Below are 93831 nucleotides of genomic sequence, written 5' to 3' on the forward strand. Positions count from 1 at the left end.
ACCAAAGAGATTAATCGTCTAATTCATCATCAGCTATCGTTGCTAAATCGAAATATAGCAAGCGGGTAACGGCACCGGCATCCTCCTCATTTAAAGGAACGAAACCATTCTTTATATAAAAAGGAATAGCATCGGCATAGGCATCCACCGTCAGAAAACGGCAACCGGTCTTGTTGTCCATCAAAAAGTAACTTTTAATGAAATCAAGAAGAAAAGATCCCATATGTAAACCTTTTGCTTCGGCTTGAACACCCAGACGGCATATCTTCACGGCTGGATAACTTTTCAATCGCTTCTCATTCACAAAACGAAACTTACGAAAGCGGTTAAACTCCGTCTTGCTGTCAAAGTCGTTCAAAGAAACCTTATCATTTGCCAAACTGAAATAGGCAGAAATAATATTGCTGTCTTGTTTACTCTCAATCACATAGCTTACTGCAAGCAAGGCTTGCCGGTAAAGAGAAGATTCTTTCAAAATAAAATCGTTCAAATCAGCGTCTCCGCAATCGAACGATTTTATTAATTCTCTTCTTTTCAGTCTGCGTATATTATAAACAGATGAAAGATAATCACTAATTTGCTGCTCCATACCTTTATTTTATTAGCATTTTCATTGCAGCCTCATAGTTTCTCACTCTTCTTTCTCTTTCTTCCTTCGTTTCCTTGGGCGGGTTCTTCATCCGTTCCAGAAATCTCCGGGCATCTTCCCCGTAAAGTATCGGGGTTTCCTTGATAGGTCTTGCCATAAATTTTCTCCTTTCTTTTGGTTATGTGGAGGCAAAGGTAATCATTATTTCCATAAATAGGCTCACTACCCTACCACGATTTTCCCTATCAAAAGAAGGAACTCACACAGATCGTCCACATCCGGTTGCGAATGGCAGAGATAATTATCCAGAGTATCCAATTTATAATGAAAAGAAAATGCGAGTAGCAGGCAAGCGGCCAGATGATGGTATTTGACACGGCCTTTCTTGCCGGCTGTTTCAAGTATATACAATATGATAAGGAACAATTTGGGATAACGCAATTGAAAACGTAGTTTGCCGATTGGGGTATGGCCGGTCAGGTAATCGACGTACAAATTACGGTCATGTTTCAGGTAAGCATCCGTAAATTTACGAAACGGGCCGGGAAGGGAGTCGTAATAACCGAATGCCAGGCGGCAGAGTTTGAGGCGGTATTCCTTGCGGACAGGTTCTTCGAAGGTTTTCAACTTCGCGTCGAACGACGCAATGGTAGGCACGTTGCCAAATTGCAACTGCATTTCTTTTAATAGCTTTTTCATGATATGTGGTACCGAAAAAATTAGTTTTTCGATACCACTCCCAGCCAGTCCCGAAGCACAAAACCGGCTGCCCGCCTCTCCTTAGCATGGAGAGGGAAAGGACAGCCGGTTTCTCTTTCTGTCATTACAGGACACAACCTGTAATATCAGATGTTTTCATATCATTCCGTTCGGTTCAGATAATCCAGCAATTGCTTGCCGGGTTTGAACTTTACACTGACGCGGGGCGGGATCAGGCAAGGCACTCCCGTTTTGGGGTTACGGCCTGCTCGTTCCGTCTGTTGCCAGGGAGTAAGAGTTCCAAAACCTTGCAAAACTAATACACCATCCCTGCCCAGTTCCTCGGAAACTGTTTCCTGCATCGCACGGATAAAGCGCAATGCTTCCGACTGCGGGATTTTCATCTTTTCGGATATACCAGTGGCAAATTCCTGCTTGTTCATGATAGATTACTCTGTTACTTCTACAATCTCCGGACCATCATTTTGGATACAACGGATAGGACAGGCAGAAGCCTGATAAGAACCAGCAGACCCTCCAAAAAAGAGATAATTAGGCGCATTATATCCTGGGAGACAAAGAGCAGCCACATAATAACGGCCACCTCCCAGATCACGTCCTCCATTATCTCTCCCCAATGCCCCTGAATAAAATCCGGAAGCCGGTAAATACATGAACAGATTCGTATTGTCGTCGTCTTTTATCTTTTTATACTTACCATCAACCGACTCTGATCTGCCATTACTATCCAATAGACCCATATTACCAGATGTTGGCATGCGCCATCCGCGTGGGCAAGGATCATTCTTCACTTTTATAGGACTAGCATTGGTTCCGCCATTCCATCTGCGCTGTCCAATGGCCTCATTTTGGTCACACCAATCTCCTGAAACTTTAATAAACTTAGTAGCATCTCCTTCGTCTGTATATGATATTGTTCTATCTTCATTAAAAGTAGCTTTAGTTGTTGTTACAATTTTAGTTACATCGCCCCCAAATCCAACAGGACGCCCCCACTGATAACACAATCCGGTATAAGCAGAAAATTCATTCATTGCATCATCATCTACCAATTTCGACGGCATATTATAATTAGTACCTGCAAAAATCTTTGTCGCCCCTAGATTAACCGGAGCCCAATACCTTCCACCTACTAAATGAGGTATCTTATTCCCTGTCTCACCACTTTCAAATGCATGTGCTGCATCCGCATACTCCGGACGGTACTGTATGACAAGCGTATCATTATAGGTATTACTATTCGCATTTCTTGTACAGACCAGGATATCCAATGGAACTAGTTCGGCCTCCACCTGTTTGGGTATCGCTACATCATAAGCCGTTACTACTTTTGAACTTTCGAATGAAAAAGTAGGTTTTCCACGTACTACCCAATCTGGCTTTTCCGGAGAACTCTCTCCCTTTGTTGTCAGCGAGGTTCCTCCATAATCATATCTATAAAAGACACTAACCTCCGTTGCACAATTTCCGGTCGTTTTAAATTTGAATGTACCTGAAACAGCTGTTGTTGCAGAGGTAACGCCCAATGTTTTTGTAGCGGAAGTCCAAGTAAATCCGGTATTCGGTACAGCTACCGACTCCCATTTCGGAGCCGGGAAAGAAGGTTGTGCATACAGCGTTTCCCCTTCATCCCAATCCAACACCTCTATGCTAAACGAGACCTCCTGCCGTTCCGCCTCCGGCATAATATTAACAACATAACGATGATTGCGTTGCAAGGCTATCGGTTCTACAGGCGCAAGCTGCGTTTGAAGAAGAACAACCTTTTGATAAGCATCACCGTTTAATTTACCTTTTATCCTTAAATAGGTAGCAGTAGCATCCTCCTTATTTGAATTTTCATAGACATACAAACCGTCTATATACTGATGTCCGTCCCCTTCCGCATCCACAGAAATAGCGCCATCTGCTTCCGGATAAACAATCGGGTCTCCCGACACAGCCTTCTGCTCTGCCGTTGCCATTAAAGACGGGTCCGAATTTGGATTTACTATTTCTACCGATTCCAATACAAATCTTTTGTCCGCATCCACTGTTCCCAGATTTGCATAGTTACGGATATCGATACGCGACACCAAACGCTGCAACACAAATGTAACTGTTGCCGGACCACCGCCCACACGACCTTCCGACATTTTCCACTGATCGATCGTTTGAAGCGTATACATCAGTAAAGGAGAAGACGGGGCATTTGAAGTTACCGAAGCAGGTTCCCCACCGCCTTCATCCGGATTTTCGGGTTCTTCCACAACTGCATTAACCGTCACATTCTTCAGCTCCTCCCAGCTTTTTATATTTTTCAGTTGGTTTGCCAGCGTGCCGCCCTCTTCATAATTGGCGATAACCATTACCTGCGGGTTTTGCCAGGCATCACTGCGGAAACGCAGAATTGCCGAACTGCAATTTCCATTCTCTACAGTCAGATCCACAAAGTCATTATCACTATCCTTATTTCCACTAAAATAAGCCTGAAAATGTCCGTTTCCGTCGGCTGTACCTTCCGTATGAATAAAGAATGCCACGTTTTTGATATCACTTTCACCTTTCAAGGTAACATCACCGTCACCGGTCAGAGGATCACCTACCGCCTTTGTCGCCGTCGAACTGTTCAACGTCAGTTTCAGCACACCATATCCTTCTTCTACATAATCGGGATTCTCTTTTATTAATTCTTCCTTTCCCTCGCAAGCTATCAGGAGTCCCAATAACAAGAGAGAAAGTATTGCTATCTTTTTTATCATAATCTTTTGTTATTATGTTGTTTGTTTTTAATTCTATTCAGTTACAGCCGCTGCCTGGGTAATGGTGATAGTGGCAGAAGACGTATAAGTCGCCGTATCCAATATTTTTATTTTTGCCGTACGTGCTTCACCTGTCTCATTTGCTGTTGCTTTCAAATAAAAAGAACCGTTATGAGTTCCCAGATTTTCTGTTATACCATTATTAGTATCTTTATTATACACACTCAACCATTCTGTTCCTTTCTCTACTGTTCCTCCCTCCTGCACTTCATCCCAGGGATAAATAATATCATACTCCCACCCGGTAATAGCCACAACCGATATCTTCCGGTGATTATTCTGACCTGTTTCCTGCCCTGTTTCCGGGAATCCTTTAGCATCTACAGCCAAAGAATAGCTTCCTGTTCCGGTTTCTTCCAGATCCGTGCATTTTACCACTATTGTTCCCACTTTTACACCGCTTTGAATGACCCGGAGAGTTGTCAAATCGTTACCGCTCCCGTCTGTTAGCGTGATTGTATTTGTACGGCTGTTTGTACTTTTGTTTTCCGCAGGAGTAATAGAAAGTGCATCATCCGTCTTACTTACGCTCAGTCCCGTATATGAACCGTCCTTTAGTTTCCAACCGGAAATACCGGTCGCAACCTGAACCGTTATAGCTTCCTTTTGGCTTGCCGGCATCTTCAAGACATTCCCAATCAGCGAAGCTCCCCCAATCGACGAAAGGTCGGCTGAGAATGTGATTGCAGCCTGTTGATTTCCTTTCTGAACGACAATTAACGACTGACGAACAGACGGTTGGTTTTTATTTACAACGGTTATAACACCCTGACGCTGTTCGGCTGAATAATTAGTTGTAAGTATTTGAACGGTAAATGAATTAGTGACTCCGCCCTCGCCTGTAACGACTTTTGCTTCCAGCCAATCCAGACTTCCGTCCTTTTCCAATTCCCACACACCATCACAAGCAACAGACAATGTAATTGGAGTATCCGCATCCGCCGCCTTTTCCGCCTCGAATGTAAGCCTATTATCTTTAAAGGCTGCATCCCCACAACTCAGTCCAATCGTTCCCCAATCCGTCTGAACATCCATCGTATCGCCCACAAGCCAGTCTTCGACTTTCAATGTGGCAGTCAAACTGCCCTGACCTGCTGGGTCGACCTGCACCGTATACCGGTGATTGGCCTGAATACTGACCGGAGCACCGTGTATATCAAAGAATTTAACCGGAACTACCTGTGTATCCTCACTACTCGAACTATGACCGATCAGATTGAATTTAATCTCTCCTGTAGTCTCTTCCGTTGTCTTATTCGTAGGATACAGATAGAACACACCCGGAGCAACCCCGGCATTCGAACCGCTCACGGTCGAGAAGTCGATCAACGGCAATTGTACCCGCTCGGCAGCGTCCCACTCACTACCGGCAAACAACGGGCCCTGTCCGGGAACATTACTCAATGCGATCTGTTGAATCACAAAATTCGTCTCTTCGCTGTCATTACTGATGTCGAAACGGGCAACCCGGCGCATCAGTTCAACCTTCACCGGATTATCTTTCGACACATCCGACAGAACCATCTCGCAACTTCCGCTCATCAACATCGGACAGGCTATCAGGTCTTTCTGCGAGTTACCGAGTTTCTCCTTAAACGAAACCGTGTCTGTCTTATGCAGTTGCACATCGGCCAAAGACAGTTGATCGCGTGCATTCGCTACAAAATAAAATTTCTTTTTCTTTCCCTCTCCGACGGAAATAGTCACCAGGTTATCTTTCCCCGAAGTCGTCAGTGCAAATGTATTGGCTGCAACAGCGGCGTCCGCACCACTTCGCAGGATTTCTTCCAATACAACCGGTTTGGGATTCGCACTACTCAGCGAGTCCTCACCGAACACATAAATATCAAGCGTACTCAACTCGTTTTCCGCATTCGAGGCAATGCCTCCCTCAGCTTTTGTGTAAGGGACGTACCCCTGTGCTGTTCCCGAAAACAGGAAGGTCAGTTCCCTGCCGTCTTTCCCGCCGTTACCCTCGTCCGGACCGGACGTTTCCATGTCTTCACTACAAGCGGCCATCAGCAAGCTCGCCAGTGCCATTAAATAATACTTCTTTTTCTTCATAATGTTATTATTTAGAATTTATACCGGGCAGTACAACCGACTGCTGTTTTATTGTATCAGTTTCCTTCTCCCAGGACACCCCCGTCTATCCAGTCACCCACATAGGCCAGCGAGACGTTCACATTCCCTTTCTTATCTACCACCAACTGCAAATCAAACTCCTGACGGATATTGCCGCTCAGTTCGATCTGCATCGTATGAAAAAAACGGTACAGGTCTATTTCACGTATCAGCGCTTTATCATCGGCTAACAGGCAGAAGACCGGATGGTCCCCATTATGCAGGCGGAAACCAATGATTTCGCCATTCACCTGGCGGGATATATCCATTTCCACATCTATCGAACGTCTTCCCGGCTGGCATTCCTCCGGCCGGGAAGGAATATGAATCTCCTGTCCGGCCGGACTAACCGATGTATGCTTCGGCAAAAAACGGTAGACCGGGTAATGTCCGGCCAGCGTCATACGCAAATTGTTTGTACTGGCCGGAACACTGGCATCCCACCGGACTGTCACATGTAACCGTAAATAAGCATGCAATAAGTCGATACGTCCCCGGGTAACTCCGGAAGGGGCGACCGAAAAAGAACGGTACCCGTAGAAAAAACGGCCGGTATTGGACGGAGTCCCTGAATACAGTTGAATTTCTTCTAACGTTGTTTTGCCGATTTCAGCAGGGGCCACTTCGCTTAGTGAATCTATATTGGCCCAGCTGACCAAGGTATAATCGCCCGGTTGCAGCAGATATCCGGCCGATGCACCTTCCCGCACCCCACGCATTACCACCTGGCGAAGAATGCCGTCGCTATCAAACAGGTACTCCCGGAGATTGAAAACACAGGTGGTCAATAAGTTTTTACGGCCGTTGCCCGTATACCAATATTCCAGCTTTACGTTATAAGGACATTCGGCCAGTTCGCCGTCGATATTGCAACCGGCAAGCGTGAGGAGGACCGGGAAGAAAAGGTTCAGTAGTCTCATGGCTCGCCTCCTTTCTCTTCCAGCCCCGTACAGGGATCGGGCAGGTTTATGTCTTTTGTCAAAAGAGTATCGGACAAAAGGGTTTCCTTACAACAATCCCTTTCCACCTGTTTTAGACAGAGGGAAGCGTGACGCATCCAACCGGCATAAGGGAGGCTTATATTATAATGTATAGTATAAGTATCTTTTTCCTTTATTCCGATAAGCCGCATATAGGGTTTTTCTTTACAAGAATGTGGGGCAATCAGTTCTTCGCGCTGGTCGAAACGGGAACGCTGACGGCCGGAGAGGATTACCGGAGGAAGGGATACCTGTTTATTGTCCCTGCAAAGAGATGGGATCAGGCTCAGGGAACGGTCGGTCGGAATCCCGATATTCCGGACAATTATGTTCATGCCTATACGGATGCTGTCATCATGGATAACAAGAGTCTCAGGAGTGAAAAGAATGTTACCGGTCTGGGAAAAGACAGGCTGGGAGAAAAGGAAAAGGCAGGCGAGAAGGAGGAAAGATAACACACCCCCTGCCCCCTCTCCAGAGGGGAGGAAGATACTCCGATCACTAACTACCTGACCGACACCGGATAACAGTGTCCGAAAGTAACCCTTCCCCTCTCGAGAGGGGGTAAGGGGTGTGTCATATCCCCGCGTATAAAACAGCTTTTCCATCTCTCAGCGTATCAAATAAATAAATGTCACTCCCAACCGTGTCAGCCCCACAAAATGCCGTTTATACCTCCCTACCAGCTCCGCACATTCCGTACATACATACTTATTGTATTCCAGGTAAGCATACCCTACTCCCAGCGACAACTCCAATCCCCACCGTCCGCCAATAGCAAAGTGATAGCCATATGAAAAACCGCCACCATACAGTTCCCCCCGGTAGGTATAATCCTTCAAACCCGGGATAAACGGTACCTGCCCGATATTGTAATGACCGTAATGTCCATGCACGCCGAAGAAGTGCCCCTCAAAACTTTTGCAGGGCCAGTAACGAAGTTCAGGCTGCACCAGATAATGCCGCAGGGTCATCCCTTCAGGAAAGAATGTCCAGGAGTTGTAACTGCCTGACACGTTCAATGTCAGCCTTTTAGACAATCCGAATTCCACTTCCGCATTCGGCGTCGAAGTCAGCCACCACGACACATTCGTCCCTATCCCTATCTGTTGACCATACGAACCGTATGGCAACAATAGCAGCAACAAGACTAAAAACATGACCCGTAACTGGAATTTTCTTCTTTTTTCCGATCTTTTCATTCTCATTTCCCCATACAGGATGTCGGATTCCTTGCAAGAATCGGACATCTCCTTCCGGGGAAAGAGTATTCGCTGAATTACAGCATTTTAGAGAAGAGCTATTTGTGAGGATAGACCGGTTGGAGAACCGTTTTTATTCCGATTAGATTATAAAGTTATTTTTATTTTTTCACATTCCCCTTGTTTATTGTAGAATAACACGTACATTTGCAGACAGATAACCCGTGTTTTTCATGGGTTAATCTTAACAGAACGATGAGATGTCCGATTCTTGCAAGGAATCAGACATTTTTTATTTTTGCCCTTTCCTTTCTTTGAATTATACCGGATCAATGCATTCAGCATCTCTTCATTCGTCTCGTCGATCACATGCGAGGGCATTCCTTTCATATAGATACGTGTCACCCTTTCCGAACTGTGGCCCAACGCCTGGCTGATGATGGCCGTTGCCGTTCCGCAGGATTCCACCAGCGTCGCCCAGGTATGGCGCGCCACATAAGTGGTCAGGGGGAAAGGAAAATCCAGCGCTTTTCCTATTTCTTCCAGCTGGCGGTTGACCCGTTTCAGGGCGCTTTGTTCCGCCACTTCCTTTTCTTTATGGTACCGGTTACGGTGCAGAAAGGGGAAAAGGTACGGGCTGTCTTCCTCTTCGTAACGGTCGATCAGCTCGCGCAGTTCGGGGATGATCTTTACACGCAACGGCATAGAGGTCTTACTGCGGCTGTAATTGATATACCCGCCGTACAGGTCGCTTTTCTTTAATTTGAAAAGATCGACGAAGCACATTCCACGGGCATAGAAAAGGAACATGAAGACATCGCGGGCACGGGCTTTCTCGCCCGTCAGCTTCGCATCGCGCAGGCGGCAGACCTCTGTCTCCGACAGGGCGCGCTTCAATGTCGGCGGAACTGCGATGTTGATATATTTGAAGGGATATTCTTCCGCCTCTTCCACCCGGGACTGTTTGACGGCTTTATTATAGACGGCACGCAGGATGCGGTAATAACAGTCGGCGCTGCTGGCAGACAGCTTGTCCGTATCCTGCATATACACGACATAATCAGAAACCCACTGTCCGGTCACCTCTTTCAGAGGAAAACAGCCGGATTCCTCACCGACAAACCGGCGGACCGACTGCCGGGCATTCCGGTAGTTGGCGGCGGTAAAATGGTTCTCGTTCTCATCCAGATGTGCGATCTGCTGTCGGAAAAAGTCATCCAGCAGCAACGTTTCTTTCTTTTTTCTCGCTTTCATTTCTGTTGTTTTTTTAGTGATTATACTCTCCAAATGTCAGAATTTTAAATTCTTTACTAACACACAAATAGGAGTTTTGGTTGCTTAGAGGTAAAATAAGGGAAATTTCGGGAGGTTTTCAAAGGCAATGCAGAAAATCAACCGGATGTTTTTTCGATTCTTCCGTATGTTCGAGGGAAAACATACGGAAGTTTTGTGCAAACTGTGCGGATGAATTTATGAAATCATACGGATGATTTTTTTAACAATCTCCCTAAAAGGATGAAAAGTAGAAATCAGACTAAAAATAAGAACTAAAAGAAAGCCTTTTTGATGCTGGTTGACAAAATATAATGCGAATCAAAACAACATCATAACGGATAAAATACAAGCGCTTTGTATTCCTTTATCTTCACGAGATTCTGATATTTTGAAAACAGAAGTGAATATTCCCGTAAAAAAGCATAGAAAACAGGGATAAAATAACATTCTGTCAAAATGATATTATTAAAAATCAAATATTTGAATATCTTTGAGCATACATAACAGACAAAGAAGATCCAGAGTAGTAAGTATATGAATAAAAGAAAGAAAAAAAGAAACGGCATCTTGCGTGCTATTATTGTCTTTTACGATAAACATAACAAATGGCCTGTGCCTACGGCGAAAGAGGCAAAGGAACGCAGTTTGGGCCTATGGATTAGCAGATGCAGGTACCTCAGAAACCATTCTCCGGAAAAACTTACTGGAAAACAGATTGAATTAATCGACAGAATCGACGCAGACAAGATCCGGAAAAATACGGAACGGTGGCAGGATAATTATAATAACCTGAAAATCTTCCGGGAAAAAGAACAACGCTGGCCTTCCAGCAGTGCTTCGGACCCGCTAGAGATCAAGTTGTCCAATTGGTGTGCAACCCAAAAAATCACCCGGAAAAACACACCTAAGACCAAACAGAATAAAGAACGCATCAAATTGCTGGATGACATTGGATTCAACTGGTATGCGTACAACAAAAGGAGAAGCTGGAAGGAATCGTTCAATCTGGTCAGGGATTACTACAACAACACCGGCCGTTGGCCTGCCCACACCAGAGACCAGGAGGAATCGCGACTGGCTAAATGGTGCAGCAAAATGAGAGCTTACAAAAACGGCAACGATACAAGCGTCACGCTAACCCCCAGGCAGATCAAAAAGCTGACCGACCTGGGTTTTGACTGGTCCGACAGCCAGTCTAGCAACGGGCGTTCGCCGGAACGACTCGAAAAGATATGGATCGAAAGGTACCATGAGTTCAGCGAATTCATAACAAACGAAAAACGATACCCTCGCTCAAGGACTGGGAACGAGAGCGAAAAAGAAGAATCCCTTTACTCCTGGTGGATGCGAATGGGCTATCTGAGAAGAAGAGGTAAACTCAGCAGCGAACGCATCCAACTACTGGATCGCATCGGCTTCAGATGGGGAAAAGAAAATGAATAAGGAGAAATAAAAAAAGGTTTGAAATTGAATTTCAAACCTTTTTTTGTTGTTCTACCAGAACATACGACTTCTTCAACTCTATTTCTCTCTATATGAATATCTCCGAAAAATCAACATTCAATCAAAACTCGCCAACTATATCACAAGAACGATTTAACACTAAACTGAAACCAAAATGTCCCCTATTCTGTCCCCGAATGAAAAGCCCAGCAGAATTAACTACCGGGCCCGCCAGACTAAATACAATTGTGTAATCAAAAGCGTATTTGAACCAGGGTAAATGTCTACCCTAAAACTACTACCCAATGGAAGCTCTTCTTTTTTAAATACTTTTTTCAGAATCTAGCAACTTCATAATATTTAAAGAAATAGTAAAGTGCAACCTTATGCCATTTCGTAAACTCCTTATCTCCCGAAAGCAAAGATGACAATGTACATTTATCTATTCCGGTATAGTTACTAAGATGTTTATTACGCAATCCTAAACGTTCCATACGGGATTTAACCCAGTCTATGGTCATATTATCAATATCTTTACGATCAAAGTTTACAGCAGACACAGTAAGTTTCCAGTTTTCAGGTATCTCCCCCTTAAACATTTCGCGGGTACGTTCTGTTAGTTCCTTTTTTGAAAGAAAGACATTATTGACCATATCCTTTTGTTCGGCACGGACAATCAAACGATCTTCACTAAAAGAGACCACTTCAACAACAATATGAGCATAACGCTTATATTGTTTTGCAAATTCTTCCAGTCTTTTTTTACTCTCGACTGACAGAGGTAACAAATCTAAATTTTTCATACAAACTATCATTTTACGATTTGACAATCGGTTATTTTATTAAAAAAGGGAGAGGGAGAGGCTTTCACCTCTCCCCGGTTTCACAATTTGATGAGTCTCAAATGCGATAGGTCGAAAATTGCAATCTGTTTATTTTCACGCCCGAATTGCTTTGCTTCTTCAAGGTTTGTAAAAATCCGGATGCTGTCAAAATAAAACGCTTGGTTTTCCTCATTCAGCCATCCACCGACTTTCTTTTCGTGCTCTAAAGCATGGTTAAGAACTCTTTTCAGTCCATCTTCACCGAAACTGTCTTGGGTTTCAAGATAAGCAACTGAAATTCCCTTTGTGACCTTTTTTAAGGTTGTAAGGTCAACCGTGAATCCATCAGGATTCTGCTTTGCTATCTCCAGGATAGCTTTGAACAATTGTTCCATAATGTAAAGAACTTATGCGGACGTCACCCGCGTTTATTATGACATTACAAATGTATGAATAAGTTTGTTACTAACAAACAAACAAATGCTTTTTCTTTATTAAAAATCAACTTTAATAGATTGATATAATAAAACCGCTCTACCTATCTCAGGCAAAACGGTCTACATTACTAACTAAACTATATACTATGAGAAAAAATCTATTTAAGTTTTTTTGCTATCCACAAACCTACACAACCGGACAAAATAACGATCAACCCAGAAACCCAGCTAGGTAAAACAAACCTCCGATCAATCAGCACATCATCAGTAACAATCTCTTTTATACCTTCATCCTTTACCTGGATAGATGTATTCGTCTCCTGCTTATCACTATTCTCTTCCGTTGTCACCGATCGTTTTTGTTCGGAATGGATATCCATCTGGGTAGTCTTTACAATATATTGGTTCCCGATACTGTCCGGCTTGGATAACTCTGTTATAGTTATGATACCGGTTCCTTTATACTCCAGTAACTCCGTAATTGTCCGCTGAACAGATTCCGTGACATGGGAACTATCCTTTTGACTACTGATAGCCGTACTAACCGTTTCCGATCTGTAACTCTGCTTTTTAGAACCGCACCCGGATAAAAAAAACAGACACCAAAGTATTATCCCCCATTTCATGGTTTCACATTCACATTGGGAAAGAACGAAGTAAATTCACTCTGTACGTCAAAGCAGGGACAAACCTTTAACCATTCAAAAGGTTCAATCACACCATTACCATTTAGATCAGGTGAATAATCTCGATGTCCCTTTACTTCTATAACGTTCGGATACTTCCGGCACAATTCATTCACCAATTCACTGATGGCAGCCTTTTGCGCTTCGGTACGGGTATCTTTGGGATTTCCGGAACCATCTAGTCCACCGACATAACAAATGCCTATACTGTCCGCATTATGCCCTGAAACGTGCGCCCCGGCTTTTTCTACAGGTCGCCCTTTATGAACTGATCCATCAGCATAAACTACGTAATGATAGCCGATACCGTTCCATCCGCGTGCTTGATGCATTTTATCAATATCCACAACTGTTAGGGGTTGTCCCTCCCGCGATGCAGTACAATGTATTATGATTTTATTTATCTGTCTCATTTTTATCACCTTCTATTTCTATTATATCTGTTTTCTTTCCAAAGAAATTCAAGAACTTCACCTTTACATGCTTTCCACGTGCAGCAAAGTAGTTGACATATATACTTTCTAACTCAACACCGTATATAACGAGTAGGATGATGAGCGGTAACAAGTCAATTCCAAAAGGTTGACCAAACGCCTGTCCGAACGAATAAGCCATTACAACCCAAATGATATAGCTTGTAATCTTATCCATTGTACGCCTGACTGCCCGCGATCGTTTGATCGGGTCCTTCCGATACCGGGATGCTGCAATACCAAATTTCAGATCACCCAGTGTCAAGACCAAAGCCAGGAAGAAAAGCCATTTCGCCCAAGCAAAAAACTCGATCAGACCAAAAAGAAATTTATCTGTATAGTTCTCCATCAGTCCCCTATTTTAGAAATTACAGGACCACGAACCGGAGTAATGCTTCCTTTTCTCCATTTAGGAAACTTATCTGAATTATGCTTGATATACCGGAGACAGTCATTCATCAGTTCTTCAGCAATAGAAAAAGCCTCTTTATATTCTTCCTGTTTTTCTTTTAACTCCGCATGTGAGCTATATTCAACCTGATTCTGCATCAATCCCACCCGTGACAGGTTCCTGTCTCCATGTTTCACCAAACGAGCGTAAACGAAATATTTCAGCGCTTTTTCAAGCCCTGAGAAAATAAACTCATCATTCCCATTTTTATAGATACCACCATGAAGTAAATTATCATAGGCACCGTTGGCCGGTTCTCCTTCTGATCGATTGACATACCGGAGCAAATCAATGAAAAGGTTATCACCTAAAGCATTCTTGATATCCTGCTGCTGGGATTCATCAATGTACACAAGTATTTTTTCAACATCAACATGCGTTGACATGGGGCGAACGGTAGTTTTTACACTATCTACGTCCGTTAATTGCTTATTAAACAGATTGGACTTCATAACTTAAAGGAATTAATGAATAGTCGTTTGTTTGATTAACCGGATATGCAAAATGTGAGAACACAGATCGGAAACTTTGTTCCATCAGGACACGCTCGTCGATCGTCATAGCATTATAAAAGTTAAAGGCATCATTAATAATGTCGTTTGAAAACCCCAGTGCACCGGAACGAATACGGTAAAATACCTCCTGATTGAACGCTGCATGTATTTCCTCCGCTACAGCATCCTTCGTTACAGTAAAGTCTTTATCGAAATTCTTGGTTGGGAACTCGACAAATTGAGGAACATCGTCTCCATCTTCACGCCCTACACCTAAAATTTTACATGCTTCGGAATCACCTTGAAAATCTTTAAATTTCGCTGCATCAAAACCATTCTGATATTCTGTCCCTTCAACCCAATTTCCATCTTTATCTTCTACCATGACTTTCTGTCCTTTGGGATAAACGAACATACCCATCGGCAAAAAATTACTCCTGACATTACGATAACGAACATTTGCCAAACCTTCATCGGTGCTTATATCAGTAATGGCACTGTCGTAAATGGTAGATGGATAGACCATGAACCCATCTTTTGACACATATAACGTCTGACCTTTATAAACTTCGATACCTCCAGCTGCCACAATCTGAGATAGTACAACGTCGGGATTAGGATTAAACACATCTGTATAGGCAATAGTATTTTTACTGGGTTTCTTAATCTTTTTCTTTCCCTTCGAACAGGTCCAATCTGGGTGTATGCCGATTTTGGCTATATATCCGGTATCATCATCAATACACAGACGGCAGTCTTCAAAAGGAATATGCTCAACGCTGGTAATCTCACATAGAAGATTGTAATTTATATGCAAAGCAAATCCACCAAATTTTGCCAAATCATCAGAACAGAGTCTTAGCAAAGTATCGCATGTCTGGCCTTTCATATTGACAATAGACTTGTAAAATAAGGAATCTTTGAAACCTGCACCTCTAATAAATTTTGCATACCGACCAACACAACTTTTTGCATTACTGGAAGCCCCCAACAACTGCAATATCATCTGAGGATAGTTATTCCCCTTTCCATAACTTTGTATATCCAGGTTGGTTACATCAGCTACAGGAATACGTATTTTCGGTATTTTTACTTCATCTATTGTCATATTTCACAAGTCTATTGTATCAATTAATCCACTTCCGTCTGATCCGGATTTTCTCCGTTCTCCAATGCACCATCTTTACCCGAATCATCTGTTTTCTTCTCACTTTCTGCCTTCAATTGTTCAGATGCCTCTTTCAGTAAAGAATCAATATACTTTTTCGTTACTTTCACATCACCAACCTTATCAAAGGCCACAAAATGCGCCTTTACAGCTCTTTTTGTCATACCTTCAATAAGCATTCTTTTCATATCGGCGATAGCATCCAATTCGGCAGAAGTTAATTCAATAGGAATATGTTCTTTCCCTAACAACTTATCCAAATATTCTGCAACATCATCCTTCCATCCATCAGGCAGACGTTCAAAATACTTACTGTTTTTTTCATCCAAAGACAAAAATTCGATCGCTAACTCATCCGTACAATTCTGGTACACGATCATACGACTGGAACCAAAACCAAGAGGCATACACACACCTCTGGCAATCTGATATCTTTTTTCTTTCATACGTTCCTCAAATAATATTCGATTAGTTTTATAAAGGTTGACGAGTTCCATCAACGCATCAAAATAACAGTTCCTACAAGTGTAGGATATTTTGCGACATAGAGCTTTAGAAGCCAAAGAAACGAGCGTATCCCGTTCTTGCGGTGTTTCTTTCCGAAGACGAAAACGCTCGATCACTTCTTTTGTCAATAGTTCATCCACTCTCATACCTATACAGTATTAAGCTGCTGCAATCAAACTATCAAACAAAGCCTTTGTCGTTTCATAATCAGTTTTATGCAGGAACAAACCTGATTTCGGGGCCCGTTCTTCTGTCAACACAGCTTTCCAACCTCCTTCAGTTTCCTCACTGTATTTGTCATTCTCCAATGTCGTTGCAGTCATACCCTGATAAAAACCGGAAACCTGGAATGCAGCATCTTTCGTTGTACCTTTATGTTTGTTTTCATAAACGACTACAAACGTCCCATTTGCCAAACCATCAATAATGCTTTCGCTAGTTTCCGGTCCGTTGTCAAGGATCACAATTGCAAACTCATTATTGAATGTATTTACATAGGTTCCAACATTCAGACTTGTTTTAGTCCCGGTAAAGGGTGTTTTGCCCGGTACGAAACATTTATATCCTTTCTTTCCTGTCTTCAAAACAAGAGCCTCAAGAACATTGCTTTTTCCTGTAGCAAACACGCTTTTTGCAAAATCAATATCCGAACGATTAATGATTACTGCATTAGCTTCCAAACCACGAGTAACCGGTGTATCACAGTTGATATCAATATCTTTTTTAATTAAACTTTCGCAATCTGCCATATCTATGAGTATTTGATGGGGTACAGAATACCATACCCCGGATTATTAATAAGCAGCATGAATCAGTTCGTCCTCTTTGATAAGAGTACCGATCTTACCCGTTGAATAGATATAGTTCATACGTTCTTTACGTTCGAACCACACATCAAGTTCTGAAATAGCAGAACTACCCGGATAGCCCATGAGTAACTGACTGGGTGAAGTATATACAGCACGATGCGGTAAATTCAACTTTGTATCATTATCCTGATATTTTTTTGTGAATCGGTCAAACAAAGAGATAGAATAAACTTTCACACCATCCCACTCAGAGATTTTTAGACCATCAAACAGAACCTGCCACGGCATAATCGTATTATAGGTTTGTTTTGCATCCCAGGCTAAAGCATCAGCCAAAGATTTCGTACAGAAAATAGCCGATCCGTCCATTGCCTCAATGCGTCCATCTGCATCCATTCGGATTTTTTCAAACAAAGATGTTGCAACACCTTTTGTCAATAATCCTGATTTCTGGGTTGCATAAGATGCAGTGTCATTCGCTGAGATTTCTGTATATTGATTAGAGTTACCGGCAGCAATAGCAAAAATACGCTTCCAAAAACCGTCGGTCATCGTAAACAGGGTTGGATCGACACCTGATGTCAACACACCTCCATCAGCATTATTTTTTGCATCTTTATCACCATACCAGGCAATACGCCACATCATCTTCCGCATGGCTTCTTCCAATTTGGGTAACACAATGTAATCCATGTATTCCGTAGATGTAAGATCACCAATTTCAGTACCAGTTTTCAAACAGTAATCAGCGATCGTTCCTTCCAAATCCTCATAGCAAAGATTCAAAGGAATTTCCCAGTCCCCGAGTTCCCACTGCTTTTCAGCAGCCGGAATACCTACTGATTTGTAGGTAGGATTACAACCGGCCCCCTCATTACCGACATCTTCCATTTCTCCAATGAAGCCAAGGCGTTTACCGTGGACTATTTTACCCATTGACGTAATAAACTGCTCCAAGTTTTCATCCTGAAACACAGTCATGTTTAACAAATCACGCAAACTCTCAATTGCATGATTTGTCGGGGTTAATTTTGTAAAATCTAACTTAGGCATACAAACATTTTTTATCTGTTAAACTTCTTTTTACGGGCATCACGTTTTTCAGCCAGTTTTTTATCAATCAGAGAAACCGGATCACTGTTTCCACCCTGTCCACCTTGATTGCCTTGGAAACCTCGCGCATCAGGAACATAGCTACTTGCAATTTTCTTCAAGCCTTCCAAACCTCCCATAGTTTTGACCTTATTCAAAATCACAAGTTCGTCCTGGCTTTTAGCCTGAGCACGCAAAGACGTTAGTTCAGCTTCCAATTCCGTTATTCGTGCATTGGCAGCATCCAATTCGTCATTATTATTTTCCTCTTCCGGATCGCGGATTTCAGCTATTACTCCACCTTCTACGACGATTGTACTTCCATCCGGCATAAGATGTTCTCCGTCCGGGGATGCTGTATCACCGACCTGTGGTTCCCCATCTTCACGTTCTACTGTTAAAGTGCTTCCGTCTGCCGTTGACAGATCAAGACTGACAATCGGAGCCTTAACGACTCCTAATGCTACTCCTAGCATTTGAAAAGCCTGTGCTACTGTTACTTTTTTTTCTTGATTCATATTATTTATTTTTGAGTGATTCCATTTCTTTGGTTGCTTTTCTTTTGCGGATATTGGAGACTTCACCTCGGATATAAAGCCTAATTCCTTTGCTTTATCCATATCAACAAATTTATCCTCTGCCATAAGGGCACGCAGTACATCTTCCTCGGAGCCGGTACGATCAACGTATAGATTCACGATCTTTGTCGTTTCGACCTCTAAGTCCTCCGCCATACGTCGTAAATCTTCTGCATCATAAGCATCAGCCAAAGTGTAAGGCGGTATATAAGGATTATGTATCAATAGTGTAGCATTCTGATAGGCATAACGTCGTTCTTTAGGAGCAGCCAACAAAAGGATAGAAGCCATAGATGCACATTTACCTTCAATAATGGCTGTTATTTCTTTACCCGTTGAACGTAACTTATCATAAATGGTCCACCCCTCCATACAATTACCACCACGACAATTCAATCGTAACTCTATATTGTTATCGTCTTCCGGAATACTTTCAATGAAAGCATCGACGGAATCAAAGGAAGTTCCGTCCACTCCGGTCCAAAACAAGTTCATTTGCCTTGTCTCTTCATCTACTATATCGCTGTGAATCTTTAATACCGCCATATTTAAAACATCTTTTTGTACAAATTTATATCATATTGTGCATTAAGAGAGAAGATAAAATGAAAAAGCACTGCACATATTTTGCAGTAATAAAAAAAGGCCATACCGATAAAACGATACAGCCTATGAAATAAAGAATACAGAGTTCAAACAGAGCGTTCCATCTTAGAAATGACCTGATACACTTTTCGTTCACTCATACTATACTGATCGGAAAGGAAAGAAACAATATAAGCCTTTTTCAATCCATCCCTTTTTAGCCGGGCATACTCATTATACAGATCGACATGTAAAAAATCAGATGTATTCAAACCAGCAGAATAGAGCTTTTCTAATAACTCCTTATTAAAGGCTAATATTTCATGAACTTTCATATAGTCGAATTATTTTGGATCATTTTCACTCTATCTTGTACCTCTGTAAACTCAACAACACTAACCACGGGAACCGGCATTTCCTTTAATGCTTCAACGAAAACAGCTTTCAGTTCTGCTGTATCAAAACCACCACCAGAAACCGACGGGAATATTGGAACATTAGAGAATGGAACACCACCGCCGGCGACATTAACTGCACTGGCAATAGAACGCAGTAAGGGATTAGACATTGAGTATTTATTTATAATACCTTCCCCTCCTTCAGCTTCGATCAGAACCCCACCTGAAGCATGCGAAGGACCTGTGATTTCACCACCATCAGCATATTTCGGATTCTTTTCTTTGCTTACCAACTGTTTTGCTTTTACGATATTTGCCATAATGGCTGCAATAGTTGTAGCAATTGCAGGAATATTAGCAGGGAAGCCAACTGCTTGAGCAGAGGCTACCCCCTTTGCCAATGCTTCTGCCGTACTCAAACCGATATTAAATAATGCTACTGTTTTAGCAAAAGCGGCCAAATTTTCATTATCTTCAGCAAAAGTATCAATCATTGAGGAAAAAGCCTCAGTAACAGTTGTTGCTGCTTCTATCTGCATAAGTACAAATTCATTTTCCGCATTAACCTGAGCCTGCTTTGCTTCTGTTATCCTCTTCTGACTTTGTAGTACAGCATTCGTATATTCGATATCCGATTCATACAATGCAGCTTTGGTTGCGACATCCATATTTACTAATAAGTCATAGTCAGCTTGGGCTTGTTGCACTTTTAAGTCATATTCTTGCAATGTTCCCTCTCGGAGCTTCAAAATCTTATTTTCCCATTCTAAGCGGATATATTCAGATTGCTTATCAAACTGCTCTTTCCGGAATGCTTCGTTTTCATCTGCTATCAATTTGTTGTAAGCTGCATTTATATCGGCTTCCGATTGTCGGAGTTCTTCAGCCTGTTGCAAATTAGCAGCATGTTCAGCCTGGCGATTCTGCTCGATAAGGGAAAGCCGAAGATTATGTTCCTGCGATGTTCCTTCTTTGACAGAGTCAAGTTGTAACTGGATACGTTCAGTTTCTTTTTTTATCTGAGCCTGGATAGACTCATCAGATAATTTCTTCAAATCTGCATCACACTTCTGTTCGGCCAGAATTATAGAATCATTCAACGCTTTCTTTGCTGCATCAGTTAAATTCTTTTCAGTACTGAGCTTACGTTTCAAATCTTCGATCTGCCGATCATACAGAACATTTACCGTCTGTCTCTGTTTTTCTATCCCTTCTTTAACTAAAGATAAAGCTGCATCTTCAGCCTGACGAATTAATTCAAGTTCCTTAGCCTGCTGATCCTTTTTTATCTCCAGGGCCTTTTGTGAACTCTCCTTCCTAATGGAATTTGTCTTATTTTGAAGTTCAATCTGTTTTGTATAACTATCACGTTGTTTGTCTACCACATTTTGAAACAAATCTGAAAACTCTCTCAAATCAGATATTGTACTCTCAGAAAGACCAAGTTTAGATATAGCATCATCGGCTTTCATAGATCCACTAGAAACAGCTTCTAACATATCCCGAACTTCCTGAGTGACTTCTTTCTGACCTAACAAATTAGCCAACTTCTTTTCCCCGAGTTCGATCTGTTGCTTCATATCGGCTTGTTCTATTTCGCTAGCTTGTTTTGCTGCTGCAATACGTTCTTTGGTCGATTTTGTTGTATCATCGGAAATCATTTTTAGCCGTTCAATCTCTTTCCGCCCAGCTGTACGCTGCATATTCAACATTACTTCCTGCTTTTCCAACTGCTGACTGATATCGTTCAACTCATAAGCTAGTTTTATTTCACGCTGTAATTCATCACCAATACCGGCAAAGGTCGCTTTCATATCTTGAGCTGCCCCTTTAAAGTCACCAGATAATACTTTAACCAGTGCACCTCCAAATTTGGCAACCCGATCAATTATAACATTAATAGCTGCTCCCAATCCAGCCATGACATTACTCAGTAACTCAGTTCCCTTCTGTGTTTTTGTCAAATAAGCGACAAGAGAACCCAGCGCGACAACGATCGCACCGATACCGGTACTGATAAGGGCAATCTTCAAAATTTTCAGCCCCGTAGAAAGCAGATTTGAAGATATGGCAGCCGCTTTTTGGGCTCCGGACATTTGAGTTGTAGCAGCAGAGTTCAATTTGTAATCAGCGGTAAGAGTTTTGATTTCTAACTGAACTTTTTTGTACAAAGCAAGGAATGGAGACATTACTTCGCGAAGAGTACCCTGAATCTTAGAGAATATCCCAGTTTGATTAACAGCCGATTTTATAGCTTCTTCGTATCCTCCTACTGAACGACGATAATCACCCAACTTTTGTTCAGACGTTTTAATTTCCTCGTTGAGAGACTTTATTTTCTTCTGCAAATCACGTCCTTTCGCTGATTCTCTTTCGATTTGACTAAGATTTACATATACCTTATTCAGCCGGGAAAGTTCAGCACGCATAGATTGCAAACTGCCTTCCTGATCTTTTATTGCTTTATTATTATTACGTATTTCTTTTGTCCAAACAACATTCTCAGTCCGGAGTCTTTTTATTTCAATAGCATAAGCTTCATATTCATCCTTACCATCTTTTGTTGTTTTGTTCAACAATGCTTGTTCTTCACGTAACTCTACAATACGTTTTTTGTTTTCTTGTATATGTTTCGATGCTGCATCATTTTTAATAACTACTTCTAATATTACTTGTTCTTTATTATCCGCCATACCTCTAATTTTTTATATTTGATACTCCTATAATACCAATTTACGAATGTGCTTTTCTTCGTGTTGTTGCCATGATTATTTATTTTTCTGGGTAATCCATGATTGCCCGATAATAATTAAAAGTTTTTTTTCCTCCACTTGATGCCGATCCGTCCGACATTCTAACTCTCCATGCGTTAGATGCACTTACTTGCGTGGAAGTCCAGTAATAAATAGTCCCCCCGATAGTACGACTTCCTGTGATATTTGCCAATAATGCATTTATACTTGCTCTATTGGTATATATAACCCTTGCTTGACCTGCGGAGGGCAAAAAGCCTTTTTCCCCGTTTAGAAATACATGTTCATAACATTTTGCAACAGCCTCACCCTCTGAGCCTAACACCGCATATATTGCTTCGCTGTTTTCTTTCCCTTTATAATCGGCTACCGCCCCAGAAGCATTTGACGCGGCTGTAACTCCTTGTATTAAGGATGGGGATGCAACATCTCCATAATCCCATACTTTTGTCCGATAATCCAAAACTTTTTCTGAGAATATGAATCGGGTTTTGTCTGTAACAACAGTAATCCCCATAATAATATCAACAAAACTACTGGGATCAGCATTGAAAACAGATGCTTCAATAGAGTATATTTGTTTGTTTTTATATACACAAACAAATATACCTGCAGGCGTGTCTTTGGGCTTATACCAGCCTTCCGGAATTTTACCGGAAGCAAATAGCATTGATCTTCTTCTGTTCATTATTCTACGTATTCATTATAAATAAAAGGTTCAGACGCACGAACAGTATATTTCCAGTCCGCCCATAATATGCTAAGTTCGCACGCTTCTTTACCTGCCAGTTCTGGCAATTCTGATACAATAAGCAGTTTTGAACCTTCTGAACCAGCATTGGCATTTAACTTGATGGTAAAAGTTATTTTAGTGGTTGAACTACTTGTGTTTCTAATTAGCAAAGTAGTAACCGAGTTATGAAGTGGATAAAATCCTGCTGGAACAATTAGCAAATTTTTGCTAATACTCATATCAAACACCACATAACCGCCAGTAAAAGGAATATTCTCACCAGAAGTAATGACCGTCTTGGCGTATGTACATGCTGCCCTTACAGTAGCATCCCGCCAGCCATCGCCTGTTACACCTCTCAAATCCAGCAAATAATGATATATATTGTCAGAATTTGTAACACCTTCGGATATGACAAAAGATAACAAATAATGAACCACCTCCCCATCATATCTTTGCATGATGGAAGTACATCGGGAATAACCTTTCTTGTATGAATGATACGGACCTTCGGATCGGGAATATATAGGTATATTTTCTTGATATGCCCTTTCCATATCCTCTATTGTGTTACCGTTTATAAATGAACCCCAATCCAATTCACTAGTGGTTCGTACTCTATTTATTTGAGTAACATCACCTATTTCGATATATTCACTATTTGAGTTTCCCCATTCAGCTACACCTGGAGCAGTGTTTGTTAAAACCTGTCCCACTGCCCCACCTGCCGGAATGAAATTGTAACCTTCTCCGGCTGGAAGAACATATTTATTTGCACCGGCTTCAATACCATCTAGCTTTGTCCCTTCTGCATCTGTTATAAGACGTTTGCCTGTCTCTCTCAGGACATAACGTCCATTGGCTTCATTCTTTGTATAGTAATCAGACAAATCGACAGAAGTAGAACCAATCAATTCAAATTTGCCAGAAGTTTCATTCCAGATATATTCATTGTGAACGTCGTTTCCTGATCCTGTTTTTGGAACTAAATAGATCGTTCCTTTAACTCCTGTATCCGGCAGTACCAGGACTACTTTTATGTCGAATTGGACAATACCTGCAATCTGTTCGTTGGTATATGTTTTTGCCAACTGTAGATTTCGTCCTATCTCTTCCCTCAACTCAGCATCGTTAAAAGGGATATACTCAACAAAAGAACCTTCTGTACTTCCATCGGAAGAAGGAACAAAAAGATATTGTTTTCCTCTGATTAAATCAGAGCCATTTACAGAGACATTCCCGGAACCCTTACCAGGCAATCCCGTATCCCCTCTAGGAATGGTCAGTTTCAGAGAGTATTTCGGATTACCTTCTGGGGTTTGTCCGACCGGAATAAAGACGGCAGACGCCTCTGAGCCTGGCTCACCTGTCATAACTTCTCCAAGTTCAAGAACCGGATTTTTACCAGCATCACCTTGTGGTAGAACCAAGTCTATTTTATACTTTGGATTACCTGATGGATCATCACCGTTACGAATTATAGACACAGACGGTTCTTGTCCTTTTGATGCGCTTCCAGTTTCCATTACCGGAGTTTTTCCGTCATTGCCCTTATTCCCTTTACTTCCTCGTGGTATAGTAAGGAATAGTTTATACTTTGGTCGTCCATCTTCTGTCGTTCCATTTTCTTTAAAAGTGGCTGACGCATCCGTATCTGGTTCTCCTGTTGAAATGCTTCCAAATTCCAAAAAAGGAATTGCACCGTCATCTCCTTTAGGCAGTACAAGACCTATTTTATAAATAGGATTACCGGATGGGTCTGTTCCTGACAGCACAATAGAGGCATCTGCGTCCAATCCGGAAGAAATAGAACCAACTTCAAATAATGGGGTTTTGCCATCCGTACCCATCAAAGAAGCAGCTTCCAAGGCTACAAGTTCTCCACTAAGTATTCCCGGAAGAAGATTAACGCCAACCGAGGATTTTACAACCCTAAGATCGGTTACCATCTTTGAACTTCCCTGTAACGCATTCGTTACCCGCTGAACTAAACTATCAAATTCTTCCTGTGTCATAGTCGTTTAATCCAATGATATTTTTTCCGTTTTTCTAAATAAGAGTAGTCATACTGATATGTATAAGCCTCTCTTTCAAATGAGATATTTTCGTAAGCATTCCGACCATAACGAAAAAGTTTAACCAACCACTCCACCAGATACCAGAGATAAAAGAAAATGTACAACATTTCTTTCATTTGAACTGTATGGATAGCTTCATGATTCTGTATTCGCCGGGCAAGGGGTTTGTACTCATTTCGGGCAAAGATTATTCCGAAAAGGTTCATAGCTGTGAAACCCTTAACAGGCAATATGTTATTGTATACGATCTTCATCTGCAAGAATTGTTTCAATATCATCCAACATGGCAGACAAAGCCGCCTTGCACTCTCCGGGTGTCAGAAACTTGTAATCATTTACGTCGATCAAAAGTCGATTAGAACTACCCATGTAATTAGCTCCGGCAACCTTATTACCGTTTTTAGATATTTCGATCCGGATATCCGTTACCGGCTGTCCAACATCTTGAGAATAGGTGTAAGTATTAATTACACCCGGACAAACTTCTGTTGTAGCTATCTGATTAATTTTATTTGATATGATTTCCATAACATTACTTTTTAATATTGTCTTCTACCAAATTGGCTACCTGGGCATAAGCCCCGGCAATGAGAGATTCGGCAGTCAGCCGTTTGATTAAAACAGCGTCTTCAGGACTTATTTCAATAGCTCCCTTTGCTTTATAAATACGCTGGGATAAATTAAAGGCTGTCATCTTCTCTTCAACTGTCTTGCACTCTTTTCCGATAAAAAGCACAGATGCAACCATGACAGAAATCATCTTAGGACGATAGTCTGTCTTCGTGACTTCCATTTCCTTTCCATCAACTATTTTCTTTTCTACTACTTCATACGGTTCTGTGATATCCGATCCATCGAAATTCTTAAACGCTACATTAAAATTTACTTTCATGATGTTCTTATTTTTAAAGTATTCCCATCCCTATACACGGCACCTACCATGCTTCCAGAAGTCGGGAATTTGTTTATATTAAATATCATATTATTATTTCCATACAGACACCCTAGCCCGTCCGGACTGGAAAACAGCAATTCTGTAGGACTTAAAGTCACTCCACCAAAAGCAGTTCCTGAACTTGTTTTTCTTGTCATACTCAATGAAGGATAGTAGTATGTATCACTTTCTACAAAATACCCTAAGTTTAGTATTTCCACCTCTCCACGAAACATTCTGAATCGTCCGTCACCGGATAACAAACATCTATTTCCTGTTTTTGAACCACACTCAAATTCTCCTTCTGCTTTTAAAGAGCCATCATGACGAAGTATAGTCTTTACATTCCCTGCTTTTGCCTGGTCATAGGTACCACCCGCCCACAACATGATATTATCAATGTTCGCAGATATACCACCCTGTTCAGTCCACACACCACCCGACAACAGTCCTAGTTTTATCTTTGTCGTCAGCTGTAAACCTCCGGAAATTGTCGTACCGTTTAAAGCCGCTACCAGATCGGAGTCAAGAGAATAGATCGAATCGTTCGGGTTCGGTGTCCAGGGAGTTGCGTATTCACCATCTTCAAACTTTATTCGGTGTGCCATCATTCTACAGGAAGTCGAACAAGCCATACAAAAGAATTGAGCATCCGTATTACTGGATACAGTAAACGTATATGTATATTCTCTGTCTCCGACCGATACTGGTATATCGGTTTGATATGGTCCGATCCATACTGTAACAGTTGTAGATACCGAAGAATACAGGCTAATTCGTAATGTGTATTTCCTGCGTACCAACAACTGAATACCGGCCAGGCTTCGATTGTATAACCGCCCGGAAATGTTTGAAAAATTAACAGAAATAGAACCATTCGATACTGATAAATTAGAAGCTCCACCGTCTACCTGCCAGTAAACGGTGTTCTGACACTCTCCCGAGTTCCGGATCATATTCAAGTTATACGCCTGAATATCTACTTTTGATGCCATAATTTTCACTGCATCAGCCGTCTGGTTGATCATACTGACAATATTCGTCCCGGTGTAATCAGTTACAGCTACTTTGCTACTGATATTATCCGCATTGATTTGTATGGCCGATTCCGCAGATAATACACGACCAGTCAAACTACTGACCGAATACTGAGAAGCCTTTAAACTTATTTGATAAGCATTTGTCTCTATTGACGATTCCGCTGATGTAACCCGACGTCCCAAGCTGTCAAAATCAATCTGGGACACCTTTAGTTTAATAGCATCCGCATTTACAGTGATCGAAGCTTCATTCGCAGTAACCCGCCTGCCCAAAGCGTTGAACTCATCCTTTGTGGCTTTCAATGCAATTTCATCAGCCATAACAGAAATGCTCGCTTGTGCCTGTGTTACACCTTCTTCTGTTGTAGTGACACGCGTAGCAAGTAATTCTATCTTTTGATCCGTTTGTTCGATCTTTGTTTCGAATTCATTCCGTATTGCTGCAATCCTATCTGAAATAACCGTAAGGCTTTTTATGTATATGTCACCGGAGTAAGTGCAAGAGAAATCCCCAGTACCATCCCATTCTGCTGTTATTGTTTCTTCCTGATATTCTGTTGTGGCTGTTACCTGGGTTGACTTATAAAGTTCTTTCCCTGAGAATCCATAAGTCAATGTTCCCGCTGTTATAGCCTTGTATCGGATACGCATCACGTATGTACCAGATTCTCGGCTTTGCAGGTTTCCATTAACCTGTGTGATACCGCTTTTATACATACGCAGAACGCGGGATACACTGTCCCGGATCACCTCTACTGAACTCTTTTTATCAGAATAGAAAGCCGCATTAAACCACAGCCACCCATTTGTTGCAGAGAATAAATTGATATCCTGAGTATAGTCCCATTTATCCAGTCCTGCCGTCCAAGTCGGATTGGACAGGATATTGTTACCGTTATCGTTGATAGCATCCCTGATAGAAGATATCTCACTTTCCAACTTCCCGTTTATAATCTGGAATGACTGGTAAACAGTTGTTCCATCTTCCAGGTAGATATCACATTCTTCGAAGATACCGCCCTTGATATAAATACCATGATGATAACCCAACTGTCCTAAATTGCCTTTATACTTTGATGTTATCCCGGATACGTTACCAATACGAACCTTTGTTTTATCAATCATATCAGGAGAAGTCAGACCATCTAATACGTCTATATAAGGCGCGTTTGTATCCGATGTTGCCAAATAGATTACACCCTGTCGATTTGGATCGGAATCGTTACCTGCACGGAATACCGTATCACCGGCCATCGGCACAGAATGACCATCTAAAAGAGGCTTTCTAAGATCGAAGTAATCTTCTGTAACTCCTAATACCTCTCCATAATAATAATGGGATGACAGACCTGAGAACTGTTGACAACGGATAAGATCGTCACCTCGCATATTCATGTACATCATTCCTTCGATCTTGTCAATCTTACAACGGTAACGATCCGAAAGTTCCTGAACTGATTCGATCTTATTGAAATCGGATACAAAACGATTGCCATTCAGTCCCAATGTTTCATTTACGACCATTGTGTTAACACGGAACTCTTTACGGGCAAGGAGATAATCAAATTCCCCAGACGCTTTTTGCATATCCAGTATAGTACCGTAACCCATCATACCAGAGGCAGACGAAGGAGAACCGGACATCTTACCGATATAAACATTATCCCGAACCTTCAATTCTCCAAACCAGCCTAATCCATCATTATTGATCCCCCAACCGGCTCCCCATTCGTAACCTTCGGCAAACAATGTACTTTGCGCCATATCTTCAAAAGAAATCGCACCATACGCTGTATCCGGAATATCTTTTCTCAGATACATACCATCAATATCTTTATGAAAGGATTGCAAATTGAATTTTTTGGCATCCCCATCCTCTGTATCGACGGCTATCCAAGAATTTACACCTAATGAACCTATCTCATCTAATTCACGGATCAGTTTTCCTTCTGCAGTAGCAACCGACAAAGAGAAGGCCGCAGCTGTATAAAGGGCCACAGCAGTAGATGTAAACTTCAATGGAGTTGTCGGATTTACTAAAATTGTATTCTTTAAAGAAGTCTCACCCTCTCCCGTTACATCTACACCATCAATAAGGGCCAGTTCTAAATCAGCCTTACCTACTTCCGTATAGTTGTTTACAGACAGCAACATATAATAATTACCATCTGCATACAATGGCTTACAAAAAGACAGGTTCGGGAAAAAGGTCGGATCAAGTTTTGCCTTTCGATATGAAATTCTCGGTTTATTTGCGTAAACACCTAAATACCCCGTCCAATATCTACGGACCAGGTTGTCATATTTCAAAGGTTCAAAAGTAAATGAACGGAAAGTGACAGTTTTCATATCTGCATCTATCCATTTCCCCCAAACTTCCAGCGCAACGGTCCCATTCTCCAACAATAACCGGCACTTTGACGTTTTATTCAAAGTATATTCTGCTTTCCCTTCTTCAACTTTATAAGTATATAGAGGAATGTTTTTGTCAGTAGCAGCATAAGGAGACTGATATACCGTATTCTCCAGCTTATCGTACGTGTCTGCTGTAAACGTATATGCTCCGAACGATTTATCGACCAAATCATCTTCTGCATATTTCAGCATATTCTTTTTAGTCAATCCATAGGAATATTCCAGCTTATCATCTTTTTTATCGATAAGCATTTTTGAAATATTAATCGCTCCGGATTTATTCAGAATTACATCATCTACATTATAAAATGACAAAACACTTCCCTGCTGTTCAACCATCAAGCCAAACACCCCCATGACAGACTTTATAAAGTCCATCGTCGATATATCCGGAAGGTTCTCCCGGATAGGATAATCCAATAAGAATGCCGTCTGGGAATAATCCTTTTCATTCTCCGGAGCAAAAGAGATAGTCAAATCAATATCAAAATATTTCCGGCTTAATAATGCAGTAAATAATCCAAAACATATATCACCAGCGGGAAAATCCCTATACTCGTCTATTTCCAGTTTTTGATTCTCCAACACAACCATCTTAGTTTCAAAGATATCATACATAGGAACTACCCCCTCTTCAAATTCCGTTCCTAATGTATATATTCCGAATTTCCATCCATCGAACCATCCTTCTGTTCCAGGTTTAATAGTCCCTTTTATGTGATATCTTCCTGATAATGGGATTTTCACAAAGCTAGCTGGTAACATTACGTACATCAAATCATACAATCTTGTAGACCCATCAACAATACAATTTGTCATATACGGTAAAATATCACATGTTCGCATTGGCGATATATTCACTGCTGGTATTCTACCGGTAATACGAAAAGCTAAGTCCCTTGCAACTTCCTCACTCCCATTTGTTGTAGGAAGCATCAACCACATTTTTTCAATAACAGAACGATAGGCATTATTCATTACAAACGACTGCCCAACAATCATATCAAATAATGCAGATACTTGAACTGCTGGCCGCAAATGTTCGGGATGCTGTCTTTGCATTCCGTCTAACTTTGGAACCCATTTTACAAAATCCGTTTCTGTAACACTATAGTCCCACGGGATCAAACCTCTATCCGGAAAAATATCTTTTAAATCAATATCTTTTAGCTTGTAATCATTGAGACTTGTCAACCGCTTATTCCCTCCGAATTTGATCAGAACTTCAATTGTTTTACTGGCTGATTTAACGACTGCAACACCATCATCAAACAGAGTGATACCATCCCTGATTACTTTTGCTGTGTGTTCTACATGTGGGTAGTCACTTTCTACATTCACCTCCGTTGAGAAACCAAACGTCTGAATGTTATGTGCTGTTTTAGGAAGCTGGATAGTATAAGAATAACCAGACAATATTGTTGACATATCAGCCGGCTTACTCACAGCACGATTCAATACGACACCCGATCCACCTTCCGGTAAATCAACCTCTACATTATCAATGAATAGTTTATCTTTCATTCGGTAACACTATTGTTATATCAAAATCCTGCAATGCGGCTTTTGTTCGTTTATACTCTTTTGCTTCAACCTCTACATTCAACCACCCATCAAGCACAGAGGCCTGCACAATGGCACTTTCCTGTATAGCGGTGAAACTCTCAAATGTTTCCCGGTCTACCATAGCTGCAAACAGGGTTATTTTATTTATCTGATCAAATGCCAACTTATAAGTCAATCCTCCGATACCGGCCGTTTGAATATTCTCCAATTTCCGGCTGTCCTGATGAATACAGAATTCGTATGAATCTAACTCACCGCTACGGCTAATCCAGCGTAATGTGATATGTGCCCCGTCTCCGGAGAAATTGACAACCTTATTGCTTCCATAGACAACTTCAAAGATTCCGGAAGCGAGAGATACACCGGCTTGCACCACGGACCAGGCAACATTCTTCCGTACCATCCCATTTGACAACGTATCAATAGTGAACAAGGACTTTAAAAGTCCTGATGCATCAAACACAACAGTGTTAGCTATTGCAGACACTTTTGTCTTCACACCTTCAATAGTGATATCATACTCCCCTGCTCCTTCCATTATGAAAAGAACCGGATCAAAAACATACTGCGTATCCGTTGGTACGTTTACTGTTGCCATATTATTTATTCAATTTTATAGATTCAAACTCCAATCTCATCAAGAAGCCGACACGATCCTTTATGCGTTCAATTGTTTCCGGAACCTCCGTTGTATATACATCGGCTTCGGCGCCCGTACGGTAAAGCTGTGTTCCTTCCCTGGCTATTTTACGGGAAACCAAATAAGCAAAAGAATTGCGCTCAGACTGGCTATCGAAAGAGATACCTTTATCAATTACCCACTGCTTTATGATCTGATAAAATCCTGCCGGAACCTTACCCGACTTACGTCCAGTCTCCAACGTACCAAAAGCCATACGTCCGAACAATATCCCACGATTCTCTGAAATATCTGTATGCATGGAGCCAGAAGTACGACCAGACGCTTTACGCCCGGTACTGTCAATATTGGATATTATTCGTTTCCGAAGATCCTCCAATTCTTCAAATATTATGTTCTGCACTTCTTTCATAGATTACGTTCACATATTCCGGTTATCTCTTTCAATGTCACTTCAAAGACAATGCCTGATGTCACTGCATTGAGTTTATTATATGCAACCTGGTATTTCATCACTCCACCCAAAGGTTCAAAGTATCCCGTTTCGTTCAACTTCACAATAAATCTCATGGCTAATGATTTCATCCGATCAACAACACTGTCATTGTCCTGACCGTTACCATTCAACTCGACTTTATCTAAGAATGCCAGTATCCCGTTCTGGTTGTCACGGATATTTCCATTCTTAAAGTCCAGTTCCCCGGAAGCAGGAAGAACATACACGACGGCCGGAAGTGGTGTCCTGTCAATCTCCACATTAGTCAGGGTCCAATCCTCAAAAACGAACGGTACTCCTAGTGATTCTGCAATCTGTTTCAATTTATCCTGTACTGTCATTTCTGTTTACTTATTATTTGGTTCAACCTCCTTTGATACATTCCGTTGTCATAGTCGATCTTCATCATTGCATATATCCGTCTCTCCGGCAAATCAAATACTGCTTCATGAGAAATAGACAAACGTTGAGCAATCCGATCGACAACGCCAAAAACACCGTGATCGATCCCATAGAACCCTGCTTTTACTTCTTCCGCCGTCGGATTATATTTGAATGTTTTTTCGTCACGGATTGTCATACGTTCCAGTTCCTGATAAACAGACAGACCATAGTTGTAGACAGAAATAAAAGGCTTACTCATCACCTCCTTCTCATCTAGTCCTAACAATACTTTTTGAGGAATAAACAGAAGGTCATACCTTGTATTCATGGAGGATAAGTCAATACGTTGGCCGTATGTCAGTTCTGGTATTTTCGCCGGAATAAATACAGTCTCCAGCTGATCCCAAAAGTCAATACCTTTTAGCATCAGAATCACATCTTCAATAGTAGTCTTACTCGTTATCTTCATTACCAGTTATATGTTGAGTTACCCGTACGCGGGGCAACAAGTCTATACATTCCCATTATCAGCATATCTAAATAGTCCGGAGACCGCTTAGTAATGCCTTTCATTGCTTCCTTGCTGATGATATCCTTTTTCCGGGTATCCTTATCTACATTCGCCGCGATCAACAGCTGTAGTTCTTCAGCAATGTGTTCCGCCTGATCCGGTCGGCAAATGATCTGCAACTGCCGTTTGTTTATCATTTCGGCCAACTTGTATGCACATTCGGCTTTCAGGTTCGCATATTTATTATTGAATGCAGATGCACCATTCTTAAATTCTTTGATCCCGTTTAGATAGCTCTCCAAATAACTTCCTAAACCATCACTGTCTGCCACCGTCTGGGACCTGCCGACACCACGCGTAACCATGAGCTTTCGCAAATCTGTTTCAATCTCCCGACCAGATGATTTGTCTTTATCAATCTCGATTGAAACCCGTAAGCCTTCCCAGTAACCCGCGACAAAGTGATCTCGCCCTTTCATTGCCAGGTCGGCACTTATAGCCTTCCCTCCGATCAATGTACCGGTATTGGTAAAGCAATCCATCACGGCATCGTAATCAACCAAAGAGTTCGGATCACTGTCATACTCCCATTTTCCCAGATAAAGACGTTGATACGTTACTTTATCTTCTGTCTGACGAAGGGTATCAACATAGTCTTCTGTGACAAACGGGTTATCTTGTACTAATGCCGGTATGAATGCATACGGTACTTTGAGCTTACCGGCTTTACTGGGCTGATAAAATCTCTTGTACAGCCAGTTCTTTTTGGGATTACAGGTTATCAGTATTTTCGACGGGATATTATAGAGATCATTCAAGTGTCGACCTGTACGAGTTTTCAGCATCTCGAAAGCTAGACCGTTGATCTCTCCGGCTTCCTCTATCCATCCCCCGGTAAACTCTTTCGATCCTAACCGTTCATACATTGGGTCTTTATATGGATAATAAGTCAAATCCAGATAAACGATCTCCGAACCATTGTCGAACTTGATTCCGTCGTTTGTGACACGGTAACCGGTAAACCCGTGATATTGTGCAACCTTACCAAACGTTACCGATACTGAAGCCTGTGAGTCCTTTAAATTGTTACGACCAACAAACCAGCGTGTACCAGGCAAATGAAAGGCACATTGCATCAACCATTCACACCCTAACCAAGATTTTCCACCACCTCCCGCACCGCCGTACAGGATGAATTTATGTTCACTATCCGCTAGATAGTTGTAGGCAAGCCGCTGTTTTAAATTTACTTTCATTCATCTGCTTGCTTTATTAACTGTTCAACATTCGGGGTTACCGGAAGAAAGTTGAAACCGGTAAACTGTAACTTATTACCACCTGTCGTCACATCTACTTTATCAACCTCTCCCAACATACGAGATATAATGTTTGCATTGAAAGCCCCCACAATAGCACCTTCACGTTGTTGAACCTCTATGATTTGTTTTATCTGGGAAATGACCGTAGAAAAATCTTCATGCTTACTAGTATCAAACTGTCTGAAATATGCCTCACTGCATCCAAGATAACAGCACAACCCCGTCATGGTATAAGGACGTTGTGTCGGCACATCGATACATTTCCCTGTCTTCTTTCCACTTTTGATAGCTTCCTTTTTATACCAGGGGTTTTCATCACACCAATCAAAATATTCACATGCTGCAGACCATAAGAGCTCAGGAGAAGAGAAAAGGGTATCTCTTCCATGTTTACTCCTCAATTTCCAAAACTGATTATTCTTCGATGCAGCCATATCTAATATTCTTATAAAGACAAATATAAGAATAATTTATCATATTGTATATTTAATATCCGATATGACACATATGTCAAAAAACAATCTAGCATTTATTAGATAATATAAATTACTTCGTATATTTGTAATAGATAACCATAGAGCATTAAATTCAATGAATAAAACTTTACTTATCATTGGCAATGGATTTGATTTAAATCTAGGTCTAAAAACAGGATACTGTGACTTTATAAAAAGCGACTACTTCAAAAAGGAAGTTAATAACAACAATCAATTATGTAAATATCTACTTAATCAGCAAGAACTATATAATTGGATTGATATCGAAAATGAATTAAAAAAATATTCTACAAAAACAGATTCTCAGCCCAAACAAGTAAAACAAGATTTCAAAAACCTTAGTGCTTCCTTAATTGATTATCTTTCAAGTTTACCATATGATAAAATCAATAAAGAATCAATCGCATACCAAATTATTAATGACCTATGCAAAATGGATATTGTAATTATAGATTTTAACTATACTCCTACAACAAAGATTTTATATCCAGAAAAAGAGATAATAAAAGTTCATGGTTCCATAGAAAATAAAAATATTATATTTGGAGTAGAAGATAAGGCTAACATAAAAAAAGAACATATTTTCTTAAAAAAATCCTATAATATAAATTTTACGCCAATAGATATTTCTAACTATTTAGAAATATCAGACAGCATAATATTTTTTGGACATTCTTTAGGAGAAACTGATCATACTTATTTTAGAGATTTCTTTTTTTATACAAACAAATCCAACAATACTTCACAGAAAGAGGTATATATATCCTATCATGGTAACGACAGCTACGATAACATAATGATGCAAATAGATACTATGTCCAACCAAAAGCTATATGAATTCAAGAAATGCTATAATGTAAGATTCATTAATACAGTAAATGAAAAATATGATCATTTATAAAACCATCAGTAGCACCCTACAATCAATGCTTTTCAACAGTAACGCCCAGCGCCACATTCTTCAAGGCTTTTCCGGATCAGACGTTTGTTCTTATCATCATGGATACGATAGTTATTTGGATCAATCTTTATATTACTCATACATAAAGATTTATATAAAGACAAATATAAGGGAAAAAAATATCATACCATATCATTTATATACGATATGATATTTTGCACATATATTTGATATTTTCAATCATTCAAAATACTAAAATACCCGTATTTAGTATTTATACTATATATGTTTTTGATAATCTCACATAGTTCATTACTCATAAGGGGAATATCTATCTTTATGAATATCCACTATTTCAGAACACAAGCTATCTAATGATGGATATATAAAAGAACGTGTAAACCCTATTTTTTTCAATTTTGTCTGAATTGTTTTTTTACAATGCGCCGGAATTATATATCTGTATACAATTTTCGACAAGTCCTCTACATGAGGTTGAGAATATATCGTAAATAATCCATTCTGATTTCTATATCTTATATTCATTAATTTAGGTATTACTATCAAATTTTCATTAACATTGAATGGATCCCAACCTTTTTCATATTGAGAAATAGCTTTACTTGGAAATGCGTGATAAATACAACCGTCTTTATCAAAATTAGAACAAGATGCAAAATATAGAGCTACTAAAGGATTATATGTCCAATCCAAAAGTCGAGTTGGTAAACCATGATGCTGGGCTAAAAAAAGAATATCAAAATCACATTGAAGCCTTATATCCGTAAATAGCGGATATTTACGCTTAAAATCTTCAAAGATTTCATATTCAAAATGAGGTATGATATCCTCTTTTTTACTAAAAAGCCTTCCAATAGAAGGAATAAGTTTATATTCGATCGAAGAATGCCCTCTAAAAAAATCAATATCAGGAAATACGTTCAATTTATCCAACAGATCTTCTACGCTTGTTATTACAATATCAACCATAACATTAATTATTACTTCTTTTCCACATATCTAGCAATACGATAGAACGATATATACACATTGAAAATTACAGCCTAGTTTTTATACTATTTATATTCCATCTTATATAAAATTCACTTTAATTTACCCCTTCAGATTTTTTTTATTCTGCCCTCCTGCTAATATAACTATTATCATCGCAAAAAGAGCGAGTATACTTAGAAGAAAAGTTTTAAATTTAAAATCTTTCTCATTTCTATCCTTTTGTACCTCTTTAATATCATCACTGATCTTACTTATTAGATTTATAACAGCTAAACGTTCTTCTGGTGAAATTTGACCATCTGCAACAATAGAACTGAGTTGATCTGCCAGTCTCCCCATAGATTCCATATAAATCTTATGATTCTTTTCTTCACTCTCAATTTGAGTTCGAATACAATTGGCAAATTCGGTTATAAAGCTATTCGTCATTGGAATTAGTTTTTCCAATTGCTCTTTATCCAAACTTCTCTCTTTCAAGAGTTCCCATAATTGATATGCTTTTTCTTTATCTGAACCTTCTAATTTAACCTTTTCCCTCATGATATTTGTATTTATTTGCAAATATAAAACTTTATATTGTCTTTCTGCAACCTTGTAAATCATAAAATGTAACAATCCTCAAACTTTAACATGTAAACATTCCATTGATTCTAATATTCATTATTCTTGTGATTTAAAGCTAAAGGAGTTCCATCTTGTACCGATTCCAAATTATTCCTAATAGAAACCGTTAATCCGGAATCAATAAATTGTTTTTTATTCATTTTTGCAATGCCTTCAGCTTTTGATCTACCAAATGGCCCACATCCCAAACGTTCACAGGTTGAACCTGTAAATTATCCGCGATTTGCCTAGCAACTTCCTCCGTAACAGGATTGATTGCATAGATTGCACTGGCTGAAAGGAAGCAGGTAAAACTGGACTGTTTACTAGTCGTCGGAACATCTACCCGAAGGAAATTATTTCCTGCAATGTTTTGTTCACTACATTTGCCTGCTATCCGGTTATGTCCGAATAATTCGACAATACACCATAAATTGAAATTCTCATTTGTTTCCATATCTACTATTTTATAACTTTTATTATATTTGCGAAACTGAACCGTTAGCTCAGCTGGTTTAGAGCGCTGCCTTGACAGGGCAGAGGTCGCCGGTTCGAATCCGGCACGGTTCACTTTTTAAATATTATTTGTATAAGTCACCAACATTATATACTACATGAAATATTTTTGTAAAGAAGATAATTCAACCAAAGGATTAGAACATTACTCTGCTGACATTCAAAAAATTAAACGAGAACACAACGCTAATCGGAACTCAAAACAGTCACAAAAGTTCTCTTATATCAACATAGCTATTGCAATAGTAACACTTATTGTTTCCGTGATAGCATTAATCCTTCAATAAATACATTTATGTTCTTTTTAATATCGACTTAATACTTAATTTTCAAAGCCTACATGTTTACTCACCTTATAAATGAGGCGAGCAAACGTTTAGCCTTCTTCGCAGTCCGGTATAGGCATCCAGTGGGTTATGGCTAATCTTTCTTCATTAACGTTTGCCCCCGTTTCCCATTCGTCCAAAGTTGAGAGGGAACAAATAAGGAACCCATAAGTTCCTTTAGTAAGAACTTTAGTGTTAGCTTCCGGCAATCTATCCTTCGCGCTTATCCAGGGAGATTGTTTGGTTCCGTCTATAAAACCTTTCGCATATACCTGTCGAAGATATACTTCGATTACGGCTGGTTGGTTTATCCGGTTAGCCAATTGGCTTGCTATATCTTTTAGCTTCATCTTTTTTATCTCCTAATTGCCTGATTTCTTCTTTTAAAGCATCCATGTTATCTTCAATGTATGCCTGGACTTCTGCATTACATTTCTCATTGTTGTATAGCCATATCAGATATGTAGCCGGAACATTTGCCATTTTCTCACCCTTATATTTTCCCCAGGGCATAAGGGAATTATCTTCAAGTCTCATATTTATTTCTATTGCTAGTATGTATAATTTTAAACCGTCTTCCCTATCGAAAGTGCAAATCAAATGAGTTTTGTTATTCAATCTTTTTTGAATATAGCTGTCAATATTTCTACCAAAAACAGGAACATATCTCATAACTATTACAAATTTACGCCGTCAGCTTACGACGGATTTGGTTCATATTCTTTTTTACAAGCGCAATTATTCGATCGTGGTACTCTGTATTTTTGTTACACACTCCCCGAGATTGAACTATCTCCATCTCTTTAAGCGATATCTCTATTGTCTCAATACGCTCATTTCCTACACGGGCAGAAAGTATAAGAGAATCGTCTTTCAAAAAGTATTTTGCACTGTACACGCAATGATGCATGATCGCACCTTCCGCTAAAAAGTCCTGGACACTTCGTAATACAGAAACCTTGATCAAATTATCAGAAAACTCAATATCGAAAAATTTAGCTTTTAACTCTTGATATTTTTTTTCATATTCAGCCGCCTCACGTCTCTGCTCTTCTAATCTCTTTTTGGCCTGTAAAACACGAACTTTTTTCTCTACTCTATCATGGGCCTCTCTAAGATTAGTAGGACAAACATATCTTGCATTAAGAATATCCAGCCCTAGAGTGCTCAACATATTTATATAATCCGTCCACATAGAAGCATCTTTTATAATATATCCATTTCGCAAGCAGATCCGAATTGATGGCCAACAAGACACAGCCCCCCGTTGGCCTAAAAAACGCAACATATCATATTGTTTTGCCTTTAATAGGGTTTCAGCCTTACTATTTGAAAGTAATAGAGTAAAGATGGTTAATGGAGTAATACCATGAAAATAACCTTTAAATCCATTCCGGGCGATGTTAGGAATGTACCGTCGACCCGGATAAATGAATTTTGCAAATATATCATACTTCTGCCGGTTGTGTGAAGGACTCCGAATCTCCATCGGAGAACTCCAATCCCACAGGTCAATATAGAAGAAGCTCATTTTTGTTGAACGATACACCAATACTTCTTTTCCTTCGGGTGATATCCAATTCTGTATAGCCTCATTAACCTCATAGGTTGTAGGATATCCAACTCTACAAAATTTTCGTGCGACATAATGCCGAAGAACTTGAAAGCCTCTACAAGTAGTGATCACCGTATAATATTCATTTATACTCTCCTTTTTCTTTCGGCTACTTGAAACTTTTAGTTTTGTTCCACAATGAGGGCAAATAACCTCTGTCAAGACTAATATTAAATGTCCTTCAGGCGGTTGCCATGTATGACCGCATTCTGTACACCAAACTGTCTTTTTACATAAATACCCCGTATGTTCAAAACAATGCTCAACAGCCCACCGACGTTGCTTCTCTGTTATCACCGGAAGTTTCACTCTTAACTCATCAACCAGCTTCTGCAATTTTGTTTTCGGTTTCATAGCTTAATCAAATAAAGATAATTGTAACTTACTTTCTTCTCTCTTAGCTTTCGCACTCTTAACAGGCGGTTGATTAAATACCGACAACTGAACTGGTTCTTTCTTTGGCTTATCAACCTGGCGAGTGTTAGAAACTCTGTGTCCTCCAGAAACATTTATTTTAATATTCTCTTCATCGTAATAGTGTATAGCTAAGCCGAACACTTCATCATCAGTCATTACCACTTCATTACCGCGCTTACGGGCTTCTCCTAAAATATAGCGGCAACATTCATCAATGTTCTTCTTTGGATTAGTAAACTTCGGAGCGAATAATGTGTCCTCTGCTGCCCGCTGTTTCAAATAATCAGCGATTACTTCATTAAAGCTTTTTGTTCTCATAGGATATTATTTTTTAGTTTAGTTATCTTCTACTTTCTCCGTTCAACTCAATCAGGTTGAACATTTCACCACGTCGATCACGGATATAATCACCGTATTTACGTTCTACATCATTTGGATAAAGGTTTGTTGTTACATAGGTTTTTAATCCATACTGTTGCCAATAGCTGTACCGAATGTGAAATATATGCTGCATCACATTCAACTCATTCCCGAAATATTTTGCCGGGATCGGTTCACGGCCGAACTCGTCGAAACACATATCAACCGGGCCCAATGAAGACCATCCGGCATTATCCAAATACCGACTCAAATCTCCGTGCATTGCATATTCTGTCGTAATCCGGCTACACACATACACTCGGAACCCTCTTTGTAAAATTTGCATGAACCTGCTGAAAATATACATCAGCGTAGATTTCCCGGTACCGACCGGACCGGCTAACCACAAACCTTTTTGGATATCGAGCGATCCCGGTTGTTTCAGGAAATACAGAAACAGGGAATACACGATCGCTCTGTTTCGCTCGTCGATTACGAATGTGCCTTTGGAATAGTGATCTGCTACCCGAAGAAACAATTTCTTATAGGCCGTTAGGTCAATCCTATTTTCCGGCGTATCCGTTACCGGACGCTGGATTGTTTGTCTTACTTCCTGTACTCCTTGCATCTCGTTTAATTTTTTCGTCTAAAATCCATTTGTTTGCTAAACTATCCCAGTCAGTAACCTGTACGCCGGTTCCTTTACGCCAGCCCTGGGAATTGTAGTGAGAGAAAAATAACCGTCCCTGGTTCTCCCAATCTGGCAATAAGCTGCCGGAAAAGAATTTTAATACATCGTCCAGTACTGGAGGAATAAATTCTTTCTTTGCCCTACTGGATTTCTTTTTCGGCTTTTCTTCCGGAAAAGGCAAATTGTTTTCATGGGGGATTATAGGGGGTATATTATTACTTGTTTTATTTAGTTTATTTATAGGGGTCTGATTAGGTATCAGGTTAGGTGTTAAGTTAGGTGTCAGGTTAGGTATTAAGTTAGGTGTCAAAATTTGATACCTAGTTTTATCTTTTTGACCTTTTCCACCGGAAATAAATTTAATTAAACCCGCCTGAGATAACCGGTTCCTGGCTGTTTTCATTGTATTTAATGACACTCCCACATTAGCAGATGTTTTATCATCTTTATGCGTCCAGTTATCCGCCCAGCCTAAACGATTTGCTGTTTTTACCAAGTAAAAATACAGTCTCGTTTCACAGCAGGAGAATTGCCATTGCTCATCCAATTCCCAAAACCGATTTATTAATTCAATATAATTCATCGCTCAATACCTAAATAGTTCTTGACCTCTTTCATAAACTCATTCAATGACCGGCAGACAACGTATTTATTGCCTGCCGCTTCCGCTACACGTTGCCAGTCCTTCTGCGAATCCTGCTGCGTACCTTTCTTATACTTCATCTCTATGCAAAGGCTACCGTGACCACCTTTAGGAAAAAGTAAAATAAGATCAGCAACACCAGCCCGGACACCCTGCCTTTTGAGATTGGCCGCTTCTATCTTGTTACGTCGGCCACCGTTCGGAACAGCGAAAAGAAGCAGTTTCATTTTTGGAAATTGTAGATTGAACCACTCTATACATGAAGATTGCAAACCTGCCTCACCTTTCATATTGCATTGCTGAATAATGCACCATCCAGACGACGATCGAACGGGGACGTGCTTGTTTCACTTTTCTTGATTCCTGATTTAGCAGACATTTTCAAAATCATTGCATCGACAGTTTTCTCCGGTACCTGATCATCTGTCCCGGTTACATCGTTTGCTATGTCTTTCTTTGTCTGAATAATATCCCATATCGATTCATCAATTGTATTTTTTCCAAGGAAGTAATAACAATTCACACTATTCTTTTGACCGATACGGTGCGCTCTATCTTCCGCCTGCTCGCAGTCGGCAAACGTCCACGGGAACTCAACAAAGGCAACACGGCTGCTAGCTGTCAATGTAAGACCTACCCCTGCCGATTTATAATTACAGATGATAAGGTTACATTTCGGATCATTCTGAAACCGATCAACGGCACCCTGTCGTTCCTGGCTGGTATTGTCTCCAACGATGGTAACTGCATTAGGGAATACTTTCTTTATCTCCTGTACAACCTCTTTAAGAAAGGCAAAAACAATCAACTTTTCACCGGAATCAATTATGTCCTGGATAAACTCTACGGCTGCCGATATTTTTCCTCTAGCTGCAATTTGTCGGAGTTTCTGCATTTGTACCATCACTTTACCACGTTCGGCCCGTCGTAACTTTTCATCATCAGCATTTTCATAAGCAGCCAGATAACTAAGCAGATCATGTTCTGCATCCTGATATTCTTTTCTGTTTGTGATATCCACATTCACGACCTGACGCATCTTATCCGGCAGCTGATCCAAAACCTTTGCTTTCTCCCTCCGGAAGAAACCGGTATTCCATAATCGCCAGTTTAGCATCTCCAAATTACTTGCCTGCCGTGGTCCCTGCATAAAGTTTGCTTCAAAACTCTTATATCCTCCGAAATCATCCAAACGATTCATAATCTTTAATTGCTGGATCAGGTCACCCGGACCATTGATCGAAGGTGTTCCAGTGAGCAGGAAACGATATTCCTTTCCCTGGCATAACTTGTAACAAATCTTTGATTGCTGTGTCTTACTTGACTTACACCGGTGGCTTTCATCAATGATTACACACTTAAACAAACTGGCTACCGGCTTTAACCTAATCGACCGGGTTACACCACCGGCAAAGTCTTCAACAAAAAACTTTTTCAATGATTCATAATTCGTAATGAAAACATCACAGCACCCCATTTCGTAATACCGGTGCCAGTTGTTTTTATTCCGATCATCAAGGATAATCGCATCTTTTCCAGTGAATTTCTTCCATTCCCGTTGCCAGTTGATCTTTAGACTGGCGGGACAGATCACCAATACCGGCCATGTTTTTGCTATAAAAGATGTACCGATAGCCTGCAGGGTATTATGAGTTACTACAAATTCATCTGTCAAATACAGTTCATCTGGAGCATCAACCTTGATACACCGACACTCTTCTTGCCTATCCAGTTCTATATTCTCTATATAACGTGAACAATAGTTTCCTCTCTGAATTTTGTATCGCTCAGCTTTACGCACTGTACTGAATGGATTAAACCGCGTAGTAATTATGACCTGATATTCGATAGATTTTCCTTCATTCGTGCGATCATATTCCCTTATATGAGCCAAGCCACCTAACGATTGAACCAACTCTACAATATTATCACATAATTTGCGACTCATTGAGTGATAGATCATTCGTACCCTTCCACTTGTGATAGACCCATCTGTATCCATCAGACCACGAAGTAACTCAATACGCTGTTCTATATCACCATGCAAGTATTCGTTAGGTATAAACTTATCTTCCGATTTGACATCAATATTCAAACGACGGATCTCGGCTAAAAAATGATTCACATGCTTACCATCCGAATTACATATACAGTATCTTGGACAAGTAGCAATATTATCGCCTCTTAATCGCATGTAATCAGGAAGAAGTTTTTTTATCTTTTGGTGAATGTCACTGTCAATATCAGGATTACTGAGACAAACAACACCATTGCATAAATTTCCATCACCAATCAAAGCGCCAAGGATATATGGATGCATTATGTAATTCTTATGCGGATACTTAACCGGATCACATACAGGAATTTCCCAGCGTAATATTGGCTTACGACCACTTGCTTTGCGGCTTGGTGAAATATTCCATCTAAGTCCATTTTTTAAAATATCCTCCGTACTCATCGTCTTCCATCCTTGATTACGTTTTCTCATATTCACATCCCTGACATTCCACAAATGCTCAAGACCTGCATAACATACAGCACCATCATTGAATGTAAACCGATATACATCTTTTACTCCATGATCGAATATACCGGTAACATGATAGACATTTCCATCCCGTCCAAATAGCTCATCTCCTGCCCTTAAATCCCCCATCTTCCGAAATCCCGATGGAGTGGCAATTAGCGCACTGTAAGGTTCCATTTTTCCTAAACCTGGTTGATCCCCAAAGAAACACCGCTTTTTCTGTAAAGCGTAGGCAATGCCTTGTTTCTGATATGGGAAAGGTTCTATCTTTAGCCCATGCGGTGAAAGTAATTCCGGCATCGGAGGAAGCGTATAGTGAACGTCCGGTCTTGAAGCCTGAGCTCCTTTTTGTACGCTTTTCTCATAGCCTTTTTTCACAGCCCAGTTAGCAAAAATGTCGACATAGGCCTTTTGAGTATATTTTCCAGGTGGATAGAAACTTTTAGGTATCACCCACATATTTAGTTTGCTGTCAAACTTCCGTCCAGGAATACGTTTAACAACATCTACCATTAGCGGATGATACTTAAATTGCAGGAAATAATTCTTTTCGTCTTCTTGGATTAACATGCTGCTGCTGTTGCAAGAGGTTGATTTTTCGGTTTACGTCCTCGCTTCGGTTTCTCAACTGTGATCGGAGTAACTACTCCGGTATCCGTATCTACCATTTTTCCGGCTTCAAACGGAGCGTCCGGTACTGCTTCAAAGTCTAGCGTCGTTTGAGTGATAGCAAATTTTTGATTGAACAAATATTCTTTTACTTCATAAATCACTGCCTGTACAGCCAGGTTCAATTCATTAATATAAGGATATTCAAATTCACTATCCGATGATTCCAACGCCTGAGCTGGAGAACTGAAATCAACTGAACCACCAATTTGAAGATACCGTTCACCCATCAAAATGACTGTATCGGTACTACTATCATTCTTTCCCATTTTGATACCGTAAACATCAGCATTCTTAAAATCATCGTCGTCACCGATCAGATTATCCATTCCAACAATCGCAGCTCGCTGACTTACTTTATCGGATTCTTTCATTTCTGTGAGAAGAATAAAATGAGGAATCAGTTTCTTGAAAGCATTTGTACAATCAATATGTGCCGGTATCTCAGACTTAACAACGATATCCTTGTCACCCTCCGGACGGAACTCCGTATAAGTTACTGTCAACTGACGACCATTCAAAACGGCCTTTTTAATTTTAGGTTCTCTTTCTTCCATACTATCAACGAATTAATGTGTTATACTTTTCCGGACATGTGGTCATTACTATTGCAGAACCAATCACTAACCGGGTTAATTTTTTCGCTTTCAACAACCTTTTTTCAGTGGCTTTTACTGATTTTACTAAAGTCTGTTTAGCGGTTTCACTCTCATGTTCATGGGCGAGATTCCCAATCTTAACCTGTTTTTCCATCTTAATACCTTATGTGTTCATACCTGTTTGTAAATGAGTTGAAATATTGATCGTCCGGAGACGGTAACCTTATACCGAATTCGCTAGCGGCATCCGCCTGTACTTTGTTGAGAAATACAGTCATTTCAGCCGTATTAAGTTTCGATGTAGTCCGGACGACAATTTCCTCATTGCCGTTAATAACCGCGATTCGCCGGAGGAACTTTTTACAGTAGTAATCATGAAAGTCTTGTTTCAGTGTTCCCGTTTCATCTTCCATACAAGTAAACCACAGCCACATAAGAGCATTCTGATCAACAGTGCGTTTCTTGACTTTCTTCTTTATTTCAAGCGTATATTCACCGTTGGCAACAAGATTAAAGAGAAGCTCGATCGGCTGACCTTGCCACTTGATTACTCCTTGTTCCTTGACAAATCGTGTTTTCATATTTCAGCAAAAATCTTTTTATCAGTGATTAGATCCCGGTTCACTTCCAAAAATTCAATAAACCTTTCACAATGCCGGGCTAATAGCCCCTGGCTTTGCTGATGATCGTATTTATAAAGTTCTGGGTATTGTACTCCGGTAATGAGTGGTGTCCGGCTTGTACCTCCTTTCAAATGATAAGCGGTGTATTCAAAAGAATCAATGTCTTTGACTAGTCCGGAAGAGATAAGGCAATAAGGATACACATGTCGTTGCCAACCTTCTGAGTACTTTCCAAACTCATACCGGGAAGTTGTCTTAATATCGTACACCCTATTACGGTTCAGTTCATCAATGTATCCGTACAACTCAACGGTCCCGTATTTTGTAGGAAGAACGGCTTTAACAAACAACTGACTAACTGATCCATGAAAGTATTCAGCAGCTTTACAACAGAAGTGATATGAAAATAAAAACGTTCTGTTGTTGTATGTCGCTGTAATTGTATCACTATTGATATCTTCCACTATCTGAGTTTTGACAGGCTTGTTGTGGATAAAGTAATCAACAATATCATTGAATGCTGTACCCTTATCCGCGGGTTCTGAATCGAACGGAACCCGGTTAATACTGTCGAGTAGAGACTGCTTCATTTCAGTCTCTATCTCTTCATACGTCTTTTTATATTCTTCTGTCTCCTTGTCTCGATTGAAAAAACTCTCAAACTCACGATCAACATGCAGATACTTTTCAAACTGATCTAAAAGAGACGGGTAGAATTTATACTTAGGCTGTTGCTGCGGCATCGGCTGATTCATATTTCTTAATTAATTTGTTCAACTTTAATCCCAGACTATTACATTTATCCCGGATCATCAGACCGGCTTTCAGTTTGCTATCCCAAATATGTTGTAGCTTTCCCATGTTTTCAGTGACACTGTTGGCGGTATCAGCATCAACAATCAACTCTACATTTTCCTTTACCACATCAATCAAAGCCTCATAATCATTACTGATATCTGCCTGCTTTTTCAAATAAGCCTGATAGCTATCGAATATACTTGATAAGAAAATGTTTTGTCCGGTAACATTGCCGGAAGCATCAATAATGATTGGTATCTTCTGCATGGGCGGGAGATTACATGTATTCTTTGCATAGAATTTCTCTGTAGGTGACCAGCTAATTGTACGCTCACTTCCAATCGCTTGCATGTAACCAACCAAATCGAGTTCTTTAATCAGGTCCCCAGCAGACGATCCGCCAATCTCCGGACGGACAATCCGGTTCTCTCCATCTTTCTCCTCCCGTTCATGAGCGACAAAAATTAAATGTTTACCCATCATTGAACATTGGGAAAGGAAATTGATAAACATTGTCTTACGAACTCCATAGCCTTTTAAAGAAAGGGAGCCGTCACGCTGGCCCATCTTGGGATCGTTTTTGATAATATAGGCAGACATAAAATCCAGCATCTTCCCGGCAGTATCAATAACGATTGTTTTAAATGGAGATAAATCTTCCTGCAATGCCTCAATCACCATGTCCCAATTTTTCACCTGTAACGTCGGACACTGAAAAGCGCCATTCACACGCTTTACACCTCCATCAAAATCCAATAATACCGGAGAAGGGGTAGACAAACCTAATGTTGACTTACCAAGACCTGGCTGTCCGTAGATCAGCGCTTTGATTGTTGTAGAAACTTCCAGTTCGGAAGGTTGTTTGAATAAACTCATAGCTTGAAAATTAATTTGTTAGTAATATTATTTAGTATTCTCTTTTTCCTTCAATTGTTTTTCCGTTACGACGACCGATATTCCAAATATACACGCCCAGAACAAGACATTTCCTGGTTCCCATTTATCTGCGTTACACACAAGAAATAAGCATCCGAAAGACAGGAAAAAGAATAGGAATGATAATAGTAGTTTCATCGTGATTTTCGATTTAGGTATTGTGTTATATCACTCTCTTTATACATTACCTTTGCCCCTATTCGGGTAGGAATCAGTTCACCACGTTTCTCCAAATTATTCATTGTCCGGTCTGTTACCCCTAACTTTTGAGCGGCTTCTTTCAATGTTATCAAACGGTCTTCAAATTGCCTGCGAACGTCCGACAATTCTTCGGAAACAACTTCTTTCAATATATCCTTAACTTTTGACCAGTATTCAAACTCGGGAATACCAGCCAGCATAACCATTTTATTCATAATATCTCCATGATTAATTCAGTTTCACCTTTTCTTCTTATTCTCCGGTTGCGCTTACCTACTTGATCCAAGTTTCCCAATGTCGAAAGAAAGAGGGATAGAAAAAAGATTGCTAACACTTGCCGGGCATCTTGCAGATTAAATTCAATCCCATATATCAACCGGAAGAATTCTTTTATCAATCCAATCTGGGTAGTTACACCCAGTTTAGCCATTGCCGACTTTATCTGATTTTTTTCTGTGTGTTCCGATACACAACGTTTATCGGCTGCCACTTTTACAACCTCATGTTCTGCCAGATAAAGTACTGCATCCGTTTCCGAAGCGGTTAACGGAATCATATTTGAGACAGTTTTCTTTTAAGTTCCTCCGCCATCTTTTTGCGTTGAGCAACTTTAGGTTTTAGATACGCGACAGCCTCACACAATACTTTGTATTCGGCATCATACCATTTCTCTTCATCAGGGCCTTTCTCATGTTTCATCATAGTATTAAATGTCTGGTGTGATACACCAGCTAGTTCACATATGGCCTTTTTATCTCCGTACTGTTTGTTTATACGGATAAATTCAATTGCTTCTTGTGTAGTCATAATTAATTTTATTATTGATTTGTGTGGTCAACCGGGAGTCGAACCCGGTAACAAGCCTGGCAGAAAAATGAATATATTGTCAAATAATTTTGTTTACTCCGCTACACTTGTGACCGCCTGCTCTAGGTTGGTGTTCTCTCCTTCATATCGCAGACTCATTTAGTGGGTTATTTACTCGTAACCAGCGTGCCTACACGCCTTAACGGTTACATATCATATCTCGTAGTACGTCAAAGATCGTTTTCAATGTGGACGGTGCCGGTATCGAACCAGCCTCTTTACATCGTGCGCACTCTGTAATGTTTCATCCCAGATTACTGACCGCCCGTGTGCCGGGACTCTCACCCGGCTGAACCTTATTTTAGTCAATCATTAGCCTGCTTCACAGCGGTTTTCTACTTTGGTAAATTTGTTTCCTATCAGTGTATATCCGATGCGAAAAGCTTCATCAACAACAAAGGCATACAATCCAGCAAACTTCTTCGTGTTTATTGCCAATGTTTCAGTTGAATAGAATTTGTCTGAATAGACAACCTCATAATCCCGATCGGCACGTTGTACATGGACTGAAAAATATTTCTGGTTAGTGAATATTGCAATCGTAACTTCCGTTCCGAAACATTCACATTGTACCACTTGTACCATCTTTAAAATATCTCTTAATTCATTCATGGCTACCTCCTTCCTACACCCAGAAATCAATGATGTACTGAACAGCCTCTACTTTGCTATCAACGTTATACTCTCTGCATGCTTCTTCTTCTGTCATGCTTACTAAAGTTTCAATTTCCGCTTTCATTAGTTCAATCTTGTTACTCATATCGTTTACTTTTTTATCAAATTGACTATATCAGGTTATTTACTTTTCTTATATTTGCTATTTACTTTGTATTGTGATTATTGTTTGTTGTTAATCACATCGCAAATATAACTCATTTGAATTAACAATAAAAGCATTTGAAGATAATATCTATATCATTTGCTTTAATTAACTTTTAATATTAAATTCAATATGATAGATAGAATAAAACAAATTATAAGTCATTACAACATGAGTGTCAACTCATTTGCTCAAAAAATAGGAGCTAACCAAGTCACCATTAATCAGCAAATGAATGGTGATAGAAAAATAAGTCTTGACACAATATTGAAAATAATAAATTCATTTGATCTAATATCAACAGACTGGCTTCTTACAGGTAAAGGCGATATGTTGCGTAAAGAAAGTTCTTCATCTAATTCAAGTGATGATTTACTTGTAACCAATCGTAACTTATCTGAGACTGTAAAGAGCCTTTCTCGTACCATAGAGAATTTAACCAATAAATAAAAGATCGCATGATTACTCCAGAAGAAAAAGATAAAGTAGTTGCCTACATTATGTCTATGGATCACATCAGTTCATCTATATTTTACAAATCCGTAAAAGGACTTAATGTAACAGAAAATGAGTTTTACATGATCCTTGAACAACTTGACAGAATGGGCCTCATTAAACAATTCGGAGGGTATTCTGTAACCAAAAGAGCCGAACTTGATGATTTTGTCCGTAGAGGCGGATTCGTCGGTCAAGAAGAGCTCTTTAAAGCCAACATAGAAAAGCTAAATGCTGAGCTTCTTGTACTTTCCAAAGAGCTTGAGGAACCATACGCCAAAAGGATTAAAATGCTTCTTGACATTTCTGTCGCTATCTCTACACTCTTCGGTATTAAATGAGTGAGGATTTAGGAAAGATACTATTTTATGAACAGGATTTTCATACATACACATTTTCATATATATACTTACCTCCATCATCTCAGAATAAACTAGCTTGCCATTTCTATAGCATTCAATCGTAAATGAATTTTGTTCTTCGTCAGCTTTAAATTCAATTCTAATGTCATCTAACGGTCTCATATCGGATACTTTTTTATCAAATTGACTACATTTAGTCATTTTGAATGATTATATTTGCTATTTACTTTGTATTGTGATTATTGTTTGTTGTTAATCACATTGCAAATATACTCAATTGAGTTTTACAAACAACTCTTTTGAGGATTTTATTTCTTGAAATTGATATTATTTAACACTCAATTGAGTCATGACGATACAGGAAAGAATTCAAACTATTGTAGATAAGCTATTTAACGGAAATAAAAACCAATTCGCAAAAGCGATAAATGAACCGCCCACTAGCGTAAACAATATATTAGGAAGTAGACAAAGTGTTCCTTCTGCTAAATTCTTAGAGAGCATAATACACTCAATTGAGAATATAAATGCATCTTGGTTACTAGCAGACATAGGGAATATGCTAACTGAACAGAAAGAAGAAGCACTCCCTATCCAAAACGAATATCTTATGATGGTTCCACTCGTAAATCAGTATGCACAAGCTGGATATATGGCGGGATGGTCAGATGTAGCCTACATTGAAACACTTCCCAAAATCCCGTGGATTGTTGACAAAGAATATAAAGGTAAGTACATCAGCTTTGAAGTCAGAGGCGACAGCATGGACGACGGCATGAAGCACAGCTATGAACAAGGGGATATTTTGCTTTGCCGGGAAATAGGCTGTGATTACTGGAAAAGCAAATTACATATCAACGCATGGGATGCATTCGTCATCGTACATAAGACAGATGGGATTGTACTCAAACAGATTGTTGACCATGATGTTGAGAAAGGAATCATTACCTGTCATTCCTTCAATCCTATCTATCCAGACTTTACAGTGGACCTCAGAGATATAGCACAACTATTCAATGTGGTCAAACAACAAAAGAATAAGTAAAACAATATGAGAAAAAACATGGCATAGAAGTGCCTAAATAAAAATCACTAATTAAACATTACACAACATGAAGAAAACATTTTTACTTTTATCCTTAATTACAATTGCTTTTGCATCATGTAATGAAAAGAAAACCACTCAGGATGATATTATCAGGCAGAAAGCAGAAGAATTGATCACAAAAAACATGAATGATCCTGACAGTTACGAATTCGTCAGCTTAGAAATTGTTGATTCTACCACTTATAAAGACAATATTACCCATAAAAGAGAGCTCTACTCTAAATTTATGGCATCTGAATATGAATCTATTGCATCTAAAAAGGATGTACCCATTGAAAGTAGTCTTTCAGAAATAAAGAAAGATTCGTTAATAATAGCTGGAATAGATTCCATCGAACAGAGTATAAGAAATAAAGTAAATGATGCTATATCTTATACCTATATTCTAAAATGTAGAGGAAATAATAAAATGGGGACTAAAATATTAGTTTCTTATTATATTCAAACTAGAACGGATGAAGACAGAATCATAAACATTACAGAGGATATAAACAAAATATATCCACACCCTTGTGATTTTCCTGGATTCAAAGATTTAATAGAAAAATATAACCCTAAATATCCTATTGCCAATAGATATGCCAATTATTAACATCTAAAGAAATAAATGCTTTATATCTCTTATATAAAACGAAATAATATGTTAGCGAACGAGAAGATTACAGAAAACAGGATTATAACCGACCGGTTCCTGGCTATCATGTACCAGCTGATCGGACTAAGGAAAATAAAAACTAAAAAACAATTTGCGGAGTCCGTCGGCCTCGCATCCTCTAACATATACCGTATGGAGATTGAAAACACAATGAATGTACCCTTGTATGCTATTCGCATGGCATACGAGCGGTACAATATAAATCTTGAATATATATTTACCGGAAAAGGAAAAATGTTTAATGAATAACCGCTCTATTGCCATCTGTTACGGTCAATATACACGTTCAGAGGACAAAGAACATCACTGCTGGGTCAATAACCGTTGTCCGGGTTGGGGATGCCGTAAACTTAATGCAATCGGTCCACAAAATTCATGCCCGGCTAGTGCTTTTAAATTTTGGTACTCATTTGGTAAGTTTACAAACAAAAAAATGAAGTTCTGGAAAGTCGACAAGGAAGAACTACTCAAACAACTAGAAAGGGAAATAGAACGTTTTGATATTATCGAATGCCCTGTATTCAATATTGACAAGGCAAAAGCTATGATCGCATCATTTCCGGATACGATACACATCGACGGAGATAAGTATGTATTATTGGAAGATTCCAAAACAGGAAAAGTACTAGGTATCTCACATTGGGATGATCCAGATGATTATTTAAACATGAATGACTACGAAGTAAAATGGCAGGATTAGAGCCCAAATTCATATTAAAAGAACCGAATAGAGAGACACACACCCTTATATACCTCTTCCTCAACTGGGAAGGTAAACGGTTAAAAATCTCTACAACAGAAACAATTATCCCGGAATACTGGGATAAGGAAAACCAGCGTCCAATATCAAACAAAAAACTATTAAGAAACCTTGCTCCCATCTTACTAAAGGAGCTTAGCATTCTTTCTATCAGGTTAGATGAGATTGATCTGTTTGTTAACGATCTAATCCTTGACCAAAAAAGAGATAATGCTGTATCACTCGACGTAATACAGAGAAAGCTTTTAGAATTCTTAGGCCGCAAAATGATCGAAGAAGCAAAACCGGTTAGCTTCATCGAATACTTTACATCTGTGGTCACCCGAATGGAAAACGGTACTTATCTAACCGACAAAGGGACAAAATATTCTCCCAACACTATCAAATCATACAAATCAAACCTATTGCTATTGACTGATTTTGAAAAAGAGATAGGTTACATTAATATAGAAGAAATAGATATTGATTTTTACAACAGTTTGCTCCAATATTGTAATCAGATAGGATTCCGAACCAATACAACAGGATCTGTTATAAAAAGAATAAAAGCAGTACTACATACAGCTTTCGAAGAAGGAATAAGTAAAAACACTATATTTCAATCAAACAACTTTAAAGCAGTCAAAGAAAAAGTTTATAACATATACCTCACAACTGAGGAATTGAAGAAGTTGATAGACTTACCACTTTCCGGAACATACGAAAAATACAGAGACGTATTCCTGATCGGTTGTTATGTAGCACAGCGCTACAGCGATTACAGCAGAATCTCTCCTGAACATATCCAAACAACAGGAAACGGAAACAAGGTCATTGATTTAGTACAAATCAAAACTAAGCAACGCGTATTGATCCCCTTCTTATTTCCAGAGCTTGACACCTTATTACAGAAATATGATTACAAAGTACCTAAAATAGTAGAACAGCCATTCAACCGAGCACTAAAAAAAATCGGAGAACTGGCCGGTATCGACAAAGAAGTAGTTTTGACTGAGAACATAGGTGGTGAAACCAAAGAGCGCCTGGTAAAAAAATACGAGTTGATTACCTCACACACCGCACGCCGTACCGGTGCAACAAATTTATTTTTACTTGGCTACTCCGCTATACAAATAATGAAAGTAACCGGACATACTACCGCTGAAAGTTTGATGGATTATATAAAAGTCTCATTGGAAGAGAATGCTGATAAAATGGCTACCCAAATAGAAACCGAGTAAACAATCAGAACAAAATGTCCCCTATTATGTCCCCCGTAAATGAAAAAACCCTTGCAAGCCATAACTTACAAGGGGTAATTTTTAAAGTTGTTGTTCTACCAGGGCTCGAACCTGGAATTTCAGGACCAGAATCTGACGTGTTACCATTACACCATAGAACAGTTTTTGTTGTCTCGAGTAGTATGTTTCTCGATTACGGGTGCAAAGATACGGACATTTTTTATTCTTGCAAATATTTCGCGAAAAAATTTCATCAAAATAAACATTTTTCTTTTTCTCCTGTTTTGAATTTACAGGGTTTATACATATATTAAATAGAGAAAGCATGCAGATAATAAATTAAGAAGTATATTTGCAACTTCGAAAATTATTCAATAAAAAATAAATGGATCAAACAAAAGAATTAGTAAACACAATTGTTGAAGGCCTACAAGAGAAAAAAGGCAAAAATATTGTAACCGTAGATTTAACCCAACTATCCGGAGCCGTATGCCAATATATGGTCATATGCGAAGGGAACACTCCTACTCAGGTATCAGCACTTTCTGATTCCGTGTGGGATTTCGCGCGCAAAAAAGCGGGCGAGAAACCTTTGTCTATCGATGGCAACCAGAGTGCCCAATGGATAGGGATGGATTATGGCACGGTTCTTGTACACATATTCTTGCCGGAGCAACGCGAGTTTTATAATCTGGAGACCCTGTGGTCTGACTCTAAAGTCACCCAGATCCCGAATCTCGATTAAGCCGGATTAATATTATCGAATTCAAAGTATGGAAAATAAAAACGACATGTTTAATAAAGTGCCGAAGAACAATAAGCCTAAAATGTTCAAGTTTAACCTGTATTGGATGTACGGGCTAATTTTTATGATGCTTATTGCTCTGTATCTGACGAACGATTCCTCGGCATCGAAAGAATTGGGATGGACCGAATTCCAGAAACTGGCCCAGGATAATGTCTTTGACAAAATGGCTGTCTACAACAAGAAAAATCTGGTGGAGGCCACTGTCAAGAGCGGTAAGAAAGCATTAGTCTTTAAAAGTGACAGCACGACTTTGGGCACAAACCCAAAAGTATATGTCAAAATACCGTCAGCAGACAAATTTTCCGATTTTTACGACAAAGCGGTGACAGAGAATCATATTGATACTCAAGTACGATATGAAGAAGGCGATGATGCCATATGGAATTTTCTGGTTTCCTTCGGGCCGATCATCCTGATCATTGTTGTATGGATCTTCCTGATGAGAAGAATGTCAGGCGGTGCAGGCGGTGGTCCCGGCGGAGTATTCAGTGTCGGCAAAGCAAAAGCACAACTCTTTGATAAAGATAACGACCGGAAAGTGACATTTAAAGATGTGGCAGGTTTGTCAGAAGCCAAGCAAGAGGTGGAAGAAATCGTCGCATTCCTCAAAAATCCGGAAAAATATACCGAATTAGGTGGTAAAATACCTAAGGGCGCTTTATTGGTCGGTCCTCCGGGAACAGGTAAGACATTGCTTGCTAAGGCGGTAGCCGGTGAAGCGGATGTTCCTTTCTTCTCACTGTCAGGTTCCGACTTTGTCGAAATGTTTGTCGGCGTAGGTGCGTCACGTGTCCGTGATCTGTTCCGCCAGGCCAAAGAGAAGTCTCCATGTATCGTGTTCATCGATGAGATAGATGCCGTAGGTCGTGCCCGTGGCAAAAATGCCAACATGAACAGTAACGACGAACGCGAAAACACCTTGAACCAATTGCTGACAGAGATGGACGGTTTCGGCTCAAACAGCGGTGTGATCATCCTGGCTGCCACCAACCGTGCTGATATTCTGGATAAGGCGCTGCTCCGCGCAGGACGTTTTGACCGTCAGATCAGCGTGGAACTGCCGGACTTAAACGAACGTAAAGAGATATTCGGCGTACATCTGCGTCCGATCAAGATAGATGAAAGTGTTGATGCAGAGTTCATGGCTCGCCAGACTCCGGGATTCTCTGGAGCCGATATCGCCAATGTTTGTAATGAAGCAGCATTGATAGCTGCCCGTGGCGGTAAAAAGTTCGTTCAGAAAGATGATTTCATGAACGCGGTCGACCGCATTGTCGGGGGGTTGGAAAAACGGACTATGATAACAACAGCGGACGAACGTAAGAGCATTGCTTACCACGAAGCAGGCCATGCCACATTAAGCTGGTTCCTTGAACATGCCAACCCGTTGGTAAAGGTGACTATCGTACCGAGAGGAAAAGCATTGGGAGCAGCCTGGTATATGCCGGAAGAGCGCCAGATCACCACCCGCGAACAAATGCTCGATGAGATGTGCGCAACGCTGGGCGGACGTGCAGCAGATGAATTTTTCCTCGGTAAAATAACGACCGGAGCATCCAATGACCTGGAACGGGTAACTAAACAGGCTTACGCCATGGTTGTCTACTTCGGTATGAGTGAAAAACTTCCTAACCTGAATTATTACGATTCGAGTGGTCAGGACTGGGGATTCACCAAGCCGTATAGCGAGGAGACTTCCCGCATGATCGACCAGGAAGTACAAAGGATCATTACCGAACAATACGAACGCGCTAAAAAAATCCTGTCCGACCACGCAGAAGGACATAACAAACTGGCGCAAGTCTTGCTCGAACGCGAAGTGATCTATACGGAAGATGTTGAGCATATCTTCGGCAAACGGGCCTGGATCTCACGCTCACAGGAAATTCTGGATTTGCAGGAAAAGGCAAACAACGACAAGCTAGTTGCCGCCGAAGAAACAAAAACGGATGAAACAACTCCCCAATCAAGCGACTACAAAGTTCGGGCTGTACCGGCAGGTACCAATGAGACTGACAATCTTGCCTGACAAACATATGTGGGATAAATAAAAAGAGACCGGACAGTTCTTTCGTAAAGATACTGTCCGGTCTCTCTGTTTATATTTAGATTTATTCTTTATCTTTGCACGAAAAATAAATCAACAAACGAACAAAACAACATACGGTTTTGAAAAATCTGATAAAACGGGCACTTACCGGTATAATCTTCGTTGCAGTGCTGGTTGGAGCAATTTGCTACCACCCGATCTCTTTTCTTGTTCTTTTCAGTCTGATCACCGGATTGACATTATGGGAGTTTTATGGTTTGGTAAAGCATTATGAGGATGCTTCCATAAAACGGGCTGTCTCTTCGCTGGGAGGCGTTTATTTATTTGCCGCCACCTTCGCTTACACAAATCAACTGACAGACGGCGTCGTTTTCCTGCCTTATCTCCTATTCCTTATATATACATTAGTTGCCGAGTTATATTATAAAGCACCGAACCCGATCAACAACTGGGCATTCACTCTTTTCGCACAGGTGTATTGTGCCGGGACATTTTCGATGCTGAACTTTATCGCAGCCATACCTGACACCCCGGGTAAAGTAGTTTATTCCCCGTTATTCGTTATGGCGATCTTCATTTTCATCTGGCTGAACGATACCGGCGCTTATCTGGTCGGTTCCATGATCGGAAAAAGAAAGCTGTTTGAACGTATCTCGCCTAAAAAATCGTGGGAAGGTTTCTTCGGAGGTTTAGCCGTAGTCCTGGGCGCTTCGCAGGCTCTGGCATGGTATGCACCGGAAGTAAGCTGGTATAACTGGCTGGGATTGTCGGCTACCGTTGTCTTATTCGGAACCTGGGGCGATCTGATCGAATCGTTGCTGAAACGTACGTTGGGAGTAAAAGATTCCGGCAACGTGCTGCCCGGCCATGGCGGAATGCTTGACCGGTTCGACAGCCTGATGCTGGCAGCTCCTGCCGCCTACATTTATATAGAACTGTTTATTCGAAATTAAACGTCAGCGAAACCATACGGGAGGTAGCTTTCGACAATGCATTCGGATATTTGATCAGGTCCTTATCGGTCAGGTCGCTACGATCTTTCTGTAACAGGTCGACCAGCCCGAAACTGAACTTCAACTCCGGACAGAGTTTAAAGAACGGCAGATAAATATCACATCCTATACCGAACTCCAGACCGAAGTCTGCCGCCTTCAATAAAACGGGCATCCCTTTCTTACGTCCAAGGTCCATCGCTCCGTATACGCCACCGATCAGATAAGGACGGTAGTTATTCAGGCGGAGGGCCGAAAATTTCACGCTCAAAGGAAAACTCAGAATAGTGGAACGGACGGAAGTAGTGAACTCCTCACCCGTAGCCTGTTCCCGGAAGACAAACTTCTTATCCCCGAAATGGACTGTAGGTATGAAACGCAGGTTAAAATAAGGATTCAGATACATATCACCGATCACACCGACACTAAAACCGGGCGAATAAGTCGGGATTTCGGCAAACCATGTTTCACCGTCAGTCGTAACACCTGTATTTGTCAACAACAAATCCTGCGCATGCAATCCGACATGGAATCCCAGATGAAACCATTTCAAATCGGCATACGGCTGATTCTTCACCTTCTCTTTCTGCGCCATCACACCCGGGACGGCAAGGCTGCATATCAATAATAGAAATAATAGACGTCTCAACTCTCAATCAATTTTGAATTATAACGAAAAAGATTAGAACTTATTGCAGAAATACAAATAAAACTCTATTTTTGCACCAACTAATAGTTATCAATTTAAACGTTTAAGAAAATGGCTTATTTAATTAGTGAAGATTGTATTGCTTGCGGTACTTGTATTGACGAGTGTCCGGTAGGAGCTATCTCAGAAGGTGATATCTATCATATCGACCCTGAAATGTGTACTGATTGTGGTACTTGCGCTGACGCATGTCCTACTGAAGCAATTCATCCGGTTGCATAAACCGCAGTAAAAATAGGCAACCTTTACAACAGGATACCTATAAAAAGATAACGAGCTGTTTCTTCTTTATAAAGAAAAACAGCTCGTTATTATTTTCCCCCCTTTTAAAAATCGATGTCCAGCTTTATCTCGTCTGAACCATCGTCTGTCTTTATCCCAGCATCCGGGGCTTGTGCTTGTAGATCTTCAGAGTTACGCTGCTTGATGTAATTGATCACATCATTCATACCCTCCATAAACTTGTCAAAATCTTCCTTATAAAGGAAAATCTTATGCTTCTCAAAAGAGATCTGCGTTCCGTTTTTAGGCTGCACCTTTTTACTTTCGGTCACCGCCAGGAACAAATCGTCCTTCAAGTTCTTCTTTACGTCCAGATAATAGATCCTCTTACCTGCTTTTATGGCCTTAGAGTACAGAATCTCTTTATCGCCACCTTCAACCTGTATTTTCTTCACCGACTCATCCATATAGCCAACATTTGTTAAACACCCACCCAATATTCATAACTTGCTTCAAATATGTGCATTTTTTTTTAAACAACAACTATTTTAACGCATCAAAATATCTCATTTTACGTTTGAAAGTGTAAAATAACGCCTAACACCTATAAAATTAAATAAACCGGGGCCCTTTTATCAAAAGAATGACTACCTTTGCAACCTAATTTATAATAAAGTAGTTCCTTCAAACGATGATCAACAGAATTTTAATCCGCATTAAAGTTTTACAGATAGTTTATTCATTCTATCAAAACGGAAACAATGACCTCAAAGTAGCGGAAAATGAATTGCTTTTCAGCTTACGGAAGTCGTACGACTTATATCACTACTTCCTCCTTCTAATTATCGAAGTCACCAACTTACAGCAACGGACACTTGACGCCAAAAAAAGCAAGTACATGCCGACCCACGCCGAGTTGAACCCCAACACCCGTCTGGTTAACAATCGTTTCACCGCCCAGGTTGCCGAAAACGAAGCGCTCCAGAAATATGTGGCGGAACAGGGATTATCGTGGGTAAACGATGAAGAGTTCATCAAGAATGTGCTGGATCTGATCCTGGCTTCCGACCTGTACAACGAGTATCTGGATAATGAGAACGACTCTTACGAGACTGACAAAGAATTCTGGCGTGCCGTATTCAAAAAGTTAATCTGTGGTAACGAAATGATCGAAGAGTACCTGGAGGACAAAAGCATTTATTGGAACGACGACATCGAAATCGTTGAAACATTCACGCTGAAGACAATCAAACAGTTCGAAGAAAAAAACAAAGGCAAACAGAAATTGCTTCCTATGTTCAAGGATCTGGAAGACCAGTCTTTCGCTATCAAACTGTTCCGTCAGTCATTACTGAAAGGTGCCGAATATCGGGAGCGTATCAACAAACATATGAAGAACTGGGAAACAGAACGTATCGCCAATATGGACCTGATCATCATGCAGGTTGCACTGGCTGAAATCATGACATTCCCTTCTATTCCCATCAATGTCACTTTCAACGAATACATCGACACGGCTAAATATTACAGCACACCCAAAAGCGGCGTGTTCATCAATGGAATCCTGGATTCTATTGTATCCGAGTTAAAAAAAGAAAAGGTATTGCTTAAAGATTAATTATTATACTTACATTTGTAGCTAGTCAATAGGTACAAATTTATAAATGAATATAGTTAGTTATGAGCTTAGTTAGTATTTTACTTCAGGCTGCCGGAGGCCAGTCACAGTGGTCGGGCATCCTTATGATGGTGGTTATCGTTGCGATCTTCTATTTCTTCATGATCCGTCCGCAACAGAAAAAGCAGAAAGAGATACAGAAATCTCGTGAAGCATTGAAAACGGGTGACAAAGTGATCACAGCCGGAGGTATCTACGGGAAGATCAAAGAGATCGGCGATACTTATATGCTGATAGAAATTTCAGACGGAGTACGCATCCGTGTAGATAAAACTTCTATCTTTGCTTCTTCAGAAGACGCACAGCAAAAATAAGAAATAACAAAATATGCCGCAGCTTGATATTAATCAATCATTCAAGTCTGCCCGGATGAAGATTAATGCTTTTCTGCGTCGTCAGAGATGGAAGGAAGCATTAATCTTTTTCTTTTTCGTACTACTGTCATTAGGTTTCTGGTTATTGCAAAGCCTTCAGCAGGAATATGAAATAGAAATCAGCATCCCGGTCAGATACAAGAATATTCCACCGGATATCTCTTTTACCGAAACTCCCCCTCAGGAGATCATTGCCAAGGTAAAGGATAAGGGAAGCGTTCTGCTGAACTATTCCTTCGGGAGATCGTTTGCCCCGATCGAAACGAATATGAAAAATCAGGCTGAGAAAAGCGGATCATTATCTATTACCAAAAAAACGATCCAAAGCGACATACAGAAACAGTTGCTTGCCACGACCTCGCTGGTCGGTTTCGAGCCCCAGTCTATTGAAGCGGCATACAGTAAACGGATAAAGAAAGATATCCCGGTCGTATTCGACGGAACTATCCAGACAAATCCCGGCTTCCATGTGTCGGGTAATATCCTGATCTCGCCATCGACAGTCAGTGTATATGCCAGCGACATCGTACTGGATACACTGAACCAGGCAAAAACCGTCTTCACCGAAATAAAGAAAGGGACGAAAACGATTACACGGACCGTACAACTGCAAAAGATCAGTGAAGCGACGTATGATCCGACAAGCGTTACCATAACGATCCCTATTGAAGAGTTTACAGAAAAGACATTGGAGATACCTGTCATCTGTACAGGCCTTCCTCCGCATTATACATTACGTACTTTTCCTTCCATAGCAAAGGTAACATGCAGCGTTCCGTTATCCCGTTTCAAGGACTTGTCGGAAGATGCATTTGAAATAAAGTTTTCTTTCAAAGATCTGGAACAAAACGTCTCCGGCACCTTACCTATCCAGCTGACAAAGAAACCGGATTGGGTTAGTTCGACTACGCTTGTCCCGGACAAAATTGAATTTATCCTGGAACAGAACAATCTGCATGATTAAAATAGGAATAACCGGCGGGATCGGAAGCGGCAAATCGGTTGTCGCTTCGTTATTGAATTTATACGGAGTACCGGTCTATGTCGCCGATACGGAAAGTAAACTGCTGACCGACACGTCTCCTGTCATTAAAGAAAAACTCACCGCATTATTGGGAGAAGACCTTTACACAGAAAAAGGATTGAACAAGAAACTGCTCGCATCACATATATTCGGTAATCCGGAATATCTCCGGCAGGTAAATGCGATCATACACCCCGAAGTGAACCGTCATTTTTCAGCATGGACAAAAAGTCAGGCATCCGATATATGTGCCATCGAATCGGCTATACTCTTCGAATCGGGTTTCAACGAAGTGGTAGACAAGAGCCTGATGGTATATGCGCCCATGCAACTCCGTATCGAACGGGCGGTAGCGAGAGACAATACCCCGCGGGAAGAAATCGTACGCCGCATCAACAACCAGTTGCCGGACGAGGTAAAAAGAGACCGGTCCGATTATGTTATCTACAACGACGATAAGCAGGCATTACTTCCCCAGGTTGAGAAATTTCTGGCGTCTTTATGAAACAGATTTGTAAAATAAGTCTCCCAAACTTCGGTAAAATCGTATAGTTATACTACATTTGCAGCTTTAAAGTTTAACACTATTAGAAAACGAAGTATTATGTTGAAGACTATTTTGTCTATTTCGGGAAAACCGGGATTATTTAAATTGGTTTCCCACGGAAAGAACATGCTGATTGTCGAATCGCTGACAGATAAGAAAAGAGTACCTGCGTACGCAAAAGATAAAGTAATCTCGCTGGGTGATATTGCTATCTATACAACCGAGACAGAAGTTCCTTTGCACGAAGTACTTACCATCGTAAAAAATAAAGAAAACGGAGCCAAAGTCATAGTACCTTCCGACACAAAAGAATTGCGTACTTATTTTGCTGAAGTTTTACCTGATTTTGACCGCGAAAGAGTATATCCCAGCGATATCAAAAAATTATTGACATGGTATAACATCCTGATCGGAGCCGAAATTACAGATTTCACTCCGGAAGAAGAACCTGCCACTGAAGAAGCCGAAGCAAAAGAAGAAACAAACGCAGAAGCAAAAGCTGAATAAGAAACAATCAGTCATAAAAAAACCGGTGCACCCTTATTGGATGCACCGGTTTTTTTATCCTTTATATCAGAACAACGGATTGTCTACTTTCTCTTTCAGCAAAGCCAGGTCGATCACCTGACGGATATCTTCCACATAATGGAAAGTCAATCCTTTCACATAATCCGCTTTGATCTCTTCTATATCTTTCTGGTTTTCCTTACACAGGATCAATTCCTTGATACCTGCCCGTTTGGCTGCCAGAATCTTTTCCTTGATACCTCCTACCGGAAGCACTTTTCCGCGCAATGTTATTTCGCCGGTCATCGCCAGATTCTTTCTCACCTTACGCTGGGTGAAAGCAGAGACAAGCGAAGTGACCATAGTCACACCGGCGCTGGGCCCGTCTTTCGGTATAGCTCCTTCGGGGACATGGATATGTACATTCCAGTTTTCAAACAACTCTTCATTGATACCGAACAAAGAGGCATGCGCATGAATATACTCGAGTGCCAACATGGCAGATTCCTTCATCACATCTCCCAGATTTCCTGTCAAAGTTAACTTCGAACCTTTGCCACGGCTCAGGCTGGACTCAACGAAAAGAATCTCTCCGCCTACCGCCGTCCACGCCAACCCGGTAACAACACCGGCATAATCATTTCCCTGATATTTATCACGGCTGTATTCAACCGCTCCCAGATACTCATGAAGATCCTCCGGTTTGATCTGTGCCGGGATCGCTTCGTCGGAAGCGACTTTACGCGCCAGCTTACGCATGATCTTGGCAATCTTCTTGTCCAGCTCACGCACACCGCTTTCACGGGTATATGATTCGATAATTATCTGCAATGTCTTTTTGGGAAGTTTCACCTTGCCTTTGCTGAGGCCATGTGCCTCCAGTTGCTTCGGCACCAGATGACGGGCGGCAATCTCCACTTTTTCTTCCAGAATATATCCGCTCACTTCGATCAGTTCCATACGGTCCAGCAAAGGCTGTGAGATCGTATTCAGATTGTTCGCCGTAGCGATAAACATAACTTTGCTCAGGTCATAGTCGATATCCAGATAGTTGTCGTGGAAAGTCGAGTTCTGTTCCGGATCCAGTACTTCCAACAGTGCGGAAGCCGGATCACCTTTGAAGTCATTCGTTACTTTATCTATCTCATCCAGGATAAATACAGGGTTTGAACTTCCGGCCTTCTGGATATTCTGGATAATACGGCCGCTCATTGCACCGATATACGTCCGGCGATGGCCACGAATCTCCGCTTCATCATGTAATCCGCCTAACGAGATACGCACATACTTGCGGTGCAGCGCCTCAGCAATAGATTTACCCAATGAAGTTTTACCCACTCCCGGAGGTCCGTACAGGCAGATGATAGGCGACTTCATATCACCTTTCAGCTTCAATACAGCCAAATGTTCAATGATACGTTCCTTCACCTTTTCCAACCCGTAATGGTCGCGGTCAAGCACTTTCTGGGCATGTGTCAGATTGAAGTTATCTTTGCTGTATTCATTCCAGGGCAGGTTAATAATAGTCTGCACATATTGAGTCTGGATAGAGAAATCGGGCGATTGCGGATGCAGACGCTCCAGCTTACGAACTTCTTTCTCAAATATCTCAGCAACAGAAGCCGGCCATTTCTTCTTAAAGGCCCTATCCCGTAACTCCCGTATTTCAAGTTCATTTATATTTCCACCCAGCTCTTCCTGAATAGTCTTGATCTGCTGTTGCAGAAAATATTCCCTTTGTTGCTGATTGATATCCTCATGTGTCTTCATCTGGATAGAGGCTTTCAATTCTACCAGCTGATATTCACGGTTCAGGATAAACAGCAAGCGGTATGCGCGGTCCTTCATGGCACCGATCAGCAGCAGTTCCTGTTTCTCTTCTGCTCCGCTGGGGATATTGCTACAGGAGAAATTGACCAGATAAAGAACATTCTTATTATTCTTTATGGAAAATATCAGATCGCGGGGCGGTTCGCTCAACGAACCCAGCATTTTAATTGTCAGATCCTTGATCGTTGAGATAAGCGCTTCAAACTCACGGTCGGTCTTATCCGGCATCTTATCTTCCAGCAGGGATATCTTTCCTTTCAGATAGGGTTCCGTTTCTTCCAGGGCATCCAAGGAAAAACGCTTCTTACCTTGCAGAATCACCGTTGTCGTACCGTCCGGCATTTCCAGCACACGCACAATATCAGCGATCACACCGGTAGTATACAGGTCATCAAAACCCGGATCCTCCGTATTCATCTCTTTCTGGCAGACAACGCCTATCAGTGTTTTCTTCTGGACTGCTTCTTTTATCAGACGCATAGACTTAGGCCGGCCGACAATGACCGGCATGGCAACACCCGGAAAAAGAACCATATTCCTCAATGGAAGAATAGGAACGACTTTTCCTACTTTATCTATACCTTCTGTAAAATCCTCATCCACATCACACTCTGTCAGGATGGGCATTACAATCCCAATATTATCATCCAAATCGTCATACGACTCATCGGCAAACCTCTTCATTCTTTCTTTCATCATATTTCTTCCCTATCAATTGTGTAGATTGATACAATAAACGTGCCAAAGTTACAGCTTTTCAGGCAATTCTAGCTACTTTTGCACCTTACATTATAAAAATATGTATGGCAAATCCTTATTTTCAATTCAAAAAGTTCACCATCCGGCATGACAAATGCGCGATGAAGGTCGGAACAGACGCTGTATTGCTGGGAGCATGGGCGGATACGGCCTCATGCAAAAACATATTAGATATAGGAACCGGGACCGGCATCATCGCTTTGATGCTCGCCCAACGGAGCTGTGCGGACATCGATGCGATCGACATTGACAAGGATGCCTGCATCCAGGCGGAAGAAAATGTAGCAGCTTCACCTTTTGCCGGCAGAATAAAGGTCATCCCTGCTTCCTGTGCGGATTTCGCCCGCTCAACGACACTGAAAAAATATGACCTGATCGTTTCCAATCCGCCTTACTTTATCAATTCACTGAAATGTCCGGATAATAAACGTTCGGTTGCACGCCATACGGACAGCCTGCCTCTATCCGAACTGGTCGAAAACGCGCGGGCATTACTGTCTTCGGCCGGGCGTATAGCATTGGTATTGCCTTACGAGCAACTGGAGGAGGTTAAGGAAACCGCTCAAAAGAATTTCCTGCATATTTGCAGGCAAACGGACGTGATCCCCGTTTCGGGAGCACACCCCAAACGGTTACTGGTCGAATTGTCTCCTGCAAGTACAGACACAAAAAACCGGAATACACTGACCATCGAGGAAGCCCGGCATCAGTATACCCCGGAGTATATTGCTCTGACCAAAGATTTTTACCTGAAAATGTAAGGTAATTTCTTATCGAAGAAGCGGGTTACTTCACCGAACAAATTATGGACTTCCTCGGTAAAGGAAACGACTTCCGGCGTAACCACATGCAATGATTGCGGCATGATCGAAATATCGATCCGGCTGTCGGCCATAACCGGCTCACCGTCCAGATGCATGACACCCGGATTCTGGCGAATGATCGTAACCTGCTGCGCCTTCATCGTTTTGATCTTACTGTTCCGGTCTATCTGCTTCGTAAATAACTGGATTGCCAGCGGCGCTATGTCCAGCGGCGTAAAAGGAGACAGAATGGTCAGGTCCATCCGTCCGTCCTGTATATTGGCATGCGGAGCTATAAAAGCGTTATTCCCGTACTGGGAAGCATTGGCACATGCCACCAGGAAGGCTTTTTCCTTGATCGTTTGGTTGTCCACCAACAGTTCATACGGCTCCGGTTTATAACTCAGATACTCTGCCACCGTATTTTTTATATAGGTAAGAGAACCGCGCCTTTTTTCCTCGGCAAACTTCTGGCTTACTGCCGCATCGAACCCCACCCCGCAGGTGCAAAAGAAAACACGGTCGTTAGCTTTGCAGCAGTCGATTGTTGAAACATGCCCCTTTATGATCAGGTCCAACGCCCGTTTAGCATCCATCGGTATATGAAGCTCTCGGGCCAGTCCGTTGCCGGACCCTTTCGGGACAATCCCCAAAACGGCATCCGAATGAACCATAGCACGGGCTATTTCATTCACCGTACCGTCACCACCAACTGCTATAATGCAATTAGCCCCCTCATCGATCGCTTTCCGGGTCAACTCGCTGGCATGTCCCGGATATTCCGTAAAAGAAATTTCCAACGGACATCCTCCTTTCTCACACATCCGCTCGATCATCTTAGGGATCTTTCTCTTCGATCCCACCCCGGAAATAGGATTTATTATAGCCTGTACCTTTATTTTTTTCCCGTCCATCCTAACTGTTTATAAAGATTGAAGCGACAAAAATAATGCTTTTATAAAACTTTTAAAGCATTAAGGCTACTATAAGTTATTTTTTTACTACTTTTGCGGCTGGATTTGCCGAAACATAGGTGAATATGTACACGACAAACCCTTAATTCTATAATGGAATTTTAATAAGCGAGAAAATCATTCTCTTCAATAATAATATGAAACTTTTACAAGAGAAACTAGCAAAGTACGATGCTCCTCAAAAAGCTATGGCAGCAGGGATCTATCCTTACTTCAGAATGATCGAAAGCGATCAGGATACTGAAGTGATGATCAGCGGTAAAAAAGTCCTGATGTTTGGCTCAAATGCTTATTTAGGATTGACTAATCACCCTAAAGTAAAAGAGGCAGCAATTGAAGCGATCAAAAAGTACGGTACGGGATGTGCCGGTTCACGTTTCCTGAATGGTACGCTTGACATCCATGTCCAATTGGAGAAGCGTCTGGCCGAGTTCGTTGGAAAAGAAGACGCAATCGTGTATTCAACAGGTTTCCAGGTGAATCTGGGAGTAGTATCCTGCCTGACAGGGCGTGAAGATTATATCTTATGGGACGAACTGGACCATGCCTCCATTATCGAAGGCCATCGCTTGTCTTTCTCAACCAAACTTAAATACAAGCATAACGATATGGATTCGCTGGAGAAACAACTCCAGAAATGCGAACCCGACAAAGTGAAACTGATCGTTATCGACGGTGTATTCAGTATGGAAGGAGACATAGCCAAACTTCCGGAAATCGTTGCTTTGGCAAAGAAATACAATGCCAGCATCATGGTTGACGAAGCACACGGTTTGGGAGTTCTCGGAGATCACGGACGCGGAACCTGTAACCATTTCGGTGTTACCGACGACGTTGACTTGATCATGGGTACTTTCAGTAAATCATTGGCTTCTATCGGTGGATTTATCGCTTCAGACAAAGACACCATCAACTACCTCCGTCACAATTCACGCTCTTACATTTTCAGTGCAAGTAACACTCCGGCAGCTACCGCAGCAGCTGGTGCGGCACTCGATATTATGCTGAGCGAACCGGAACGTATCGAGCATCTGTGGAAACTGACTCACTATGCCTTGGACGGCTTCCGCAACATGGGTTGCGAAATCGGACATACGGCTACTCCGATCATTCCTTTGTTCATCCGCGACAACGATCTGACATTCCTGATCGTTAAGGAACTGTTCGAAGCAGGCATCTTCGTAAACCCGGTAGTTTCACCGGCTGTCGCTCCGGAAGATACGCTGATCCGTTTCTCCCTGATGGCAACTCATACGAAAGAGCAGTTGGATTATGCGCTTGAAGCTATTCACAAAGTATTTAAAAGTCACGGCTTAGTAGACTAAACTGTTACTATATTTATAATAAAAGGCTCCCAAACGGTAGAAATACAGGCTTGGGGGCCTTTCACTTTTTTCCTGTTCTTGTTTTTTCACTATCCCTTGCTCATTCTCTGAGAATATTTGACTATTTTTGCGTAATTGTACGTATCATACGTACAATACACATTATAAAACATATATATTACCGGAAAATGGATTTCAAACTAAATAAAGGAAGCTGCTGCATGGGGAAAAAGGGATGCAGCAAAATACAAAATACAAAACTGAATACCTACGATTGGCTCTGCGACGTACCTGATGCGGAAAATGCAACCGATTATGTAGAAGTACAATTCAAAAATACCCGGAAAGGTTATTTCCTGAACAGCTCCAAAATACCTCTCGAAAAAGGAGATATGGTCGCCGTCGAAGCCAGTCCCGGACATGATATAGGAACGGTAACCCTCACCGGAAAACTTGTTCTTCTTCAAATGAAAAAGAACAATATACGTACCGGAGAAGGATACGAACCTAAAAAAGTGTACCGCAAGGCAAAGCCCACCGACATCGAGAAATACGAAGAGGCGAAAGCGAAAGAGCATGCAACCATGATCCGTTCACGCCAGATCGCAGCAGACCTGGGACTGAACATGAAGATCGGTGACGTAGAATACCAAGGGGATGGCAACAAGGCTATTTTCTACTACATCGCAGACGAACGTGTCGACTTCCGCCAGCTGATCAAAGTCCTGGCCGAAGCATTCCGCGTACGTATCGAGATGAAGCAGATCGGAGCCCGCCAGGAAGCCGGACGTATCGGAGGAATCGGACCTTGCGGACGCGAACTTTGCTGCTCCAGCTGGATGACCAGCTTCGTTTCAGTGGCTACCGGTGCCGCCCGTTACCAGGATATTTCCATGAACCCTCAGAAACTCGCCGGACAATGTGCAAAACTGAAATGTTGTATCAATTACGAAGTGGACGCCTATGTGGAAGCTCAGAAACGCCTGCCCTCAAGGGAGATTGTACTTGAAACGAAAGATAACAACTACTACCATTTCAAGACAGACATCTTCAAACGCGAGATAACTTATTCTACCGACAAGTCATTTGCTGCGAACCTGATAACGATAACAGCCGAACGTGCATTCGACGTGATCAATATGAATAAGAAAGGAAGCAAACCGGTCACACTGGAAGCCGACACCAAACCTCAGCCGCCCAAACGCGATGCTCAGGACATTCTCGGCCAGGACAGCGTTACCCGTTTCGACTCGGTCAAGAAAAAGAAGAAAAAACGTCCGGCAGGAAACAATGTCAACGGTGGAAACAACGGAGGCAATAACGGCAATGGTGGCGGAAACAATGCGAACGCTTCTGCCGGTGGCGAAGGCGGCAACAACAGGTCGGCAAACAACAAACAGGCCGGTAACAGACCCGTCAACAACGACAGGCAGCAGCCGGGCAATAACGACAGACAGCCGGGCAACGACAACAACGACAGGCAGCAGCCGGGCAATAACGACAGACAGCCGGGCAACGACAACAACAACAGGCCTTCCGGCAACAACAACGGTAACAAAGGTGGTAACGCTAATAATAACGGAAATAACGGTAACAACAACCGTAACAACAATAACCGGAATAACAGAAACAGACAAAAACCTAAAGGCAATAATGACAAGCAAGCGAATAATGACAAACCTCAGCAGCAAGCTAAACCGGGCAACAAACCGGAAAATAAGCCCGAAGCTTAAAGGATTCATTGTCGTTCTCTTCATATCCTTATGCTTCTCCTGCGATCAACAGGCCTTGTACGACCAGTACCAGGCCATTGATAATACAACGTGGGGGAAGGATAAGGAATATTATTTCTCTTTTCACGTAGACGACATTTCCGTTCCCTACAACCTGACATTCGAGGTTCGTAATAATAATATGTATCCTTACCAGAACCTCTGGCTTTTCTGCAATGAAGAGCAGCCGATCGGTCCTTTGAAACGGGATACGATAGAATGTGTGCTGGCTGACGAGTTCGGAAAATGGCACGGGCATGGCATATCCCTGTTCCAGTCCAGCTTTCCGATACGGACCAACTATAAATTCGAACACCCGGGGATGTACACATTCAGTTTCCGCCAGGGAATGCGCGACAGTACATTGAGAGGAATCCAGGAAATCGGGTTCCGGGTAGAAAAGACTAATTGATCATCGCTCTCTCCGGGAAGCATCCAGGCGCAGGAAGATAAACAACAAGATTGTAAATCCCAGCAAAGAAGAGCCTCCATAGCTGAAGAAAGGCAAGGGAATGCCGATTACGGGCGTTATTCCGGTAACCATTCCCACATTTATCGCCAGGTGAAAGAAAAAGATGGAGGCTACGCTATAGCCATACACCCGGGCAAAAGTTGTATTCTGCCGCTCGGAAAGAATGACCAGCCGGATGATAAATATCCCGAACAAGATCAGCACCACAGAGGACCCGACAAAACCGTGCTCCTCTCCTACGGTACAGAAAATAAAGTCCGTCTCCTGTTCCGGCACATATTTCAGCTTTGTTTGCGTCCCGTTCAGGAAACCTTTCCCGGTCAGTCCGCCCGACCCGATAGCGATCTTCGACTGGTTCACGTTGTAACCGGCACCGCTCGGATCATCTTCCAATCCCAACGAAACTTTGATACGGATCTGCTGATGGGGTTCCAGTATCTCATCGAACACATAATCCACCGAATACATGAAGGCCATTGATCCCAAAGCAAAGGCGGCGATCAGTGCATAATGCCAGACCCAGTTACGCATAGAAAGATATACCAGGTAAACGACAGCCAGTCCGACCAACCCCATCGAAACCCAGGCAAAGTTTACGGGAACAAACAAGGACGTAATATAAGCAGCCAAATACACGATAGCCGTTCCTCCAAGCATAACCTGCAATGCCATCCTGTCCCTGCGAACTGTCGCCACAAGAAAAAAGGAGATAACCAGTATCATGGAGGAAACAATCAACTCTCCCATATCCGTCGCACCTACTACTACATCCGAAAATTTCATCGTAGTTACAAAAAACGCCACCGCACAAACACCGGCCAGCAAAATATATCCGGACATCCCCTCCCTGTACAACATCAGGAAAAAAGCAAAATAAACCAAAGCCGAGCCAGTCTCCTTTTGCAGAATAATACAGATCATCGGCAGGAAAATCAACAGAAGCGTTATAGAGAAGTTCTTGACAGTAGTCAGCTGAAATCCATAGGAATTCATAAACTTGGCCACAGCCAGAGCTGTAGCGAACTTCGCAAATTCAGCAGGTTGTATACGAAAAGAACCCAGCTGCAACCAAGAATGGGACCCCTTTATATTGGGAGCAAAAAAGATGGTCGCTATCAGCAGAACGATAATTCCCGCATAGATCAGGTAAGCAAAGACATCAAAGAAATCGCTTTCCAACATCAGTATGACAAAAATAACCACCATCGAAACGCCCACCCACATCAGCTGCGACCCCGGACGCCCATTTATATCAAATAAACTCATGCTGTCAAACTCAAAGCTGGCACCACAAATCGTAAACCAACCGGCCACTATCATCAACAAATAAAAGATGATGGTAAACCAGTCAATCGTTTTCCATATTTCAGTCTTTCTATACCCCACTATTTCCCGTAAATAAATAAACATGATCTTCGGTAACAACCGAATTCACCATTTTTTCTTCCAACGCTTTATCCTCAGGTGCAATCTCACCTTTCAGATACAATTCCATCATCAACTTTCCGATAGGCACTCCGAACGCTGCCCCGAAACCGCCATTCTGGACATATACGCAGATAGCGACTTTCGGATTTTTATAAGGAGCGAAACCGATAAAAGCGGAATGATCCTTTCCATGAGGATTTTCGGCCGTACCGGTTTTTCCGCATACTTCAATACCCGGTATCGCCGCAGCCCAACAAGTCCCTCCCAGTACTGCATTACGCATACCTTCTGCCACTATTTCATAATATTTTGAATCCACCGTCGGATAACGTTTTTCTGTATAAAGCGAATCCAAAGGGGTATCCTGTATTTCTTTTACGACATGAGGAGTAATAAAATAGCCCCGGTTGGCGATCGTTGCCGCCAGGTTACAGATCTGCAACGGTGTTGCGGTTACTTCTCCCTGCCCGATCGCAATAGATATCACCGTTGTTGAAGTCCAGCGATGATAATAATTATCATAAAATTCACTGTTCGGAATAAAACCTCTCCGTTCCCCAGGCAAATCGATTCCCAACTTATAACCGTATCCCATAGAAACCAGATGATTCTTCCAGACCTCAAAACCTTTCTGTATAGTCGGGTAACGACGGCGGCTATCCAGCATATCATGCAGTCCCCAGCAAAAATAAGAGTTACAGGAAGTTGCCAAAGCCGGAACCAGGCTCAAAGGAGACATATGCCCGTGACAAGCGGGCTTTCTTTTAGATGAGAAAGTATATCCATGTGCACAAGTATACATGGTTTCGGGCGTTATCACCCCTTCCTGTAAAAAAATCAACCCCTGTGTCGGTTTAAATGTAGAGCCGGGAGGGTAATAACCGGTTATGGAACGGTCGATAAGCGGAGTCTGAGGATCTTCTTCCAGCATCTTATGGTTTTTCCCACGTTGGCGCCCGACCAGTAAACTCGGATCATAATTAGGAGAAGAAACCATACAAAGAACTTCGCCCGTCTCCGGCTCGATCATCACGATACTCCCAACCTTATTCTTCATCAACTTTTCTCCATAAGCCTGCAAATTAATATCGATTGCAAGTTTTAGGTTCTTACCGGAAACAGGAGCTATATCGCTGTTCCCGTCATCATATTTCCCTTTGATACGACCATGCACATCCCGCAAGAGAATCTCCACGCCCTTCTCCCCGCGCAGTTCCTTTTCATAGGAACGTTCAACACCCGCGCGCCCAGAATTATCGCCTTGTACATAATAATCGTCTTTTTCTATATCCTTCCGGTTCACCTCACCGATATTACCCAGTATATGTGCCGCATAAGGATATTCATATTGGCGGATCGTACGGTTCTGGATATAAAAGCCAGGGAATTTATATAGTTTTTCCTGCAATACCCCGCACTCCTGAGCCGAAAGATGGTTCATAAACAGTTGTGGGACATACGACGAGTATCCCGGATTCAACCGCCGGTTCTTTATTTCAGCGATCCGTTTTTCAAACTGTTCTTTTGTAATACTCAGGATATTACAGAAATCCAACGTATCGAACGGCTGGATTTCGCGCATGATAAGCATCACGTCGTAAGCCGGCTGGTTATAAACCAGCAGGTTGTCATTACGGTCATAAATCATTCCGCGTGAAGGCGGCAAAGTCTTTTTCAGGAACGCATTGCTGTCTGCCCATGCTTTATAATCGTTCTCAACCACCTGGAGGTAGAATAAACGGATGATAAAGACGAGAACCAGCAGAACCACAGCGCCTATTATCACATAACGCCTGTTCTCAAGTGTATACTTCGTATTAGTCTCCACTCTTTTGTGTCTCTATATTGAATGCTTCTATTGTACAAATTAATAATGTAGTCGTTACCACACTCGCTCCGATACGGATGGCGAGGAATAACGGATCGAACAGCGTCAACGATTCGATCAGGAATAAAGTGACATGGTGGATCACCACAAATGAAAGCACATACCGGAAGAAGCCACCATAGCCAAAGGTTTTATAGGAAGGATAAATCCCCTCGGGCAAGTCCTTCCCCATAAAAAAGCGGATCAGCGGTTCACGGATAAATCCGGCCAGCGTACAGGCTGCCGCATGCATTCCGGGGGTATTTGAAAACATATCGATCACCAGGCCGATAAGGAAAGAGAAAAGAACGACCAGGTCGCGCGACGTACCCACCGGCATCTTTATAATAAAATAAAGATACAGGAACGGCGTTGCAATCCGCAGGAAATGGATATTATTCAGGATCAAAACCTGAATTAATACCAGTACAACGAAATAAACCAATCCCCGTAATAAATTAATCATTTCTTCTCGCCTCTTGTTCTACTCTTCTTTGTTCTGCCTGATTATAATTCTTGATGATACGGACATTGTTCAGTGCCTGAAAGTCCGTAGCCAATTCCACCTCCAGTGAGAAAAAGTTGTCGTCATGCTGTTTTTCAAAATCTGCCACCGTACCGACAATCAGCCCTGCCGGGAACACGCTCGAATACCCGCTTGTCACGATCGTATCTCCCTTCTGGAACTCCACATGGCGCGGCAGTTTTTCCAGGTTGGCAAAACGGATATCACGCCCTTTCCAGATCAAAGCTCCGAAATAAGTACTTCCCAACACTTTACAGCTCAACTGCGATTTCGGATTAAGCAGAGGTATGATCACAGAGAAATGATCGTTCACCGTCGAAACAATTCCTACAACTCCTCTTTCGGAAACAACTCCCATATCAGGTGCTATTCCGTCTTTACTTCCTTTGTTTACAGTGATATAATTCGAAAGATGGCTGACACTGTTATTCACCACTCCGGCTAGGATAAAACTATATGCAAACTGCTCGGTCGAATCAGGAGCAAACCCGGCAAAAGCAACCGTATCCGCCACCATCATATCCAGACGGTCCTGCAACTCCAGCAATTCCATCTCCAGTTGCCCGTTCCTTTCCAGCAATTCCTTGTTGATCTCATGCAGGTTCAAATACGATGTTACATAACCGGAAACGGATGCAATATGTCCTGTCAATACGTTTGCCGAACTGAAGATGATGTTCCGCTGGTATGCATTATTACGATAAATCAGCATCAGCGAAACAATCTCAAGCAAAACGAACAGGAACCAATGCCTCTTTCTTACCAGGAAGTCCAGCAGTTTACGCATAAATAATAATGTGCCAATTTGATAATGTGCCAATATGCCAATTAATCAATACACCGACGAATGCGTCTTTTATTGGCACATTGGCATATTGATTAACTGGCACATTATTTCCCTTATCGAATAAGGAAATTAAATTTATCTATATTCTTTAATGCAACGCCTGTACCTATTGCAACCGCATGCAACGGATCTTCTGCAATATGGAACGGGATGTTGATCTTATCCGTCAGACGTTTGTCAAGCCCGCGCATCAAAGCACCGCCACCAGCCAGGTAGATACCGTTACGTACGATATCGGCATACAGTTCGGGAGGAGTCTGCTCGAGTGCACTCAGGATAGCCGCTTCCATCTTGGAGATCGATTTCTCCAGGCAATGTGCGATTTCCTGATAAGAAACGGGAACTTCCATCGGAAGAGCCGTCATCTGGTTCGGACCATGTACGATATAATCTTCAGGAGGATTATCCAGGAACGTCAGCGCTGAACCGACATTGATCTTGATCAGTTCGGCAGTACGTTCACCCACCTTCACATTGTGCTGGCGACGCATATATTCCATAATATCAGCCGTCAGGTCATCTCCTGCAATACGGATCGATTTATTGGAAACGATACCGCCCAGCGAGATAACAGCGATCTCGGTCGTACCACCGCCTATATCCACGATCATATTGCCTTCGGGTGCTTCTACGTCGATACCGATACCGATTGCAGCAGCCATAGGTTCATAAATCATGTAGACGTCGCGTCCGCCGGCATGCTCGGCAGAGTCGCGTACGGCACGGATCTCCACTTCAGTACTGCCCGAAGGAATACAAACCACGATGCGCAGCGAAGGTGAGAACCAGCGGTGTTTCGGATTTATCATTTTAATCATGCCGCGTATCATTTGCTCGGCAGCAAAGAAGTCGGCAATCACGCCATCGCGGAGCGGACGGATCGTACGAATATTCTCGTGCGTCTTTCCGTGCATCTGGCGTGCCTTTTCTCCGACCGCCAATACTTTGTCGGTACGCCGGTCGAGGGCAACTACCGATGGCTGATCCACTACGACCTTACCACCACTGATGATGATGGTATTCGCAGTACCCAGGTCCATCGCTATTTCTTGTGTGAAAGAAAATAATCCCATAAAAATAATGTGTTAATTTGCCAATGTGCTAATGTGCCAATGAAAAGTGCTTATAATTGGCACATTGGCATATTGTCTTATTGGCATATTATTAATGTTTGAAATGACGGACTCCCGTCTTAACCATAGCCAAGCCATGTTCGTTGCAATAATCAACAGACAGCTTGTCATTTACAGAACCACCCGGCTGAATAACAGCAGTAATACCTGCTTTATCAGCTATTTCAACACAGTCAGGGAAAGGGAAAAATGCATCAGAAGCCATAACGGCACCTTTCAAATCGAATTCGAAAGCGTTTGCCTTTTCAATGGCCTGTTTCAAAGAATCCACGCGAGATGTCTGACCGATACCGCTTGCGCAAAGTTGTTTGTTCTTTACCAAAGTGATAGCGTTCGATTTACTGTGTTTCACCAGTTTATTAGCGAACAACAGGTCTTCTGTTTCCTGTGCGGAAGGTTGTTTGTCAGTCATCGGTTCCAGATCTGCGGCAGTCTGGATACTCAGGTCTTTTTCCTGCATCAATGCACCATTTAACAGTGAACGGAATTGCATCGGACACGTCTTTGCTTCCTTGCGGACCAGGATGATGCGGTTTTTCTTCTGCATCAACACTTCCAAAGCGTCTTTTGTATATTCCGGGGCGATGATTACTTCGAAGAAAATCTTGTTGATCTCTTCGGCTACTTCTTTATCGATTGCGCTGTTGGTAATCAGGATACCGCCGAATGCAGAAACCGGGTCTCCGGCCAGTGCCTCTTTCCATGCTTCAAGCACAGTCGGACGGGATGCGATACCACAGGCATTATTGTGTTTCAGGATAGCGAATGTCAGTTCGTCGAACTCGTCGATCAGGCTAACGGCAGCATCGATATCCAACAGGTTGTTGTAGGAGATCTCTTTACCGTGGATCTGGTCGAACATATCGTTGAACTTGCCATAGTATTTAGCAGCCTGGTGAGGATTTTCACCATAACGCAGGTGCATCGGCTGGTCTACGGCAGCACGGAAATGCGAACCCTCGCCTCCGTCGAAATAATTGAAAATAGCAGAGTCATAGCCGGATGAAACAGCAAATGCTTCTTTGGCGAACCATTTACGGTCTTCCAGGGAAGTTTCTGCACCCTTTTCATTCAGCACCTGCATCAGCGGCTGATACTGTGCTTTGGATGCTACGATCACTACATCTTTAAAGTTCTTTGCAGCGGCACGGATCAATGAGATACCGCCTATATCTATCTTTTCGATAATTGCCTGTTCTTCTGCGCCTGAAGCTACTGTTTCTTCAAACGGATAGAGGTCTACAATCACCAGGTCGATTTCAGGAATTTCGTATTCTGCAATCTGCGCTTTATCGCCTTCGTTATCTCTGCGGTTGAGGATACCTCCAAAAACTTTCGGGTGAAGAGTCTTAACACGTCCTCCCAGGATAGAAGGATAACCGGTCAGGTCTTCCACTGCATCGCAAGGGATGTTTAATGATTCGATAAATGTCTGAGTTCCACCTGTTGACACGAAGGTTACGCCTTCGCTATGAAGTTTCTTTAATATTTCATCCAGTCCCTCTTTATGGTATACAGAGACCAATGCACGCTTGATACGTTTTGTTGCAGCCATCTTTGTTCGGTTTATTTTAATGTTTTAGAGCACAAAAGTAGATAATTATTTTCAATAAGCACATAGGATAAGTAAATTTCTTTCCATAACAAAAGCGGGGATTTTTCATGCTATCCTGTTGATAGTGAAAAGTCCCCGCCATAAATAACGGAACGAACGCGATCCGTGTTAACGTTTATTCATTGCTCTCAACAAATTCTTACCAACCTTAAATCGGACGCTGGTACGTGGAGCGATCGGACAACTCTCTCCGGTACGGGGATTACGGCCTGCACGAAAACTCTGTTTCCAGGGACGGAAAGTGCCGAAGCCTTGCAGGACAATATCGTTCCCGTCACTCAGCCCCTCCTCCATCACCTCCATCAGTATCTCCACCATCTGCCGCGCAGCGACCTCCGTACACCCGGCCCGAGATGCCATTGTTTTTATTAAGTCTGTTTTATTCATAATTATTATGTTGTTTCTGTTATTACCGCATCATTGCCACTACGGAGCCGGAGCCGCATCTTTCGTTTGGCTGATATGCAACGTGTCGCGGGCGGTGACGTTCGCTTTGTTGCGGATCAGGAGCAGGGCGCGGCGGGTACCTTCGACGGTATGCTCGGCGACGGTGACTGTGTAGGTGCGCTTGTAGCCGGTCGAGGCTTTTGTGACTACTACAGGGGCGGATGATGAAACGGACAGCCAATCCAGATAATGTTCGTCGGCTGCTGCATCTTCCGCATCATCCGGTTCGGGAGCCAGGGCATAATCCGTGTCGAACGGGTTCACCGCGTCGAAGGTGAAGGTGGCGCCTGCCGGATCGACTGCGACGCCTTTATCCGCATCCGGTTCGAAGCCGGTAGCGAAGTTCCCCAGTTCCGGCACCACCTTCTGCGTCGGTTTCACGTTCACCGTGTCGACGGCATTCCAGTCCGTCACCTGGATATTGAAGGAGATATCCGACAGGTCCGGAGCCGGGTTGATACGGATCAGGTATCGGTGGTTACGTTCGATGATGACCGGCTGTTTGTCCTTGTCGATAAAAGGGATTACACGGCTGAACGGCGAATTGCGGAACTTGCCTTTGATCTCGACCGAAGTGGCAGAGGCGGCATCTGTATCATCATTCTCATAGACATAAAGTTCATGCCAGAGCCGTTGCTCCACCACACCGGCATCCAGCATGGCATCCGTCTGAATCGTATTACCGTTCACGTCCGTTGTTCCGTCGGCTATAGTACCGTCTTTGCCATCCTGGCTGTATGCCACGATCTTCGTAAGGTCGTTCACTTCCGCCAGGCTGCGTGTCATCAGCGGAGCCACAGTAGCAGCCGGGATCAGATAGCTGCCCGGCCGGGCATTGACGATACGTGCCGAGGTCAGCACAAAACCGTTTTCCTGATTGTCCTTATCATACGCCCGGTTCGTGATGTCGATACGGGCGGGAAGGCGTTGCATGCTAAAAGCCATCCCCGTCTCCGTCGATTTTTTGATCATCTTCGTCTCTTCGGCGTACATCACAAGGCCATACCGGTTATCCGTTTTCGGATCGACAGAAGGGACTGCCGGCATAACAGCAGCATGTAATACCGCTTCCTGCAACTTTTCGTACGTATTCAAATTGTTCGTCTCATCGAAATCGTCCGGCAGATTGGCAAAGGCAACCACGCGGCATTCAAAACCGCCGCCCTCACGCAGGATAAAAGAGCAGTTGTAACTTCCTTTGGCGTTTTCGCTGATCGTCACACTGTCTTTTTCAAGCGGCAACGTTGTCATATCGAACACATAACGCTGGAAAGGAACCATTGCACGATCCGCCTCTTTCTCCGGATAGACATAGAATGACAATTTAGTGATTGTCTTTTCTTCGTCAGTCGCACCAAAGGGATCACCCAAAGCACGGGTAGTCGTCCCGTTACGGAAAGAGACTTTCAACAGAGCCGCATCGTCTGTCGGGACAGGCGGTTCACCTCCGTTGACCGCATCCTCGGCACAGCTGCCGAGGAAGAAGCCGGCTAATAAAAAGACCGGCAGATATAGATAGTGTTTCATAAGTTTCATCAATTTATAAATTTTATCCCCTGTAAAAGATGACTGCCGGGAGGTTAGGAGATAAAAAATCCCCCGGCAGAGAGAACTGGCAGGGGATTCGATATAAAATGATAGAAATTTCTTAATGACAAGAATTCAGATATTCTTCAGGAGTCATTACTGAAGCATTAGCATTTCTAAAGTCTTTTACATTACGGGTTATGATTGTATCAATTCCACTTTCTACAGCTGAATAATATTGTATTGCGTCTTCAAAATCAGTGAATGAAGACTGCAAGGCTTTATCCACAATATCATCATTTACAGGTAAGACACGAACCAATTTTCTAAAACTACGGAGTATTAACATCGCTTTTTCCTTTCCCACCTGCCTACGAAGTAAGTAAAAGATCGTAGAAAAAGATAAAGAACAAATGAATAATTGAACCATACCTCTGTCACCCATCGCAAAAATAGGGGCAGAAGCTGAATAAAAAGGTTCGCGTTTTGCCAACAAATCAACAGCTATATTCGTATCGAGGAATAGACTTTTCATTGATATTTCTTTTCTAAATAATCAATATAATCCTTTTTATAATCGTAATCAGCCGGTATTTTAATCACACCGCTCAATTCCTTTACTAAAGGGGTTAATTCTATTTCTTTAGGAGAAACATCCGATTTTGCGACAATAGAACTGAGATACTGCTCTACCATTTTCGAAAGGCTGATATTATGCGTTTTAGCATATTCTTTCGCCTTTTCGATAACAGACTCATTAAGTTTTAATGTTAATCTTGTTTCCATAATTCATTCACTTTCCGCAAAGATAACAATTTCCAATAAGAACCTTATCTTCACCTCATTTATATTTAATCCCCCACCATGTCAAAGATCGTTATGTCACTTTCTATTTCCCCTGAAAGTAACCGAAAGAGGTAAGCTGTTATTCTTTCACGCAGCGGACAAGATAACCCGGAGCTATATCGCGTTTATCCAGAAGAGGATCTGTATTTAATCTGTAAGCCTTCCCTCCCTCGAGAGTGGCAGACCAATAGATTGCCGATCCCCCCCTGCTTTCTGATAATCCGCTATCAAATCTCCGGTCACCACCCGCAGGTAAAACAAATGCAGGAGTCGCAGCAGAAGTCCAGATACCAGTAGTACCATCAATCGCAGGCGTCTGATCGAATACAATCTGTAGTTCCTCTTTGGTAGGAACCCGCCAGCCGGCAGGACAAGGATCATTTTCTTTCGGCCAGTTTTTACCAAATACAGCATAATCGCTGAACCAAGCTGCACTGTTCATGATAAATTTAGTGGCATATTCGTAATCACTCTTCGTGGCATTCTCATAAGTAGACAGCACCACTCCCGAAGGAGCCAGATCGCCCGGTTCGCCCCCATATCTGAACGGCACCTTTCTGCCCCACTGAAAGTAATAACCGCATTGCCTTTCGTTGGCTGCTTTTTCCTCGTCTGTGATAATATCGGCATCCTTTTTTATCTGAGTTGCAATTTCTGTAGCACCGACATTCACCGGAGCCCAGATAACATCTTTTCCACTCACCTGCCCCATCGGAATCGCTGCAAACCTTGTCTCCCCATAAGCAATATTCTCTCCCTGATAAATCGTCACCGTATCCATCACCGAACCATTCGCTCCGTTAGCAATATAGAGATAACCACGATTTACCAGCGTTGCATCCAGACCTACGTTTGGTTTAACCGTTATCTCATATGTACGCGCTAAACTACTCTCCGCCTTTGTCACCACCGCTTCCGAGCGGGAGGTCACTTCCAGCCAGCCGTTGCCATCATCAGAAGAAGCATAATCCATCGTCACCCGCGTATCGAACGGACAGGAGGCTGTGAAACTGATCGTCCCTCCCGTAGCCGGGACAACGATCGTGTCGGGCATGCCGGTCAAGGCATCGAATGTGCCGAATGTATTTGTTGCCGCAGCACATGCGTAATTGCTTATCACCGGTACCTGATCCTGATTCGGCTGCACATTCACCGTATCCACCGCATTCCATTCGTCTACCGTCAGCTTATAGGAGATGTCCGTCTGGCCGGGAGCCGGGTTGATCTGTACCAGGTAACGGTGGTTGCGGACGATGGGGACGGGATTTTTTGTGATGCCGTCGGCATCCGTTACTTCGAAGGGGATCTTACGGGTGATGGTAGCGCCGTTCATCGTGCCCGTTACTTCCAGGCAGGTCGGGGCATGGGAGACGTCGTCGTTCTCGTAGGTATAGAGCGCATGCCAGGCCGCCTGGCAGACGGCATCGGCGGCTGCTTCGGTCGTCTCGTTATCGGTCGTTACTTCGCCTTTATACAGTTTGATCAATGTATTGTCGAGCCTCCAGTCGCTTACCGTCACTACTTCGGGCGAGGCATAAAGGTCGTGGGGCGTGACGTAGCTGGCGGGCTTTGCCTGCAAGATACGGGCGCCGGTCAGGACGAAAGCGTTCCTGTCTGTGCCGTACGCCTTGTTGGTGATGTCGATACGCGCCACCAGGCGTTCCATTGCAAAACTGATCTCCGCCTCCTTCTCCTTATGCAAGGCCACGGTAGCGGAAGCATACATGACAAAGGCATTCTTTTTGCCTGCGGCATATTCGCCTGTGCAGAGCGGCATCGTGGCGGTTGCCACCGTCACACTGTCGAGCAGGCCCTGCCAGGTAACGATCTGGCTGTAGTCGTAATCCTCCGGCAGGTTGGCTACGGCAACCACGTCGGCTTCGTAACCTCCGCCGGCGGTCAGGTCGACATTCGCGGTATAGGTGCCGTCGCCATTATCGACCAGGTGTACCTTGTTGGGGTCTGTGGGATAGACGGAAGCCTCCGGGGCAGGCGGATAGATTTGCAGGCCTTCGGCTTCGGTATGGACAAAGAAGGCGAGGCGGTCCACCCGCTTCTCGTCAGCTGTGGCATCGGACAGCGGGGCGCCCAATGCGCGGGTCTTCACCCCGTTGCGGATCGTTGCCGAGAGGCGCATCACGCCGTCCGGCAGCGGGTCGGTCTTCCGGCTGATCTCCTCCTCGTTGCAAGCGCAGAGGAAAAGGAGCGACAGGATAAAAGATGTTATTGAATATTTCATTTTTATTCGAATTAAAATGTTACTAAAAAAAGATATGATCTCTTCGTGTTGTGTAGCCGTCGTACGCAGTGCTGTGTACAGCGGGTACGTAACGGTTCGTACAGAGCATACGTCGTGCTTCGTACAGGCCGTACGCCCCACTGCGTACACGGCATACGCTTACTCGATCTCCGGACGGTCGCCACCGCCGCCCGCATTCGCTGTGCTCAGCAGGATCGGATATTTATAGGTACGCGGTTCCTTCACCAAAGCCGAATGGCCCTGCTGGGTGGTGACGCTGATGTAATAGTCGCCGGCAGCCAGGTCGGCGGGTACCATGACAGTCAGCCGCGAAGGATTGTTATGCACGATAACCGTTGCCTTCACCGCCGTACTCCCTTCGGCTGCCGGGATAAAATAGAAGCCGTTGGCGGCATTCGTACCGCCGATCTTAATATTGTTTCCGCTGACTACGATCGGCATGCCCGGTGTAAACGTACCGTCGTCCTTACCGGTCGACGAATCGAGGATTCCGCCGATCACCGGACCGACGATGGCTGCACCGTTCGTCACCACTACCGTTTCCAGGAGACGTTTTCTCAATGTCTTCCCTGTCGTATAGGCCACGAAAAGCGAATGTTTCGCCGGGTCGAACGGGTCGGTCGAATTGGCAAATACCCCTTTGATCTGCGGCAGGTATTGCCCTACCCCATCCACCACACTCATACCACCGGCAATGGCAAGCGACTTCTCTTCATCGGCCATTGTCAGGATGTTCTCGATAGTCTCCGCACGGTATTCCGTACGTTTCTCCACGATACGACGCGCGATATCGGCGTTATACAATGTTCCGTTGATACGCGGGCGTGCTACGCAATCACCCTCTTTTTCGGTTAACGCATTGTCATAAAGATCTGCGTATAATTTAATGTCTGACATACTGTTATGTTTTAAAAAATGTTTATTCTATATACTTGATGTCAGGGCATAAAAAATCCCCAACAGTGATATGACATGCTGGGGGAGAAAAAAGGTGGATGCTGGCTAGAAGCGATCTTTCAGCCTAATAGGATTACGGGAGCAGTGGAAAATGGCGGCTATGATGACGATGTCATCTTGTACGGTGTAATCCAGCTTGTAATTCCATTTGGTGATAAATCTAACGGTCAGATCCGGGGTACTTGCATATTCATCTTTGGCATAACCGTTCGGGAAAGTTGTAAGGCTTTTGGCAGTACGCAATAATTCACGTTCCACATGTTTTGCACACGTATAACTTTCGTTTTCAGTAATGTATTGTACAATGTCATTGAGATCGGCTATGGCTAAATCGGAAAAGACAACTTTATAGTTCTGCATACTTATGACCGGTCTCTTCACACAGCTCTTCAAGACTCTTATAATGCCCTTTGGCATATTGAGCGATACCAGCGTGCACACGTTCCCGATATTGGGCGCGTGTAAGAGGACGACCATCGGCGGCATATGCTACCGTCTGGTTCTCATAATCATTTATATGAGAAATAAAATCGTGTTGTTCCGAAGGAGTCATACGGATAAACGAATCATACAAATTTTTCACAGTCGTAGTTTCCATCTTCTTATAGGTTTTATTTGTTTGACAATGATGCAAATGTAACCAATTATTATAGAGACGCAAACTGTTTGACGAATAAAATCAATGTATCAAAAAAATCTCCCCCAACATGTCAAAGAACGCTATCCCTTACGGGATCGGAACGATATATGACATGTTGGGGGAAAAATAACTCACCTTTTCCTATAAACGACCCAGCAACTCCTGTATATCCAACTGTATCCTGGAGAAGGCGAACCATTTTTTGCCTAAATCCTTTAAGGAGGCACCGATATGGTACAGTTCTTTTTCGTCTACGATCAGGAAACGGTCATGCGACTGATTAAACTGGCGGATATCGATCGGTTCGTATTGCGAATTATGACGCTGCAAATCCAACGAGAGTTGCTTGGATATCTGCGCGGTATAAATCGTAACCGTTACTCCGGGAATACGCTTGGTGAAAAGTGTCAGCACGGTGTCATCTATGTAATTATCGATCAGGATAAGAGACGTTGTAGCCGTACGAATCAGGTCGGCTACGAACTTGTAAGCATCGAATAGTTGACCATCATAGAAAACACCTTCTACCGGAGGCAAAGAGGTTTTGATGAAAAAGTCAAACTTTTCATCATATTCAGAAAATTTGAAATTCATTCGTTGTTCGAGAAGTTCTATTCGCTGATTGATTGTATAGCCTTTCAGTAGATATTCTTTCAATATTTGGTTAGCCCAGATACGAAATTGTGTTCCACGTTGTGATTTAACCCGATAACCGACTGATATAATGACATCAAGGTTATAATAATCTACTTGATAAATTTTATTATCAGAACCAGTTGTTGCAATTTTTGCAACAACTGAATCTTTGCTGAGTTCTCTCTCTTCAAATACATTCTTAATATGCCTTGAAATAACAGATTTATCCCTCTCAAACAATTCAGCTATCTGATTAAGGGAAAGCCAGACAGTTTCATCTTCCATTCTCACCTCTAGTTGCAAGGTATTATCAGACTGATAAACAATGATTTCTCCTTTATTCTCCATAATTAATGAATTTTGGTTCATACTATGGAGGCAAAGGTATTCAATTCAATGGATATACAAATCTTTTGTCCTGATTATTTCTATATTCTGTCGGAAGCAGTTGTCAAGTAATCCTTGACTACTGAATCTTTTTAATTGTTTTCCAGCGTTACCTATATGTTCCAAACAATTCAGGAATCTGCGCCTGTGTTAACCATACCGACAGATATAATTACATCCAGATTATAAAAATTAGTAGGTTTGGTAGAAAAATCGGAAATTCCGATTTTTCTCTTTGTCTCATCTTTTATCAGATATGAGTGTTTGTTTATAGCAACTGGTTGTACCTGGCTCCCCTCTCGAGAGGGGGAAGGGGGTGTGTCATATCCCCGCCATACAACCACCATAATCAGAGTCACTTGACTATTACAGGTTCATTTGCCGTCTGCTTCAGCTGACGGTGTACAAGTTGTTTCTCTCTTTTGGCTTCAGCCACATTTCTCCTAGATAGAAAACTGTAAGAAATGGGACTAAAGTCCAATGAGATAGACACTTTACTTATCCGTCAGCTGAAGCAGACGGCAAATAAACCTGTAACAAGGCTGGTTTTATTGACTGGCTTTAACACACCCCCTACCCCCTCTCAAGAGGGGAGACAGTTACAACCAGTCAATAAACAGATGATTCAATTATTTCTATAAGCGAACTGTTCGGAAATTCCGAACAGTTGCATCTATTATTATTTTCCCCCAACATGTCAAAGAACGCTTTCAAGAAATTAGCCCGAGGGCTGTGTTGTCATCCCGGATCAAGTCCGCCATGACAGAGAGGTTACGGGCCGCCTTTGGGGGTGTCGCCTTTCGGGGCACTGTCCTTCGGGGCACGGACCTTCGGGGCACGGACCTTGGGTACGGCTTCGCCACAGATGTGGACGCTGATTTCGGAGGAGGCTTTGCGGGCGGCGGGGCCGGGGGTCAGGCGGAAGGAGACCGGGAGGCGGCCGGGGGCAAAGGTGCGGCGGAAATCGGAGGGGACGATGGTGCCGCGGATGGTGGGCGACCAACGCATCTGCGGCGTGGCGATATGATAGCCTTCGGTCGCGGCGGCGATGCATTCATCCAGAAAGAGATTCACCAAAAAGGCGTATTCCCGCTGGGAGAAGGCAAAAGGCAACCGGGAGATACGGGCGATGATATCGCCGATATCCAAACGACCCAACGAAAGAGCACGCAGGTAGTAAAAAGGACCGACGGGCTTCTTCAAGGCGTTGCGGTAAGCATAAGCGCGGAGGATTGTCTTCATAATGTGGGGGTTTGTTCTTGGACACAACGGATGGGCGCGGCTTTGAGTTTTGGAAACACCAATTCACCTCTTTTAGAAGCGCTTACGTATACAACTACTGTTTCTTTCTCACTTACGGACAAGGAAGAAAAGTAATATACCTGTCCTTGAGAAGTAAACACATGCCCACCTACATCCGCTACTAGTTCACCTGAAGTGGCCAATGTTATATTTGAATCATTGATTATTGCAGAATATATCTTAGGAGGACCACTAGACACTACTTTAGTAGTCACTTTATCCATTATTTTATCCAACTCTTTTTTTGTTGTAACCCGCCAACCGGGAGGACAAGGGTCATTCCTTCCTTTTATAGGAGTATCCTCAGTTCCGGCATTCCATAATTCAGAATCAGAATCACTTGACCACGAACCGTTGAGAGAGCCATTCCCAATGTATACATTCCGATACTCTTCTCTATTTTCATCAGCAATTAATATAGGTCCTCTAATAGCTTTTATTCTATTTCCCATGTATTTTACCCCAGTCTTTCTTCCCCATTGAAAGAAGTAACCGATCTGTTCAAAATTAGCCTCATAAACTTCGTCTGTTTCAGATGAACCTACATCTCTAATCCCATCCGCAATCTTTGTCGCCCCTATATTCACCGGAGCCAAAATGATATCCGAACCATCATCCCTTTTTGCTACCGCTTCCGGCTCAAAGTCCGTCCCCGGATAAGTAACCACATGCCGTACCAGGATCGTATCACATTCCACCTCGCTCCCTCCGTTATGCACTAATAGCATCGCTTTACGCGTTACGCCGCCATCGAATTTATTGAAAGTGACCTGAAAACTGTTCCTGTAGCTATGATCCGCTTTCGTCACGATCTCCGTACTGCCGACCTGCTCCACGGTCAGCCAGTCGCCTTTCGTGCTCCAGCTATCCGTATGGCTGTCGTAGTATTTCACACGGACACCGGGGGCAAAGGGACAGGTCGCTTCAAAGGTTAGTTCACCGTCCTGCGTATAATAGACATCATACGTTTTTGTGACGTCACTAATCAGGTTCGGGGTTCCGTTACCTCCGATATTCGCAATCTCCGGCACCTCCGTCTGGTCCGGCTTCACATTCACCGTATCCACCGCATCCCATTCCGAGACGGCGATGTTGAAGGCGATGTCTGTCTGGCCGGGAGCCTTTACGATACGTACCAGGTAGCGATGGTTGCCTTCTACCGGGAAGGCGTTGCCCTCCTTATCCACGAAAGGGATTTGACGCGTGATCTCCGTGCCGCGGAACGTTCCTTTGATCTCCAAAGCGGTCGGGGCATGCTCCGTGTCGCTGTTCGGATAGGTGTACAGAGTGTGCCAGGCGTATTGGAGGGTGGCGGCTTTCGCATCGTCGGCTGTGGTGACGGGGACGGCTTCCGGTTCCTGCGTCGGGTCGGTGGCGATGTCTTTGGTGGTCGGCTTGCCGTAGAGGATTTCCGTGCCGATGCCGATGATAGCTGCCCAGTCGCTGGTGGTCACTACGTCGGGCGTCACGTCCGGTTTCGGCACCACGAAGGCGGCGGGCTGGGCATGCAAGAGACGCGCTGAGGTCAGGAAGAAGCTGTTTTCGGGACCGGTGGCGGCGTTGGCGGGGATGGTGCCCGCAGCGTAGGCTTCGTTGGTGATGTCGATACGGGCCACCAGGCGTTGCAGCACGAAGGAGAGCGCGTTGGTTTCCTCTTTCTTCAATTCCTTGCGGATGTCACCGTACATGACGAAGGCGTTGCGGACTGCCTTATCGGTTTCAGCGGAACCGGGGAGGCAGGCAGGCATCGTGGCGGCATGGAGGGCGACGCTGTCGCAGAGGCCCTGCCAGGTGACGATCTGGTTGTAGTCGTAATCGGCCGGGAGGTTGGCGATGGCGATGATGTCCGCCACGTAACCGCCGCCGGCTGTCAGGGCGACGGTGGCCTCGTAGCCGTCGTCGGGGGTGCCGGAAAGGTAGACGGCGTTCGGATGGTCGGCGGCGGCCACGTCAGGGTCGGTCACGTCGTCGGGGACGGGCGGGTAGACTTGGAAGCCGTCTTCGGCGGTATGGACGAAGAAGGCGAGGCGGTCGATGCGTTTCTCTTCCTTGCCCGAGGCGAAGGGGTCGCCCAGGGCACGGGTGGCCACACCCGAAGAGAGCCGGACGGAGAGGCGCAGGCCGGAGTTCGGACCGGTTGGGCCGTCGACGCCGGAGATGTCTTTCTCGGCGCATGCGGCGAGGAAGAGGGAGAAGAGGAGGAATATGTATTGTTTCATAAATCTTTTATTTATTGAGTTATAAACTGGTGGTATTCTGTCATGGCGGACTTGATCCGCCATCTCATCCTTAATATTATATATCAGTTAAGGATAAGATCCCGGGTCAAGCCCGGGATGACAGGATAGTGATATTTATCAGGGCACCGGGGTTGCTTCGATACCGGCCTGGTAGATGGTCAGGACGATAGTCGGGTTGGTATCTCCATCCGGATCGTCGGTGCCATCGGCTTTGTGGTTACATTTGATTGTGACCGTTGCACTGCGGGCGGGGGCACCGGCTCCGGCTACTCCTCCCGTTTCCGTTTGGGCGGCGGCGGAGATTTTCAGGACCATGCTGCCGCTGCCTGCGGTGATGGCGGCATCGGTGGCGTCGGAGGCATTGCTGAAAGAGAGCCAGTCGGCGGCGTCGGCTGTAACACCTGCACCTACTCCATTCACGGCGGTCACTTTCCAGTTGTCGTTGGTGATGAAGCGGACGCCCTGGGCGGAGGCGACAGAGGCATAGTCAATATGGTTGCCGGTTACATGGCTGTCGTCCAGGGTGATGACCGGAGTGGTCGACAGCTTGGTTACGGCGATGGTGTACTCGGTGTCGCCGACGGTCAGGATGACATTGCCCGTGCGGACGCTGGCGCTGTCGTTGGCGGTCGTGCCGATTTCGATGATGGCGTCGCCTGTGCCACTCATGACACGGCGGTCGAGTTTATTCAGCGAATAGGCATCCAGCCAGTTACGGTATTCCGTATCGGCTACGTCGTGGATACGCCAGGTGCCGTTGGTGGTTAACTTGATGCGGTAGGGTTCCTTCGTGTAGTTCTCTTTCGGGAAGGTTACCGTGTAATGCTCAGTATCAGCGCCTTGTGCCAATGCTACAAAACCGGCACCAGGCGTATAACCATCTGCGGTTGCAAGTGTTGCCGTCACTGCCGCTCCCTCCTGCACGACAACCAGGTCACGGTAGATCGTTTCGTCCTGGCGGTCATAGAGACGGATTGTTCCGGTGCGGCGTATGCTGTCATTCGCTGTCAACGATACTTTGAAGGCTTTACATTGTTTGTTCAATACTGGGCCGTCGGTGATCTTGATCCAGGTGGAGTCGATGCGGTCGACACTGAGCGACCATTCCTGGGTGGTGGCGGTGCTGTCTACTTCGATTTCGATATCATTGTAGGGATCATTTGCCAAGAAAGTCGGTGCACCTCCGCCGGGTAACATCAGCGTATCGGCCTTTTCGGTAGTACCGACATTGTTAGTCGTTCCGTCGGTCGGACGGCTGACAATCTGATAGGTTGCGGCATCTTTTGCCGACAATTTTCCGATATTTACATTCGTTGCCGCTCCCGCTTTCTGCGTCACGATCAGCGTCTGCATGATGGAAGGACGTTGCACGTTACGGAAGACCAGTGTTCCGCGGCGTTCCTTATTATAAGGGTTCGCCTCCTGCGGTTTTACGGTGGTCAGGGTACCGACAGGGAGGTCGGCGGTGATATTCGTAGTCGTGTCGATCCATTCGGCGTTGTAGCCTTTTAAGAGTTGCCATTCGCTGATCGCCTCTACTTTGACGTTGACGGGGACAGACGCATCGCCGCCACGGGCTGCCGGGATGTTCAACTGCTGGCCGGGACCGGGGGTGACATCCACTAGCGGAAATTCCACACAACTCAGTTTGATCGTACCTTCCGACATTTCGTAATCGACGGTGTCACCGATCAGCCAGTCCTGAACGGTGATGGTGGCTTTCAGCGTTGTCGGGTCGAGGTCGTTGATCTTGATCAGGTACTGGTTGTTGGGTTTTACGATCACGGCATCTTTCGTGCGGTCGGCATTGTTTTTATACAGGTAGACATTGTAGACTACACCGGCGCCGGTCTTCTTCGTTTTACCGTAAAGGGTCAGGTAGAAGCGGTCCGCTTCGGCGCCTTCACCGTCGGTTCCGCCACCGTTGTTCAGGTCCGGATAGAGGTAGAAGACGCTCGCGGCACGGCCGTTGTTGGCGTTCGGGTAGCGGGTGAAGTCGAACTTGTTCATCGACGGGATCAGGGCGTCAGCAGGAGTAGTATAGACGTACTCGCTGTTTTTCATCGCCTTGAAATTAGTTGCCTTGTTGACCAGAGCGGACGGGTGGACGTTGTTCAGTTCGATGCTTTCGATCACCAGGTCGCTCGTCTCGGCATAGTTCTCGATGTCGAAGCGGGCAACGATGCGTTTGAGATTGACTGCGCGTTTAGTCACGGTGCTGCCGATATTTACTTCGTAATCGTTACCCTCGACCGGTCCGGCTGTTCCTTCCTTGATCTCTATCGAGTCGACCGCCGTCATGATCAGCGGGCAGGCCAGTTGGCTGGCGGTGGTCAGGAGGTTCGTTTTCATTTCGAGGAACTGGGCTTCGGTGGATTCGCCCAGTTTCAGTTTGTCCAGGTCGTGCTGCCCGATGGCGTTGGCGACGAAATAGATTTTCTTCTTTCCCAGCCCGCTCAGCTGGATCTGGGCGATTTTGTCGGTCGCGTCGACAGCCAGGTCACCGCCACCCACCTTGAACTCTTCGGCAAAGACGGTCTTTGTGGAGTCGTAAGGGGTGTCGGCATGTTGGTCGAAGACATAGACCGAGAGGCTGTCGAGGGTGGATTCGGCAACCGAAGCCGGCAGCTTATCCAGAGGGTTGGGGTCCGCCTTGCTCAGGGGGACGCTTCCACGGGCAAAGTCTTTCAGAGAGAAGCCGAAGGCCGTCTTGCCTGATTCCGGTTTAAGGCCGCCTGCGCCGCCACTGTCGATTTCATCGTCCGAGCAGCCTGCTAATAATAGGGCTGCTAACGCATACATTAAATACTTTGTTCTCATAACACAATTTGTTTAAATTAATACTGAGTGTTTATTTAATTTTCAATTCTCAATTCTCAATTTTCAATTCTCACATCGCTCCCCCGATCGTCCCCCCGTCCTCCCAGTCGCTGATGCCCGTGAAGAGGACGGAGATGTTATCGCCGTCGATTTGGAGGGTGATGGAGAACTCCTGACGGATGTTGCGGGAAAAGGGGATGCTCATTTCACGGAAGAACTCCGAGAGGTTCACTTCACGGATCAGCGGGCGGTCACCCGACCAGATGCGGAAAAGAAGCTCCGTGTTGTCCGTATAGCGGTAAGTCACGAGGTCGCCTGTGACCGTGCGGTTCGGGCGCATCGAGGCTTTTGTATAATGGTCGCAGAGACGGGTGTCGTCCATGCGGGGGATGTTATAGAGGGTGCCCGAAGACGCGGCGTAGCCTGGAAGGGCGGTGTTGACGCGGTCGGCGATGTCGAAGCCTGCCGCCGCGGGGATGCCGCGGAGGGTGAAAAAGAAGTCGTCCGTGTTCGGCGGAACGTCGCGCAGCCACTTGGCGGTGACACGCAGCAAGGCGTGGGCGTGGGTGGTGTTCACGCGTTTGCGGACGATGCCGGAGCGGGGGACTTCCAGGATGTCGGTGGCGTAGTATAATGGCTCGGTGTTGGGATAGCTTTGACACACCCCCTGCCCCCTCTCGAGAGGGGAAAGGGTACTTTCAGATGCTATGTCGTTGTGCTCCAGGCGGATTTCGTTCAGGGTCGTTTGGCCGATGATGGCGGGGACGATGCGGCTACGG

At 42.9% G+C, this 93831-nt stretch carries 101 protein-coding genes, 2 tRNA genes and 1 pseudogene; 24 read left to right on the top strand and 80 right to left on the bottom strand.

What is annotated here, in order from left to right; genetic code table 11:
• Positions 1-10 precede the first annotated feature (10 nt).
• The 10 genes from NBH14_RS16100 to NBH14_RS16145 all read right to left on the bottom strand — a co-directional run bounded on the left by NBH14_RS16100 (position 11) and on the right by NBH14_RS16145 (position 9670).
• Positions 11-589: a GNAT family N-acetyltransferase gene (locus tag NBH14_RS16100; RefSeq protein WP_186960024.1), complete on the bottom strand. Its 579-nt coding sequence runs from the start codon at positions 587-589 to the stop codon at positions 11-13.
• 4 nt (positions 590-593) lie between these two features.
• A complete protein-coding gene (locus NBH14_RS16105; protein ID WP_186960023.1) occupies positions 594-746 on the bottom strand; it encodes a hypothetical protein in 153 nt (50 codons plus the stop codon).
• 65 nt (positions 747-811) lie between these two features.
• Positions 812-1288 carry a hypothetical protein gene (locus tag NBH14_RS16110; RefSeq protein WP_186960022.1) on the bottom strand — a complete coding sequence of 159 codons (477 nt, stop codon included), beginning with the start codon at positions 1286-1288 and terminating at the stop codon, positions 812-814.
• 161 nt (positions 1289-1449) lie between these two features.
• The gene (locus tag NBH14_RS16115; protein WP_186960021.1) at positions 1450-1731 is read right to left on the bottom strand and encodes an HU family DNA-binding protein; all 282 of its coding nucleotides are present in this window, start codon (positions 1729-1731) and stop codon (positions 1450-1452) included.
• A gap of 6 nt (positions 1732-1737) precedes the next feature.
• Complete coding sequence (locus NBH14_RS16120) at positions 1738-4050, bottom strand: hypothetical protein (RefSeq protein WP_186960020.1); 2313 nt, start codon at positions 4048-4050, stop codon at positions 1738-1740.
• Positions 4051-4083: 33 nt separating this feature from the next.
• Positions 4084-6174 (bottom strand): BACON domain-containing protein, encoded by a 2091-nt coding sequence (locus NBH14_RS16125; RefSeq protein WP_186960019.1) that lies wholly within the window; start codon positions 6172-6174, stop codon positions 4084-4086.
• Between the two features lie 56 nt (positions 6175-6230).
• On the bottom strand, positions 6231-7154 hold the full coding sequence (locus tag NBH14_RS16130; RefSeq protein WP_186960018.1) for a FimB/Mfa2 family fimbrial subunit: 924 nt from the start codon (positions 7152-7154) through the stop codon (positions 6231-6233).
• Positions 7151-7822 (bottom strand): DUF3868 domain-containing protein, encoded by a 672-nt coding sequence (locus NBH14_RS16135; protein ID WP_186960017.1) that lies wholly within the window; start codon positions 7820-7822, stop codon positions 7151-7153. Before NBH14_RS16135 ends, NBH14_RS16130 begins: the two co-directional genes overlap by 4 nt.
• A 3-nt stretch (positions 7823-7825) precedes the next feature.
• Positions 7826-8416 (bottom strand): DUF3575 domain-containing protein, encoded by a 591-nt coding sequence (locus tag NBH14_RS16140; RefSeq protein WP_250817650.1) that lies wholly within the window; start codon positions 8414-8416, stop codon positions 7826-7828.
• Between the two features lie 231 nt (positions 8417-8647).
• Complete coding sequence (locus NBH14_RS16145) at positions 8648-9670, bottom strand: tyrosine-type recombinase/integrase (protein ID WP_186960016.1); 1023 nt, start codon at positions 9668-9670, stop codon at positions 8648-8650.
• A 555-nt stretch (positions 9671-10225) separates the two neighbouring features.
• Between NBH14_RS16145 and NBH14_RS16150 the strand changes: the two genes are divergently transcribed.
• The gene (locus NBH14_RS16150; RefSeq protein ID WP_186960015.1) at positions 10226-11134 is read left to right on the top strand and encodes a helicase associated domain-containing protein; all 909 of its coding nucleotides are present in this window, start codon (positions 10226-10228) and stop codon (positions 11132-11134) included.
• 335 nt (positions 11135-11469) lie between these two features.
• On the opposite strand, the gene NBH14_RS16155 is transcribed toward NBH14_RS16150, so the two are convergent.
• From NBH14_RS16155 to NBH14_RS16275, 25 genes are all read right to left on the bottom strand, one after another.
• Positions 11470-11937, bottom strand: a complete 468-nt coding sequence (locus NBH14_RS16155; protein ID WP_186960014.1) for a hypothetical protein — start codon at positions 11935-11937, stop codon at positions 11470-11472.
• Positions 11938-12017: 80 nt separating this feature from the next.
• Positions 12018-12353, bottom strand: a complete 336-nt coding sequence (locus NBH14_RS16160) for a hypothetical protein (protein WP_186960013.1) — start codon at positions 12351-12353, stop codon at positions 12018-12020.
• 200 nt (positions 12354-12553) lie between these two features.
• Positions 12554-13021 (bottom strand): hypothetical protein, encoded by a 468-nt coding sequence (locus NBH14_RS16165; RefSeq protein WP_186960012.1) that lies wholly within the window; start codon positions 13019-13021, stop codon positions 12554-12556.
• Entirely contained in the window at positions 13018-13494 is a 477-nt protein-coding gene (locus NBH14_RS16170; RefSeq protein WP_186960011.1) for an N-acetylmuramoyl-L-alanine amidase, read from the bottom strand. Before NBH14_RS16170 ends, NBH14_RS16165 begins: the two co-directional genes overlap by 4 nt.
• Positions 13478-13903: a phage holin family protein gene (locus NBH14_RS16175; RefSeq protein WP_186960010.1), complete on the bottom strand. Its 426-nt coding sequence runs from the start codon at positions 13901-13903 to the stop codon at positions 13478-13480. The genes NBH14_RS16170 and NBH14_RS16175 overlap by 17 nt, the downstream gene beginning before the upstream one ends.
• Positions 13903-14457, bottom strand: a complete 555-nt coding sequence (locus NBH14_RS16180) for a DUF6712 family protein (RefSeq protein ID WP_186960009.1) — start codon at positions 14455-14457, stop codon at positions 13903-13905. The genes NBH14_RS16175 and NBH14_RS16180 overlap by 1 nt, the downstream gene beginning before the upstream one ends.
• Positions 14438-15607, bottom strand: a complete 1170-nt coding sequence (locus tag NBH14_RS16185) for a hypothetical protein (protein ID WP_186960008.1) — start codon at positions 15605-15607, stop codon at positions 14438-14440. The genes NBH14_RS16180 and NBH14_RS16185 overlap by 20 nt, the downstream gene beginning before the upstream one ends.
• 23 nt (positions 15608-15630) lie before the next feature.
• The gene (locus NBH14_RS16190) at positions 15631-16320 is read right to left on the bottom strand and encodes a hypothetical protein (protein ID WP_186960007.1); all 690 of its coding nucleotides are present in this window, start codon (positions 16318-16320) and stop codon (positions 15631-15633) included.
• A 12-nt stretch (positions 16321-16332) separates the two neighbouring features.
• Positions 16333-16923, bottom strand: coding sequence for a hypothetical protein (locus NBH14_RS16195; protein ID WP_028729654.1), 591 nt, complete (start codon positions 16921-16923; stop codon positions 16333-16335).
• Between the two features lie 45 nt (positions 16924-16968).
• Positions 16969-18036 carry a hypothetical protein gene (locus NBH14_RS16200; protein WP_186960006.1) on the bottom strand — a complete coding sequence of 356 codons (1068 nt, stop codon included), beginning with the start codon at positions 18034-18036 and terminating at the stop codon, positions 16969-16971.
• 11 nt (positions 18037-18047) lie between these two features.
• The gene (locus tag NBH14_RS16205; RefSeq protein ID WP_186960005.1) at positions 18048-19199 is read right to left on the bottom strand and encodes a Clp protease ClpP; all 1152 of its coding nucleotides are present in this window, start codon (positions 19197-19199) and stop codon (positions 18048-18050) included.
• A gap of 146 nt (positions 19200-19345) precedes the next feature.
• Entirely contained in the window at positions 19346-19573 is a 228-nt protein-coding gene (locus tag NBH14_RS16210) for a hypothetical protein (RefSeq protein ID WP_028729657.1), read from the bottom strand.
• Positions 19570-22329 (bottom strand): hypothetical protein, encoded by a 2760-nt coding sequence (locus tag NBH14_RS16215; RefSeq protein ID WP_186960004.1) that lies wholly within the window; start codon positions 22327-22329, stop codon positions 19570-19572. Before NBH14_RS16215 ends, NBH14_RS16210 begins: the two co-directional genes overlap by 4 nt.
• Positions 22330-22408: 79 nt before the next feature.
• Positions 22409-23077, bottom strand: coding sequence for an Lcl C-terminal domain-containing protein (locus tag NBH14_RS16220; protein WP_186960003.1), 669 nt, complete (start codon positions 23075-23077; stop codon positions 22409-22411).
• Entirely contained in the window at positions 23077-25137 is a 2061-nt protein-coding gene (locus NBH14_RS16225) for a hypothetical protein (RefSeq protein ID WP_186960002.1), read from the bottom strand. The genes NBH14_RS16220 and NBH14_RS16225 overlap by 1 nt, the downstream gene beginning before the upstream one ends.
• Complete coding sequence (locus NBH14_RS16230) at positions 25134-25454, bottom strand: hypothetical protein (RefSeq protein ID WP_222622111.1); 321 nt, start codon at positions 25452-25454, stop codon at positions 25134-25136. Before NBH14_RS16230 ends, NBH14_RS16225 begins: the two co-directional genes overlap by 4 nt.
• Positions 25435-25728 (bottom strand): hypothetical protein, encoded by a 294-nt coding sequence (locus tag NBH14_RS16235; protein WP_186960001.1) that lies wholly within the window; start codon positions 25726-25728, stop codon positions 25435-25437. Before NBH14_RS16235 ends, NBH14_RS16230 begins: the two co-directional genes overlap by 20 nt.
• Before the next feature lie 4 nt (positions 25729-25732).
• The gene (locus tag NBH14_RS16240; protein WP_186960000.1) at positions 25733-26092 is read right to left on the bottom strand and encodes a hypothetical protein; all 360 of its coding nucleotides are present in this window, start codon (positions 26090-26092) and stop codon (positions 25733-25735) included.
• Entirely contained in the window at positions 26089-31113 is a 5025-nt protein-coding gene (locus tag NBH14_RS16245; RefSeq protein ID WP_186959999.1) for an S-layer family protein, read from the bottom strand. Before NBH14_RS16245 ends, NBH14_RS16240 begins: the two co-directional genes overlap by 4 nt.
• Positions 31103-31753, bottom strand: coding sequence for a hypothetical protein (locus NBH14_RS16250; protein WP_186959998.1), 651 nt, complete (start codon positions 31751-31753; stop codon positions 31103-31105). Before NBH14_RS16250 ends, NBH14_RS16245 begins: the two co-directional genes overlap by 11 nt.
• Position 31754: 1 nt before the next feature.
• The gene (locus NBH14_RS16255) at positions 31755-32198 is read right to left on the bottom strand and encodes a hypothetical protein (RefSeq protein ID WP_222622110.1); all 444 of its coding nucleotides are present in this window, start codon (positions 32196-32198) and stop codon (positions 31755-31757) included.
• Between the two features lie 5 nt (positions 32199-32203).
• The gene (locus NBH14_RS16260; RefSeq protein WP_186959997.1) at positions 32204-32632 is read right to left on the bottom strand and encodes a hypothetical protein; all 429 of its coding nucleotides are present in this window, start codon (positions 32630-32632) and stop codon (positions 32204-32206) included.
• Positions 32629-33144 carry a hypothetical protein gene (locus tag NBH14_RS16265; protein ID WP_186959996.1) on the bottom strand — a complete coding sequence of 172 codons (516 nt, stop codon included), beginning with the start codon at positions 33142-33144 and terminating at the stop codon, positions 32629-32631. Before NBH14_RS16265 ends, NBH14_RS16260 begins: the two co-directional genes overlap by 4 nt.
• Positions 33144-34442 carry a phage terminase large subunit gene (locus NBH14_RS16270; protein WP_186959995.1) on the bottom strand — a complete coding sequence of 433 codons (1299 nt, stop codon included), beginning with the start codon at positions 34440-34442 and terminating at the stop codon, positions 33144-33146. The genes NBH14_RS16265 and NBH14_RS16270 overlap by 1 nt, the downstream gene beginning before the upstream one ends.
• On the bottom strand, positions 34439-34939 hold the full coding sequence (locus NBH14_RS16275; protein WP_186959994.1) for a DNA-packaging protein: 501 nt from the start codon (positions 34937-34939) through the stop codon (positions 34439-34441). The genes NBH14_RS16270 and NBH14_RS16275 overlap by 4 nt, the downstream gene beginning before the upstream one ends.
• A 157-nt stretch (positions 34940-35096) precedes the next feature.
• Here NBH14_RS16275 and NBH14_RS16280 point away from each other — a divergent pair, with 157 nt between their 5' ends.
• Positions 35097-35903, top strand: a complete 807-nt coding sequence (locus tag NBH14_RS16280) for an AbiH family protein (protein WP_186959993.1) — start codon at positions 35097-35099, stop codon at positions 35901-35903.
• Between the two features lie 312 nt (positions 35904-36215).
• Here the strand turns inward: NBH14_RS16280 and NBH14_RS16285 are convergent, their stop codons facing one another.
• The 3 genes from NBH14_RS16285 to NBH14_RS16295 form a co-directional block, all read right to left on the bottom strand.
• Positions 36216-36893, bottom strand: a complete 678-nt coding sequence (locus NBH14_RS16285) for an FRG domain-containing protein (RefSeq protein ID WP_186959992.1) — start codon at positions 36891-36893, stop codon at positions 36216-36218.
• A 123-nt stretch (positions 36894-37016) separates the two neighbouring features.
• Positions 37017-37457, bottom strand: coding sequence for a hypothetical protein (locus NBH14_RS16290; protein ID WP_186959991.1), 441 nt, complete (start codon positions 37455-37457; stop codon positions 37017-37019).
• Between the two features lie 220 nt (positions 37458-37677).
• Positions 37678-37977: an acetyltransferase gene (locus NBH14_RS16295; RefSeq protein ID WP_186959990.1), complete on the bottom strand. Its 300-nt coding sequence runs from the start codon at positions 37975-37977 to the stop codon at positions 37678-37680.
• Positions 37978-38015: 38 nt separating this feature from the next.
• Here NBH14_RS16295 and NBH14_RS16300 point away from each other — a divergent pair.
• A tRNA-Val gene (locus NBH14_RS16300) sits at positions 38016-38090 on the top strand.
• Positions 38091-38412: 322 nt separating this feature from the next.
• On the opposite strand, the gene NBH14_RS16305 is transcribed toward NBH14_RS16300, so the two are convergent.
• From NBH14_RS16305 to NBH14_RS28695, 18 genes are all read right to left on the bottom strand, one after another.
• Positions 38413-38712, bottom strand: coding sequence for a DUF551 domain-containing protein (locus tag NBH14_RS16305; RefSeq protein WP_186959989.1), 300 nt, complete (start codon positions 38710-38712; stop codon positions 38413-38415).
• Positions 38678-39034, bottom strand: a complete 357-nt coding sequence (locus tag NBH14_RS16310) for a putative quorum-sensing-regulated virulence factor (protein WP_186959988.1) — start codon at positions 39032-39034, stop codon at positions 38678-38680. The genes NBH14_RS16305 and NBH14_RS16310 overlap by 35 nt, the downstream gene beginning before the upstream one ends.
• Positions 39035-39047: 13 nt before the next feature.
• Positions 39048-40331: a PcfJ domain-containing protein gene (locus NBH14_RS16315; protein WP_186959987.1), complete on the bottom strand. Its 1284-nt coding sequence runs from the start codon at positions 40329-40331 to the stop codon at positions 39048-39050.
• Between the two features lie 3 nt (positions 40332-40334).
• On the bottom strand, positions 40335-40712 hold the full coding sequence (locus NBH14_RS16320) for a PcfK-like family protein (protein WP_186959986.1): 378 nt from the start codon (positions 40710-40712) through the stop codon (positions 40335-40337).
• A gap of 22 nt (positions 40713-40734) precedes the next feature.
• Positions 40735-41382, bottom strand: a complete 648-nt coding sequence (locus NBH14_RS16325) for a P-loop NTPase family protein (protein ID WP_250817651.1) — start codon at positions 41380-41382, stop codon at positions 40735-40737.
• Positions 41318-42028 (bottom strand): hypothetical protein, encoded by a 711-nt coding sequence (locus NBH14_RS16330; protein ID WP_186959985.1) that lies wholly within the window; start codon positions 42026-42028, stop codon positions 41318-41320. Before NBH14_RS16330 ends, NBH14_RS16325 begins: the two co-directional genes overlap by 65 nt.
• On the bottom strand, positions 42025-42378 hold the full coding sequence (locus NBH14_RS16335; protein ID WP_186959984.1) for a VRR-NUC domain-containing protein: 354 nt from the start codon (positions 42376-42378) through the stop codon (positions 42025-42027). The genes NBH14_RS16330 and NBH14_RS16335 overlap by 4 nt, the downstream gene beginning before the upstream one ends.
• A complete protein-coding gene (locus NBH14_RS16340; protein ID WP_186959983.1) occupies positions 42375-45185 on the bottom strand; it encodes an SNF2-related protein in 2811 nt (936 codons plus the stop codon). The genes NBH14_RS16335 and NBH14_RS16340 overlap by 4 nt, the downstream gene beginning before the upstream one ends.
• Positions 45179-45841, bottom strand: a complete 663-nt coding sequence (locus NBH14_RS16345; RefSeq protein ID WP_186959982.1) for a hypothetical protein — start codon at positions 45839-45841, stop codon at positions 45179-45181. The genes NBH14_RS16340 and NBH14_RS16345 overlap by 7 nt, the downstream gene beginning before the upstream one ends.
• Positions 45842-45845: 4 nt before the next feature.
• The gene (locus NBH14_RS16350; RefSeq protein ID WP_028729675.1) at positions 45846-46037 is read right to left on the bottom strand and encodes a hypothetical protein; all 192 of its coding nucleotides are present in this window, start codon (positions 46035-46037) and stop codon (positions 45846-45848) included.
• 1 nt (position 46038) lies between these two features.
• A complete protein-coding gene (locus NBH14_RS16355; protein ID WP_186959981.1) occupies positions 46039-46464 on the bottom strand; it encodes a NinB/YbcN family protein in 426 nt (141 codons plus the stop codon).
• Positions 46461-47261, bottom strand: a complete 801-nt coding sequence (locus NBH14_RS16360; protein ID WP_186959980.1) for an HNH endonuclease — start codon at positions 47259-47261, stop codon at positions 46461-46463. Before NBH14_RS16360 ends, NBH14_RS16355 begins: the two co-directional genes overlap by 4 nt.
• The gene (locus NBH14_RS16365; RefSeq protein ID WP_186959979.1) at positions 47230-48180 is read right to left on the bottom strand and encodes an ATP-binding protein; all 951 of its coding nucleotides are present in this window, start codon (positions 48178-48180) and stop codon (positions 47230-47232) included. The genes NBH14_RS16360 and NBH14_RS16365 overlap by 32 nt, the downstream gene beginning before the upstream one ends.
• Positions 48181-48374: 194 nt before the next feature.
• The gene (locus NBH14_RS16370; protein WP_186959978.1) at positions 48375-48656 is read right to left on the bottom strand and encodes a helix-turn-helix domain-containing protein; all 282 of its coding nucleotides are present in this window, start codon (positions 48654-48656) and stop codon (positions 48375-48377) included.
• Positions 48653-48997 carry a helix-turn-helix transcriptional regulator gene (locus NBH14_RS16375; RefSeq protein ID WP_186959977.1) on the bottom strand — a complete coding sequence of 115 codons (345 nt, stop codon included), beginning with the start codon at positions 48995-48997 and terminating at the stop codon, positions 48653-48655. Before NBH14_RS16375 ends, NBH14_RS16370 begins: the two co-directional genes overlap by 4 nt.
• Positions 48994-49248, bottom strand: coding sequence for a hypothetical protein (locus NBH14_RS16380; protein ID WP_186959976.1), 255 nt, complete (start codon positions 49246-49248; stop codon positions 48994-48996). The genes NBH14_RS16375 and NBH14_RS16380 overlap by 4 nt, the downstream gene beginning before the upstream one ends.
• Positions 49249-49620: 372 nt before the next feature.
• A complete protein-coding gene (locus tag NBH14_RS16385) occupies positions 49621-49920 on the bottom strand; it encodes a hypothetical protein (RefSeq protein ID WP_046145070.1) in 300 nt (99 codons plus the stop codon).
• A gap of 13 nt (positions 49921-49933) precedes the next feature.
• Positions 49934-50068, bottom strand: a complete 135-nt coding sequence (locus NBH14_RS28695) for a hypothetical protein (RefSeq protein ID WP_255419288.1) — start codon at positions 50066-50068, stop codon at positions 49934-49936.
• A gap of 192 nt (positions 50069-50260) precedes the next feature.
• Here NBH14_RS28695 and NBH14_RS16390 point away from each other — a divergent pair, with 192 nt between their 5' ends.
• The 7 genes from NBH14_RS16390 (at position 50261) to NBH14_RS16420 (ending at position 54728) form a co-directional block, all read left to right on the top strand.
• Positions 50261-50578: a helix-turn-helix domain-containing protein gene (locus tag NBH14_RS16390; protein ID WP_186959975.1), complete on the top strand. Its 318-nt coding sequence runs from the start codon at positions 50261-50263 to the stop codon at positions 50576-50578.
• Positions 50579-50586: 8 nt separating this feature from the next.
• Positions 50587-50964, top strand: a complete 378-nt coding sequence (locus NBH14_RS16395; RefSeq protein ID WP_186959974.1) for a hypothetical protein — start codon at positions 50587-50589, stop codon at positions 50962-50964.
• Positions 50965-51595: 631 nt separating this feature from the next.
• Entirely contained in the window at positions 51596-52030 is a 435-nt protein-coding gene (locus tag NBH14_RS16400; RefSeq protein ID WP_250817653.1) for a S24 family peptidase, read from the top strand.
• Between the two features lie 67 nt (positions 52031-52097).
• Positions 52098-52685 (top strand): hypothetical protein, encoded by a 588-nt coding sequence (locus tag NBH14_RS16405; protein ID WP_186959973.1) that lies wholly within the window; start codon positions 52098-52100, stop codon positions 52683-52685.
• Positions 52686-52733: 48 nt separating this feature from the next.
• Positions 52734-52997 (top strand): hypothetical protein, encoded by a 264-nt coding sequence (locus NBH14_RS16410; RefSeq protein WP_044193335.1) that lies wholly within the window; start codon positions 52734-52736, stop codon positions 52995-52997.
• Positions 52998-53181: 184 nt separating this feature from the next.
• Complete coding sequence (locus NBH14_RS16415) at positions 53182-53448, top strand: hypothetical protein (RefSeq protein WP_186959972.1); 267 nt, start codon at positions 53182-53184, stop codon at positions 53446-53448.
• Positions 53436-54728, top strand: a complete 1293-nt coding sequence (locus tag NBH14_RS16420) for a site-specific integrase (RefSeq protein WP_186959971.1) — start codon at positions 53436-53438, stop codon at positions 54726-54728. Before NBH14_RS16415 ends, NBH14_RS16420 begins: the two co-directional genes overlap by 13 nt.
• A 90-nt stretch (positions 54729-54818) precedes the next feature.
• Here the strand turns inward: NBH14_RS16420 and NBH14_RS16425 are convergent.
• A tRNA-Gln gene (locus NBH14_RS16425) sits at positions 54819-54889 on the bottom strand.
• Between the two features lie 224 nt (positions 54890-55113).
• On the opposite strand from NBH14_RS16425, the gene rsfS reads away from it, so the two are divergent.
• From rsfS to NBH14_RS16440, 3 genes are all read left to right on the top strand, one after another.
• Positions 55114-55473 (top strand): ribosome silencing factor, encoded by a 360-nt coding sequence (gene rsfS / locus NBH14_RS16430; RefSeq protein ID WP_007658988.1) that lies wholly within the window; start codon positions 55114-55116, stop codon positions 55471-55473.
• A 28-nt stretch (positions 55474-55501) separates the two neighbouring features.
• Positions 55502-57565, top strand: coding sequence for an ATP-dependent zinc metalloprotease FtsH (gene ftsH, locus NBH14_RS16435; protein ID WP_186959970.1), 2064 nt, complete (start codon positions 55502-55504; stop codon positions 57563-57565).
• 140 nt (positions 57566-57705) lie between these two features.
• Complete coding sequence (locus NBH14_RS16440; RefSeq protein WP_010802420.1) at positions 57706-58539, top strand: phosphatidate cytidylyltransferase; 834 nt, start codon at positions 57706-57708, stop codon at positions 58537-58539.
• On the opposite strand, the gene porT is transcribed toward NBH14_RS16440, so the two are convergent.
• On the bottom strand, positions 58526-59227 hold the full coding sequence (porT, locus tag NBH14_RS16445) for a type IX secretion/gliding motility protein PorT/SprT (protein ID WP_007658991.1): 702 nt from the start codon (positions 59225-59227) through the stop codon (positions 58526-58528). The genes NBH14_RS16440 and porT overlap by 14 nt on opposite strands.
• A 111-nt stretch (positions 59228-59338) precedes the next feature.
• Between porT and fdxA the strand changes: the two genes are divergently transcribed.
• A complete protein-coding gene (gene fdxA / locus NBH14_RS16450; protein ID WP_007658993.1) occupies positions 59339-59509 on the top strand; it encodes a 4Fe-4S ferredoxin in 171 nt (56 codons plus the stop codon).
• 104 nt (positions 59510-59613) lie between these two features.
• Here the strand turns inward: fdxA and NBH14_RS16455 are convergent, their stop codons facing one another.
• Positions 59614-59976: a DUF3276 family protein gene (locus NBH14_RS16455; protein ID WP_128135014.1), complete on the bottom strand. Its 363-nt coding sequence runs from the start codon at positions 59974-59976 to the stop codon at positions 59614-59616.
• Between the two features lie 224 nt (positions 59977-60200).
• Between NBH14_RS16455 and nusB the strand changes: the two genes are divergently transcribed.
• The 5 genes from nusB (at position 60201) to NBH14_RS16480 (ending at position 63639) form a co-directional block, all read left to right on the top strand.
• Positions 60201-61127 (top strand): transcription antitermination factor NusB, encoded by a 927-nt coding sequence (gene nusB, locus NBH14_RS16460; protein WP_186959969.1) that lies wholly within the window; start codon positions 60201-60203, stop codon positions 61125-61127.
• Positions 61128-61189: 62 nt separating this feature from the next.
• Positions 61190-61501, top strand: coding sequence for a preprotein translocase subunit YajC (yajC, locus tag NBH14_RS16465; RefSeq protein ID WP_007658999.1), 312 nt, complete (start codon positions 61190-61192; stop codon positions 61499-61501).
• A gap of 13 nt (positions 61502-61514) precedes the next feature.
• Entirely contained in the window at positions 61515-62525 is a 1011-nt protein-coding gene (locus NBH14_RS16470; protein ID WP_186959968.1) for a CdaR family protein, read from the top strand.
• Positions 62518-63090: a dephospho-CoA kinase gene (gene coaE / locus NBH14_RS16475; protein WP_186959967.1), complete on the top strand. Its 573-nt coding sequence runs from the start codon at positions 62518-62520 to the stop codon at positions 63088-63090. The genes NBH14_RS16470 and coaE overlap by 8 nt, the downstream gene beginning before the upstream one ends.
• Positions 63091-63189: 99 nt before the next feature.
• Entirely contained in the window at positions 63190-63639 is a 450-nt protein-coding gene (locus tag NBH14_RS16480) for a DUF5606 family protein (protein WP_186959966.1), read from the top strand.
• A 66-nt stretch (positions 63640-63705) separates the two neighbouring features.
• Here the strand turns inward: NBH14_RS16480 and lon are convergent, their stop codons facing one another.
• Entirely contained in the window at positions 63706-66168 is a 2463-nt protein-coding gene (lon, locus tag NBH14_RS16485) for an endopeptidase La (protein WP_128135010.1), read from the bottom strand.
• Positions 66169-66272: 104 nt separating this feature from the next.
• Between lon and NBH14_RS16490 the strand changes: the two genes are divergently transcribed.
• Positions 66273-66989, top strand: a complete 717-nt coding sequence (locus NBH14_RS16490) for a tRNA1(Val) (adenine(37)-N6)-methyltransferase (RefSeq protein WP_186959965.1) — start codon at positions 66273-66275, stop codon at positions 66987-66989.
• Here the strand turns inward: NBH14_RS16490 and NBH14_RS16495 are convergent.
• Positions 66974-67945, bottom strand: coding sequence for a diacylglycerol/lipid kinase family protein (locus NBH14_RS16495; protein ID WP_128135008.1), 972 nt, complete (start codon positions 67943-67945; stop codon positions 66974-66976). The genes NBH14_RS16490 and NBH14_RS16495 overlap by 16 nt on opposite strands.
• A gap of 197 nt (positions 67946-68142) precedes the next feature.
• Between NBH14_RS16495 and spt the strand changes: the two genes are divergently transcribed.
• The 3 genes from spt (at position 68143) to gldH (ending at position 71514) form a co-directional block, all read left to right on the top strand.
• The gene (gene spt, locus NBH14_RS16500) at positions 68143-69330 is read left to right on the top strand and encodes a serine palmitoyltransferase (protein ID WP_186959964.1); all 1188 of its coding nucleotides are present in this window, start codon (positions 68143-68145) and stop codon (positions 69328-69330) included.
• Between the two features lie 188 nt (positions 69331-69518).
• Entirely contained in the window at positions 69519-71063 is a 1545-nt protein-coding gene (locus NBH14_RS16505) for a PSP1 domain-containing protein (RefSeq protein ID WP_186959963.1), read from the top strand.
• Positions 71002-71514: a gliding motility lipoprotein GldH gene (gene gldH, locus NBH14_RS16510; RefSeq protein WP_186959962.1), complete on the top strand. Its 513-nt coding sequence runs from the start codon at positions 71002-71004 to the stop codon at positions 71512-71514. Before NBH14_RS16505 ends, gldH begins: the two co-directional genes overlap by 62 nt.
• Here the strand turns inward: gldH and rodA are convergent, their stop codons facing one another.
• From rodA to NBH14_RS16600, 18 genes are all read right to left on the bottom strand, one after another.
• Positions 71515-72960 carry a rod shape-determining protein RodA gene (gene rodA / locus NBH14_RS16515; RefSeq protein ID WP_128135016.1) on the bottom strand — a complete coding sequence of 482 codons (1446 nt, stop codon included), beginning with the start codon at positions 72958-72960 and terminating at the stop codon, positions 71515-71517.
• The gene (mrdA, locus tag NBH14_RS16520; RefSeq protein WP_186959960.1) at positions 72950-74830 is read right to left on the bottom strand and encodes a penicillin-binding protein 2; all 1881 of its coding nucleotides are present in this window, start codon (positions 74828-74830) and stop codon (positions 72950-72952) included. The genes rodA and mrdA overlap by 11 nt, the downstream gene beginning before the upstream one ends.
• Positions 74820-75335 (bottom strand): rod shape-determining protein MreD, encoded by a 516-nt coding sequence (mreD, locus tag NBH14_RS16525; RefSeq protein ID WP_122327342.1) that lies wholly within the window; start codon positions 75333-75335, stop codon positions 74820-74822. Before mreD ends, mrdA begins: the two co-directional genes overlap by 11 nt.
• Positions 75328-76182: a rod shape-determining protein MreC gene (mreC, locus tag NBH14_RS16530; RefSeq protein WP_122327343.1), complete on the bottom strand. Its 855-nt coding sequence runs from the start codon at positions 76180-76182 to the stop codon at positions 75328-75330. The genes mreD and mreC overlap by 8 nt, the downstream gene beginning before the upstream one ends.
• Positions 76183-76295: 113 nt before the next feature.
• Entirely contained in the window at positions 76296-77315 is a 1020-nt protein-coding gene (locus NBH14_RS16535; RefSeq protein ID WP_007659018.1) for a rod shape-determining protein, read from the bottom strand.
• Positions 77316-77406: 91 nt separating this feature from the next.
• On the bottom strand, positions 77407-78930 hold the full coding sequence (gene purH, locus NBH14_RS16540; protein ID WP_186959959.1) for a bifunctional phosphoribosylaminoimidazolecarboxamide formyltransferase/IMP cyclohydrolase: 1524 nt from the start codon (positions 78928-78930) through the stop codon (positions 77407-77409).
• 168 nt (positions 78931-79098) lie between these two features.
• Positions 79099-79377, bottom strand: coding sequence for an HU family DNA-binding protein (locus tag NBH14_RS16545; RefSeq protein ID WP_186959958.1), 279 nt, complete (start codon positions 79375-79377; stop codon positions 79099-79101).
• A gap of 39 nt (positions 79378-79416) precedes the next feature.
• Positions 79417-80964 (bottom strand): hypothetical protein, encoded by a 1548-nt coding sequence (locus NBH14_RS16550; RefSeq protein ID WP_186959957.1) that lies wholly within the window; start codon positions 80962-80964, stop codon positions 79417-79419.
• Between the two features lie 121 nt (positions 80965-81085).
• Positions 81086-81499: a type II toxin-antitoxin system VapC family toxin gene (locus tag NBH14_RS16555; RefSeq protein ID WP_186959956.1), complete on the bottom strand. Its 414-nt coding sequence runs from the start codon at positions 81497-81499 to the stop codon at positions 81086-81088.
• Positions 81496-81750 (bottom strand): DUF6364 family protein, encoded by a 255-nt coding sequence (locus NBH14_RS16560; protein WP_186959955.1) that lies wholly within the window; start codon positions 81748-81750, stop codon positions 81496-81498. Before NBH14_RS16560 ends, NBH14_RS16555 begins: the two co-directional genes overlap by 4 nt.
• A 139-nt stretch (positions 81751-81889) precedes the next feature.
• Positions 81890-84049, bottom strand: a complete 2160-nt coding sequence (locus NBH14_RS16565) for a fibrobacter succinogenes major paralogous domain-containing protein (protein ID WP_186959954.1) — start codon at positions 84047-84049, stop codon at positions 81890-81892.
• A gap of 159 nt (positions 84050-84208) precedes the next feature.
• Positions 84209-84967, bottom strand: coding sequence for a DUF4469 domain-containing protein (locus NBH14_RS16570; protein WP_186959953.1), 759 nt, complete (start codon positions 84965-84967; stop codon positions 84209-84211).
• Between the two features lie 105 nt (positions 84968-85072).
• Entirely contained in the window at positions 85073-85387 is a 315-nt protein-coding gene (locus NBH14_RS16575; RefSeq protein WP_186959952.1) for a type II toxin-antitoxin system RelE/ParE family toxin, read from the bottom strand.
• Positions 85374-85625 (bottom strand): hypothetical protein, encoded by a 252-nt coding sequence (locus tag NBH14_RS16580; RefSeq protein ID WP_186959951.1) that lies wholly within the window; start codon positions 85623-85625, stop codon positions 85374-85376. Before NBH14_RS16580 ends, NBH14_RS16575 begins: the two co-directional genes overlap by 14 nt.
• 183 nt (positions 85626-85808) lie before the next feature.
• Positions 85809-86651, bottom strand: a complete 843-nt coding sequence (locus NBH14_RS16585) for a virulence RhuM family protein (protein ID WP_186959950.1) — start codon at positions 86649-86651, stop codon at positions 85809-85811.
• An 810-nt stretch (positions 86652-87461) separates the two neighbouring features.
• The gene (locus NBH14_RS16590; protein ID WP_186959949.1) at positions 87462-87932 is read right to left on the bottom strand and encodes a DNA-binding domain-containing protein; all 471 of its coding nucleotides are present in this window, start codon (positions 87930-87932) and stop codon (positions 87462-87464) included.
• Positions 87929-90211, bottom strand: a complete 2283-nt coding sequence (locus NBH14_RS16595) for a fibrobacter succinogenes major paralogous domain-containing protein (RefSeq protein ID WP_250817655.1) — start codon at positions 90209-90211, stop codon at positions 87929-87931. Before NBH14_RS16595 ends, NBH14_RS16590 begins: the two co-directional genes overlap by 4 nt.
• A gap of 138 nt (positions 90212-90349) precedes the next feature.
• Positions 90350-92017 carry a BACON domain-containing protein gene (locus NBH14_RS16600; RefSeq protein ID WP_250817658.1) on the bottom strand — a complete coding sequence of 556 codons (1668 nt, stop codon included), beginning with the start codon at positions 92015-92017 and terminating at the stop codon, positions 90350-90352.
• A gap of 318 nt (positions 92018-92335) precedes the next feature.
• Between NBH14_RS16600 and NBH14_RS16605 the strand changes: the two genes are divergently transcribed.
• Complete coding sequence (locus tag NBH14_RS16605) at positions 92336-92950, top strand: hypothetical protein (protein WP_250817660.1); 615 nt, start codon at positions 92336-92338, stop codon at positions 92948-92950.
• A gap of 172 nt (positions 92951-93122) precedes the next feature.
• Here NBH14_RS16605 and NBH14_RS16610 read toward each other — a convergent pair.
• Positions 93123-93831, bottom strand: a pseudogene (locus tag NBH14_RS16610) (FimB/Mfa2 family fimbrial subunit); the annotation flags it as partial.

This window comes from Parabacteroides caecihominis (genome assembly GCF_023656785.1).
Lineage (GTDB): Bacteria > Bacteroidota > Bacteroidia > Bacteroidales > Tannerellaceae > Parabacteroides > Parabacteroides segnis.

Excerpts from the sequence above, each read along its gene's own strand:
- purH (WP_186959959.1), bottom strand. The coding sequence starts at position 78,930 with ATGGCTGCAACAAAACGTATCAAGCGTGCATTGGTCTCTGTATACCAT.
- NBH14_RS16590 (WP_186959949.1), bottom strand. The coding sequence starts at position 87,932 with ATGAAGACAATCCTCCGCGCTTATGCTTACCGCAACGCCTTGAAGAAG.
- fdxA (WP_007658993.1), top strand. The coding sequence starts at position 59,339 with ATGGCTTATTTAATTAGTGAAGATTGTATTGCTTGCGGTACTTGTATT.
- NBH14_RS16550 (WP_186959957.1), bottom strand. The coding sequence starts at position 80,964 with ATGAAACACTATCTATATCTGCCGGTCTTTTTATTAGCCGGCTTCTTC.
- NBH14_RS16370 (WP_186959978.1), bottom strand. The coding sequence starts at position 48,656 with ATGAATAAAATGGTTATGCTGGCTGGTATTCCCGAGTTTGAATACTGG.
- NBH14_RS16260 (WP_186959997.1), bottom strand. The coding sequence starts at position 32,632 with ATGACAGTACAGGATAAATTGAAACAGATTGCAGAATCACTAGGAGTA.
- NBH14_RS16275 (WP_186959994.1), bottom strand. The coding sequence starts at position 34,939 with ATGGCTGCATCGAAGAATAATCAGTTTTGGAAATTGAGGAGTAAACAT.
- NBH14_RS16350 (WP_028729675.1), bottom strand. The coding sequence starts at position 46,037 with ATGGAAAAACAGGTTAAGATTGGGAATCTCGCCCATGAACATGAGAGT.
- NBH14_RS16100 (WP_186960024.1), bottom strand. The coding sequence starts at position 589 with ATGGAGCAGCAAATTAGTGATTATCTTTCATCTGTTTATAATATACGC.
- NBH14_RS16560 (WP_186959955.1), bottom strand. The coding sequence starts at position 81,750 with ATGGAAACAAGATTAACATTAAAACTTAATGAGTCTGTTATCGAAAAG.
- NBH14_RS16175 (WP_186960010.1), bottom strand. The coding sequence starts at position 13,903 with ATGGAGAACTATACAGATAAATTTCTTTTTGGTCTGATCGAGTTTTTT.
- NBH14_RS16535 (WP_007659018.1), bottom strand. The coding sequence starts at position 77,315 with ATGGGATTATTTTCTTTCACACAAGAAATAGCGATGGACCTGGGTACT.
- NBH14_RS16265 (WP_186959996.1), bottom strand. The coding sequence starts at position 33,144 with ATGAAGATAACGAGTAAGACTACTATTGAAGATGTGATTCTGATGCTA.
- NBH14_RS16295 (WP_186959990.1), bottom strand. The coding sequence starts at position 37,977 with ATGGAAACAAATGAGAATTTCAATTTATGGTGTATTGTCGAATTATTC.
- NBH14_RS16555 (WP_186959956.1), bottom strand. The coding sequence starts at position 81,499 with ATGAAAAGTCTATTCCTCGATACGAATATAGCTGTTGATTTGTTGGCA.
- NBH14_RS16480 (WP_186959966.1), top strand. The coding sequence starts at position 63,190 with ATGTTGAAGACTATTTTGTCTATTTCGGGAAAACCGGGATTATTTAAA.
- NBH14_RS16140 (WP_250817650.1), bottom strand. The coding sequence starts at position 8,416 with ATGAAAAGATCGGAAAAAAGAAGAAAATTCCAGTTACGGGTCATGTTT.
- NBH14_RS16390 (WP_186959975.1), top strand. The coding sequence starts at position 50,261 with ATGATAGATAGAATAAAACAAATTATAAGTCATTACAACATGAGTGTC.
- NBH14_RS16375 (WP_186959977.1), bottom strand. The coding sequence starts at position 48,997 with ATGATTCCGTTAACCGCTTCGGAAACGGATGCAGTACTTTATCTGGCA.
- NBH14_RS16225 (WP_186960002.1), bottom strand. The coding sequence starts at position 25,137 with ATGACACAGGAAGAATTTGATAGTTTAGTTCAGCGGGTAACGAATGCG.
- NBH14_RS16285 (WP_186959992.1), bottom strand. The coding sequence starts at position 36,893 with ATGGTTGATATTGTAATAACAAGCGTAGAAGATCTGTTGGATAAATTG.
- NBH14_RS16185 (WP_186960008.1), bottom strand. The coding sequence starts at position 15,607 with ATGACAATAGATGAAGTAAAAATACCGAAAATACGTATTCCTGTAGCT.
- NBH14_RS16365 (WP_186959979.1), bottom strand. The coding sequence starts at position 48,180 with ATGAGTTTATTCAAACAACCTTCCGAACTGGAAGTTTCTACAACAATC.
- NBH14_RS16315 (WP_186959987.1), bottom strand. The coding sequence starts at position 40,331 with ATGAAACCGAAAACAAAATTGCAGAAGCTGGTTGATGAGTTAAGAGTG.
- NBH14_RS16400 (WP_250817653.1), top strand. The coding sequence starts at position 51,596 with ATGATGGTTCCACTCGTAAATCAGTATGCACAAGCTGGATATATGGCG.
- NBH14_RS16155 (WP_186960014.1), bottom strand. The coding sequence starts at position 11,937 with ATGAAAAATTTAGATTTGTTACCTCTGTCAGTCGAGAGTAAAAAAAGA.
- NBH14_RS16570 (WP_186959953.1), bottom strand. The coding sequence starts at position 84,967 with ATGTCAGACATTAAATTATACGCAGATCTTTATGACAATGCGTTAACC.
- mreC (WP_122327343.1), bottom strand. The coding sequence starts at position 76,182 with ATGCGTAAACTGCTGGACTTCCTGGTAAGAAAGAGGCATTGGTTCCTG.
- NBH14_RS16335 (WP_186959984.1), bottom strand. The coding sequence starts at position 42,378 with ATGAAAGGTGAGGCAGGTTTGCAATCTTCATGTATAGAGTGGTTCAAT.
- NBH14_RS16355 (WP_186959981.1), bottom strand. The coding sequence starts at position 46,464 with ATGAAAACACGATTTGTCAAGGAACAAGGAGTAATCAAGTGGCAAGGT.
- NBH14_RS16305 (WP_186959989.1), bottom strand. The coding sequence starts at position 38,712 with ATGAAGCTAAAAGATATAGCAAGCCAATTGGCTAACCGGATAAACCAA.
- spt (WP_186959964.1), top strand. The coding sequence starts at position 68,143 with ATGAAACTTTTACAAGAGAAACTAGCAAAGTACGATGCTCCTCAAAAA.
- NBH14_RS16490 (WP_186959965.1), top strand. The coding sequence starts at position 66,273 with ATGGCAAATCCTTATTTTCAATTCAAAAAGTTCACCATCCGGCATGAC.
- NBH14_RS16405 (WP_186959973.1), top strand. The coding sequence starts at position 52,098 with ATGAAGAAAACATTTTTACTTTTATCCTTAATTACAATTGCTTTTGCA.
- NBH14_RS16115 (WP_186960021.1), bottom strand. The coding sequence starts at position 1,731 with ATGAACAAGCAGGAATTTGCCACTGGTATATCCGAAAAGATGAAAATC.
- NBH14_RS16495 (WP_128135008.1), bottom strand. The coding sequence starts at position 67,945 with ATGGACGGGAAAAAAATAAAGGTACAGGCTATAATAAATCCTATTTCC.
- NBH14_RS16320 (WP_186959986.1), bottom strand. The coding sequence starts at position 40,712 with ATGAGAACAAAAAGCTTTAATGAAGTAATCGCTGATTATTTGAAACAG.
- NBH14_RS28695 (WP_255419288.1), bottom strand. The coding sequence starts at position 50,068 with ATGAGTAACAAGATTGAACTAATGAAAGCGGAAATTGAAACTTTAGTA.
- NBH14_RS16110 (WP_186960022.1), bottom strand. The coding sequence starts at position 1,288 with ATGAAAAAGCTATTAAAAGAAATGCAGTTGCAATTTGGCAACGTGCCT.
- NBH14_RS16455 (WP_128135014.1), bottom strand. The coding sequence starts at position 59,976 with ATGGATGAGTCGGTGAAGAAAATACAGGTTGAAGGTGGCGATAAAGAG.
- NBH14_RS16290 (WP_186959991.1), bottom strand. The coding sequence starts at position 37,457 with ATGAGGGAAAAGGTTAAATTAGAAGGTTCAGATAAAGAAAAAGCATAT.
- NBH14_RS16565 (WP_186959954.1), bottom strand. The coding sequence starts at position 84,049 with ATGAAATATTCAATAACATCTTTTATCCTGTCGCTCCTTTTCCTCTGC.
- rsfS (WP_007658988.1), top strand. The coding sequence starts at position 55,114 with ATGGATCAAACAAAAGAATTAGTAAACACAATTGTTGAAGGCCTACAA.
- NBH14_RS16145 (WP_186960016.1), bottom strand. The coding sequence starts at position 9,670 with ATGAAAGCGAGAAAAAAGAAAGAAACGTTGCTGCTGGATGACTTTTTC.
- NBH14_RS16210 (WP_028729657.1), bottom strand. The coding sequence starts at position 19,573 with ATGAAAGTTCATGAAATATTAGCCTTTAATAAGGAGTTATTAGAAAAG.
- yajC (WP_007658999.1), top strand. The coding sequence starts at position 61,190 with ATGAGCTTAGTTAGTATTTTACTTCAGGCTGCCGGAGGCCAGTCACAG.
- NBH14_RS16165 (WP_186960012.1), bottom strand. The coding sequence starts at position 13,021 with ATGAAATGGGGGATAATACTTTGGTGTCTGTTTTTTTTATCCGGGTGC.
- nusB (WP_186959969.1), top strand. The coding sequence starts at position 60,201 with ATGATCAACAGAATTTTAATCCGCATTAAAGTTTTACAGATAGTTTAT.
- NBH14_RS16580 (WP_186959951.1), bottom strand. The coding sequence starts at position 85,625 with ATGGAAACTACGACTGTGAAAAATTTGTATGATTCGTTTATCCGTATG.
- NBH14_RS16250 (WP_186959998.1), bottom strand. The coding sequence starts at position 31,753 with ATGGCAACAGTAAACGTACCAACGGATACGCAGTATGTTTTTGATCCG.
- NBH14_RS16135 (WP_186960017.1), bottom strand. The coding sequence starts at position 7,822 with ATGGAAAAGCTGTTTTATACGCGGGGATATGACACACCCCTTACCCCC.
- NBH14_RS16130 (WP_186960018.1), bottom strand. The coding sequence starts at position 7,154 with ATGAGACTACTGAACCTTTTCTTCCCGGTCCTCCTCACGCTTGCCGGT.
- NBH14_RS16325 (WP_250817651.1), bottom strand. The coding sequence starts at position 41,382 with ATGCAAGGAGTACAGGAAGTAAGACAAACAATCCAGCGTCCGGTAACG.
- NBH14_RS16545 (WP_186959958.1), bottom strand. The coding sequence starts at position 79,377 with ATGAATAAAACAGACTTAATAAAAACAATGGCATCTCGGGCCGGGTGT.
- NBH14_RS16505 (WP_186959963.1), top strand. The coding sequence starts at position 69,519 with ATGGATTTCAAACTAAATAAAGGAAGCTGCTGCATGGGGAAAAAGGGA.
- NBH14_RS16345 (WP_186959982.1), bottom strand. The coding sequence starts at position 45,841 with ATGGAAGAAAGAGAACCTAAAATTAAAAAGGCCGTTTTGAATGGTCGT.
- NBH14_RS16235 (WP_186960001.1), bottom strand. The coding sequence starts at position 25,728 with ATGGAAATCATATCAAATAAAATTAATCAGATAGCTACAACAGAAGTT.
- NBH14_RS16360 (WP_186959980.1), bottom strand. The coding sequence starts at position 47,261 with ATGAATCAGCCGATGCCGCAGCAACAGCCTAAGTATAAATTCTACCCG.
- NBH14_RS16200 (WP_186960006.1), bottom strand. The coding sequence starts at position 18,036 with ATGCCTAAGTTAGATTTTACAAAATTAACCCCGACAAATCATGCAATT.
- NBH14_RS16160 (WP_186960013.1), bottom strand. The coding sequence starts at position 12,353 with ATGGAACAATTGTTCAAAGCTATCCTGGAGATAGCAAAGCAGAATCCT.
- NBH14_RS16220 (WP_186960003.1), bottom strand. The coding sequence starts at position 23,077 with ATGAACAGAAGAAGATCAATGCTATTTGCTTCCGGTAAAATTCCGGAA.
- NBH14_RS16585 (WP_186959950.1), bottom strand. The coding sequence starts at position 86,651 with ATGGAGAATAAAGGAGAAATCATTGTTTATCAGTCTGATAATACCTTG.
- NBH14_RS16270 (WP_186959995.1), bottom strand. The coding sequence starts at position 34,442 with ATGAAAGTAAATTTAAAACAGCGGCTTGCCTACAACTATCTAGCGGAT.
- NBH14_RS16310 (WP_186959988.1), bottom strand. The coding sequence starts at position 39,034 with ATGAGATATGTTCCTGTTTTTGGTAGAAATATTGACAGCTATATTCAA.
- NBH14_RS16380 (WP_186959976.1), bottom strand. The coding sequence starts at position 49,248 with ATGACTACACAAGAAGCAATTGAATTTATCCGTATAAACAAACAGTAC.
- NBH14_RS16170 (WP_186960011.1), bottom strand. The coding sequence starts at position 13,494 with ATGAGACAGATAAATAAAATCATAATACATTGTACTGCATCGCGGGAG.
- ftsH (WP_186959970.1), top strand. The coding sequence starts at position 55,502 with ATGGAAAATAAAAACGACATGTTTAATAAAGTGCCGAAGAACAATAAG.
- NBH14_RS16245 (WP_186959999.1), bottom strand. The coding sequence starts at position 31,113 with ATGAAAGATAAACTATTCATTGATAATGTAGAGGTTGATTTACCGGAA.
- NBH14_RS16240 (WP_186960000.1), bottom strand. The coding sequence starts at position 26,092 with ATGAAAGTAAATTTTAATGTAGCGTTTAAGAATTTCGATGGATCGGAT.
- NBH14_RS16595 (WP_250817655.1), bottom strand. The coding sequence starts at position 90,211 with ATGAAACAATACATATTCCTCCTCTTCTCCCTCTTCCTCGCCGCATGC.
- NBH14_RS16420 (WP_186959971.1), top strand. The coding sequence starts at position 53,436 with ATGGCAGGATTAGAGCCCAAATTCATATTAAAAGAACCGAATAGAGAG.
- gldH (WP_186959962.1), top strand. The coding sequence starts at position 71,002 with ATGACAAACCTCAGCAGCAAGCTAAACCGGGCAACAAACCGGAAAATA.
- NBH14_RS16410 (WP_044193335.1), top strand. The coding sequence starts at position 52,734 with ATGTTAGCGAACGAGAAGATTACAGAAAACAGGATTATAACCGACCGG.
- mreD (WP_122327342.1), bottom strand. The coding sequence starts at position 75,335 with ATGATTAATTTATTACGGGGATTGGTTTATTTCGTTGTACTGGTATTA.
- NBH14_RS16395 (WP_186959974.1), top strand. The coding sequence starts at position 50,587 with ATGATTACTCCAGAAGAAAAAGATAAAGTAGTTGCCTACATTATGTCT.
- NBH14_RS16415 (WP_186959972.1), top strand. The coding sequence starts at position 53,182 with ATGAAGTTCTGGAAAGTCGACAAGGAAGAACTACTCAAACAACTAGAA.
- NBH14_RS16105 (WP_186960023.1), bottom strand. The coding sequence starts at position 746 with ATGGCAAGACCTATCAAGGAAACCCCGATACTTTACGGGGAAGATGCC.
- NBH14_RS16230 (WP_222622111.1), bottom strand. The coding sequence starts at position 25,454 with ATGAAGATCGTATACAATAACATATTGCCTGTTAAGGGTTTCACAGCT.
- NBH14_RS16330 (WP_186959985.1), bottom strand. The coding sequence starts at position 42,028 with ATGAATTATATTGAATTAATAAATCGGTTTTGGGAATTGGATGAGCAA.
- NBH14_RS16470 (WP_186959968.1), top strand. The coding sequence starts at position 61,515 with ATGCCGCAGCTTGATATTAATCAATCATTCAAGTCTGCCCGGATGAAG.
- NBH14_RS16575 (WP_186959952.1), bottom strand. The coding sequence starts at position 85,387 with ATGCAGAACTATAAAGTTGTCTTTTCCGATTTAGCCATAGCCGATCTC.
- coaE (WP_186959967.1), top strand. The coding sequence starts at position 62,518 with ATGATTAAAATAGGAATAACCGGCGGGATCGGAAGCGGCAAATCGGTT.
- NBH14_RS16215 (WP_186960004.1), bottom strand. The coding sequence starts at position 22,329 with ATGGCGGATAATAAAGAACAAGTAATATTAGAAGTAGTTATTAAAAAT.
- NBH14_RS16150 (WP_186960015.1), top strand. The coding sequence starts at position 10,226 with ATGAATAAAAGAAAGAAAAAAAGAAACGGCATCTTGCGTGCTATTATT.
- NBH14_RS16180 (WP_186960009.1), bottom strand. The coding sequence starts at position 14,457 with ATGAAGTCCAATCTGTTTAATAAGCAATTAACGGACGTAGATAGTGTA.
- NBH14_RS16125 (WP_186960019.1), bottom strand. The coding sequence starts at position 6,174 with ATGAAGAAAAAGAAGTATTATTTAATGGCACTGGCGAGCTTGCTGATG.
- NBH14_RS16190 (WP_186960007.1), bottom strand. The coding sequence starts at position 16,320 with ATGAGAGTGGATGAACTATTGACAAAAGAAGTGATCGAGCGTTTTCGT.
- NBH14_RS16385 (WP_046145070.1), bottom strand. The coding sequence starts at position 49,920 with ATGAATGAATTAAGAGATATTTTAAAGATGGTACAAGTGGTACAATGT.
- NBH14_RS16340 (WP_186959983.1), bottom strand. The coding sequence starts at position 45,185 with ATGTTAATCCAAGAAGACGAAAAGAATTATTTCCTGCAATTTAAGTAT.
- NBH14_RS16195 (WP_028729654.1), bottom strand. The coding sequence starts at position 16,923 with ATGGCAGATTGCGAAAGTTTAATTAAAAAAGATATTGATATCAACTGT.
- NBH14_RS16280 (WP_186959993.1), top strand. The coding sequence starts at position 35,097 with ATGAATAAAACTTTACTTATCATTGGCAATGGATTTGATTTAAATCTA.
- NBH14_RS16205 (WP_186960005.1), bottom strand. The coding sequence starts at position 19,199 with ATGGCGGTATTAAAGATTCACAGCGATATAGTAGATGAAGAGACAAGG.
- lon (WP_128135010.1), bottom strand. The coding sequence starts at position 66,168 with ATGATGAAAGAAAGAATGAAGAGGTTTGCCGATGAGTCGTATGACGAT.
- NBH14_RS16120 (WP_186960020.1), bottom strand. The coding sequence starts at position 4,050 with ATGATAAAAAAGATAGCAATACTTTCTCTCTTGTTATTGGGACTCCTG.